Here is a 112,911-nt window from a genome sequence, read left to right as displayed (position 1 = left end):
CGGGCGCGGGTGCCGGGAGAACGGGGCGAAGGGGACCTGCCGCGCGGGCTGACGGCGCACATCGGGTCGGCGGCGGTGGTGTGCGAGATGCGGCCCCTCGGCGGGCGGATCGCCCGGCTCCGCCTGGCCAGAGCGCTCCCGCTGCACGTGGGCGACGTACTGCTGCTCCGCGATCCCGGCCGGGACCGCGCCGAGGTGCGGGTGCTCGCCGGGGCGACCGTACTCGACCTGTGCCCTCCGGAGCTGCGCCGCCGGGGTGCGGCTCGGGAACGCGCGACCCGGCTCGCGCGGGCCCGGCCGGACGCGGCCTCGCTGCTCCGCACGCACCCCCTGCTCCGTGCCGGTGACCTGCTGGCCATGGGGTGTGCCCCGGAGGTAGAGCCGGTGTGCGGTGACTGGCATGCCGATCCGGCCTACTGGTCGGAACTGGGGGAGCGCCTGCCCCAGGTGGTGCGGCGGTATGCCGCAGCGCACCCGCTGGAGCCGGGCATGCCGGTGGAGGCGGCCCGGCACGAGCTCGGCCTGCCCGACCGGCGGCTGGTCACGGCGCTCGTACGGCGCCCGCTCACCGTCGCCGACGGCCGCCTCGTGAGCGGGCCCGCAGGCCTGCCCGAGCAGGTGGCACGGGCGCTCGGACGGCTCGGCGCGGAGCTGTCCGCCCATCCCTTCCGGGCGCCGGAGGCCGGGCGGCTCGCCGAACTGGGGCTGGGGCCCCGGGAGTTGGCGGCGGCCGTACGGGCGGGGGCCCTGCTCCGGGTGGCCGAGGGGATCGTGCTGCTGCCCGGCGCGGACGTCCGGGCGGCGGCGTCGCTCACCCGGTTGCCGCAGCCGTTCACGGTCAGTCAGGCCCGGCAGGCCCTGGACACCAGCCGCAGGGTCGCGGTGCCGCTGCTGGAACACCTCGATCGCAGGGGGCTCACCGAGCGGGTCGACGAGGTCCACCGCCGGTGCCGTACGCCGTCGCCCTGAGGTTCGCCCGCCGGGTCGCGTGGGGCTGACCGGTTACTGGACTGATTGGCGGGTACGTACTTTGACCTGGGGAAAAGCCGTCGCGCTGGGGGTTGCGATGGTCGGTTGCCCGCTGGGAGCACCGTTCGGGGACGTCATCGGGACGATGTCGCTCGTCACCACCGGTCCCGGTCCGGTCGTCGCCGTCCTTTCCGCGGGGAAAAACCGCTCCATCGCTGCTTTCGGGGAGAAGGGAGAGCGTCATGCCCGATAACAAGGGCGTCACCTACCAGGGGCCGGGCACAGTGGAGGTCGAAGCCATCGCCTACCCCGAGTTCGAGCTCAAGGACGGGCCCGGGGTCAACCCGGCCAACGTGGGACGCAAGGTCCGGCACGGCGCGATCGTCAAGGCCGTCGCAACGAACATCTGCGGCAGCGACCAGCACATGGTCCGGGGCCGTACCACCGCGCCGCACGGGCTCATCCTCGGTCACGAGATCACCGGTGAGGTCGTCGAGGTCGGTCCCGACGTGGAGTTCGTCAAGGTGGGCGACCTGGTCTCGGTCCCCTTCAACATCGCCTGCGGCCGCTGCCGCAACTGCAAGGAGGGCAAGACCGGCGTCTGCGAGAACGTCAATCCCGACCGGCCCGGTTCGGCCTATGGGTACGTCGACATGGGTGGCTGGCCCGGTGGGCAGGCCGAGTACGTGCTCGTCCCCTACGCCGACTGGAATCTGCTGAAATTTCCGGATAAGGATCAGGCGATGGAGAAGATCCTCGACCTGGCCATGCTCGCGGACATCTTCCCGACCGGTTTCCACGGTTGTTTCACCGCCGGGGTGAAACCGGGGTCGACCGTCTACATCGCGGGCGCCGGTCCGGTCGGACTCGCCGCCGCGGTGTCGGCGTTCCTGCTCGGGGCCGCCGTGGTCATCGTCGGCGACCTGAACAAGGACCGCCTCGCCCAGGCCCGCACCTTCGGCTGCGAGACCGTCGACGTCTCCCAGGGCGAGCCGCAGGACCAGATCGAGCAGATCCTCGGTGAGCCCGAGGTGGACTGCGGCGTCGACGCCGTCGGGTTCGAGGCCCACGGCCACGGGGCCCAGGCAGGCACGGAACAGCCCGCCACCGTGCTCAACTCGCTCATGGACCTCACCCGCGCGGGCGGCGCGCTCGGCATCCCGGGCCTGTACGTGACCGGTGACCCGGGCGCCCACGACGAGGCGGCCAAACAGGGCTCCCTGTCCATCCGCCTCGGCCTCGGCTGGGCCAAGTCGCTGTCCTTCGCCACCGGTCAGTGCCCCGTCATGCGGTACAACCGCCAGCTGATGATGGCGATCCTGAACGACCGGGTGCAGATCGCGAAGGCGGTCAACGCCACGCCGATCCCGCTCGACCAGGCCCCACAGGGATACGCGGACTTCGACCAGGGCGCCGCGCGCAAGTACGTGCTGGACCCGCACGGCATGCTGGCCGGCTCCAGGTAGACCGGGGAGCGGCCGGCGCCGGCCAAGGGGACGCGCCTCCGGGCGTGAACGCCCCGGGACCGACGCGACGGGGGAGGAGCGGCCGGCGCCGGCCAAGAGGGCTCGCCTCCGGGTGTGGACTCCGGGACCGACATGCCGGGGAGGAGCGGCCGGCGAGAGGCACTGGGCTGTTCCGGGGTGTTCCGGCCGCGCCGGCGGGCGGCCGGAACACCCCGGGGGCCCTACCGCACCAGCTTGTCCAGGCGGATCGGCAGGTCACGGACGCGCACGCCGGTGGCATGGTGCACCGCGTTGGCGATCGCCGCGGCGGTGCCGACGATCCCGATCTCACCGATGCCCTTGGACCCCATCGGGTTGAGGTGCGGATCGTCCTCCTCGACCCAGAACGCCGCGATGTCGGGCACGTCCGCGCAGGTGGCGATGTGATACTGGGCGAAGTCGTGGTTGAGGTAGTCGCCGAACCGGCGGTCCATGACGCTCTCCTCCAGCAGGGCCGTGGACAATCCCATGGTCATGCCGCCGATGAACTGGGAGCGCGCGGTCTTCGGGTTGATGATCCGGCCCGCGGCGAAGACCCCGAGCAGCCGGAGCACCCGGGTCTCCCCGGTGTCGGCGTCCACGCCCACCTCGGCGAACTGCGCACCGAAGGCGTGGCGGGCGAACCGCTGCTGACCGCGGATCTCCTCTGTCGTGTCGGCGCTCGTCTCGATGCCGTCGGGGGGCACGTCACCGCCCCGCCGGTCGAGCTCGTCCAGCAGCGCCTCGCAGGCCCGCACCGCCGCCGTGCCCCACGAGGCGGTCCCCATCGACCCGCCGGCCAGCGAGGCGGTGGGCAGCGCGCTGTCACCGATCTCCACCCGGACCCGGTCCGGCGAGGTGCGCAGCGCGTCGGCGGCGATCTGGGTCAGCACCGTCCGGGCGCCGGTGCCGATGTCGGCCGCGGCGATCCGTACGGTGAACCGGCCGTCCGGCTCGGCCCGGACGCTCGCCTGGGACGGGCGCCGGTAGACCGGGTAGGTGGACGACGCCACCCCGGTCCCGACCAGCCACCTGCCCTGACGCCGGACCCCCGGCGTGGGGTCGCGATCGGCCCACCCGAACCGCCGCGCGCCGTCGCGCAGGCAGGCCACCAGGTTGCGGGAGCTGAACGGCAGCCCGCTCTCGGGGTCGGCGTCCGGCTCGTTGCGGATCCGCAGCTCGATCGGGTCGAGCCCGCAGGCGATCGCCAGCTCGTCCATCGCCGACTCCAGCGCGAACATCCCCGGGGCCTCACCGGGTGCGCGCATCCAGGACGGGGTGGGGACGTCGAGCCGGACCAGCCGGTGGGTCGTGCGCCGGTCGGGCGCGGCGTACATCATCCGGGTGGGCACGGTGGTCTGTTCGGCGAACTCCCGGAGCGTGGAGCTCTGCTCGAACGCCTCGTGCACGATCGCGCGCAGCCGCCCGTCGGTGTCCGCCCCGAGCCGTACCCGCTGGATCGTCGGGGTGCGGTAGCCGGTCACCGCGAACATCTGCTGCCGGGTCACTGCGAGTTTGACCGGGCGGCTGGTCTGCTTGGCGGCGAGCGCCGCGAGGATCACGTGCGGGTGCGGAGCGCCCTTGGATCCGAACCCCCCGCCCACGTGCGGGGAGATCACCCTGACGTTCGCCGGCGGCATGCCGAACAGCGACGCGACGGTGTCGCGGACCAGGGAGGCCCCCTGGTTGGAGTCGTAGAGCGTCAGCCCGTCGCCGTCCCATTCGGCGACCGTCGCGTGTGGCTCCATCGGGTTCTGGTGCTCGGCCGGGGTGCTGTAGGTGGCGTCCACCACGACCGGGGCGGAGGCCAGGGCGGCGTCCGGATCGCCCTGCTCGACGTCGGCGGGGAAGTTCGGATTGACCCGGTCCGGCCGGTACATGCCCGGATGATCGGCGCGCAGTTCGACGTCGTGCCGCTCGGCGGCGTACTCCACCCGCACCGTCCGGGCCGCCTCCCTGGCGTCCTGGAGCGTCTCGGCCACCACGAGCGCGACGTACTGGCCTCGGTAGGAGACCCGGGGGGACTGCAGCACGGACAGCTCGGGATTGTCGGCGGGGGCCAGCTTGGGGGCGTTGCCGTACCAGATGGTGGTGATCACGCCGGGGCGCTTGAGGACGGCGTCGACGTCCACGGTGAGGATCTCACCTCGGGCGACGGTGGCCTGTACCGGCACCGCGTAGACCACGTCCCGCGGTGCGTACTCGTAGGCGTACCGGGCATGGCCGGTGATCTTGTCCGGGCTCTCGACCCGGTCCATCCCCGAGCCGACGGACAACGGAACCGTGGTGGTCATGAGGTCTCCACAAGGTCGGTGAGCGTACGGACCAGGACGTTGCGGGCGAGCGGCACCTTAAATCCGTTCTCCGGCAGCGGTCGGGCCTGGGCCAGCTCCGCGTCCGCGGCCCGGGTGAACCCGGCCGCGGTGGCGGGAGTCCCGCGCAGCGCCTCCTCGGCGAGCCTCGCCCGCCAGGGCACGTGCGCGATCCCGCCGAACGCGATCCGGCAGTCCCTGACCACGCCGTCGGCCACGTCCAGCGCCACCGCCACCGACACCACCGCGAAGGCGAAGGAGACCCGATCCCGCACCTTGCGGTACTTCGACCGGATCGTGGGCGGCAGTGCGGGCAGTTCCACCGCGGTGATCAGATCGCCCGGCTCCAGAACGGTGTCACGGTCCGGCTCATCGCCGGGCAGCCGGTGCAGACCGGGCATCGGCACCTGACGCGTCCCGCTCCGCCCCTGCACGTGCACGGTCGCACCGAGCGCGGCCAGCGCCACGGCCATGTCGGAGGGATGGGTGGCCACGCAGGCGGCGGACTGACCGATGATCGCCAGGTTGCGGTGGTCGCCTTCGACGGCGGGGCAGCCCGAGCCGGGCTGCCGCTTGTTGCACGGCTTGGAAACGTCCTGGAAGTAGGAGCAGCGGGTGCGCTGCAGCAGGTTGCCACCGACCGTGGCCATGTTGCGGATCTGGCCCGACGCCCCCGACAGCACCGCCTCGGCCAGCATCGGGTACCGCCGTCGCACGGCCGGGTGGGCCGCCAGGTCGCTGTTGCGCACGCCCGCGCCGATCAGCAGGCCGTCGTCCGCGGTGTCCTCGACCGTGCCGGAGGCGACCCGGGTGACGTCCACCAGGGCGTCGGGTGAGACGACGCCCAGCCGCATCAGATCCACCAGGTTCGTGCCGCCGCCCAGGTACATGGCGTTGGGCCGTTCAGCCAGCGCGGCCACCGCCGCCTGCGCGTCCGTGGCCCGCTGGTAGGCGAAGGGCCTCACGACGCCACCTCCCCGATCGCCGCGACGATGTTGACGTAGGCTCCGCAGCGGCACAGGTTGCCGCTCATCCGCTCCCGGATCTCCTTTTCGTCGAGACGCGGTGAGGTGCTCACGTCCTCGGTGACCACGCTCGGCCATCCCGCGGCCGCCTCGGCCAGCATCCCGGCCGCCGAACAGAGCTGTCCCGGGGTGCAGTAACCACATTGGAAGGCGTCGTACTCGACGAACGCCGTCTGCAGCGGATGCGGTGTGTCGCCGTCGGCGAGCCCCTCGACCGTGGTGACCTCCTGGCCGTCGAGGGTCACCGTCAGGGTCAGGCAGGACTTCACCCGTCGCCCGTCCACCAGCACCGTGCAGGCCCCGCACTGCCCGTGATCGCAGCCCTTCTTCGCCCCGATCAGGTCAAGCTGCTCGCGCAGGGTGTCAAGGAGCGTCTCCCGCGTGTCCACGGTGATCGGGTGCTCGGTCCGGTTGACCGACAGCCGGAGGTCCGCCGTGACCGGGGTCGGGGCATCCCATCGTGTCGTATCGGATTCGTCATTCATGGCGCTTCTTTACCCGGTTGCCTGTCATGCATTTCCCCGCTTTCGCCAACAGACGTTTGACCTTTGCCGAACGTCGGCGCCGGCCCGGTTTGAGAGCCGCATGGAAGGGGACGAGGGGAAGCTGCGATCGGTGAGGTTCGTCCCAGGTCAGACCTGATCCTCAGAGGTCCGAGGGCTGGGAGACCGGCCCGACATGGGCGCCGTCGAGCGCCACCGCCCGCTGGTTGGGCACCGCTCCCTGCCAGGCGGGTGAAGCGGCACCTGTCGCTCCGGCCCCACCGGATGCGACACGTCTATATGTTGCCGAAACGTTACGGCGGGTGGAACGTTTCGACGCTTGCTCCGCATCGCGAGACGTCTTTTAATGCGGCAAGCTGCGCAAATTTCAGCGCAAAATATGAAATTTGATAGTTGGGCGATGGAATTTCATCGGAAGGAGTGGCTGGGGCGCAGCCGTCGCAGCGGTGGGGAGTCTCGCCCACCGGAAGAACTCATCGATACGAGGAGCGATTCACCCATGCGAAACTGGCGAAGCGCGGCGGCCGTCACCGCCCTGCTCCTGACCGCGGGCTTGACAGCCCCCGGAACGCAGGCGGCGCTGGCCGCCGGAGCGGCCGTCGCGGAGGAGCACACCGCCTCGGACGTCCATCTGTTCTACTACCCCTGGTACGGCAGCCCGGCCGTGTCCGGCGGCTACCGGCACTGGCAGCAGGGCGGCCACACCCCGCCCGGCGACGTGGGCGCGGACCTCTACCCCGCGCTCGGCCCCTACGACTCCGGGGACTTCGCCGGCGCGGTGACGCAGCACATGCGCTGGATCCAAAGATCGGGCGCCGGGACCATCGTCTTCAGTTGGTGGGGACGGGACTCCTACGAGGATCGGCTCGCCGCCGGAGTCCTCGACGCGGCGGCGCGATTCGGGATCAAGGTCGCCTGGCATCTCGAACCCTACGCCGGCCGTACGGCGGCCTCGACGGTGGCCGACATCGCCTACATCAACTCCCGCTACGGGAGCAGCCCGGCGTTCTACCGCGACGCCGAGCACGGCGACCGCGGTGCCTTCTACGTCTTCGAGAGCCTGCGGATCGCCGACTGGTCCGCCCTGGACCAGGTACGCGCGCACAGCATCGTGCTGGCGCAGACCACCGACACCAGCAAGGTCGCGCACTTCGGCGGGATGTACACCTACGACGCGATCGCCGGCGCGACGGCCCCGGGCTGGAAGCAGGCGAGCGACTTCTGCAGGGCGAACGGCCTCGTCTGGGCGCCGTCCGTGGGACCCGGCTACGTCGACGACCGGGCGGTTCCCGGCAACACCACCCCGACGCTGAGCCGCGACAACGGCGCGACCTACGACCTGGAGTGGCGCAACGCGCTGGCTCCGGCCACCGGCGGGTCACCGAGCTGGGTCTCCGTCACCTCGTTCAACGAATGGCACGAGGGGTCGGTCATCGAACCGGCGAGTTCCACCCCGCCCGCGGGACTCGGCTACCAGACCTTCGCGGGGGCCTACGGCACGACGGGCGCCGCCGCGGAGACCGCCTATCTCGACCGGACGGGGTACTGGGTCGACCAGTTCGCCGGGGAGGTCACACCACCCGCCCCCGACCTGGCGGCGGGCCGGGCGATCACGGCGAGCAGCGCCACCGGCGGATACCCCGCGGCCAACGCCAACGACGGCGACCCCGGCTCCTACTGGGAGAGCCTCAACCACTCCTTCCCGCAGTCCATCACCGTCGACCTGGGCGTGGTGAGCAGCGTCGGCAAGATAGTCCTCAGGCTGCCGCCGTCGCCGGCCTGGGGCGCCAGAACCCAGACCCTCTCGGTCCTGGGCAGCCAGAACGGCTCGGCCTACTCGACGCTCTCCCCGTCCGCCGGCCGTACCTTCGACCCGGCCACCGGTAACACCGTGACGATCACCTTCCCCGCCACCACCCAGCGCTACCTCCGGCTGACCGTCACCGGCAACACCGGCTGGCCCGCCGGGCAGGTCGCGGAGTTCCAGGTCTTCCGCGGCTAGAGAGGGCCCGTGGCGCGCCGGTGCGGCGCGCCACGGGCCGTGGCTCACCTGGTGAGGGTGAGCGTGTCGACGTCGAAGAGGTAGCCGCCGCCTCCGAGGTAGACGAGGAAGAGAGGGCCGGTGGCCGATCCGGTGAGGGGGGTGGAGACGTTCTGGAAGGTTTCCCAGCCGCCGGTGTTCGGTACGGTGACCGTGCCGAGGAGGGTGCCGGTGGCCGATCCGGAACGGATCTGGATGGTGCCGCCGGATCCGGCGGAGGAGATGCGGGCGCTGAAGGCGGTGGCGCCGGTGGTGGTGACGGTGGAGTAGCCGGTCCAGTCGCCGTTCTCGATGTATCCGGCGGTCTTGCCGCCGCTGGCGGAGGCGTGGTTGGCGGGCTGGACGCCCGAGGTGGAGGTGTAGGACTCCGCCTCGGCCGTGGTGCCCGTTCCGGTGACGAAGGTGAAGGCGTCCACGTCGAACAGGTTGCCCGAGCCGGTCGGGCCCTTGAACACCAGGAACAGCGTGGTGGTCGCGGCGGGTGCGCCGGCGATGTTCGTGGTGACGTCGGTGAAGGTCTCCCAGCTTCCGGTCACCGGTACGGTCGCCGTGCCGAGGAGGGTGCCGGTGGCGGAACCCGCCCGCACCTCGATGGTCCCGCCCGCTCCGGCCGAGGAGACCCGGAAGGACGCGCTCCTGACGTCGGACAGCAGGTAGGGCTGGAAGGAGATCCAGTCACCGTTGTCGATGAACCCGGCGGTCCGGGCGCCCTCGGCGGCGGCGTGGTCGGCCAGTTGGACGCCGGACTGCGCGCCGAAGTGCTCGGCCTGCCGGTGCCGGGGCTGCAGCACGCGGACGCTGTGCGTGGTCAGGCCGCCGGCGTCGGTGTACTCCGCGTCGAAGACGCCGTAGACGTTGGCCGCGACGTCGTGCTCACCGTCGATCGGCACCGCGATGCTCCCGGAGCAGCCGTTCTTGGAGGTGATCGCGTGGCGGTGGCTGTCGTGGCCCAGCAAGTAGGTGACCTTCACCTTGGCGCAGTCGACGGTGCCGTCCTCCGGGTCGCTGACGCCGACCTGGAAGGGAACGGTGTCCCCGAAGGAGAACGGCCGGCCGTCGCCGGGGGTGGTGAGCGAGACGGTCGGCGCGCTGTTGCCGACGGTCACCACGACGCTCGCGGTCCCGGTCAGCCCGGCCGGGTCGGTGACCGTCAGGGTCGGCGTGTAGGTGCCGTTGACGGTGTAGGTGTGGGCCGGGTTGGCCTGGGTGGACGTCCCGCCGTCGCCGAACCTCCACGAGTAGCTGAGGGCACCGCCCTCGGGGTCGGAGCTGCCCGCGGAGGAGAAGGAGACGGCCAGCGGGTTGGGACCGGAGGTTCTGTCCGCGGCCACCTTGGCGACGGGGTTGCGGTTGGTGCCGCCGATGTACTCGATCCGGTAGAGCGCCTGGTTGTCGCTGCCGGTGCCGTAGTCCAGCACGTACAGCGCGCCGTCCGGGCCGAAGGCCATGTCCATGACCTGGGTGCCCGTCCACGGGAACGCCGAGATCTCACCGGGGGAGCCGTCGGACTCGACCTCGATCGCCTTGATCCAGCGCCTGCCGTACTCGCCGGCGAAGTAGCGGCCGTTCAGCGAGGAGGGGAACTTGACGCTGGAGTCGAGGGCCGCGTCGTAGCGGTAGACCGGTCCGCCCATCGGCGACTCCGAGCCGCCGCCGAACTCCGGTGGTGAGCCCGCGTCGCCGTACTTGATCCAGCTCGACTTGGCCGCGGGGAGCGTGGCCAGGCCGGTGTTGCGGAAGGAGTTGTTCGCCGGGCCGCCCGCGCAGTCGTACTTCGCGCCGGAGGGGCCGCTGGGGAAGGTGTACTCGTTGTAGGTCTCGGCGGTGGTGTTGGTGCCCGTGCAGTACGGCCAGCCGTAGTTGCCGGGCGCCGTGATCCGGTTGAACTCCACCTGGCCGCCGGGACCGCGGCCGGCGTCGGCCGCGCCCGCGTCGGGGCCGTAGTCGCCCAGGTAGACGATGCCGGTGGCCTTGTCCACCGACATCCGGAACGGGTTGCGGAGACCCATCGCGTAGATCTCCGGCCGCGTCTTCGCGGTGCCGGGCGCGAAGAGGTTGCCCGAGGGGATGGTGTAGCCGCCGCCGGGCTGCGGCTTGATCCGCAGGACCTTGCCACGCAGGTCGTTGGTGTTGCCCGAGGAGCGCTGGGCGTCGAACTGCGGGTTTCGGTTGGTCTGCTCGTCGAGGGGCGAGTAGGAGTTGGACTCGAACGGGTTGGTGTCGTCCCCGGTCGTCAGGTACAGGTTCCCGGCCGCGTCGAAGTCGATGTCGCCGCCGACGTGGCAGCACTGCCCGCGGTCGTTGGGGACCTCCAGGACGATCTTCTCGCTGGCGAGGTCGAGCGTGCCGTCGGTCTTCAGCACGAACCGGGACAGGTTGAGGTGGCCTTTCCACGGGGCGAAGTCGGAGTCGGTGCCCGTATTGGGGGCGTCGCCCGACGGCGTGGTCAGCTTCGGCGAGTAGTACAGGTAGATGTAGCGGTTCGCGGCGAAACCGGGGTCCGCCGCGACGCCCTGCAGCCCCTCCTCGTCATGCGTGTAGACGTTGAGTGTGGCGGCGACCTTGGTGGTGCCCGCCGCGTCGGTGATGCGGACCGTGCCGTCCCGGGCGGTGTGGACCACCGACCGGTCGGGCAGCACCGCCAGGGACATCGCCTCGCCGAGTTTGGCCGCGCCGACGGCCAACTGCACCTGCTGGTAGTCGGACGGAGGGATGACGATCGCCGCCTGAGCGGTCTGGGCCGCGTGAGCCGTGGGGATCGCCAGGCTGCCGGCGGTGATCAGCAGCATCGTGGCGAGCAACCGGGTCCAGGGTCGAGAACGTGGTGACATGGGGATCCTTTCCTGACCTGGGGGGTTAAGTCAGGCAAGGCGCGCGCCGCCGCGCTGGTTGCCGTGGTGCTTCGGTGTCTTTATTTGTATTTGAGAGCAATTAATTGGGTTTGTAACACGGTGATGTCATACCGCGCACCCCTGAGTCGGGTAACGAATTAGCATCCGGCGGATGCGTTGCAGGTCAGCGAAAAATCAGAGCAAGGTTGTGAAAATGTTACACAATGCGAAACGTTTCGACGCTTGTGCTGCAGTCTCACCGGTGTTTTTAATTCGGCGAGCCAGGCAGATGAACCTGCGGACCCCTGAACCCTGGTGGCGGGCCGTATGTCCGGCCATCCCGCCCCTGACGTCCCCCGTCCTCGACCCCCTTGTCCCTGTCCGTCCGGCCGACCGATCCGTGATGGCGGCGTTCCCGCCGACCTCGGCTCCGTCACGGTTGCGCCGCTCCACGTCGGCCGGGCGGACGGGCCCCTCCCGGGATCCGCCCGAGACCTCCCGTGCGCTTCGCCGGCCAGAAGCATAGGGGCAGGCGTGGCTCCGACCTCACGGCTGCGCCTGTTTCGGCAAGGTGAGGATTTCGGCTCCGTCGCCGGTGATGGCGATCGTGTGCTCACTGTGTGCCGTCCGGCAGCCTGTCGCGCTTCGGAGTGTCCAGCCATCGGCGTCGGTGACGAGCTTGGCGGTGTCCGCCATGACCCACGGTTCCAGTGCGAGCAGCAGCCCAGGGCGCAGTCGGTATCCACGGCCGGGCTGTCCGGTGTTCGAGACGTGCGGGTCCTGGTGCATCGTCGATCCGACGCCATGGCCGCCGAACTCGGTGTTGATCCGATACCCCGCTTCGGAGAGGGTCGAGCCGATGGCGTGGGAGATGTCGCCGATGCGAGCCCCAGGGCCTGCCGCGGCTATCCCCGCGTACAGCGCACGCTCGGTCGCGCTGATCATCGCGACGCTCTCCGGGGGCCTCGCGTCGCCCACGATGAAGCTGATGGCGGAGTCTGCGACGACTCCGCCTTTGGAGACGGCGAGGTCGAGTGACAGCAGATCGCCGTCGGCAAGCGTGTAGTCGTACGGCAGTCCGTGGAGCACGGCGTCGTTGACGGACGTGCAGATGTAGTGGCCGAACGGCCCGCGTCCGAAGGACGGCTCGTAGTCGACGTAGCAGGACAGTGCCCCAGCCTCGACGATCATGGCCTCGGCCCACCGGTCGATGTCCAGGAGGTTCGTGCCGACCATGCTACGGCTCTTCAGGGTCTGCAAAATGTCGGCGACCAGGGCACCTGCCTCCTTTGCCCGGGCCAGTTCGGTGGGGTGCAAGATCTCGATCATGCGGCGCCTTTCTCGCGCAACCAATAACTATCCCGGCCATACTATCCCGGTATTAGAATCGGAGTCATGGTCAGGTTGCCGCTCACACCCGCAGAGGTCGAGCGCGGACAGCGCCTCGGCGCCTTGTTACGTCGTGCCAGGGGAGAGCGCTCGATGCTCGAGACCGCGCTCGATGCACGTGTCTCACCGGAGACCCTCCGGAAGATCGAGTCGGGCCGCGTAGCGACCCCTGCCTTTTCGACCATCGCGGCGATCGCCGATGTCCTCGGCCTCTCCCTCGATGTGGTGTGGGCCGAGATCAACCAGCCCGAACTACGGGGTTGGCCGGTGAGGCGCGGCGAACGATCCGATACGGGAATGCGGTGATGACGAAGTCGGGCACGCCCCCCACGATGGCGGACCACCGAGCTGACGAAGCGAAGGCGATCGTCGCCGCGTAGACCGACGGCGAAGCGGGCGCACTCGCACCGAGGGCGCCCGCTTCGCTTCGGGCGCTACGCCGGCGACTTGACGGCCGAGCCCGCCGCGGCCCACTCCCGCGTGACGCGGCGGCGCCGGGTCGGCAGTCCGAGTGTCGGGTTGGCGACGCCCCAAGCAGCGCCTTTGCAGATCAGCTCCTTGTAGACGGCGGCGAGCCGTCCGGTCAGGACCGCCTGCACGGCGCGGTCGTCGGCGGTGACGTACTGGATCAAACCCTCCTTGCGGCCCAGCGAGATGCACTGGTTGAAGTAGCGGATCGACGTGTTCGGGAGCTTCCCGCCGGTCAGGTGCGCCGCGATCGCGTCGGCGGCCTGCCACGCGGTCGGAGTTCCCGAGGCGCACGACATCCGCAGCGGCTTGTCTCCGGGGCCCATCACCATGGCCGCGTCGCCGACGGCGTACACGTCCGGGTGCGAGACCGAGCGCATGGTCCCGTCGACCACGATCTGGCCGGTGCCGGTGACCTCCAGGGCGGTCGCCTTCGCGATCGGGTGGACCGCGAAGCCGGTGGTCCACACGGTGACCGCGGCCGGGATGGCCCTGCCGTCGGCGGTGGCGACGCGGTCGGCTTCGACACCGGTGACGGCGGCGTGCTCGTGCACGGTGATCCCGAGCTTGCCGAAGACCTTCCGCAGGTGCCCGCGGCCCTTGGGCGAGAGCCAGTCGCCGAGGCCGCCGCGGGCGGCGAGGGCGACGTCGAGGTCCGGGCGGGCCTCGGCGATCTCGGTCGCGGCCTCCAGACCGGTGAGGCCGCCGCCGACGACGACCACGGTCTGCCCGGCGTCGAGGCGGGCCAGGCGCTCACGCAGCCGGAGTGCTCCGGGACGGCTGGCGATCTCATAGGCGTGCTCGGCGGTCCCGGAGACGCCTTGGGTGTTCCAGCCGCTGCCGAGGGCGTAGACGAGCGTGTCGTAGGGGAGTTCTCCGGCACCGTTCACGTCGACGACGGCGACGGTCCTGCGGTCGACGTCGACGCCGGTGACCTTCGCGAGCCTCGGTTCGACGCCGGTGCCCGCGAACATCTCGTCGAACGGCCGGGGCTTGAGGTCCTGGCCGGCCGCCAGCTGGTGCATGCGGACGCGTTCCACGAAGTCGGGCTCGGCGTTGACGAGGGTGATGGCGACGTCCTCGCGGCGGAGCCGCTTGGCGAGGCGGCCGGCGGCGATGGCTCCGGTGTATCCGGCTCCGAGGACGATGATGCGGTGCGGCATTTCCTTGCTCCTGTCTTGCGCGGATTCGCCACCTGAACCGGATGGCCCGCCGTTTCCTGACAGGAACGCGATGTGAAGCACCTCACATCGCGGCTAGAAGGCGTGGAACAGGGGCTCCCCGTGGTCGGCGGCCGCCCAGTGCGCGGTCGCGCGTTCGAGCTTGTCGGGGTTGACCTGGTTGCGGAACGCGGCGATGCCCTCGGCGGTGACCTCCAGGCACATGACGCCGACGACCTGGCCGGCCACGACGGCCACGACGGCGGGGTCGCCGTTGGCGGTCCAGACGTAGACCTCGGGCGCGCCGCCGACCAGGGCGCGCTTGGCCTCGCCGGGTTTGAACAGACCCCGCAGGAACTTCGCGACCGCGACGGCGCCCTCGAACGCCTTGGCGCGGGCCGGGACCTTCCCGCCGCCGTCTCCGATCGAGACGGCGTCCTTGGTGAGCAGGCGCACCAGCGGCTCGGTCTGGCCGCTGGTGGCGGCCGCCAGGAACTCCTCGACGATCCGCCGGGCGGCGGCCTCGTCGATCTCGGTGCGGGCCCTGCCGTCCGCGACGTGCTTCTTGGCGCGGTGGAAGATCTGCTGGCTGGCGGCCTCGGTGATGTCGAGGATCTCGGCGATCTCCCGGTGCGGGTAGTCGAAGGCCTCCCGCAGCATGTACACCGCCCGCTCGTTGGGGGAGAGGCGCTCCATGAGGGTGAGGACCGCATACGAGACCGAGTCGCGCTGCTCGGCGGTGTCGGCCGGGCCGAGCATCGGGTCGCCGGCGAGCAGCGGCTCGGGAAGCCATTGGCCCACATAGGTCTCGCGGCGCGCCCGCGCGGAGGTGAGCTGGTTGAGACACAGGTTGGTGAGGACCTTCGTCAGCCAGGCCTCGGGGACCTCGATGCGGTCGACGTCGGCGGCCTGCCAGCGCAGGAACGTCTCCTGCACGGCGTCCTCGGCCTCCCCGGCGGAACCGAGGAGCCGGTAGGCGATGGCCTCCAGGCGCGGCCTGGAGGCTTCGAACCGGTCGACGTCGTTCGCGGTCAAGGGCATGGCCCGATCCTAGATCGTGTCTCCTGGACCAGGAAGGTGAGCCCGGCCCAGGAGGGCGGGTGACCAGATCGTGATGTCGGCGATATGGACGGCGGCGCGGCAGCGGCCGGCCGGCTCGCCGCCTGAGGTCCCCCGCTTCATCCGGCTCCGAAATCGGCGAGATGACGCCGGAGGCGCGGCCGCGGTGGGACGCGAATACCCGGAAATTCCGCGTCTGAGTTGTTGACTTATGCCAAGGTTGTCGTGAAAAAACCTATTGGTCTCTTTCGTCCTCGGAACAGGCGACCCACCGAACGGTCCGGCTCCTCGTCGGCAGGTTCCGGGGACATGGTCCATTCCGGGAGCCGGGCCCCAGCATGACGGGGTGCGCTCTCCGCCTGCCGATGACGTCGTCGACCACATCGCCGGATGACTGAACAAGGACCCGTGAGTAACAGCAGCTATGACCCGGAGCCGACCGGCCGCCCCCAGAAAGCCGAGGGGCGGCCCGATGCATCGGCTCGTCCGGGGAGGCGTCAGCGCCCGTCCCAGGGGACCACGCCCGGCCACGCCTCCTCCCCCCACGTCGAGAACCCGCCGCCGAACCGGCCAGCCCGGATTCAGCCGAGCTCTTCGGCTCCGCCGACGGAGCGTCAGGACGGACCAGGCCGGAGCGGCGCTCCGGAGAGTCCACGCGGAGGGCGGCGCCGCGCCGCGGCCTTAGAGGACGCCCAGGCGATGGCCCAGCTCCCGCAGCCAGGTCCCGGCCGGCGCAGGAGCGGCCCCGGTGGCTCCGGCGGCTCAGCAGGTCCGGGCGGTACGGGAGGCCGCTCCAGGTCATGGAGATCCGGCGACCGGCGACAGAACAACCTCGGCGGCGGCCAAGGCGGTCGCAGGGGGCTGGGCGGGCCCGGCGGACCGGGCGACGGCGGTGGCGACGGCCGGCAAGGGCGGCCGGACGAGGACGACGGCCGCCCGCGCCGTACCGGCTGGAAGCGCTTCATCCCCAGCTGGAAGATCGTGGTCCTCGGCTTCACGGTCCTGGTGGTGGGTCTCTTCAGCATGATCATGGTGGCGTACGCCAACACCCCGCTGCCTCTGGGGACCCAGCAGCACGCCGTCGAGCAGGGCAGCATCATCTATTACCGGGACGGCAGAACCGAGATCGCGCGACTCGGCACCAAGCGCGAGATCGTCCCGATCTCCAAGATCCCGCCGCATGTTCAGGACGCCTTCATCGCCGCGGAGAACCGTACGTTCCGCACCGACCCGGGCTTCTCGGTGTCGGGCATCATGCGAGCGGTGTGGAGCACGGCGACCGGCCAGCAGGTCCAGGGCGGCTCGACGATCACGCAGGAGATGGCGCGGGGTTATTACGACGGCCTCAGCCAGGAGCGGACATTCCAGCGGAAGGTCAAAGAGATCTTCGTGGCGATCCGCGCCGGTAAGGAGATGCCGAAGGATCAGATTCTGGCCAACTATCTCAACACGATCTACTTCGGCCGTGGTGCGAACGGCATCCAGGCCGCCGCTCAGGCGTTCTTCGACAAGGACGTGGACAAGCTGACCCCTGCCGAGGGGGCCTACCTGGCGGGCCGGGTCCAGAGCCCGGACGCGTTCGATCGGGCGGAGGCGGAGAAGAACTGGGCACCGACCCGGGAGCGGTTCGCCTACGCCATCGACGGCATGGCGGTCGTTGACCCGGCCAAGTACGGGCAACTGCCCAGAACGGCGAAGTTCCCCAAGCTCGCCAGGCTGGACAAGAAAGAGACCCTCAAAGGCATCAACGGTTACATGGTCGACATCGTCCAGCGCGAGCTGGAGAAGCGGGGGATCACCAAGGAGAGCCTGCGCAGCGGTGGTTACCGCGTCACGACGACGTTCGACAAGAAGCTGATGCAGGCCGCGAAGAAGGTGGTCGAGACCAACCTCGCCGCCGTCCACGACAAGCACATCCGCGCGAACATGGCCGCCGTGGACCCGCGCAACGGGCGGGTGATCGCGTTCTACAGCGGCCACGATTACCTGAAGAGCTTCACCAACAACGCCTTCGACGCCTACAAACAGGCCGCGTCGGCCTTCAAGCCGTACGTGCTGGCCGCCTGGCTCGAGAACGGCTACAGCCTCAAGAGCTACGTGTCCGGCAACGGACCGGTCACCCTGCCGGGCACCAAGCCGATCGGCAACTCGCACAACCTGGGCGCGGCCGTGCAGATCGACCGGGCCACCGCCGAGTCGGTGAACACGGCGTTCGCCACGATGGCGCAGGAGGTCAGCCTGAAGGAGGTCGAGAGGATCGCCGAAGGCGCCGGGATCGACAAGAAGGATCTGGAGCAGGCCATCAAGGACCACGCCTACGGCATGTCCATCGGCGCCGGCCTGGTCACCCCGGTCGAGCAGGCCGCCGGGTACGGCATCTTCGCCAACGGCGGCGTCCACTATGACGCGCACGTGGTCGTCTCGGTCAAGACGTCCAAGGGGCTGACCGTCATGGAGGAGACCGGCCAGCCCAAAACGGTCATCAGCCCGGACACCGCCGCCGACGCCACGTACGCGATGCAGCAGGTGGTCAAGTACGGCACCGCCGCGGGCACCTCGCTGCCCGGTGGGCGTCCGATCGCCGGCAAGACAGGCACCAACAACGAGAACAAGGAGGCCTGGTTCGTCGGCTACACTCCCCAGCTCTCCGCGGCCGTCGGGATGTACAAGGAGGTCCCGCAGATCGACCCGAAGACCAGGAAGGTCATCAGGGACGCCAACGGCTACTCCCTGCTCAAGGAGGTCTCCCTCGGGAACATCGAGGGCGCCGGTACGCCCACCAAGATCTGGCGTGACTTCATGGCGATCGCCATGGCGGGCAAGCCGATCGAGCCGTTCCCGGCGCCCGTCTTCGGCGGTCAGGCGCACGACCTGGTGCAGAAACCGGCGCCCAAGCCGACCCGGGACCCGTTCGAGGACAACGACGACGACGTCAGCAGCGACCCGGCCTGCTCCGCCGACCCTGCCTGCAGCAGCGGTGATCCGGACGACGGCGACGGCGACCTCGGCACGGACGACGACCCGTTCGAGAACGGCGGAGATGAAACGCTGAACGACAACGGCGATCCCAGCGGGACCACCGGCACCACCTCTGACGGCGTCCGGCCCTTCGGGGGCGGATAGGGGCGGTCGCGCCGTCGGGCGTCGAGACCGGTGCCGACGGCGGAGGTCACGCGCCTCTCCGATCCTGGCCGCGCCGGGTGGTCACCTCAGTGGAGCCGGCGCGGTCGGGGAGGGGGACGGCGGGACGGGGGCGGCCGAGCTGGAGAGGGTGGCCGTCAGGATGTAGGCGGCGCCGAAGGCCAGGAGCAGGAGAACGACGGCGATCGCCATCTCGACGCTGGGTCTGAAGATCGGTAGGAGCAGAAGGCGCCGTACGCCCGGGACGCGGGTCCGTCGATGCCACCCCCGGGAGCGGCGGGCGGGCGGCACAGGGCGGCGCTCGACATCCCTTTCGGGGAGGACCGGATCGTTCACGCGGCGGCTCGCACCGGGTTTTTTCCTGGTCTCACGCAACCCCGACCGTTCATTGACGCCGCCCTCCGTTCTTTTGCTAATGGTCTCCTTCTACCCCCTGCTCGGACGGCCCTCAAGGGGTGTCGTCAACTCGTAATGAAACGCGATGTTCTCGCTAATATCACATATTACGCAAAATGCTACATAAACTATTAATGGCATCCGGTCTGCCGGATGGTGTTTCTCCGCGTCTCACGGGGTGCCGTGGAGAGGACGGGATCGGTCGCACGTGACCAGCGATGATGGTCGGGAAGGGATCCCGGACGCCCGGTCGATGGGCCCGGGCGGGTGCGGCGGAGCGGTAATCGCCGCACCCGAGCGATCCGCCGGATGAGAAGGGGCGCATTTCGCCGGCCGTTCCTGACCTGGGGGTTAAGTCAGGAAAGGCGCGCACCGCCGCGCTGGTTGCCGTGGTGCTTCGGTGCCTTTATTTATATTTGAGAGCATTTAATCTGGTTCGTACCACGGTGATGTCATGCTGCGCACCCCTGATCCGGGTGGCGAATGAGCAGTCGGTTGATGCGTTTTCCGGTCGGCGAAAAATCAGAGCAAGATTGCGAAAACGTTATATGAGGCGAAACGTTTCGACACTTGTGCCGCCGTCCCACCGGTGTGTTCAGTTCGGCGATCCAGGCAGATGAACCTGCGGACCCTGAACCGGGTGCCGGGCCGGGTGCGGGACCCGCCGGTGGAGTGGACAGGGCGGCCGTCAGTGGGCGAGCCGGGCCAGGGCGCCGACGTAGATCTCCACGGCATCCTCGATCCGCGGAATCTCGCAGTACTCGTCGGTGACATGTGCCTGCTCGGGCTCTCCGGGGCCGCAGATCACGACAGGCGGTGTGCCGCAGGCGGCGGTCAGCACCGAGGCGTCGGTGAAGTAACTGGCGGCCGGGCGGTCACCCGGGGGACGGGCCCCGGCGGCGAGCAGAACCTGCACGAAGGGATCGTCCGGGTCGGTCCACACAGCGGGAAGGTCGGTCAGCACCTCCAGCGACGTCTCCTCGCCCAGCTCCTTCCGCAGCCGCTCGCGCAGCTCGGCGTGGTCCTGGCCGGTGACCGTGCGCATGTCGACGGTCGCCTCGGCGAGGTCGGGGACGGAGTTCACGTTGATCCCGCCGTGCACCGTCCCCACGTTCACGGACGGCGCGCCGAGCCAGGGGTGTGCGGGACAGCCGGGATCGAAGTGTTCGACGGAGCCGATGGCGCGCGCCAGCTTGTAGACGGCGTTGTCGCCCAGGTGGGGCATCGAGCCGTGGGCGGTTCGGCCCTGGGCGGTCACCTTGAGCCAGAGCGCGCCCTTGTGCCCGAGCAGGGCGCGGTTCGCGGTCGGCTCGGCCACCAGCATCCCCCGGGACCGGCCGACCAGCCCATGGGTGATCATGTCGATCGCGCCCTCGCAGCCGGTCTCCTCTCCCACGGTGAGAACGATCTCCAGCGCCACCCGGGGGGCGGACCCGCGCGCGTGCCGCTCGGCGGCGACGACCAGCGCGGCGACCCCGGCCTTCATGTCGCTCGCCCCCCGCCCGTAGAGGCGGTCGCCGTCCACCTCCGCGGCGTGCGGTCCGTACGCCCAGGCCTGACCGCCCAGCGGGACCGTGTCGAGGTGGCCGGTGAGGGTGACGGGCACGCCCGTTCCCCACCGGGCCACCACCCCGGTGCGGCCGGGTGCGTAGGCGTGTGCCCGCACCTCGAAACCGGCGGTCTCCAGCCTGCGTACGAGCGGTTGGGCGACCGCGGCCTCGCCGCCGCCCACCGAGTCGATCCTGATCAGCTCGCGGGTCAGTTCCACGACGTCGGTCATGCCACTTCCTCTTCTTCCCGGCCGTCCCCGGCCACGATCCCCACACCGGTGCCCATGCCTGCGGTCACCGGCCGGCTGGTCTCCCGCACGACGAGCCGGGGGGCGATCGCCAAGCGCCGGGCAGGCCGTGGATCGCCCACCCGCGCCTGGCCCAGCAGGCGTACCACCTCGGCCGCCATCTCCTCTACGGGCTGGCGCACGGTGGTGAGCGGCGGGTCGCACATCGTCGCATGGCCGACGTCATCGAACCCCACCACCGATACCTCCTCGGGGACCTGTACGCCGCCGAGCCGCAACGCCCGCAGCAGGCCGACCGCGATCTCGTCGTTTCCGCAGACCACCGCGTCGGGCAGGGCGCCGTCGGCGAGCAGCCGACGACCGGCTTCGAACCCCCAGTCAAGGGTGAACTCGCCGAGCAGCGGCGTCTCGGAGGCCACCCCGGCACGGGCGGTGGCGAGCTGAAAGCCGGCCAACCGCAACCTCGCGGAGGAGTTCATCAGGCGACTGCTGACGAAGACGATCGAACGCGCCCCTCCGGCGACCACATGGTCGACCGCCTGGGCCAGTGCCGCGTCGTCGTCCACGCCCACCCAGTCGGCTCCGCCACCCTCGATGTATCGGTCCACCTGCACCAGCGGCACCTGCCGAGCGGCGTTCAGGACGGCCGGCGCGCTGGCCTCGAAGTCGCACGGGCTGATGATCAGGCCGTCCACCCGCCGCGCCAGCAGCGTGTTCAGCCGCCTGGCCTCGATCTCGGGCGTGTACTGCGAGGCGCACAGCAGCAGGTCCCGCCCGGTCTCCTGGAGCTGATGCTCCACCGCCTCGACCATCGTGGTGAAGAACGGATTGCCGATGCCGGGGACGACCATGCCGACCGTCCCGGTGGTCTGGTCGCGGAGCGCCTTGGCGACGGCGTTCGGCTGGTATCCCAGCTCGGCGGCCGCCCGTGTCACTCGCGCGGCCACCTCGGGGGTGACCTTGCGGCGGCCGGACAGGGCACGCGAGGCCGAGGCTACGGAGACGCCGGCCGCTCTGGCGACGTCGTGGATTGTCACACCCATGTTGTGTAATCGATTTCCCTAGTAGCGCTGAGGACAACCAGCCGGTTCCCTGCCTCAACGGCCGGGCCACGTGCGGGTCCCTAGAACGATAGAGCGTTCGGGGAGCTACGTCACCCTTGACGGACGTTTGCCCTGGTGGCTAGCATCCCCAGAAATTGGTAATCGATTACCAACCTTCCCCGTATCAGCGTCCTGAAAGGCTGATTCGATGGCACGACCGACTCGATTCACCCGCCTGGCAGCCGTCTCAGCGGTCCTCGCCACCGGCCTGCTGGCTGCGGCGTGCGGCGCGGACGGCGCCGGCACCGCCGCCGACGGCGGCGAAAAACCGCGCATCGGCCTGGTGCAGATCAACCAGCAGGCGATCTTCTTCAACGAGATGAACGCCGGTGCCCAGCAGGCCGCGAAGGAGGCGGGCGTCGATCTCACGATCTTCAACGCCAACGACGACGCCCTGAAGCAGAACGAGGCCATCGACAACTTCGTCCAGCAGCAGTTCGACGGCATCGTCGTGGTGGCCATCGACGTCGAGGGCATCAAACCCGCCGTCAAGATCGCCAAGGACGCTGGGCTGAAGGTCGCGGCCGTCGACGCGATCGTCGACTCCCCGGCGGTCGACACCCAGGTGGGCGTGGACAACGCCGCCGCGGCCAAGCAGATGGGCACATTCGTCAACGACTGGGCCAAGAAGCAGAACGTGGCCGCACCGAACATCGGCGTGGTCGGCGCGCTCAACTCCTACATCCAGAACCTGCGCAAGGACGGCTTCAACTCGACCGTCGAGGCGGCCGGCGCCAAGATCGTGCAGACCGTGGACGGGCAGAACAAGCAGGAAGCCGCCCTGGCCGCCGCCGAGAACCTGCTGACCTCGCGCTCGGACCTCACCGCCGTCTACGCCACCGGGGAGCCCGCGCTGCTCGGCACGGTGGCCGCGGTGAAGTCGCAGAACGTCGGCGACCGGGTCAAGGTCTTCGGCTGGGACCTCACCAAGGAGGCGATCGACGGGATCGACGCCGGCTCCGTCGCGGGGGTCGTGCAGCAGGACCCCCGGACCGAGGGCTACGAGGCGGTCAAGGAGGTCAAGGCGCTGATCGGCGGCGCGCAGGCCAAGAAGACCATCGATGTGCCCGTGACGATCGTGACCAAGGAAAACGTCGACAAGTACCGCTCCATCTTCAAGTGAGCGGCGGGGAGACCCACATGACCGACAACGAGGCGATCGGCGCGGACCGCGTGCTCATGCGCGACATCCGCAAACGATATGGAATGGTCGACGCGCTGCGCGGGGTGAACCTGCGGGTCGGCGCGGGCGAGGTGGTGGGACTGGTCGGCGACAACGCGGCCGGTAAGTCCACTCTGATGAAGGTCCTGGCGGGCACCGTCGTACCGGACTCGGGGGAGATCGTGTTCGACGGCCGCCCGGTGTCCTTCGCCGGCCCGCGAGACGCCCGCGAGCTGGGGATCGAGATGGTCTACCAGGATCTCGCGCTCTGCGACGACATCGACGTGGCGGGCAACCTGTTCCTCGGCCGCGAACCCCGTCAGGCCGGCGGCCTGCTGCTCGACATCAAGCAGATGCACAAGGAGGCGCGCCGGCACCTCGACGCGCTCAACATCCGGATCCCGCTCACCGACATCCCGGTGGGAGGGCTCTCCGGCGGACAGCGGCAGGCGGTCGCCATCGCCCGCGCCGTCACCTTCGGGCCCAAGCTTCTCATCCTCGACGAGCCCACGGCCGCACTCGCCGTCGCCGAGGTCGAGACCGTCCTGGAGCTGATCAAAACGGTCTCGGCGCAGGGCGTCTCGGTGATCTTGATCACCCACCGCCTGCAGGACCTGTTCCGGGTCTGCGACCGGCTCTGCGTGATGTACGAGGGAACGCTCCGTGCCGACCTCGACGCCCGCGCCACCAGCCTGGAGCGACTCGTTTCGGAGATCGTCGCCCATGACCAGGCCGAGGCCCACGACGAGACCGAGGGGGTGCGGTCATGACCGTCACCAGCCAGCGGGTGGTGACCACCCGGTCGGCCCGGGCCAGCGCGCACATCGGCAGGCACGCCCAGACCATCGCCATCGGGGTGGTGCTGGTCGTACTGCTGATCTTCTTCTCGTTCTCCGCCGACCGCTTCGCCACCGTCGGCAACGTGCTCAACCTGATCCGGCAGATCTCCCCGACGCTGATCGTCGCGGTCGCGATGACCTTCGTGATCAGCACCGCCGGCATCGACCTGTCGGTCGGCTCGACGGTCGCGCTGTCCGGCTCGTTGCTGGCGATCACCCTTCAGCAGGGCTGGAATCCCACCGTCGCCCTCATCGCGATCCTCGTGCTCGGCGCGGCGGTCGGGTTCGTCAACGGGTGGTTCTCCGCCTACCAGAACATTCCGGCATTCATCGTCACCCTGGCCATGCTGTCGATCATGCGAGGCACCGCCCTGCGCGCGACCGAGGGCTACTCCACCCCGATCGACGGCGACCTGTGGATCGTCCAGCTCGGTCAGGGCCGGATCGCCGGAGTGCCGGTGCCGGCCGTACTCGCCGTGGTGATCGCGCTGGTCGGCTGGCTGACCCTGACACGTACGCCGTTCGGCCGCTACGTGGTCGGTCTCGGTTCGAACGGCGAGTCGCTGCGCCGTACCGGAGTGAACACCCGCAGGATCGGGCTCACCGTGTACGTGCTCAGCGGCACGGCCGCCGCCCTGGCGGGGGTGCTGATCGCCACCCGGCTCAGTTCCGGGTCCTCGAACGCGGGCAGCGGCTTCGAGCTGGAGGTCATCACGGCCGTCGTCCTCGGCGGCACCAGCCTGTTCGGCGGCCGGGGCAGCATGCTCGGCACCATCTTCGGGGCCCTCACCCTCGGGGTCATCGCCAACGGCCTGGTGCTGCTGCACGTCTCGCCGTTCTACGTGCAGATCGTGCAGGGCGCCATCCTCCTGCTGGCCATCTTCGCCAACAACAAGGTGTGGGCGAAGTTCGGCGCGGTACGGAAATGACCAGCTCGACCGTCGCGGCCCAGGCGCGCGAGGGGGTGACCGCGACCACGGTGCTCGGTGAGGTACCCGTCGCCCAACTCGGGATCACGCTCTGCCACGAGCACCTGCGCAACGACGGCGCCAGCGCCTGGCATCCCGCCGCCGACGGCGACGCGGAGGGCGAGCTCATCGCCCGCTCACCCGTGCGGATGGAGTTCCTCGGCAGGCTGCGACTGGACCCCTACCTCTCCCGGGACAACGTCTCCCTCGACGACACCGGTGTGGCGATCGAGGAGGCGGCCAGGTTCGCGGCCAGAGGCGGCCGCACCCTGCTGGAGGTGACCCCGGAGGGCATCGGCCGCGCCCCGGCCGAGCTGGCCCGGATCGCCCGTGCCACCGGCCTGAACATCGTGATGGGCTGCGGCTTCTACCTGGAGCGCACCCATCCGGCGCGCGTCCGCGGCATGAGCGCCGCCGACGTCGCCGCCGAGATCGAGCGTGACCTGGCCGAGGGTGCCGGAGGAGTGCGGGCCGGGGTGATCGGCGAGATCGGGATCTCCCCGGACTTCACCCCGGCCGAGGAGAAGGTGCTCCGCGGTGCCGCCCGGGCTCAGGCCCGCACCGGTGTGCCGCTCTCGGTGCACCTGCCCGGCTGGGTACGGCACGGCCATCGAGTGCTCGACGTCCTCGCCGAGGAGGGCGGCATCCTCGCGGCCACGGTGCTCTCGCACATGAACCCCAGCCGGCTCGAGCGTGACTACCAGGTCTCGCTCGCCGTCCGGGGGGCCTACCTCGGATACGACATGTGCGGCATGGACTACCACTACCCCGGAGAAGGCCAGTCGCCGTGCGACGAGGAGAACGCCGCCGCCGTCGCCTGGCTGGTCCGTGCCGGCCTGGGCGACCGGCTGCTGCTCTCCCAGGACGTGTTCCTCAAGACCATGCTGGTCCGGTACGGCGGCACCGGTTACGCGCACATCCTCACGGACTTCGTGCCGCGCCTGCACCGCCACGGGCTGACCCCCGAGGACACCGACCGGCTGCTCGTCGCCAACCCGTTCGAGCTTTTCACCACCGCCCAGCGGATATCCACTGCGAATACTCACCGAAGGAGACACTGATGACCCGCGTGCTGGTCGCCGGCGAGACGTGGGTGAGCGAGTCGACCCACTACAAGGGCTTCGACTCGTTCACCACGACGACCTACCACACCGGTTTCGAGCCGCTGCGCGACGTACTGGTGGCCGACGGTATCGAGGTCGACCACCTCCCGGCGCACGATGTGCCCCGGCTGTTCCCCGGGACCCCCGAGGAACTGGCGGCCTATGACGTCGTCGTGCTCTCCGACATCGGCGCCAACAGCATCCTGCTGCACCCCGACACCTGGCTGCACAGCAAGAGGTCGGTCAACCGGATCGACCTGCTGGCAAGCTGGGTGGAGCAGGGCGGCGGCCTGGCGATGGCCGGTGGCTACCTCAGCTTCCAGGGCTTCGAGGCGAAGGCGGCCTTCCGCGGCACCGCCGTGGAACGCGTCCTGCCCGCCCGGATCTCCCCCTATGACGACCGGGTGGAGGTCCCCCAGGGCGTCCCGGGTGCCGTCGCCGATCCGGCCCACCCCATCGTGGACGGGCTGCCCTCCGACTGGCCCGACCTGCTCGGCTACAACCGCTTCGAGCTCCCCGAGGACGCCCGGCTGCTCGCCACCGTCGGCCCCGACCCGCTGCTCGCCGTACGGCAGGCCGGGGCCGGCCGTACCCTCGCCTGGGCCTCGGACATCGCTCCGCACTGGTGCCCCGAGGAGTTCGTCGCCTGGGACGGCTACCGTACGCTCTTCACCCGGGCCGTCCGCTGGCTGGCGAAGGAGATCTGACATGCCGATCCCGGTGATTCTCGACTGTGACCCGGGGCATGACGACGCCCTGGCGATCCTGCTGGCGGTGGCCGATCCGGCGATCGACCTGCGGGCGGTCGCCACCGTCGCGGGCAACCAGACCGTGGCGAAGACCGCCCTCAACGCGCGGCGGATGCTCAGCCTCGCGGGGGTGCGCGGGGTGCCGGTCGCGGCCGGCTGCGACCACCCGCTCGCCGGTCCGCTGGAGATCGGCGACTACGTGCACGGGGAGAGCGGGCTGGACGGCCCGGTCTTCGGCGAGCCGGACGTGCCCCTCGACCCGCGCCACGGCGTCGAGCTCATCCACGACACGCTCGCCGCCGCCGCCGAGCCCGTGACGATCGTGGCCATCGGCCCGCTGACCAACGTCGCCACGCTGCTGCGGCGCCACCCGGCCGACCGCGACCGGATCCGCGAGATCGTGATCATGGGTGGCTCCACCGAGCGCGGCAACCACACGCCCTACGCCGAATTCAACATCCACGCCGACCCGGAGGCCGCGGCGGAGGTGCTCGGCAGCGGCATCCCGACCACCTGGGTAGGGCTCAACGTCAGCCACCAGGCGCTCGTCACCGCCGACGTGCTCGACCGCATCGCCGCGCTCGGCACCCCGCTGGCCCGCGTCTGCGTGGAACTGCTCACCTTCTTCGGATCCAGCTACCACCAGACCTGGGGATTCGAGGCGCCCCCGCTGCACGACCCGATCACCGTCGCCTACCTGATCGACCCCGCGGTCCTCACCCACGTCCGGGTGGGCCTGCGGATCGAGGTGGACGGCACGCACACCCGGGGCGCCACCGTCGCCGACCTGCACGGCCGGATGGACTGGGAGCCCAACGCGAACGTCGGCACCGTGCTCGACCGGGACCGGTTCTGGGACCTCATGATCGGTGCGATCGACACTCTCGGCCGGCGCTGAGCCGCCTGCCCGGTGGAAAACCGCCTGCGGCCGGCTTCCCGGAGGGCGGCCTCCGGAGAGGTCGCCGGGCAGCCCCGGGACCGCGATGCCGCAGCGGTCAGTAGGCTCCGCTGCGGCGCATGGCACGGGGCCGTCCGTCGGGATCGCACACGAGCCGGTAGAACGGCGTGGCCCAGGCGGTCGTCAGCGGCGACATGCGCGCTGCCTCGTACCGTCGCAGCCGCCCGTCCGGCCGGGGTCCCCGACGGCCTCCGGCGTGCCACCGGTCCAGGGCGTCGGCGGAGGCGGCGTAGGCGGCGAAGAACGAGACCGGGTCCAGCAGGTCCGCGTCGGGGATGTCCGGACGGTCGAGGTGCTCGCGTGCGAGGGCCAGCCGCAGGTCCCGGGGGTAACGGCGCGCGCCGTCACCGTGGCCCGCCGGGTCGAGGGGCTCCCGGCCGTCCGGGGTCTCGTCGAGCACCGCGCAGGTGAGCTCGGAGTCGTAGGTCCAGGATCTGCGATTGAAGTTGTCCGAGCCGATGGTCGTCCACACGTCGTCGATGACGCAGACCTTGGCGTGCACATAGATCGGGACGCTTTGCCGGTTCTCGATGCCGTACACCGCGAAGCGGTCCCCGCCCGCGCGCTCAAGGATGGACAGGGCCTGGTTGCGGCCCAGCATCTGAGGGGTGCCGCCGAGCGCGCCGTCCTGGTCGGGGTGGAGCGGGAGGACGCTGATCATCAGCAGGTCCGGATTGGCCTCCAGCGCGTCGGCGAAGGACTCGGCGATCTGGGGCGACCACAGATACTGGTCCTCGATGTAGATGAGGGAGCGCGCGCGGCGCAGCGCCTTGAGATACCCGCGGGCCACGCTGCGCTCTCCCCGGGGCGCGAACGGGTAGCGGGCGCGCCGGTGGGCGTAGGTCCGCAGGAGCTGTACGGCGTGCGGGCCGCAGGCGGGCGGATCGGGCAACTGCGGGGGGAGCGGATCCGGCTCGGTGTCCTCGCGGCGCATCAGGTCGGCGAGCCGGTGCAGGGGGTTGCGGGTCAACGGCTGGGGGTCCTCCCAGCGCTCCCGGAACACCGCCTCGACGTCACCGACGGCGGGCCCCTGGATCGCCGCCTGGACGTCGTGCCAGGGCGGGTGCGCGCCGTACACCTCGGCCATGGGGGCGGCCTGGGTGTCGCCGGCGTGCGAGGCGTCGTCGCGACGGCTCCAGCACAGGTCGATCCCGCCGACGTAGGCGATGTCGCGTTCGGGTCGCTCGTGGTGCCGCAGCACCACGAGCTTCTGGTGGTGCGAGCCGCCGGGCGGGACGCGCATGTCGCGCAGGCACTCGCCGCCGGCCGCCTCGATGGCCTCGCCGAGATGGCGGTTCTCGGCCTCGCTGAAGAGGAGCCGGTCCCAGTGCGAGCGCCACAGGAGCCCCTTCACCACGACCCCGCGCCGAGCGGCCTCGGCGAACACGTCGGCCACCTCCGTGCCCGGGCCGTCCAGCCTCTCGGTGGGATCGCCGCGCCAGTCGGTGAACAGCAGCAGATCTCCCGCCCGCAGTCCGTGGACGCGGTCGAGCAGTTCGGTGAAGTACGGTGCGCCGTGCGGGATGGGGCGCACCGTGTTCCCGCCCGCCCAAGCGGTCCCGTCGTCGTGCCGACCGTCGATCCCGGATGCGGGATTGCCGCGCTCCTCGTTGCTGAGGAACCAGTCGTTTACCTTCATTGTGTCGGATCTACCCCGGTTTGACGCTTTCTCACCTCGGGGAAGTCCCGCCGGTCGCTCCCGGCCAGGTGGGCCGGGCTCCGCTGCGGCTCTCCGGTGCCCGCCGTCACAGCGGCAGCCGGAGAACCGCGACGGAGCCCTCCGCGCGACGGTCCCGCCTGGGCGGTGTCCGCCCTACCCGGTCAGCCGGGCACGTTCGGCAGGTCCGAGATGCTGTCCAGCCAGGCCTGGTGCAGGCCGGCGAAGCGGCCCGCGTCCGCGATGAGCTGGTCCGGCGGCCCGTCCTCCACGATCCTGCCGCCGTCCATCACGAGCACCCGGTCGGCGATCTCGATGGTCGACAGCCGGTGGGCGATGATGAGAGCGGTCCGGTCCGCCAGGATCGTCCGCAGCGCCCGCTGCACCAGCCGTTCACTGGGAACGTCCAGGCTGGAGGTCGCCTCGTCGAGGATCAGCACCGCGGGGTCGGCGAGGAAGGCCCGGGCGAACGCCACGAGCTGCCGCTGCCCGGCCGACAACCGCCCACCGTGCTTGGCGACCTGGGTGTCGTAGCCCTCGGGAAGCGCCGAGATGAACTCGTGGGCACCGATGGCCCGGGCGGCCTCGACGACCTCCTCCATGGTCGAGCCGGGCCGGCCGAACCTGATGTTGTCCGCGACCGACCCGGTGAACAGGAAGTTCTCCTGGGTCACCATGACTACCGCGCCGCGCAGCGCGTCCTCGTTCAGATCACGCAGGTCGATCCCGTCGAGCAGCACCCGCCCGGCCACCGGGTCGTAGAACCGGGAGACCAGCTTCGCCAACGTGGTCTTCCCCGCTCCGGTGGTGCCGACCAGCGCCAGGCTCTGCCCCGCCGGGATCGCCAGATCCATCCGGGGCAGCACCGGAGTGCCGTCCAGATAGGAGAATTTCACCTCTTCGAACAGGATCTCCCCGCGTGGCCGTTCCAGCGCGACGGGGTCGTTCGGCTCGGCCACCGCGGGCTTCTCCTCCAGCACGCCGGAGAGCTTCTCCAGGGCCGCGCCCGCCGACTGGAAGGTGTTGTAGAACTGGCTGATCTCCTGCATCGGCTCGTAGAACTGGCGCAGGTAGAGCAGGAACGCGGCGAGCACGCCGACCGTGACGCCCCCGCCGATGGCCAGCCAGCCGCCGTAGAACAGGACCGCGGCGATCGTGACGTTCCCGATCAGCTTGACACCCGGCATGAAGAGCGCGATGAGGTGCATGCTCTGCACGTTGGCGTCCCGGTAGTCGGCGTTGAGCTGGGAGAAGATCTCCTGGTTGCGCGGCTCCCTGCGGAACGCCTGCACCGCCCGGATACCGGTCATCGACTCCACGAAGTGGACGATCACCAGTGCCACGGTCTCCCGGGTCCTGCGGTAGGTGATGCTGGACTGCCGCCGGAACCAGCGGGTGAACAGCAGCAGAACCGGCAGGGGCAGCAGGGCGACCACGGCGAGGTGCACGTCCAGGACGAGCAGCAGGACCGCCGTGCCGGTGAGCGTCAGCACGGCCGTGACGAGACCGTCGAAACCCGACTGCAACATCTCGGAGATGGCGTCGATGTCGGAGGTGAGCCGGGCCACGACCCGGCCCGAGGTGTAGTCGTCGTGGAACGACAGCGACAGCCTCTGGAAGTGGTTGAAGACACGCCGCCGTAGCTCCAGCAGGATGCTCTGGCCGATGCGGCCCGCCATCCTGAGGAACACCTGCCGGGTCACCGCCTGGATGACGGCGGCCGCCAGCACCGCCGAGACGACCGTCACCAGCGTCGCCGACCCCTGGCCCGAGGTCATCGGCGGGATGCCCGCGTCGATGCCCACCTTGATCAGGTAGGGGATGGCGAGAGAGGCGGCGTTGCTCACCACAATGATCGCGACGAGCAGGACGATCTGCCTGCGGTACGGCCTCAGCAGCTCACCGAGCAGCCGCCTGGACCGGGCGCGCAGCAGGAACGACACCTGCTCCGACAGGTCGTCCTTGTTCTCGGCGGCGACACCGCGCCAGTTCTGCGTCGTGGTCCCGCTCATCGGAGCGCCCCCTCGCTGTCCAGGTCGCTGTCCAGATCGTCCGGGTCGGTCTCCAGGTCCGCCGACAGCAGCGCCCGATACTCCGGCACCTCGGCCAGCAGTTCCTGGTGGCGGCCGACGTGGGCGATCGTGCCGTCCAGCAGCAGGGCCACCTTGTCGGCGAGCAGTACGGTGGAGGCCCGGTGCGCGACGACGATCCCGGTGGCGTCCCGCAGGACGTGCCGCAGCGCCTCCTCCACCAGAGCCTCGGTCTCCACGTCCAGGGCCGACAGGGTGTCGTCCAGCACAAGGACCTTGGGCCGGCTCAGGACCGCGCGGGCCAGGGCCAGACGCTGGCGCTGGCCACCGGACAGGGACATGCCCTGCTCGCCGATCCTGGTGTCCAGCCCCCACGGCAACTGGCGGACGAATCCGGCCTGGGCGATCCGCAGGGCCTCCTCGATCTCCTCCTCGGTGGCGTCGTGCCGGCCGAGCGTGAGGTTCTCCCTGACGCTCATGGAGAAGAGGGTCGGCTCCTCGAAGGCCGTGGCCACCATCGAGCGCAGCGCGGGCAGCGAAAGATCCCGCACGTCGTGTCCGTCGATCGTGACCCGGCCCGCGCTGACGTCGTACAGCCGGGGGACGAGGGCGGTCAGCGTGGTCTTGCCCGAACCCGTCGCACCCACGATCGCGACCGTCTCTCCCGGCCGCACATCCAGCCAGACGTCCCGGAGCACGGGCTCGGCGGCGCCGGGAAAGCGGAACTCCACCCCTTCGAAGCGGAGATGCCCGCGAGGGTTTTCGATCACGTCGACGCCGCCGGTGATCTCCGGCTCGGTGTCGAGCACCTCCATGACCCGGTCCGCAGAGGTCATCGCCTCCTGGGCCATCACCAGGATGAAGCCGAGGGCCGAGACGGGCCACACCAGCTGCAGCATCAGCGTGGTGAAGGCCACCAGCGTGCCCAGCGTCAGGGAACCCGAGCCGACCGCGAGCGCGCCGAGCAGCAGCACGATGGCGAGCGTGAGGTTGGGGATCACCTCCAGGAAGGTGAAGAACCGGGCCGACAGCCGTACCTTCTCCATCGAGGTCCGGTAGACCTTGCGCGCTCCGTCGTCGAAGGTGCCGAAGACGTGACCGCTCCGGCCGAAGGCCTTGATCGTACGGATGCCGACCGCGGACTCCTCGATCACGGTGGCGAGGTCGCCCTGCTCGTCCTGGACCTGGCGGGAGACGACGATGTAGCCCCGCTCGAAGCGCAGCGAGGTGACCACGACCGGTAGCGCCGAGGCGGCGACCAGCAGGCCGAGCGGCCAGTACATGTTCAGCAGCAGGCCCGTCACCGTCACGATCTGGATGGTGATCAGGACGAGGAAGAGCATGCCGAAGCCGAGGAAGCGCCGGATCACCGACAGGTCGGTCGTCGCGCGGGAGAGCAGCTGGCCGGACTGCCAGGCGCCGTGGAAGCCCATCGGCAGCCGTTGCAGGTGCTGGTAGAGGTCGTCGCGGATCTTGGTCTCCAGGCCGAGCACTCCCTCGGCCAGGAACCATCTGCGCAGGAAGACGAAGAACGCCTCCAGCACGCCCAGTGCCAAAGCGAGGAGCGCGAGGGGGAGAAGGGCTCCGGTGTCGCCGCGGGCGACGGGGCCGTCGATGATCTCCTTGCCGATCAACGGGACGACGATCCCGATCACGACCCCGCCCAGGGCGGGTATCCAGATGAGAGTCAGACGGGTGGCGTAGGGGCGGAGGTAGGGCTTCATCCGCCACAGCGAGTTCGTCTTCAAACTGCGGGAACGGCGGGCCGGGGGCTGGTGGGCTTCGGTATCTCGCTCGGGAGCGTTGGTATCAGGGGGCATCAGCAGGCAGCACACTCCTTACGGGTTTCGCTTGGATTGACCGTCGGTCCGGGCCGAGGGCCCGTTAAGGCTAAGGCGCCCGTCAACCGGTTTTCCGCGCCGGGGTCCTCGGCGCCGTCCTGCCGGACCGGTGCCACCCGCCCGCCCGTTCGACGCGGGTGCCCCCCAGAGTCTCCGCGCCCCGGCAGGAGTCGGCAACTGACCGCGCGGTGGTCGTCTTGTAACTCTGCGTTCTCACCGGTCGGCGGCCGGGGCGCGGTCGGCGGGCCTCCCCGGGCACGATGGCGCTACGGGCGGGGGGCGCGGAGCGCCGCGCTCCCGGCAGGGGATGATCGAGGCAGGGGAACCACCTGCCGGAACGGGCGGTTCGCGGGTGATCGACCGAGTGACGGCCGTCGGCATCCACCCCTCCCCGAAGTCCGGGGTGTCCACGCTGGGGGTAATCGTTGATGAACGGGCCACGCGGGCGGTTGCGGGTCTATCTGGGTGCGGCTTCGGGGGTCGGCAAGACCTTCGCGATGCTCGGTGAGGGGCATCGGAGGCTGGCGCGGGGCACCGATGTGGTGGTGGGGCTGGTCGAGGCCCATGGCCGTCCCCGGACCGCCGAGCTGGTCGAGGGCATGGAGGTCGTGCCGCGCCGGACGGTGGTGCATCGGGGGGCGCGGTTCACCGAGTTGGACGTGGCGGCGGTGATCGCGCGGGCGCCGCGGGTGGCGTTGATCGACGAGCTGGCGCACACCAACGTGCCGGGGTCGCGCAATGCCAAGCGCTGGCAGGACGTCGAGGAGATCCTGGCTGCCGGGATCGATGTGGTCTCCACGGTCAACATCCAGCATCTGGAGTCGCTGAACGACGTGGTCGAGCAGATCACCGGGGTGGCACAGCGGGAGCGGGTGCCCGACGAGGTGGTGCGGCGGGCCGATCAGGTCGAGTTGGTGGACATGTCGCCGGAGACGTTGCGGCGCAGGATGGCGCACGGCAACGTGTACGCGCCGGAGAAGGTCGACGCGGCGCTGTCGAACTACTTCCGGGTGGGCAACCTGACCGCGCTGCGGGAGCTGGCACTGCTCTGGGTGGCCGGGAAGGTCGACGACCAGCTCGACCGTTACCGCGCCGAGCACGGCATCGCGGGGACCTGGGAGGCCCGCGAGCGGGTCGTGGTCGCGCTGACCGGCGGCCCGGAGGGGGAGACGCTGGTCCGGCGGGCGGCGCGGATCGCGGACCGGTCCACGGGGGCGGATCTGCTGGCGGTGCACGTCACCCGGGCCGATGGGCTGGCCGGGGCCGATCCGGTGGGGCTGGCGCGTCAGCGCGCCCTGGTGGAGGACGTGGGCGGGACCTATCACCAGGTCGTCGGCGACGACATCCCGCGGGCGCTGCTGGATTTCGCGCGGGGGGTCAACGCCACCCAGTTGGTACTGGGCGCTTCCCGGCGGGGCCGGTTCGCGCAGGTCTTCTCCCGGGGGGTGGGGGTCACGGCGACCGCGCTGTCCGGGTCCATCGACGTCCACATGATCACCCACGCCGAGGCCGGCAGGAGAGCCCGGCGGGTCGGATCGCGGGCCGCGCTCACCCGTGCGCGCCGGCTCGCGGGATGGGCCATGGCGCTGCTCGGCCTCCCCGCGCTCATCGCCGTGCTGCTCCCCTTCAGAGAGGCGCTGACGCTGCCCAGCGTGATCCTGCTGTTCCTGCTCATGGTCGTCGGTGTCGCGCTGATGGGTGGCATGTGGCCGGCGGTCACCGCGGCGGTGGCCGGGTTCCTCCTGCTCAACTACTACTTCACGCCGCCGGTCGGCCTGTTCACCGTCTCCGCTCCGCCCAACGTGCTCGCGCTGGTCGTCTTCGTCCTGGTGGCGGTCATGGTGAGCGCCATCGTGGACGTGGCGGCGCGCCGGACGAGGGAGGCGGCGCGCGCGGGCGCGGACGCCGAGGTGCTGTCCACGCTGGCCGGGCACGTGCTGCGCGGCGAGGCGGCGCTGCCGTCCCTGCTGGCCCGGCTGCGCGAGACCTTCGCGCTGACCTCGGTCACCCTGCTGGAGCGGACCGGTCCGCCGGGCCCGGACGACCAGTGCGACCCGGAGGTGTGGCGGATCGTCGCGACCGCCGGGGCCGTCCCGTGCACCTGCCCGGGGACGGCCGACACCGACGTGGTCATCGACGAGACCCTGGTGCTGGCTGTGCGGGGCAGGCTGCTGGAGGCCTCCGACCGCCGGGTGCTGGAGGCGTTCGCCGCCGAGGCGGCCGTGGCGCTGCGCCAGGGCCGGCTGGAGGAGGAGGCCGGGCGGGCCAGGCCGCTGGCCGAGGCCGACAAGATGCGGACGGCGCTGCTGGCCGCGGTCAGCCACGACCTGCGCACCCCGCTCGCCGCGGCCAAGGCGGCCGTCGACAGCCTGCGCGCCACCGACATCCGGTGGAGCGGCGAAGACCGCGAGGAGCTGCTCGCCACGGCCGACGAGTCCCTGGTCAAGCTGGACCGGCTGGTGGCCAACCTGCTGGACATGAGCCGCCTGCAGGCCGGGGTGCTCGGGCTCACCCTCCAGTCGCTCGCGCTGGAGGAGATCATCCCGCGCGCGATCGACGACCTCGGGCCGCTCCGCGACCGCGTCAAGGGGGACATCTCTCCGGACCTGCCCGAGGTGCTCGCCGACCCGCCGCTGACCGAGCGGATCCTGGTGAACGTGATGTCCAACGCCGTGCGCTACAGCCCGCCGGGGGAGAAAGTGCTCGTCACCGCGAGCCGGTACGGCGAGCACGTCGAGATCCGCGTCGCCGACCACGGTCCGGGCATCCCGCCCGAGGCCTACGACCGGGTGTTCATGCCGTTCCAGCGGCTCGGCGACCGTGACAACCACACCGGTGTCGGCCTCGGCCTCGCGCTCTCCCGGGGGCTCGCGGAGGCCATGGGCGGCACCCTGCTACCGGAAGAGACACCAGGGGGAGGTCTCACCATGATCCTGACACTGCCCGTATCCGCAGGGACGCACGCCGTACCCGCCCCTGTGGAGAGCGCGTGACCCGCATCCTCGTCGTCGACGACGAGCCCCAGATCCTGCGAGCGCTGCGGATCAACCTCCTCGCCCGGCACTACGAGGTCGCGGTGGCCGAGGACGGCGCCGCCGCGCTGCGGAAGGCCGCGGACTGGCACCCCGACCTGGTCGTCCTCGACCTCGGCCTGCCCGACATCGACGGGGTCGACGTGATCCACGGGCTGCGCGGCTGGAGCGCAGTGCCGATCATCGTGCTCTCCGGGCGGGAGGGGAACCGGGACAAGGTGCAGGCCCTGGACGCGGGTGCCGACGACTACGTCACCAAGCCGTTCGAGATCGACGAACTGCTGGCCCGCGTCAGGGCTGTGACCCGCCGTACCGCCGTCCCGGACTCCGAGCCCGCGCGGTTCCGGATCGGCGACCACACGGTCGACCTGGCGGGCAAGACGGTCTCCGGGGGCGTACGACTGACCCCCACCGAGTGGCGCATGATCGAACTCCTGCTGCGCAACCCCGGCAAGCTGGTCAGCCAGCGGCAGATGCTCGCCGAGGTCTGGAGCAGCGGGCACACCCGGGAGACCAACTACCTGCGGCAGTACATGGCCCAGCTCCGCCGCAAGCTGGAACCCGACCCGGCCCGCCCGGCCCACCTGCTGACCGAGCCGGGCATGGGCTACCGCTTCCAGCCCTGACCCCCGGTGGCCGGGTTACGGGTGGACTCCGCCGCCGCCCAGGGCTCGGCGGCCTCGTTCAGGTTGCGGCGTGCGGCGCCGGCAGGATCTCGCGAAGCCGGCCGGGCGGAGTGGCACGGGGCCGCCATTCACGGGGATAGCCCAGGGAGACCTCCTCGAACCGCACGCCGTCGTGCCACGTGGTGCGGGGGATGTGCAGATGGCCGTAGACGACGGTGTGCGCGTTGAAGCGCACGTGCCAGTCGGCGGTCTGCTCGGTGCCGCACCAGATCGTGAACTCCTGGTGATGCATGATCAGGGTCGGTTCGCGGACCAGCGGATAGTGGTTGACGAGCACGGTGGGCAGGTCCGGGGGACAGGCCGCCAGCCGGCGTTCGGTCTCGGCCACCCTGGCCGAGCACCAGGCGGGACGGGAGGGATAGGGGTCGGGGTGGAGGAACATCTCGTCGGTGCACACCACGCCCTTGTCGTAGGCGAGGGCGAGCGCCTCCTCCGCCGTCGCGACGCCGGGCATCCGGAAGGTGTAGTCGTACAGCACGAACAGCGGGGCGACGGTGACCGGGCCGCCCGGTCCGTCCCAGACCGGGTACGGGTCCTCGGGGGTCACCACGCCGAGGTCGCCGCAGAGCTTCACCAGGTGCCGGTAACGTTCCTCCCCGCGGAGCTGGACCGGGTCGCCGGGGTGGGTCCACAGTTCGTGGTTGCCCGGCACCCACACCACCTTGGCGAAGCGCTCGCTGAGCAGACGGAGCGCCCACTCCACGTCGGCGACCTTCTCGGAGACGTCCCCTGCGACCAGCAGCCAGTCGGTGCCGGAGGCGGGCCGCAGCTCTTCGACGATCCGCCGGTTCTCCTGATAGCCGATGTGCAGATCACTGATGGCCAGCAGCGATGTCATGCGCGTGCCGCCCTCGGCCGTTCGAAGGCCGCTCCTGCCGTCAAGGTCCTTCTCCTTCGGTCAAACCAGGGGAACGTCACCGCGCCGCCCGGTTGCCGGGGGCGGGGCCAGTTTCTTGCCATGAGGCACGTTTGTCCATGATCTGATGGATCATGGTGACGTTCAAGCCACAGGAAAGTCGTCTCCGGCGGGGGGCCGGCCGTCCGCGTCGTGCCCGGTGGCGGGTCGGCCGTCCGCGTCGTGCCCGGTGTCGCGGCGAGGGCTCCGCCGGGTGGAGTCGCGCGAGATCACCTTCCAGTCGACCGGATCGTCGTCGACCTCCTCGCCGAGGGCCAGCCGGGCGCACCGGGCCCCCTGGTCGCGCAGCGACTGCGCGACGGTCGTCAGCCCGGCGGCGCCCGCCGCGTCGGTGTCGTCCCAGCCGGTGACGGTGAGGTCGCCGGGTACGGCCAGGCCCATGCGGCCGGCCGCCCGGATCAGTCCCAGTGCGAGCTCGTCGCTCATCGCCGCCACGGCGTCCGGGACGTCCGGTCCGGTGAGCAGCTCGGCGGCGAGCCGTTCGGCCTCCTGGGCGCTGTTCCGCGAGCACACGGCCACCCGCACCTGCGGCCACCGGCCGCCACCCGCCACCCACGCGTCGCGGAAACCGCGCAGGCGCTGGCGGGTCACCCGGAAGGACGCCCCGGCCGGGTCCAGCGCGCGGTGCACGCCGGTGGCGCGTGCGCGGTCGAGGGGGAAGCTGAGCACCATGGGCCGCCGGGCCCCGGTGAAGGCGGCCGTCCCCACTGCGCGGGCCGCCGCGCGGTCGTCGACCGCCACGAACGACAGGTCGTCACGGTGCGGGCCACCGTGCACGACGGCGGGGAGGCCGGTGGCGGCGACCGCGTCCACCACCGGGTCGTCGTCGGAGGTCGTCCACACCACGAAGCCGTCCACGACCGCCTCGGCCACCCGGTCGGCGTCCCCCGGGGCGCCGGTGACGGGCACGATCGTGAGCCCCAGCCCGTGACCGGCGCAGACCTCGGCGATCCCGGCCAGGAAGCGGGCGGCCTGCGGATCTTCGAAGGCATAGGTCAGGTGCTCGCCGAGGATCACCCCCAGACTGCCCGCGCGGCCACGCCGGAGCGAGCGCGCACCCGGGTGGGGGCCGGGATATCCCAGCCGCTCGGCGGCCTCGCGGACTCTGGCCCGTGTCTGCTCCGAGACCCGGTCAGGCTGGGCGTAGGTGTAGGAGACGGTCATCACCGACACCTCTGCCGCCTGTGCCACCTCCGCCATCGTCGGCCGTCGGCGCGATGCAGCTCTTGTCATCCCTCACCATAACGTGTGTATCGTTACACACGTGGCTCTCCAATCGGTTGGAATAAGGTCAAGGACGGCATACTGCGGCTTCGCCGTCTTCGGGGCTTTCTGGGGTGTGTGGGGGGCCTCGGTCCCGGCGATCCGTGACCAGGCCGGTCTCACGGATGGGGAACTGGGCACCGCGCTGCTGTTCGTCGGGGCCGGGGCGCTGCCCGCGATGCTGGCCACCGGGCGGGCGCTCGACCGGTGGGGGCACCGCCTGACCGGGGTCCTGCTCGTCCTGCTCGGCGTCGTCGGAACCGCGGTGGCCGTCACGGCGGCGGATCTGCTGAGCCTGTCCGCCGGGCTGGCACTGCTCGGCGCGGCGTCGGGGGCCGCGGACGTGGCCGTCAACGCGGCCGCCGGTTCGGCGGAGAGCGCCGCCGGCCGGCCGGTCATCACCAGGGCGCACGGCGTCTTCTCCTCCTCGGTGGTCGTGGCCAGTCTCGTCACCGGCCTGCTCGGCGGCATATCGGCGCCCGTGGTACTGCCGTTCGCGCTGGTCGCCGCCGGTGCCGTGGGAGCGGGCCTGCTCATCGCCGCCGACGCCCGCGGTCACGCGGCGCTCGCCGGCCACCATGGGCCGCCGGAGCCCGACGCCCGCGGCCGGTCGGTCCTGCGGGCCTATCTGCCGCTGCTGCTGGTCGCCGGGGCGCTGGGCGCGCTCGCCTTCGCCGTGGAGAACGCCCACCAGAGCTGGAGCGCGGTCTATCTGGCCGACATGCTGCGCGCCGACCCGGTGCTCGCCGCCATGGGGCCCGCGGTCTTCGCCGCCGTCGTCGCCCTCACCCGGTTCACCGCGGGGTCCCTGCGATCCGTCCACGCCATGACCGTCCTGATCGCCGGCGCGGTCGCGGCGGCCGCCGGGACCGTCGTGCTGGCTCTCGCCGGGTCCGTCCTTCCGGCGCTGCTCGGGCTGGCCCTGGCCGCCGTCGGCACCGCGGTGCTGTTCCCGACCCTGCTCAGCGTGGTCTCCGCCGACATCCGCGACTCCGCCCGCGGCACCGCCACCTCGATCATGTCCACCGTGGCCTATCTGGGTTTTCTGGCCGGGCCGGTGTACGTGGGCTACTGGGCGCAGGCGGCCGGCCTGCCGGCCGCCATGCTGGCGGTGGCCGTGCTCGCCGGCGTGCTGGCCCTGCTGACCTGGCCGGTGCTCCGCACTGTCGCTCCCAGCCGGTCCACCGAACCGTCCCCGGGGCGGCCGGCAGGCTCAGCGGAGGTCGCGGGCGGCGGCCACCGCGGCCTGGCCGAGGCTGATGCCCCCGTCGTTGGGCGGGACGCGCCGGTGGGTCAGCACCCGGAAACCGTCGCGCCGGAGCGCTCGGACGAGCCTGTCCAGCAGTAGCCGGTTCTGGAAGACACCGCCGGACAGGGCGACCGTGCCGATGCCGGTCCGTGCGCGGAGCCGCGCGCAGCCCGCGGCGGTGGCGTCGGCGAGCCCGTTGTGGAAGCGGGCCGAGACGGTCTCCGGTCCGGTCCGCTCGCGCAGGTCCTCGACGACGGCCCGGACGAGATCGCCGGCCTGGATCACCAGGAGTTCTCCGGCGACGGAGAGGCGGGCCGGGTAGGAGGACCCCTCGGCCGGGTCGGCCCGCTGCTCCAGCGCGCTCGCGGCCTGCCCCTCGTAGGTGACGGTGTCGCGGAGCCCGAGGATCGCCGCGACGGCGTCGAACAGCCGTCCGGCGCTGGAGGTGAGGGGGGAGCTGACCCCGGATCTGGCGACGGCCAGCACCTCTTCCCAGCCCCGGTGACGGGAGATCACCGCGAGATCGCCGGGCGGTGCGCCGTCGTAGGCGGCGTCCAGGTGCGCGGCGGCCATCCGCCATGGCTGCCTGACCGCCGCCGTGCCACCCGGCAGCGGCACCGGCGCCAGGCAGCCGGCCCGGGTGAAGCCGGTCAGGTCCGCCACGAGCAGCTCGCCGCCCCAGAAGGTGCCGTCGGTACCGTAGCCGAGGCCGTCGAAGGCCACCCCGATGACGGGACCGGCCTCCCCGTTGTCCGCCAGGCAGGAGGCGATGTGCGCGTGGTGGTGCTGGACCCCCACCAGGTCGACCCCGTCCAGGTCGCGGGCGTACTTGGTGGACAGGTACTCCGGGTGGAGGTCGTGCGCGACGACCCTCGGGGTGATGCCGAACAGCCGCCGGAAGTGGTCGATCCCCTCGCTGAAGGAGCGCAACGTCTGGTAGTTCTCCAGGTCGCCGATGTGCTGGGAGACGAAGGCGCGCTCCCCCTCCGCCAGGCAGAAGGTGTTCTTCAGCTCCGCTCCGCACGCGAGCACGGCCCGCCGTACGGGATGGGGCAGCCACAGGGGTTCGGGGGCGTATCCCCGCGACCTCCGCAGCGGGACCCCGCCTCCCCGGGTCGCGAGGACCACCGAGTCGTCGGTACGGACGTGGATCGGGCGGTCATGGATGAGGAAGCCGTCGGCGATGGCCGCGAGCCGGGTGAGCGCGTCCCGGTCGCGGTAGACGATGGGTTCATCGGAGAGGTTCCCGCTGGTCAGGATGTACGGCCGGGCGAGCTCCCGGGCGAGCAGGTGGTGCACCGGCGTGTACGGCAGCATGATGCCGAGGCGGTGCTCGCCCGGCGCCACCGCCTCGGCCAGCGCGGCGTCCGGGCGGCGGGGCAGCAGCACGATGGGCCGGCGGGGGCCGGCGAGCAGCAGTTCGGCGTCGCGGTCCAGTTCGCACAGCGTGCGCGCGGCGTCGAGGTCGGCGACCATGACGGCGAACGGCCGGTCCTCGCGGTGCTTGCGTGACCGCAGGGTCCGTACGGCCTCCTCGTTTCCCGCGTCGACCGCCAGGTGGTAGCCGCCGAGGCCCTTGACGGCCAGGACGCCGCCCGCCCGCATCAGCGTGGCCGCCCGCCCGATCGGATCGCCGTCGCCGTCGCCGTCGTCGTCGTCGCCGTCGCCGTCGCCGACCAGCCGCAGCGTCGGACCGCAGGCCGGGCAGCAGGTCGGCTGGGCGTGGAACCTGCGATCGTGGGGGTCGAGGTACTCGCGCGTGCACTCCTCGCACATGGCGAACCCGGCCATCGTCGTGGCCGGCCGGTCGTAGGGGACATCCCGGAGGATGGTGAACCTCGGCCCGCAGTTGGTGCAGTTGACGAAGGCGTGACGGTAGCGGCGGCCGGCCGGATCGAACAGCTCGGCCAGGCAGTCGGCGCAGGTCGCGACATCGGGGGAGACCAGTGCCGCCCGCTCGCCCCCTTCCTCGCTGCCGGCGATGTGGAAACCGCGATCCCCGCGCGCGGGCAGCGCGGTGACGGTGACACGGTGGATCACCGCCAGCGGCGGCGCCTGTCCCCGCAGCTCCTCCTGGAAGCGCGCGATGTTCTCCCCCGGGCCCTCGGCCTCGATGAACACGCCCGCGCCGTCGTTGCCCACCCGGCCCGACAGCGCCAGCCGCCGGGCCAGGGAATGGACGTAGGGGCGGAAGCCCACTCCCTGCACGATCCCCTCGACCCGGATCTCGATCCGGGTCGAGGGCTCGGCCGGTCCACTGCTCATGCGCCCATGCTTCCCGTGCTCATCGGGGCGGGGGCGGCCGGGCGCGCGGCCCCGGCAAGAAGGTTACGTCCATGATCAGACCTTTACTCCGGCCAGCGGTCCGTAAGGTGTCGGCTTTGTCGTTACTCATCGTAATCTGACAACTACCGTAAATAACGGAGTGTCAATATGTCAGTGACATCGATCATGCAACTAGCCGTCGGTGAGGCCTTCGACCGGCGTGATCGCGCCGGCCGCGCCCTCGCGGACGACTCCGAGCGCATCGCGCGGGCATGCCACGCCATGGCGGCCCGATTTCGTCTCGGCGGAAAGCTGATCGTCTTCGGCAACGGCGGCGGCGGTGCGGACGCGGCCCACATCGCGGTGGAATTCATGCACCCGGTCATCATGGGCAAGAGGGCCCTGCCCGCACTCGCACTGAGCAACGACTCCGCCACGGTCACCGGGGTGAGCAACCGCGAAGGACTCACCGAGACCTTCGCCCACCAGCTGCACCGCTGGGCGGACCCGGCGGACATGGCGCTGGGCGTCTCCCGGGACGGCCGCTGCGCGAACGTCCTGCGGGGTCTGGAGATGGCCAAGACACTGGGCCTGTTCACCCTCGCCCTCACCGGCGGCGACGGAGGCCCCATCGCGCTGAGCCCGGCGGCCGACCACGTCCTGATCGCCGCCTCCGACGATCCCGCCGTGGTCAAGGAGATCCATGTGACCACCTACCACGTGCTGTGGGAACTGGTGCACGTGTTCTTCGAGCTGCCCGGCCCGCTCGGCGGCGAGCCCGCGGCGGGGGTGACCGGATGAACGGGCCCGCGGACTGTTCCGCAGAGGGCTGCGTCACCTGCTCCGACGAGGCCGTACCGATGACGGTGATCCGGCTGGTCGATCCGGGGCTGGCGGTCGTCGGCACCGGTGGCGCCGACGAGGAGGTGAGCGTGGCGCTGGTCGACGCGGCCGTGGGCGACACCGTCCTCGTGCACGCCAAGGAGGCCATCGCCGTGATCGGGAGAGGAGACGGTGATGAGCACGCTTGACGAACCACCCGCCGAGGGTGTGCGGGAGCTGTACCCCTTCCTGTACGAGGGCCGTAACGACATCCAGTCGGTGCTGGCCGATGCCCGCCGGTCCACCGAGGACAAGGCGGCCGAGATCGTACGGCTGCGCTGGCAGGTGGCCGAGGCGTCGGCGGACGCGCTCATGGAGTGCGCCGGGGAGATGGCGCTGCGGTTCGCCTCGGGCGGGCGGCTGTTCGCCTTCGGCAACGGCGGGAGCAGCACCGACGCACAGGAGGTGGCGACCGCCTTCCTCCATCCGCCCTACGGCCTCTCCCTGCCCGCTCTCTCCCTGACCAGCGACGTCGCCGTGGTCACCGCCCTCTCCAACGACGTGGGATTCGAGGTCGTCTTCGCGCGTCAGCTCGCCGCGCTGGGACGGCACGGTGACATCGCCGTCGGCCTGTCGACGAGCGGTGACTCCCCCAACGTCGTCCAGGCCTTCGAGGAGGCGACGCGCCGGGGCATGCTCACCATCGGCCTGGCGGGGGACAAGGGAGGCCGGCTGGCCGAACTCGACCTGATCGACTACCTCTTCGTCGTCCCGTCGTCGTCCGTGCACCGGATCCAGGAGGCCCAGACGACGGTCTACCACGTGCTGTGGGAGCTCACGCAGCACGCCCTCGGCGCGGCACAGGTCCACGACCCCGGGTGACCTGTCACTCCCTGAGCGCAGATCCCCCGCACCGACAACGATCCATCGCCATCGACGAGGAGTGGGGAGGCGGCATGACAGCGCCGACGGAGACAGCGGGCGGTACCCCGCAGGAACAGGAAGAGCCGGTCGTCCACATTCTCTGGATCAACGCGGGGCTGAGCTGCGACGGCGATTCCGTCGCGCTGACCGCGGCCACCCAGCCGAGCATCGAGGAGATCGTGATGGGCGGCCTTCCAGGGCTGCCCAAGGTCGCGGTGCACTGGCCGCTGATCGACTTCGAGTCCGGGCCGACGCAGGGCGCGGACGTGTTCATCGAGTGGTTCTTCAAGGCCGACCGCGGGGAGCTGGACCCCTTCGTGCTGGTGGTGGAGGGCTCGATCCCGAACGAGGCGATCAAGCAGGAGGGCTACTGGTGCGGGTTCGGCAACAATCCGGCCACCGGCCAGCCGATGACCACGAGCGAGTGGCTGGACCGGCTGGCGCCCAAGGCGACGGCCGTGCTGGCGGCCGGCACGTGCGCGACCTACGGCGGGATCCACGCGATGGCGGGCAACCCGACCGGTGCCATGGGGGTGGCCGACTACCTGGGCTGGGACTGGCGGTCGAAGGCCGGGCTGCCGATCGTCAACGTGCCGGGATGCCCGGTCCAGCCGGACAACCTGTCGGAGACGATCCTGTACCTGCTGTACCAGGTGGCCGGGCAGGCACCCATGATCCCGCTGGACGAGGCGCTGCGCCCGACGTGGCTGTTCGGCCAGACGGTGCACGAGGGCTGCGACCGGGCCGGCTACTACGAGCAGGGGCAGTTCGCCACCGAGTACGGCTCGCCGCAGTGTCTGGTGAAGATCGGCTGCTGGGGCCCGGTGGTCAAGTGCAACGTGCCCAAGCGCGGCTGGATGAACGGCATCGGCGGCTGCCCGAACGTGGGCGGCATCTGCATCGCGTGCACGATGCCCGGTTTCCCGGACAAGTTCATGCCGTTCATGGACGAGCCGCCGGGGGCCCGGGTGTCCTCCACGGTCAGCGGGGCCTACGGCAGCGTGGTCCGCACCCTGCGCAGCATCACCCTTAAAACGGTCGACAAGGAGCCGAAGTGGCGCAAGAAGGGCCGCGAGCTGCTCACCGGTTACAAGGCCTCCTGGAGCTGACATGAAGACCCCGTCGAAATCGAAGCAGGCCGCCCGGGAGGGGCAGCCGCGCGAGCTGGTCGAGATGTCGTGGGATCCCATCACGCGGATCGTCGGCAGCCTGGGCATCTACTGCAAGATCGACTTCAAGAACCGGGAGGTGGCCGAGTGTTACAGCACCTCGTCGATCTTCCGCGGCTACAGCATCTTCATGAAGGGCAAGGACCCGCGCGACGCGCACTTCATCACCAGCCGGATCTGCGGGATCTGCGGCGACAACCACGCCACCTGCTCGGTCTACGCGCAGAACATGGCCTACGGCGCCCGCCCGCCGGCCCTGGGGGAGTGGATCCTCAACTGCGGCGAAGCCGCCGAGTACATGTTCGACCACAACATCTACCAGGAGAACCTGGTGGGGGTCGACTACTGCGAGAAGATGGTCCGCGAGACCAATCCCGGCGTGCTGGCCAAGGCCGAGCGCACCGAGGCCCCGCACGCGGCCGACCACGGCTACAAGACGATCGCCGACATCATGCGCTCGCTGAACCCGCTCGAGGGCGAGTTCTACCGCGAGGCGCTGGCGGTGAGCCGTACCACCAGGGAGATGTTCTGCCTGATGGAGGGGCGGCACGTGCACCCCTCCACGCTGTATCCCGGCGGGGTGGGCACGGTCGCGACGGTGCAGCTGTTCACCGACTACATGGTCCGGCTGATGCGCTACATCGAGTTCATGAAGCGCGTCGTGCCGATGCACGACGACCTGTTCGACTTCTTCTACGACGCGCTGCCCGGCTACGAGGAGGTCGGCCGGCGGCGCGTGCTGCTGGGCTGCTGGGGCAGCTTCCAGAACCCGGAGCACTGCGACTTCACCTACCAGAACATGAGCGCCTGGGGGCGCGAGATGTACGTCACCCCCGGCGTGATCGTCGACGGCAGGCTCGTCACCAGCGACCTGGTCGACATCAACCTCGGCATCCGGATCCTGCTGGGCAGCTCCTACTACGATGACTGGCAGGGCCAGGAGCCGTTCGTCACCCACGACCCGCTGGGCAACCCGGTGGACATGCGCCACCCGTGGAACCAGCACACCATCCCGCACCCGCAGAAGCGCGACTTCGACGACAAGTACAGCTGGGTGATGTCGCCGCGCTGGTTCGACGGCAAGGACATGCTCGCGCTGGACACCGGCGGCGGGCCGATCGCCCGGCTGTGGTCGACCGCGCTGTCGGGGAAGGTGGACGTCGGCTACGTCAGGGCGACCGGGCACAGCGTGCAGATCAACCTGCCGAAGACGGCCACCCAACCGGAGAAGACGTTCGAGTGGAAGATCCCCGAGCGCAACGGCGAGCTGATGTCCAACGCGCTGGAGCGCAACCGGGCCCGCACCTACTTCCAGGCCTACGCGGCGGCGTGCGCGCTGTACTTCGCCGAGCAGGGGCTGGCCGAGGTGCGCGCGGGCCGCACCCAGACCTGGACGCCCTTCACGGTCCCCGAGGAGGCGATCAGCTGCGGGTTCACCGAGGCGGTGCGGGGCGTGCTGTCGCACCACATGGTGATCAGGAACGGAAAGATCGCCAACTACCATCCGTACCCGCCGACGCCGTGGAACGCCAGCGTCCGCGACGTCAACGGTGTGCCGGGACCGTACGAGGACGCGGTGCAGAACACCCCGATCTTCGAGGAGAACCCACCGGGGAAGTTCAAGGGCATCGACATCATGCGCGCCGTGCGCAGCTTCGACCCCTGCCTGCCGTGCGGGGTCCACATGTACCTCGGCGACGGCAAGGAACTACGCAGGCTGCACACCCCCCATGCCGCCGGCACCCTGTGACCACCGGGGAGCCGACCGCTCCCCGGCCGCCGAGGACGTGAGGAAAGAAAGGCAGGTCGGGCACGATGCCGCACGCCCATGACGTTCAGGCGGCCGGGAACCGGGTCGAGGCGCTGCTCGCCGAGCTCGCCGCACACGGCGACCCGGTGGCGCGGGCCAGGACCGAGGAGCTCGTCCGCGTGCTGGTCGAGCTCTACGGAGCGGGCCTGGAGCGCGTCGTCGAGATCGTCACCGAGGCCGAGGCGGCGCAGGTGCTCCACCGCCTCTCCGCCGACGACCTGGTCTCGAGCCTGCTCGTGCTGCACGACCTGCACCCGCTGACCACGGCGGAGCGGGTCAGCGGGGCACTCGACACCGTGCGGCCCTACCTCGGCCTGCACGAGGGCGGGGTCGAGCTGCTCGGCGTGGAGGCGGACGGGGTCGTACGGCTGCGCCTCGCGGGCACCTGCCACGGCTGCCCCTCCTCGCAGCGCACCGCCACCGACGCCATCGAAGGCGCCGTCCTGCGGGCCGCGCCGGAGGTGTCGCGGGTGGTCATCGAAGGGGTGGCCGACGACCGGGGGCCGCTGCTGCAGATCCGGCACAGCCCGCCGCCCGGACCGTGCACCCTGCCGGAGACGCTGCCGGAGAAGGTCTCGTGACGGCCACCGGGCTGCGCCGCTTCCGTGAGCCCCGGCAACCGGACGTGACGCGGTGTGAGATGTGCGGCGAACCGCTGGGCGAGGAGCACGGCCACGTGGTGGACGTCGAGAGCCGGGCGCTGCTGTGCACCTGCCGGGCCTGCCGCCTGCTGTTCACCCACGACGTCGGCGCCCGCCACCGCGCGATGCCGGACCGCTACCTGCACGCCCCGTCGTTCCGGCTGACCGAGGCCGACTGGGAGGAGCTGCAGATCCCGGTCCGGATGGCCTTCTTCTTCCACAACTCCACGCTCGGCCGGACCGTCGCCCTCTACCCGAGCCCCGCCGGGGCGACCGAGTCCCTGCTCCCGACGGAGACCTGGGAACGCGTCCTGGCGGCCAACCCGGCGCTGGCCGTCGTCCAGCCGGACGTCGAGGCGCTCCTGGTGGACCGCCGCCCCGGAGGCGGCTCCGCGTGCCACCTGGTGCCGATCTCCGCCTGCTACGAGCTCGTCGGCCTGGTACGGCTGCACTGGAAGGGCTTCGACGGCGGCCGGGAGGCATGGGAGGCCATCGACGGCTTCTTCGCGGAGCTGCGCCGGCGCAGCCGCGTCGTCCCGGACCCGGACCCCGGCGGAAAGACTCCGGACCTCGGGGGAGAGGGCGGTGCCACCGGCCCCAGGGGAGAGTCCCCGGACCTCGGTGCAGAGGCCCCGGCCACCGGCGCCGACGGCGAGACCCCGGCTGCGGACTCCGAGGGGGAAGACGATGGCCGATGACCTCACCTTCGCCTGCGTGGGCGCGCGGGCGGAACCGTACGCGGCCTTCCCGACGCTGGTCTTCCGGCTGCGGATCACCGAGCCGTCCCCCGGCGGGCTGCACGCCATCGCGCTGCGGTGCCAGATCCGGGTGGAACCCCACCTGCGGCGCTACGTCCCGGCCGAGGCGGAGCTGCTCGGCGACCTCTTCGGCGACCCCTCACGCTGGGGCGACACGCTCAAGCCCCTGCAGTTCGCCACCGTCTCCATCACGGTCCCGGCGTTCCGGGAGAGCACCGAGATCGACCTGCCCGTGCCCTGCAGCTACGACCTGGAGGTGGCCGCGGGCAAATACTTCGCCGCCCTCGACGAGGGCGAGGTCCCGCTGCTCATGCTCTTCAGCGGGACGGTGTTCGCCAGGACGCCCGACGGGTTCGCCGTCGGACCGGTGCCCTGGCACTGCGAGGCCCGCCACGGTCTTCCGGTGGCCGTCTGGCGGGAGCTGATGGACCGCTACTTCCCGGAGAGCGGATGGCTGCGGCTGCGGCGGGACACGCTGCGGACCCTGCACCGGTTCAAGTCCGAGCGCGCCGCGGCCACCTGGGACGAGGCCGTGGAACTACTCCTTGGAGAGAACCCGCGATGAGCGTGCCGATGGAGATCGCCCGCAGGGTGGCGGACGCGGTCCTGTACGAGGGCTACCTGCTCTACCCCTACCGGGCCTCGGCGGCCAAGAACCGGGTGCGCTGGCAGTTCGGAGTGCTGGTGCCCCCGAAGTTCACCGTCACCGCCGAGCCCTCCGCCAGCGTGACCGAATGCGTCCTCGAACGCGCCGAGGACGCCGTGGTACGGCTCCGCCTGCGGTTCCTGCACGTCAGGACCCGCAGTGTCGAGCGGGTCGAAGGCGACGACCACCGGCCGGTCGCCGAACTCCGCAGCGGCGAGCGCACCTACCTCACCTTCGACGAGGCGACCCAGCGCGAGGTGGAGGCCGTACTGCCCATCACGGCCCTGCTCGACGCCGAGCAGACGATCCAGGTGCGCGTCCCCGGAGACCGATCGGCCGAACTGATCATCGCGCCGACCGGCAGGCAGGAGGGCCGCGTCGTCTCCGAGCACCTGCCGCTGCACGCGGTGCTGCGGGCCGTCGCCGAACGGGTGCCGGGCCCCTACGACCTCGTCAGGCTACGGGTCCAGGTGGAGAACACCGACGGCTGGGACCAGCCCGGCGGAACGCGCGAGCAGGCCCTCCGGCGCTCGCTGGTCTCGGCGCACCTGCTCATCGGGGTGTCCGGCGGCGCCTTCGTCTCCCTGCTCGACCCGCCGGAGTGGGCCCGGCCGGTCACCGAGAGCTGCCGCAACGAGCACACCTGGCCGGTGCTCGTCGGCGAGCCCGGTCACCGCGACGTGGTGCTGTCGTCGCCGATCATCCTGTACGACTACCCGGACATCGCCCCGGAGAGCCCGGGGGAGCTGTTCGACTCGACCGAGATCGACGAGATCCTCCACCTGCGCACGCTCACCCTCACCGAGGAGGAGGCGCGGGAGGCCCGGGCGACCGATCCCCGGGCGGCCCGGCTCCTCGACATGGTCGGCGACCTGCCGCCCGAGATGGTGGAGCGGCTCCACGGGGTGATCCGGTATCTGGGCGCCCCCCAGGAGGAACCGCCCGACACGCCCTGGTGGGATCCGGCGGCCGACGCCGGCGTGTCACCGGAGACCGACAGCGTGGTCGTCTCCGGGGTGGCGGTCGCCAAGGGCAGCCGGGTCCGGCTGGTCCCCGGCAGGCGCCGCGCCGACGCCCACGACATGTTCCTGACCGGCAGGACCGCCCGGGTGGAGGCCGTACTCCTCGACCTCGACGGAGCACGGCACCTGGCCGTCACCCTCGACGACGACCCCGGCGCGGACCTGCACCGCTCCCACGGGCGCTTCCTCTACTTCGCCCCCGACGAGGTGGAGCCGCTCGGCGAAGAGGCGACCGACTGCCGGGCCGACCTTGGCGCCGACAGCGAGACCGGCAACGGGACCGGCAACGGGACCGACCGCAGGGCTGACCGTGGCGCCGGCAACGGGACCGACCGCAGGGCTGACCGTGGCGCCGACAGCGGGACCGGCAACGGCGCCGACTGCGGGGCTGACCGCGAGGCCGCCAAGGGTGTCGTCGGCGGGACCGGCGGGGTGACCGGATGAGGATCCTCATCGCCGGCGTCGGCAACGTCTTCCTCGGCGACGACGGCTTCGGCGTCACGGTGGCCGGGCGGCTGGCGGCCATGGACCTCCCCACCGGAGTCCGGGTCGCCGACTTCGGCATCCGCGGCATCCACCTGGCCTACGAGCTCACCGGCGGCGGCCACGACACCGCGATCATCCTCGACGCCGCGGCGCGCGGCAGCCCGCCCGGCACGCTGTACGTGCTGGAGCCGTCGCCGGGTGAGTGCCCGGGCTCCTTCGTCGACGCCCACGCCATGACACCCGAGTCGGTGCTGGCCCTGGCGGGCACGCTCGGCGGCGGAACCGGCCGGGTCCTGCTCGTCGGCTGCGAGCCCGCCGACCTCTCGCCCGGCATGGAGCTGAGCGCGCCGGTCGCGGGCGCCGTCGGCGACGCGGTGGAGCTCGTCCTGGAACTGGTCCGGCAACAGCTCGGGCCGGTGTGCGCCGGCGCGGTTCGCGAGGAGGAACGGCCATGCTGAAACGTCTGATCATCGGAGCGCTGCTCGTCGGGGTGGGGGCACTGGTCGTCCAGTCGATCCCCGACATCCGGCGCTACCTGCGGATCAGGAAGATGTGACGGCTCTCGGGCCCCGCACATCACCGGCGGGCCGTGACGCACGGCCCGGTGAACCACATGGAACGAGAGGAGTTCAGTCATGCATGAATTCGGGATCGCCGAAGCGATCCTCGACGCGGTGGAGAGACGCGCGGCGGGCCGGCGGGTGGAGCGGGCACGGGTGCAGGCGGGGGCCATGCTCCGCATCACCGAGCCCGCGATCAACCAGGCGTTCGCCCTGGTCGCGGACGGGTCGCTGGCCGAGGGGGCGCGGGTCGACCTGGTCATCGTCCCCGTGCAGCTCATCTGCCGGGCCTGCGGCCAGACGGCCCAGTCGGCCGACCCCTTCGCCACCTGCCCCGAGTGCGGGGGCACCGATATCGACACCGAGGGCGGCGACGACCTCGTCCTCGAATCCATCCAGATGGCGGAGGCCGTTCATGTGCCTGGGAATCCCCGGCGAGATCGTGGAAATTCTGACGGACCATCCTGACCTGGCCATGGTCGACGTCAGCGGGGTACAGCGCGCGATCAACATCGGCCTGCTGGAGGAGGAGTCCCTCACACCCGGTGACTGGATCCTCATCCACGTCGGGTTCGCCCTGTCGAAGATCGACGAGGTGGAGGCCAAGGCCGCGCTCGACTTCCTGGAAAGCATCGGCCAGGCCTACGAGGACGAGATCGCGGCCTTCCGAGCATCCATGATCGAAAAGGGGTGAGATCCGATGCGCTTCGTCGATGAGTACCGGGACGCCGGGAAGGCGCAGACGCTGGCCGCGCAGATCACCGCGCTGTGCGAGCCCGGTCGCGCCTACAAGTTCATGGAGGTGTGCGGCGGGCACACCCACACGATCTACAAGCACGGGCTGGAGGACTACCTGCCCGAGGCCGTCACGCTCGTGCACGGTCCGGGCTGCCCCGTCTGCGTCATCCCGATGGGGCGGGTGGACGACGCCATCCACATCGCCGAGCAGCCAGACGTGATCATGACGTCGTTCGGTGACATGATGCGCGTGCCCGGCGGGAACGGGTCCTTCCTCGACGCCAAGGCACGGGGCGCCGACATCCGCATGGTCTACTCCCCGCTGGACGCCCTGAAGATCGCGCGGAACAATCCGGGCAGACGCGTGGTCTTCATGGCGATCGGCTTCGAGACCACCGCGCCCTCGACGGCGATGACCGTCCTGCGCGCGCGGGCCGAGGGGATCGAGAACTTCTCGGTCTTCTGCAACCACGTGACGATCATCCCTGCGATCAAGGCGATCCTGGACTCTCCCGACCTGCGGCTGGACGGCTTCGTCGGGCCGGGCCACGTCTCGGCCGTCATCGGCTGCCGGCCGTACGGGTTCATCGCCCGAGACTACGGCAAGCCCCTGGTGGTGGCCGGGTTCGAGCCGCTCGACGTGCTCCACACGGTCTACCGCATCCTGGTGCAACTGGCGGAGGGCCGGGTGGAGGTGGAGAACCAGTACGCCCGGGTGGTGCCGTGGGAGGGCAACCAGAAGGCCCTCGGTGTCATCAACGAGGTGATGGAGCTGCGGCCGTACTTCGAGTGGCGGGGACTGGGGTTCATCTCGCAGTCGGCGCTCAGGATGGGAGAGCGCTACGCCGCCTTCGACGCCGAACGGATCTTCCAGATCCCCGGCGGGCGGGTGGCCGACCCCAAGGCCTGCCAGTGCGGCGAGGTGCTCAAGGGCGTGCTCAAACCATGGGAGTGCAAGGTGTTCGGCACCGCCTGCACCCCGGAGACCCCGATCGGCACCTGCATGGTCTCGTCGGAGGGCGCGTGCGCGGCGTACTACAACTTCGGCCGCTTCTCCCGCGAACGCGTCAAGGAGGCGACCCGCCGGTGAACACCGAGGAAGGCATCGCCCTCCGGGGGGAGGGCCCGGACCGCACCGGCCCCGATCCGGGAGACGCGGCGCCGGGACAGGGCCGCGAGCAGCAGGTCCTGCAGCGGATCGAGCGGGTGCGCCGTCGCAGGGCCCGGGTGCGGGAGGACCGCATCACCCTCGCGCACGGCGCCGGCGGCAAGGCTACCCACACCCTGATCGACGCGGTGTTCCTGGAGTCCTTCCGCAACCCGCTGCTGGAGCCCCTGGAGGACGGCGCGGTCGTCGACGGGCTCGCCTTCACCACCGACTCCTACGTGGTGACACCGCTGTTCTTCCCGGGCGGGGACATCGGCGACCTGGCGGTCAACGGCACCGTCAACGACCTGGCGATGTGCGGGGCGCGTCCCCGGTACCTGTCGGCCGGATTCATCATCGAGGAGGGCTTCCCCGTCGCCGACCTGCGACGCGTCACCGCCTCGATGGCGGCTGCGGCGCGGGCCGCGGACGTGTGGATCGTCACCGGCGACACCAAGGTCGTGGAGAACGGCAAGGCCGACGGCTGCTACATCACCACCTCGGGCATCGGGACGATGGACCGGCCGGTCCGGCTGAGCGCCGCCGCCGCCCGGCCCGGCGACGCGGTCATCGTCTCCGGCCCGATCGGCGAGCACGGCATCACCGTCATGCTCGCCCGGGGAGAGCTCGACATCCAGGCCGACCTCACCTCCGACACCGCGCCCCTGCACGAGCTGACCGGCCGGCTGCTGGACGCCTGCGGCGACGGGCGGGTGCGCTGCCTGCGCGACGCCACCCGCGGCGGGGTGGCGACGGTCGTCAACGAGATCGCCGAGGCGTCCCAGGTCGCGGTCGTCCTGCAGGAGGACGCCATCCCGGTGCGCCCCGCCGTACGCGGGGCGTGCGAGCTGCTGGGGATCGACCCGCTCTACGTCGCCTGCGAGGGCCGGATGGTCACGGTGGTGGACCCGCGCTCCACCGAGGCCGCGCTGACCGCCCTGCGCTCCCATCCGCTCGGCTCCGCCGCGGCCGTCATCGGGCGGATCAACGACGACCCGCCCGGACTGGTCCTGCTGAGGACCGCCTTCGGCGGCACCCGCATCGTCGACCTGCTGGTCGGCGACCCTCTGCCCAGAATCTGTTGAGAACGACACCCGAGCTCAAGGAGATCTGATGAAAGAGCCGAACGGATCAGATGACGTGGAACGGTCCAAAGGAGAGGGGCAGCACGGTTACTCCCCCGATGTGGGTCACGCGAGCGAAGAGGCGGTCCGAGGCGCCGACCGGGCCTGGGGGCCGCCGCCGGGGGACAAGGGACCCGGCCGTGAGGTGTCCGAGGAGGAGGAAGAGGGGGTCCCCGCCACGGACACGGAGGCGGAGAGTCCCCACGGTGTCGGCGTCAGTTCGACCCGGCGCGCCGAGGAGACCGCTCGCAAGGAGGAAGAGGAGGGCCGCCGGACGACCGGCGTCGACGAGAAGACGGGCCGGCCCTACGGCACCTCCACCCCCGAGAGCTCCACCGGCGTCGATCCCCAGGGATCCATCGACGAGGAGAGCCCGGAGCTGCCACCCGGAGACACAGCCTGAGCCCGCAGCAGCCATCGCGGTTTCCTACGCGATGGATGAGCCGCGGCAGGTGGCCTCGGGCACCGATCGCCCAAACGTGTCGATCATCACCGTGTCTGTCCTGACATCCGGCAGGCGCATCCAAACGCGGTCCTGCTTGCGAAATGGTCTTCACCGACGCAGAGGAGCGACGCCCATGGTCACCATCACCCGTGAGACCGGCACCGGCACGGTACGGGTGCCGGCAGGTTCAGCAGGTTCAGCAGGTTCAGCAGGTCAGGAAGGTTCAGCGGGTTCAGCGGGTTCAGCGGGTTCAGCGGGTTCGGCGGGTCCGGAAGGTCCGGCGGGTCCGGCGACGAGGGGGAACGTGTGAACCCGGTTGTGGTGATCGGAGCCGGGCTGGGCGGTCTGGCCGCGGCGGTCCGGCTGGCCGGGGCCGGGCGGGAGGTCACGGTCGTGGAGGCCCGCGACGTGCCGGGCGGTTGCTGCGGGACGGCGAGCCTGGGGGAGTACCGCTTCGACACCGGCCCGTCGGTGCTGACCATGCCGGACGTGCTGGCCGACGTCTTCGCCGCGGCCGGGGAGGACATGGAGAGCAGGCTCCCGCTGCGGCGGCTGGACCCGTACTACCGGCTCCGCTACCACGACGGCTCCCACCTGGACATCGTGCCCGGCGAGGAAGCCATGATCGAGCAGGTGCGCGGGCTCTGCGGCGCCGCCGAGGCGGACCGCTACCGGCGGTTCCGGACCCGGCTCGGCGAACTGTTCGCCGCCGAGTGGCCCTCCTTCATCGACCGCGACATGACCCGACTGCGGAGCCTCGTCCAGCCCCGGGTCCTGGCCCGGCTGGCCGCCCTGGGCGGCTTCCGGAGGATGAACCGCCTCGTCGAGGGGCACCTCACCGACCCGCGGCTGGTCAAGGCGCACACCTTCCAGGCCCTGTACGTGGGCCTGTCGCCCCGGCAGGCGCTCGGCATCTACGCCGTGGTCGCCCACATGGACACGGTCGGCGGCGTCTTCTTCCCCCGGCACGGCGGCATGCACGCCATTCCGCAGGCCCTGGCCGCCGTCGCCGAGAAGGCGGGGGCGCAGATCAGGTACGGCACCCGCGCCGTGCAGGTCGAGGCCGGCTCCTCCGGCGTCTCCGGCGTTCGGCTCGACACCGGGGAACGCCTCGCCGCCGGGCACGTCGTGGTCGCCTGCGACCTGCCCGGCGCCCACCGCACGGGGCTGCTCCCCGAAGGCGCGGGCGACTGGCGGCTGCGCCGCCCCCACCACTCACCCTCCTGCCTGGTCCTGCACTTCGGCCTCGACCGGCGCCTGGCCGGGCAGGCGCACCACACCCTGCACTTCGGCCGTGACTGGGACGCAACCTTCACAGCCCTGAACGCCGGAAGGCCGCAGCCCGACCCCAACCTGCTGGTCACCTACCCCGCGTCCGACACCGGCGCCGCACCCGAGGGCCACGCCACGCTCACCGTGTTGGAACCCACCGCCAACCTGCGCGGCGGAGGCGACTGGGACCGCCTCACCCCCGAGTTGGAGGACCGCCTGTTCGGCAGGCTCGCCGCCCTCGGCTACGGCGACCTCGCGACCACCCCCCGGCTCACCTTCGACCCGCCCGCCTGGGCGGCGCTCGGCCACTCGGCCGGCACCCCCTTCGCACTGGACCACCGCTTCAGCCAGACGGCCTGGCTCAGGCCGTCCGGCATGGCCCGGCGCGTCCCCGGCCTGCACTTCGCCGGCATGTTCACCGCGCCGGGGGTGGGAGTACCGCCGGTGCTCGTCTCGGGCCGGCTGGCCGCGGAACGCATCCTGGAGACCCCCCGATGACCCTCACCCGGAGCTACGAGTTCTGCCGCAGGCTCAACGCCCGCCACGGCCGCTCCTACTACCTGGCGACCCTGCTGCTGCCCGCCTGGAAGCGCCCCCACGTGCACGCCCTGTACGGCTTCGCCCGCTACGCCGACGAGATCGTCGACTCCTTCACGATGACCGGCGACCGGGCGGCGGCGCTGGAGGACCTCACCGCCCGCGTGGCCGACGCACTGGCGGGCGCCCCCACCGACGACCCGGTGCTTCCCGCGTTCACGCAGACCGTCCGCTCGTTCGGCATCGACCACGCCGACATCGAGGCGTTCCTGCGGTCGATGCGAGCCGACCTGACCGTCACCCGCTACGCCACCTACGACGACCTGCTCGGTTACATGGACGGGTCGGCCGCGGTCATCGGCACGATGATGCTGCCCGTCCTCGAACCGCTGCCGGGCATGGCCGGGCAGGCGCGCGAACCCGCCCGCCAGCTCGGGCTGGCCTTCCAGCTGACGAACTTCCTCCGCGACGTGACCGAGGACCTGGCCCGGGGCCGGGTCTACCTGCCCGCCGAGGACCTCGACACGTTCGGGGTGGAGGTGGCCGACCTGGGGCGGCGCGACCCCACACCCGCCCTGCGGGAACTGCTCGCCTTCGAGAGCGAGCGGGCACGCGGCCACTACCGGCTCGCCCTGGCGGGCGTCGACCTGCTCACCCCCTCCTCGCGACCCTGCGTCCGCGCGGCCTACGAACTGTACGGCGGCATCCTCGACCGGATCGAGGCGGCCGGCCACGACGTCCTCCGGGTCAGGGCCACCGTGCCGCGCCGCCGCAGGCTGGCCATCTTCGCCCGGCACCTGCTCGCCGCCTCCGCGGCCGACCGGGCCGAGCGCCGGGTGGCCGTACAGACGTTCTGAACGGGGGCCGGGAGCCGGCCGCCGCTGCAGCGGAGGACGCGTGAAGTCGTGAGGACGCGGAGAGCCGTGAGGACGCGTGACCCCACGGGGACGCCTGACCTCGCGGAGGACGGATGGAGCCCCCGAAGGCGCGGGAAGCCGCGATGGAGCTGTGAAGGAGAATGCGATGGCGGAGCCGGTGGTCGTCGACGCGATGGGCGGAGACCACGGACCAGCCGAGACGGTCGGCGGGGCCGTCACCGCCCTGCGCGAACACGGGGTGCCCGTCGTGCTCGTCGGCAGAGCCGGGGAGATCCTCCGCGAGCTGGCGCGCCACGACGCCGCCGGCGAGATCGACGTGGTCCACGCCGACGAGGTCGTGCCGATGAACGAGCGCGGCGCGGGGGCCGTCGCCTCCGTCGGCTCCAGCCTGAGGGTCGGCTGCGAACTCGTACGGCAGGGCGCGGGCTCGGCGTTCGTGTCGGCCGGTTCCACCGGTGCGGTCGTCTCGTGCGCGATCCGCGGCATCGGACGCGCGCAGAGCGTGCTTCGTCCCGCCCTGGCCATCGCGCTGCCCTCGGTGACCGGCGGCGCCACCGTGCTCATCGACGCTGGGGCGACGTCCGACCCCACACCGGAGATGATCGCCCAGTTCGCGGTGCTCGGCGCGTCCTACGCCCAGCTCGTGCTCGGGGTGGCCGACCCGTCGGTCGGCCTGCTGTCGATCGGCTCGGAACCGGGCAAGGGCAACCGGCTGACCCGCAGGACCGAGGAGTTGCTGCCCGCGCTGCCGTTCCGCTTCCACGGCAACGTCGAGGGCCACGACGTGCTCGCCGGCACCGTCGACGTGATCGTCACCGACGGCTTCACCGGCAACGTCGTGCTCAAGAACGTCGAGGGCTCCGTCCGGGCCGCGCTCACCCTGGTGGCGCAGTCGGGCGTCGCCGGGCCGGAGGCGCTGCGCGAGGTGGCCCGCCGCTACGACCCCGAGTCCCACGGTGGCGCGGCCCTGCTGGGGCTGAGCGGCACCGTCGTCGTGGCACACGGTTCCTCCCGGGCCCCGACGATCGCGCGGGCCTGCGTGGTCGCCCGCGACCTCGCCGGCGGTGGCGTCGTCTCCCGGGTCCGTGACCACCTCACGGTGGAACCGGTCATCTCTTGACCTCCCGTCCGGCGCCGGAACCCGGGGCCTTACGCGAGAGGGTCGGCCCCGTTCCAGGTCCCCTCACTGCCGTAGGGGGAGAACCGGGCGAACAACTCCTCGGAGTACCAGTCCTCTCCCCGGGTCCGTCCGATCACCTGCCGGTGCGCCCGCCCCCGGTAGGCGAAGTCCCGCACCGTGTCCGCGTCGCGCCACAGCGAGAACGTGGCCTGCCTGACCAGCGGCCACTCGCCGACACCGACCGAGGCCAGGCAACCGTCCTGCTCCCGCAGCAGACGGTCCACCCGCGGGACCGACCGGTAGAACGGCACCAGACGGGAGGGCCGGATCGACGCGCGGGTCAGTACGGCGACCGGCCCGCCCGCGCCGGAGCCGCCCGGAATCCCGGTGACGGGCCCAGGGACCTTCCCCGCCGTCCCGTCCGCCTCGGCCCGGTCCGCCCGTACCTCCCGGGCTTGGTCCGCCCGCACCGCACCGGCTTGGTCCGCCCGTATCTCCCCGATCCGCCGGGCCTTCCCGAGAGTGGGTCCGAACGGCTCCACCCCGCCCCAGCTGCCCCGCGAGGACAGCGGCTCCAGCCGTACCTGCCAGGACTCCAGCGCCTCCTGCCGCCAGCGCACCGCCATCGGCGAGCCGTCCAGGAAGTCGTCCAGGGCACTCTCCCGCCGCCAGACCGCCAGCAGCGCCCAGCGGCGCAGGTCCGCGCCCAGACTCATCGACGCCCCCCGGCCGGAGCCGAGCAACCGCCAGAACAGCAGCCCCGGAGTGCTCCTCAGCACCGGCCGGTCGAACGCCATGTACCTCATGGCGCCGAGCTCCGCATACCTGATGAGGTGGAAAGAAGCGATGGTCCCTCTGCTCGTCTCGGTCATCGGCGGCTACCTTCTCGGATCCGTGCCGGTCGCCGTGCTGGTCGCCCGCGCGCACGGTTTCGACCCCCGCGAGGTCGGCGACGGCAACCCCGGCTTCTGGAACGTCAGGGAACGGCTCGGCCGACGCGCCGCTGCGCCGGTCTTCGCGGGCGACACGCTCAAGGGAACGTCCGCCGGGCTGCTCGCCCTGGTGGTCAGCGGCCTGCACACCACAGGATGGGGCCTGGTGACCGGCCCCAGCTCCGTGCCGGTGTATCTCGCGGTGGCCGCCGCGATGGCCGGGCACGCCTGGCCGGTGTTCGCCGGTTTCCGGGGCGGCCGGTCGATCCTCACCTTCGTGGGCGGGTCCGCCGTCATCTGCCCGCCCGGTTTCCTGCTCGGTGTCGCCGTCCTCGTCGTGACCGCCCTGGTGACGCGGTCCTTCGCGATCGGGGCGCGGGCCGGCGTGTTCGCCATCCCGCTGCTGCAGCTCCTCTTCGCGCCGGTCGGATACGTGGCCGGGACCGGCGCGCTGATGTGCCTCATCGGGCTCCGTTTCGGGCAGGCGGCGCGGGCCGGCCGGACCGGCCGGTCGTGACCCCGCCGTAGGTACGGCCCCGCCAGTTCCGTATCGGCCGCAGCGTGGCCTGCGTCAGCCGCGCGGCGGTCAGCGGGTCCAGCAGCGGCGCCAGCAGCACGCCGGGACCGGGCCGGGTGTAGCTGCCGCGCAGCGCCCCGGCCAGCAGCAGCCGTACGGCCAGCAGACCCAGATCCAACCGGGTGGGCCGCCCCGTCGCCAGCCGCACGACCGGCAGGGCGGTCGTGAGCCAGACCACGGCCAGGTCGGCGACCTGCCAGCCGGGGCGGGTGGCGTCGCTCAGCGGCAGCGTCCGCCCCCACTCCCGCCAGACCTCGGCCGTGGAGGCGTGCATGTCGACCTCCAGCAGGCCGCCCGCGTCCAGGAAACCCACCGACCAGCCGTCGGCGGCCAGGATCCGGCCCAGCGCCACGTCGTCGGCCATGTGCCCGCGGACTCTCGCGAACCCGTCGGCCGCCAGCATCGCCGGACGCCGGAAGGCCATGCACTGGCCGTTGGTCACCACGCGGTGCGGCGGCGGCGGGATCGGCGGTCCCACGGGTCCGAACCGGTAGACCAGCGTCGCCAGGAACGAGGCGTGCAGCGCCTGCTCCGCGGCGCCGTCACAGACGAACCGGGGCCCCACGCTGACCAGGTCGTAGCCGTCCAGGGCCGCGGCGAGCGCGCCGAACAGTCCGGCCGCCGGCCGGGTGTCCGCGTCGAGGGTCACCACGATGTCACCCCCGGCCGCCTCGACCCCCTGCCGCAGCGCCCACTGCTTGCCCACCCAGCCCGCGGGGAGGGGCGCGCCGGTGACCACCTTCGCACCGAGGTTCCCGGCCAGCCGTGCCGTACCGTCGCTCGAGTCGTCGTCGACGACGACGACCTCGGCGACGACCGGGTCGGCGAGCGCGGCCTCCAGGCAGGGGCCGATGCGGCCCTCCTCGTCGCGGGCGGGGATCACCACCGAGATCCGCGCGTCCGGTGTCGTGACGGGGGTCAGCGCGGGCAGCCGGTCGCGCCCGCGTGCCAGCCGTACGCCCACGGCGAGGGCGGCGGCGACCTGAAGTGCGGTGAGTGCTCTCATGACTGGGGGCTCTCCTTGACGGTGGTGGGAACGATCCGGGGCGCGGAGTTCATCTCGGGAGGCCCTCCTGTAGGGGCGCGGGTCTCTTCACGGGCGGTACGGGGCTTTTCGGGAGGGGAGCCGGTCTTTTCGCGAGGTGTGGGTCTTTTCGGGAGGGGAGTACGTCCCTTCGCGGGAAGTGCGGGGCTTTTCGGGATGAGAGCCGGTCTCTTCGCGAAGGGTGCGGGTCTCTCCGCGAGGAGAGCGGGTCCCTTCGGGAGGGGAGTGCGGCGGAACAGGGGGTCACCGGGGAAAGTCCTTCGCCACGAGGGAGTCGACGATACGGCCGCCCATCGTCACCAGCGGCAGCCCGCCGCCCGGATGGACCGAGCCGCCGACCAGGTACAGCCCGCGCCGCGGACCCCGGTTGCCGGGCCGGCGGAACGGCGCCAGGGGGCCGGCGTAGGCGCCGCCGTAGATCGCCCCACCCCAGGAGCCGTAGCGCTCGCGCAGGTCGGCGGGTGTGATCAGATCGACGGAGCGCAGCCGCCCTGACAGGTCGTGGCCCCGCGCGGCCAGGCGTTCCAGCACCAGGTCCCGGTAGGCCTCGGGCGGCATCGGCCACCGGCCGGGATCACGCGCCGGGACGTTGACCAGCATGTTCCAGTTCTCGCAGCCCTCCGGCGCCTGTGACGGGTCGTCCACCGCCGAGCAGCCGATGTAGACGGTCGGGTCCTCGGGGGGCCTGCGCCGGTCGAAGATGTCGGCGAACTCCCGCTCGTAGTCGGCGGAGAAGACGATGGAGTGGTGCGCCAGCCCCTCGGTCCGGCCCTGCACGGCCGCCAGCAGCAGGAACGCCGAGGAGGACAGGCCGAGCCCGGCGATCCGCCGCAGCCGCCGCCGGTCCGGCAGCAGCCGCCCGTACAGCGCCGCCGCGTCGGTGTTGGCGACCACGACGTCGGCCCGCTCGCGCTCGCCGGAGGCCAGCCGCACCCCCTGGACGCGGGCGCCGTCGTCGAGGACCTCCGCCACCTCGGCGCTGAGGCTGGTTTCGACGCCCGCCTTCTCCAGCAGCACCGCCAGCGCGTCGGCGATCCGGGGCAGACCGCCGGGGACGTACCAGCCGCCCTGGCCGTGCTCGATCGCCGGGACGCAGCCCAGGGCCGCCGGTGCCCGGTAGGGGTTGGAGCCCGCATAGGTGGCGTAACGGCCGACGTACTGGCGCAGGCGCGGGTCGGCGAAGAAGCGCCGGGCCAGCCCGTCGAGGGTACGGCCGGGCGCCACCGCCATCAGGTCGGACAACCGTGCCTCGGCCGGTGGCCGGTTCAGCGGTCCGGTGAAGAAGGTGCGCTGCGAGGCGTCGTAGCAGCGCTGGGCCCACGCGAGGAAGGCCAGCCAGTTGCGGCCCTCTCCCGGCGCGATCCGGTCCACCTCCCCGGCCGTCCTGACGGGGTCGCGGTGCGCCGTCAGCGTCGAGCCGTCAGCGAACCGGTAGCGGCACAGCTCCCGCAACTCGACGAGGTCCAACTCCAGGCCCAGGCCGGTGAAGAGGTCCGGCAGCGTCAGCAGCGAAGGCCCGATGGAGAAGGTGAAGCCGTCGCGCACGTGTTCGGCCAGCTTGCCGCCCAGCCGGTCCCGCTGCTCGTACAGCCGCACCCGATGTCCCCGCCGGGCCAGCAGCAGGGCGGAGACCATGCCGCCCACACCGCCGCCGATCACGATCACTTCCGCCATTCACGCCTCCACCTGAGCATGGTCGTCCCTGTTGTTCGGGTCGTTGTCCAGTCCGCACGCGAGCGCGGTCGTCTCCGTCCGTCCGGGCCTGCGCGCGGATACCGTCGTCTCCGTTGTCCGGGGCCGGATGCGAACACGGTTACCTCCGCCATCTGCGCCGCCACGCGAGTATGGCGAACAGCCCCATGCCGATCCCTCCCACGACGGCGACCAGCGGGTCCGGCGGGTCGAAGACCGCCGCGAACCCGATGACCTCCATGACCGCCATCACCGTGTAGATCGCGACCAGTCCGGTGCCCCTGGCGTCCGGAACGGCCACGACAGTGTCGATCAACGCCATCACCAGCGACGACACGACCAGCCAGCCGACGAAGTTGCTGATCGGAATGCCCCGGTAGGGGCCGGGGTCGTGCCAGACCCACAGGTCAAGCCTGATCATCTGCGGATCGAGGAACAGGTCCCAGGCGGTCAGCGCCAGGGCCCCCAGGACGATCCGGCCTGCCCGGCTCGCGGGCGACGCCGCCGCTGCCGCCGCGTGGGCCGCCAGCCCCATGCCGCCCCACGCCAGCGCGACGGTCACCGGCACCCCGCCGAGCCGTGGCCACAGCACGTCGGTGTAGCCGTAGTCGCCGAAGGGCAGGCCCGTCCTGATGCCGATCCATTCGGCGGCGTACCCGGTCAGCACCGTGGCGCCGAACGCCGCGGCCGCTCGGGGAAAACCGTGGGCCGCCGTGCCGAAGGCCAGGGCGGCGGCGGCCAGTAGGAGCACGACCACGCTGGTCAGCAGGATCGGCCGGGGCTGCAGCCCGGACGCGACCTGACCGGCGACCATGGCGAGGAGCAGTGCCGTGCCGAGCACGTTCGCGAGCCGCAGGGCGCCCGGGGACGGCCTCTCCCGTGCCGTCACGCCTCCTGCGATGCCGGTACCGGACCGTCCGCTGCTCACCTTCTGGCTCTGCCCCATGGAAGGTCATTCGAGTGGCGGGGCCCGGTCAGATTCACTTGATCTATTGATCTTCGCGCGCATCCGGCGCCGGGGACCTCCTCGGGTACCGGCGCGGACCGTCCGGCGTGCCGGTCACGATGGCGGTGACCGGCGCGGACCCGTACGGCCGGTGAGCTACTCCTGTCCCCGCAGGTGTCGCACGGGCGGGGACACATGCGGGGACAGGGCGGACCGGGATCCGCCGATTCCGGTGCACCGCCGTACGGCACGCCGCCGACCGGGCGGCCGCCACCGGTGCTACACAGGAGACATCGCCTGACTGACGGGCCGCCGCTCACAGATCATGACCGGTGGACGTCCTCCCTCGGCCCAGCACGTCAGGTCGCCCTGCCTTCGGCTACACGGGCAGGGGCTGCTCACGTGGCCGCCCGCCGTACTCGCGAACGTTCACCGATGAACGGGAGGACCCATCATGGCCGTTTCCCGCTGGACCCGCCGACTTGTCCTGACCGCACTTCTCGCGTCGGGCCCACCCGCCGCGTTCCCTGCTCTCGCTCACGCCGCCCCACTTGGGAACAGGCCCGGGGCCTCCGCCACGGCGGGTGAGACCTCGCTCCCGCAGGGTGCCGCCCGTTTCGCGCTGCCCCAGCCGGTGATGCTGGTGAACGCCTCCACCGGCAAGTGCCTGACGATCGCCGGGGGAGTGAGCACCGAGAACAACGTCACGGCGTTGCAGTACACCTGCGACGACCATCCCTCGCGCCGCTGGCTGCTCAGGGACGTGACCGGCACGGGCGTCTACCAGGTCCGGAACGTCGGCACCGGTAAGTGCCTGACGATCGCCGGAGGGGTGAGCACCGAGAACAACGTCACCGCGTTGCAGTACACCTGCGACAGCCACCCGTCGCGCCGCTGGACGCTGACGGATGTGACCGGCAACGGCCAGTACCAGGTCCGGAACGTCGGCACCGGTAAGTGCCTGACGATCGCCGGGGGAGTGAGCACCGAGAACAACGTCACCGCGTTGCAGTACACCTGCGACGACCATCCCTCGCGCCGCTGGCTGCTCAGGCTGACGGGACAGCTGTACGGCTGACGCCATTTTCGAACGCGGCCAGGCCCGCGCCGCAGCCACCGGCGTCGACCGACCGGAGCGGCTCGCCCGGCATCGGCGGGAGCGGACGGAGCGGGCCGACCCTACCTGCTCGCCACCTCCAGGTGATCGAGTACGGCCCGCGCCACCTCGTGCTTGGACACCGCGGGCCGTTCGAAACGCAGGTCGGCCACTTCCGCGAAGGAGGCCGCCCGGCGCTCGCGCAGCTCGCTCGCCAGCGCGAGCGGCTCCTTGCCGAACCGGGGCCGATGGGACTTCTCGGTGATCCTCTCGGCGATGAAACCGGGCAGGGCGTCCAGCCACACCACCAGGGCCGGCTTGAGCGCCGCCCGGCAGCGGGGGTCGTCCAGCACGCTGGCCGCCGCGGCGATGACCGGGGCGGGCCGTTCGGTCAGGGAGTCCAGCAGGTGGACGGCCTCTCTGGCGTGCAGGAGCTTCGCCCCCTCGCGGGAGGCGATCTCGGCGGCGGTGGCGCCGTAGCGTCTCTCGAGGTAGGCGTCGCTGTCGCGCATGGGCCGGTCGAGTGCCTCGCTGAGCAGCCGCGACACGCTGGTCTTCCCCGCGCCCATCAGACCGACCACGACGATCGGAACCTCGGCCGTCATGCGTGCCACCTCCGGGTGTCCTTGGGATCAAGCTTTCACCCCTGCCCGGGAAAGGCATGATCTAGCATCCGGCGGCACAGATCTTCACGGTGCGGGCCGATGGACCCACCGACTCTGACATCCGGTTCCTGCCGGGATGCTCGGAGATCACCCGCTCGGCTTGCCGATCTTGATCCAGTAACGCCGCACGACACCGTGCTCGGTGTCCCGGATGCCCTCAAGGACGCCGCCGTGGCGCTCGATCGTCATCGCCGAGGCGACGTTGTCGACCTCGCAGACGATCAGCACCCGATCCAGGCCGAGCTCCCGCGCCTCGTCGAGCATCCGGCCCAGCGCCCAGGTGGCCAGCCCGCGCCGCCGCGCGGACGGCCGGACGCCGTACCCGATGTGGCCGACCCGCAGCACGAAGTCGTCGAACCCGTGCCGCAGCGCGATTCCGCCGAGCACCCGGTCGCCCTCGACGATCCAGCGGTACGTACAACGCACCCGGCCGGTCTGCACGGCCTTCGCCGGGTCCGACTCGTCAGCCAACCGGGCCACCCAGGCCGCGAACCCGTCCGGCGAGTCGACCTCGTCGGACGGCAGCAGCCCGAAACCGTCCTCGTGGACGCCGGGACCCCACTCGTCACGCGCTTCGAGCCAGGCGGCGTGCAGGCGGGCGGTGGGCGCGATCAGTTCGGGCATACCGCGACGATACCGATCCGAGCCGTGTACGGGCACAGCAGCAGGTCCCGCTGTCCCCGTCGCCCTCATCGGCCTCGCCCCAAGCCGCCGGGCTTCCCAGACCGACGACTCCGGTCCCTGCCGGCACCGTGCCCGGCCTGCTTCAGAGCCGGTCGGCGTCGTCTGCCGACGGATATGAGCGGAGGCTGTTACGGTTCACCGGCCGAGCTGCCGGTTGAGCTCTTCGAGCAGGTCAACGACGTCCAGGCGCCCGGTCCCATCCGGCAGCAGCCGCGTCGTGCCGTAGGCGAGCTCGCCCAGCGCCGCTCTGACTGTGGCGAACTCGTCAACGGTGGCGTGCAGCTCATGCCAGGACGCGTTGACCGCTGGAACGGCCTCTTCACGCAACCGTGCTGCGAAGGCCGCCGCCGCTTCGGCGTCCGTACCGGTCCGGGTCCGCCACTCGTCCGCACCGAGGTCGTCCACGGCGATGTCGATGACGGCCGCCAAACGCCGGAACATCTGCGGGTCGCCGGTGAGGCGAACACCGGTCGGGACAAGCCGTACCGCGGTCCGAGCGATCGGCACATCGTCCAGGCCGACACTACGCTCGCCCAGCCGGAACTGGATGTTCTGCCACTGCCAACCGCGGGCCAGCCGCAGGGCCGTCATGCCGTCCGCGCTCACCGCGTCGATGGCGGCGCCGGCCAGCAGCAGGGCGTCCGCGACGCGTCGTTCGTTGCGTTCGACCGCGTGCATCAGCGCGGTTCGCCCCCGCGCGTCGCAGGCGTCCACGTCGGCGCCCGCCTGCAGGAGCACGTCCACCGCGGCGTGATCGCCGCGGCGGGCGGCCACGACGATCGCCGGTGCCGCATCCGAACGCCGCTGGTCGGCGTCCGCACCGTGGGCGAGGATGGTGCGCAGCACGACCGGTGCCACCGAACGCATGACGGCACTGATGAGAGGGCTCTCCTCGTGCGGCTCAGGGGTCGCCCCCGAATCCAGCAGCACCCGCAGGACCTCAAGAGCGGCCGGCGTCGGATGGAACGAGACGGAGGACACCGCCACCAGCAGCACACTCGACCTGGCAGCGGGTTCTGCCTCGAGCGCCCCGCAGGCCAGAAGCGACCGCACCACGGCGGGATGTGCTTCGAGCACTGCGGCGCGGAGGGGTGAGGTGCCGTGGGGATCAGCAGGCGCCACACGGGCGCCGGCGTCCAACAGCAGCCGCACGATGCCCGACCGGCCACTACGCGCAGCCTCGGCCAGTACGGATCCCCGAAACCGGCCGACCGTGATGTTCGGGTCAGCGCCGAGGGACAGCGCCTGAGCGACGGCTGCGTCCGCACCGGCGTTCACCGCCTCGATCAGGCGCTGATCGGCGTCGTGGCTCATGATTCCTCTCTGTCAGCCGGCATGCTTGAGCCGGCGTACGAGCACTCCTGGTACGGTGAGCCGGCCCACCACGACTTCGTCGAACAAATCTCCTATGGCCCCCTCTGACACGGCCTGATCCGCCAGACAGGCCCAGCTGATCCCGGTATGCCCCCCAGTATCGGGCTTCAGCGCCGCGCCAGCGCCAGCACGCTCAGCCCGAACATCAGGACGCCCAAGGGGAGATGGACCGCCGGTATGTGCGCGATTCCGAGCACGACCTGGACCGAGGCCAGGACGAGGAAGCCGGACGCGTGCCAGATGGGCCGGGGCGAGCCGCCGCCCGGCTTCCACGCCAGCACCGCCGCGAGCACGTACAGCATCGCCGCCCCGTACATCACGCGGGCTCCGACGCTGTGCAGCGTCTCCCCGTAGGAGGAGGTCAGCAGCAGTCCGGCGGAGACCGCCTGAAGGAAGATGGTCAGGGTCTGCAGAGTGATCGCGATCTGCAGAAACGAAAAACGGCGCTGTGCCGTCGCCTGGATCGCCATGCCACGGTCCCCTTTCCCGCCCGGGGGCAGTAGGTCGATAAGGTCTCACCAGCCCGACGACGCGGGCCTGCGAAAGGTAAGGCGAGGAGACGGTCGGAGCATGGGGGCGGCAGGGACGAGCACCGATGAGCCGGCCGGTGAGCGACGCCAACTGATCAACGTCGCCTACCGGTTGCTCGGTTCACTGGCCGAGTCCGAGGACGCCGTACAGGAGGCCTACGCGCGCTGGTACGCGCTGCCCCGAAGCCGGCAGGAGGAGATCGTGTCCCCCGGCGCCTGGCTGACGACGGTGACCGGCCGCATCTGCCTGGACGTGCTCGGCTCGGCGCGGGCCCGGCGCGAACGCTATGTCGGCGCGTGGTTGCCCGATCCGCTGCCCGACCACGCCGAATGGGACCACGGCCATGGCACCGACCCCGCCGACCAGGTGGTCCTGGACGAATCGGTGACCATGGCCTTCCTCGTCGTCCTGGAGTCGATGACCCCCGCCGAGCGGGTGGCGTTCGTCCTGCACGACGTCTTCCGCTACCCCTTCGCCGAGATCGCCGGCATCCTCGGCCGGACCCCTGCGGCCTGCAAGCAGCTCGCGGCCTCCGCCCGACGGCGGGTGCGCGTCGCGCAGGCTCCGGTGACGGCGGCCGGGCAGGCCGACGCGGTGCGGCAGGTCAAAGAGGCCTGGGAGAGCAAGGACGTCGCGGCCCTCGTCGACCTCCTCGACCCGGCCGCCGTGATGACCGCCGACGGCGGCGGCGTGGTCGGTACCGTCCTACGCCCGATCGAAGGCGGTGCGCGCATCGCCCAGTACCTGGTCGCCATCGCCGACAAGGTTCCGGGGCTCGAACTCCTGGCGCGGTCGGTCAACGGTGTGCCGGGCCTGGTGGCCCAGCGGGCCGGCGTCGTCATGGTCGTCGCGTCGTTCGATGTCGCCGACGGCCGCGTCACCCGGATCTGGGCGGTCCGCAATCCGGAGAAGCTGCGGCCGTGGGTGCCGGACGGCGGACCTGTCCGGCCGATCATGTGACCGGTCCGTGCCCGGGTCGTCGTCGTGACACGAGGCGGAGAGATCTGACAGGCGCTGTCGCATAGCCCCTGCGAGGGAGTCATGGGCGCTTCCGGGCTTCCGGTTTCTGTCACCCGCATGGTCCACGCGGGCGCGTCGGCAACGCCGGCGCTCTCATCCGCAAAAGCCGCTGTACCGACTGCGATGACCGTTTATCAGTTTGCCGCCGGCCGACCCGGTCGGATAGGAAGCTTGCATGCTAAAGGGCAGCAAGGTCGGGCTCAGGGCCCGGCACGAGGACGACATTCCGATCCTGCAGGCCGAGCTCTACGACGACGTGGTCACCCACTCGCGGGCCCAAGGCCGGCCGTGGCGGCCGATCACGCCCGGCTCGAAGGACTCGCAGCTCGTGGTGGACGACAAGGAGCAAGGGCACGTCCCGTTCTCCGTGGTGGAGCTGGACGGCGGCACGCTGGTCGGCACCGCGGTGCTGTGGGGCATCGACAACCACAACCGGTCCGCGCACATCGGGCTGGGACTGCTGGCGTCCGTCCGCGGCAAGGGCTACGGCACCGACGTGGTCGCGGTGCTGTGCCACTACGGTTTCGTCGTGCGCGGCCTGCAACGGCTGCAGATCGAGACGCTGTCGGACAACGTCGCGATGCTGCGCTCCGCCGAGCGCAACGGCTTCGTCCGCGAGGGCGTACTGCGCTCCTCGGCCTGGGTTATGGGCGAGTTCCTGGACGAGGTGCTGCTCGGGCTCCTCGTCCAGGACTGGAAGCCGGACTCGAAAGCCTAGGCTGCCGCCCGGCGGTCGAGGGCGGCCTGCAGAGCCGACATGGACGGCCGAGGGCCAGGACGGCGACGGTTAATGTGTTGTGGTCGTAGTACGGTGCCGCCTACGGTGTCTCGTATGTGTTCCTGATCCGGTCGCGGTCTCACCGCTTTTTCGCGCGATGTCGTTCTGACACGCCGCGCGTCTCCGCCGCCGGATGCCGTTTCCTCGTGTTTCCCGGTGGCCGTCCATGTCCACTGTCGGGAAACCGGAGGTTGCACCCTTGACCCGTCCGTCGCAGCTCACTGTCGCTCATGTCACCAAGGCCTATGTGGGCCATGTCGTACTGGAGGATGTCTCCTTCACCGTCGCCGTGGGTGAGCGGGCCGGTGTCATCGGTGAGAACGGTTCGGGCAAGTCCACTTTGCTGCGTCTTCTCGGGGGGCAGGAGAAGCCGGACGACGGCGAGGTCGTCGTCGTGGCCTCCGGTGGGGTCGGTTATCTCGATCAGACGTTGGATCTGCCTGCTACCAGTACCGTTCAGGATGCCGCCGATGCGGCGCTGGCCGATCTGCGTGATCTGGAACGCCGTATCCGTGAGGCTGAGGAGTCGCTGGCCGATGCCTCGCCGGAGGAGTTGGCGCTCTACGGTGATCTGGTCGCGGCTTATGAGGCGCGTGACGGTTACGGGGCCGATGCGCGGATCGACGCGGCGATGCATGGTCTCGGTGTCGCTCATCTGGCCCGGGATCGGCGGCTCGGTGGGCTGTCGGGTGGTGAGCGGTCTCGGCTGGCGTTGGCGTGTGTGCTGGCCGCCGCGCCTGAGGTGCTCCTGCTCGACGAGCCGACCAACGACCTGGACGAGGCGGCGGTGACATGGCTGGAGAACCGGCTGCGCGCCCACCGCGGCACCGTCGTGACGGTCACCCACGACCGGACGTTCCTGGAACGGGTCGCCACCACGATCCTGGAGGTCGACCACGACCGCCGTACCGTCACCCGGTACGGCGACGGCTGGGACGGCTACCTGGCGGCGAAGGCCGCGGCCCGGCGCCGCTGGGAGCAGGACTACCAGGAGTGGCTGGCTGAGATCGACCGCCAGACCGACCTCGCCGGCACGGGCGCCGTACGGCTGGCCTCCAGCGTCTGGTCCGGCGACCGTCCCCGTACGGCAGGCCACCGCCGCTCGCATGAGGCAGGGCTGTCAGGCCAGATCCGCAAGGCCCGGGAGCGGCTGCGTCGCCTGAGTGAGGAGCCGGTCCCACGTCCGCCCGACCCGCTGCGCTTCACCGCCCGGTTCGGCGGCGACGCGGGTAGCGCCGACGACGCCCTCCGGCTCGGCGGCGGTGACGTGGGTGCCGCAGGTGGCAACGATGGTTCCGTCCGGCCCGGCGGCGGTGACGTAGGTGGCGTCGGCCGGCCGGTCCGGGGAACCGGCGCCGGACCGGGCGATGCCGTCCGGAGCGGTGGTGAGGCCGGCGCCGCGCCGCTGGCCGCGCTGAACGGCGTCCGGGTCGGCGACCGGCTCGCCGTCGAGGAGTTCGCGCTCGCGCCCGGTCAGCGGGTGCTGCTCACCGGACCCAACGGGGCGGGCAAGACGACGTTCCTGCGGGTGCTCGCCGGGGACCTCGCCCAGGACGCCGGCACCGTGCGCCGTCCCGAGCGGATCGGCTACCTGCGCCAGGAGATACCCGTCAGACGGTCCAAGGGCGCGGTGCTGGCCGCTTACGCCAAAGGACTGCCGGGGTCGCTGGAGGAGCACGCGGCGGCGCTTCTCGCGCTGGGACTGTTCCAGCGCGAGGACCTCCTCAAGCCGCTGGCCGCGCTCTCCATCGGGCAGCAGCGCCGCCTGGAGCTGGCGCGGCTGGTGAGCCGCCCCGTCGACCTGCTGATCCTGGACGAGCCGACCAACCATTTCTCGCTCACCCTCGTCGAGGAACTCCAGGAGGCGCTGGCCGCCTACCCGGGCGCCCTGGTGGTGGTCTCCCACGACCGTCGTTTCCGCGACGACTTCGTCGGGTCGCACGCCGTACTGCGCGCGGGCAGGCTGCTGAGCTGAGGGTCCGCCCGGTCGGGGTCATCGGCGGGCGAGGTCTCCGCCCAGTGACGGGCGGAGGGGTTCGCAGGCGTGACGGCGGGCGTCAGCCGCCGGGCCGCCACTGTTCCGTGGGCCAGGTCTCCTGGTGCCAGGCGCTGTCCCAGAACATCCACTCGTACTCCGTGGCCTGGACGAACGCCTCGGTCATGGCCGCGCGCGTCTCGCCGTCCGCCCCGGCCGCCAGCCGGTCGGCGATCTCCTTGGCCCGCTCGACCGACTTGGCGAAGTCCGGATCGGCGTAGGTGGAGATCCACGCGCGGTAGGGGTGGTCGGCGACGTCGCCGACCTGCTGCAGCAGCGCCGCCCCCACGTCCTGGTAGACCCAGAAACACGGCAGGAGGGCGGCCACGAGCACCGGGTACGGCGCGGCCAGCGCGACGGCCTGGAGGAAGGAGGAGTAGCCGAGGCAGGTGGGCGAGGTGCGGATGCCCGAGAGGTCGGCGGCGCTCAGGCCGTACTCCTCGATGTAGCCCTCGTGCAGGGTCCGCTCGGCGGCCAGTGCGGCGTGCGCGCTGTCCGCCCAGAACGCGGCCTCCTCAGGGTCGCCGGCCCGCACCGAGGCGGTGGCGAGCGCCTTGGAGAACGCCTCGAGATATCGGGCGTCCTGCACGATATAGAAGGCGAACCGCCTGCGATCGAGCGTGCCCTCGCCGAGCGCGGTGTTGAAGGGGTGCTCGTGGATGGCGCGCAGCAGTGCGGTGGAGCGGGCCCAGACGTCGTCGCAGAACATGACGTCCCTTCGCTAGTTCGAACTAGATCAGGTTCGACGGGTGTGCTCTCAGCCCCGGACCTGCCGGGGCACCCCGCGTCGCGAGTAGGTTAACAGCTCGCTCGTCGGCGGCGGTCACCCCGGTGGTGCCGTGGCGGCGACTCCCGGATCAGGGCGACAGCGGTGGTGCGCGCTCCGCATCCGGGCCGCATCGGCAGGCCATCGGTTCCGGGTGAGACCGCGTCCGGAGGATCAGTCCGCCAAGCGCGTGAGCACCTCACGCATGTCGTCATAGGTGCCCGGTACGTCCGTGGACTTTCCCAGCCGGTGGCTCTCCAGCCGGACGGCGCCCACGTGCCGGGCCCGATAGAACAGCGACCGCAGCGCGGCGCCGGGCGTGGACGACAGCGGTCCGTACGTCTCCCAGAACGCGTCCCGCTCCGTGCCCGGTCGCCGGCCGGCCATGGAGATCGTCCAGTCGGACTCCGGGTCGCCCCACGACGTTCGGTCGCAGTCGAACACGCCGGTGATCGTGGGCTCCGGCGCGCCATCCGAGACCTGCAACCTGCCTGTCGGCGACCGGGGCGGGAAGTCGCCGGCCCTCGGAAGGACCGGCGACGATCGTCATCGAGAGATCTCGTACGGAATGATCTCCGCGAGGGAGGAGGCCCCGTTCATGCCGTAGTCCACGCGCAGCCTCACGTATCTGGCCGCGACACCCTGCATGTCGACGTCGTTCGGCGCCGTCATGCGCGGCCACTCGACCCGCTTGACGTCCCTGAACGTCGTGCCGTCGCCGCTCACCTGCACCACGCCCTTCAGGACGGTGCCGTTCATGTCGTAGCCCAGTTTGGGCTGGAACCGGACCGCGGACAGGGCCCGGACCCGCCCGAGGTCGACCGTGATGAAGTGGGGCTGGGGCGCGATCTCCGGGTAGTTGGAGTGGTAGTCGGTCGTGAGATCGCCGTCGACCGCCCGGACAGGGTCGCCGACGCCGGGCTTGAAGGTGGTCGCCGTCGCGCTGAGCTCGGTCGGCGGGACCGGGGTGCCGACCGGGGTGGCGGGCCAGACGCCGGGGGCGTTCTCTGGCTCCTCGCTGACGATCGGCCGGTCGGGGCCCGTTCCCTCTCCGCGGACCACCACGTCGGTGACGACCGCGCTGTGGTCGGAGTAGAACGGATAGGTCTCGTCGAGGGCGCTGCCCTGGTGGCGGGACAGGCGGCGGTCGTCCGTGCGCGAGCCGAGGACGCGGACGTCCTCGCCTCGCGTGAACACGTAGTCGGTGCGGGCGGGCGCGGAGCGGTAGCCGCTCAGCGAGCTCCAGGTGCGGCCGGGGTAACGCCCGGCGTCGGCGTTGGCGTGGCGGAAGGTGTCGACGAAGCCGGCATCGGTGAACATCTTGGTCAACGGCCACGGCAATACCATGCCCGCGTGCCCGCGCGCGTTCTTGAACTGCTCGGTCCAGTCCAGGTGCGGCCAGGCGTTGAGATCTCCGCCCATGAGCACCGGGGCGTCGTCATCGCCGATGAAGGACGGCAGCGCCTTTTCCAGGATGGCCTTGCCCATGGCGACGCGACGGAAGCGGTCGTCGTCGAGGAGCTGCGCGTCGGTCTTCGTCCGGGGCCGGCCGTAGAGGTTCTGCACGGCCGCCTCGTGGGTGTCCCAGTTGGCGGAGATCTCGTGCCAGGTCCACATGCTGAAGGCGTGGACGTGTTCGCCGTTGGGCAGGCCGAGCCGGGCGCCACCGAGGTTGAACGAGGTGATGTCCGCGTCGGCGTAGCGCGGGTAGACCTTCTCGATCTTGAGCTTCGTGTACAGCCACAGGTTGTCGCCGTTGACGCTGTAGTCCGCCGGCTGGGTGAGCTGCGCGGCGGAGAACCGCTCGCCCGCCGGCCGTCCGGCGTTCAGCCCGTCAAGGATCTTCTGCCCCGATCCGTACCCCTCGACCACGAACAGGACGTCGGGATCGACCTCATTGAGGTACTCGATCATCTGCCTGAGGTTCTCGCCCGTCTTCTCCTGGCCGTTGATCGTGCCACCGACGTAGAGGTTCCACGCCATCAGCCGCAGCGGTGTGCCCACCTGCTTCTCCGGCAGGGACTTGACGGTGGCGTCGACCGTCACCTGGTGCTCGGGCAGCAGGAAGGGACGGGTTCGGGCACCCCCCGTACTGCTGTAGATGGTCTCCCGCGCCCATACCTGGTCACCGCTCCTGACGGTGGCGGTGAACTCCTCCACCTGGTGCGGGCGCGGATTCCCGGTCCACACCACCGTACAGATACGACCGCCCCGGTCCGAGTCGCATTCCATCCGGTGCGGGGGCGACTGGGCCACGGCCGCGGCCGGGGGTGCCGGGGTCAGCAGCCCGGCGAGGGCCAGGGCGACGGCTAAGGGCGGGATCAATCTGCGCATGAGCTGTCCTTTACCGGAGGGTGCCGAGCATGTGGCCGGCGGTGTGCGGGGGGTGAGTGCGTGTGGAGGGGGGGTCTTCGAGGCGAAGGCATGGGCGGAAGGGGCTGTCAGGCGAGGCGCTGGGGAGCGCAAGGGCGGGAAATCGTGCCTTCCGGTGAGAAGAAGTACGTGTCCACGTGGTCCAGCGCCAGGCAGGCCGCGCCGAGGGCGACGCATTCCTCACCGAGCGTCGAGGGCCGGATCTCGGGGACGCGCAGGCAGTGGGGTTCGAGGGCCCGGCGCAGTGCGGGCAGCAGGACGTCGGCAGAGCGGGAGAATCCGCCACCGAGGACGACCAGTTCGGGGTCCAAGGTCAGGACCATGGCGGCGGTGCCGAGCGCGAGATGGTGGGCGTAGGTGTCGACGGCTGCCATGGCGCCAGGGTCGCCGGCACGGGCGGCCGTGAAGACGAGCCCGGCGGCGTCCTCGGGCGGGGCGCCCTGGGCGGCGGGGGAGCCCTCCAAGTGAGCGGCCATGGTGCGCCAGCCGGTCATCTTCATGAGGCCGACCTCCCCGGTGGCGCCGCTGAAGCCGTGGTGGAGCCGGCCGTTGAGGATGAGCGCGGCCCCGGGTCGGCGGCCGGCGTGCAGGTAGACGAGGTCGCGGACGCCTGCCGCGACGCCCAGTCGCTGTTCGGCGAGGGCGGCGAGCTTGCTGTCGTTCTCGATGGTGATCGGGCAGGGCAGCAGCTGCCCGAGATGGCCGATGAGGTCGACGCCGGGCCAGTCGGGGAGGTCGTCGACCCGGGTGATCAGGCCTTCCCTGTTGACGACGCCGGTGCTTCCGGCGGCGACGCCCCACAGGTCGGGCGCGATCAGGCCGGAGGCGACGAGCGCGGCATCGATGGCCCTGCCCACGGCGTCCAGCCGTTCGTGTCGGGTGGTACGCCGGGTCACGGCGACCCGGCCGCTGGCGACAGTCCGGCCGGCGAGGTCGGTGACCATGGCGAGGACCTTGTGAACCCCTATGTCGATGCCGAGCACGTGCCCGGCATCGGCGCGGAAGCGGTACCGCTTGGCGGGTCGGCCCATGCCGCCCGGGGCGGGCTCGACCTCGGCGATCCAGCCGCGTTCCTGGAGATCGGTGACGACGTCCACCATGGAACCCCGCGACAGCCCGATCACCGCGGCCAGTTTGGTGAGCGTCAGCGGGCTGCGCGCCTCACGCAGGGCACGGATGCTGCTGAGCGAGTTCAGCTGGCGCAACCGCTGAAGGTCCCCACCACTGACCTGCACGAGATCACTCCTCACTATTAATGGACTCCTGATTATGTTCGTCTGGCGCGATCTCCACTAGCTGGATCATCCGACAAAGAAGGCTTGACCACAAGGCTGAATCTATGAGTATCTATGGACTCCACAATAAGTCGGGGAGTTCGGCAATGACAGTGACCATAGCCGTCGTCGGAGCGGGAGCCCGGGGCCAGATCTACGCCAGGGCGGCCGCGGCCGACGGCCGGGCGCGGATCGTGGCCGTGGCCGACCCGGATCCGGCCAGACGGGCCAAGCTGGCCGTCGAGCACAGCCTGCCGGAGCAGGCCTGCTTCACGGAGTGGGCCGAGCTGGCCGCCGTGCCGAAGCTGGCCGACGCCGTGGTCATCGCCACCCAGGACCGGTTGCACGTCGAGCCCGCCGTGGCCTTCGCCGAGCTGGGCTACGCCATCCTGCTGGAGAAGCCGATGGCCCCCACCGAGCCGGAGGCGCGCAGGATCGTCGAGGTCGTCGAGCGCAGTGGCGTCGTTTTCGCGGTCGGCCACGTGCTCCGCTACACCGCCTACACCAAGGTGCTCAAGGAGCTCGTGGGCAGCGGCCGGCTAGGCACGATCTCCAGCGTTCAGCACCTGGAGCCGGTGGGCTGGTGGCACATGGCCCATTCTTTCGTGCGGGGCGCCTGGCGCAACGCGACCGAGTCGGGGCCGATGCTACTGACCAAGTCCTGCCACGACATCGACTGGCTGCTCCACCTCATCGAGGACGAGCCGGTCGGCGTGGCGTCCTTCGGTTCGCTGACCCACTTCCGACAGGAGAACCGGCCGGAGGGCGCGGGCGGGCGCTGCGTGAGCTGCGCGGTCGAGCCCACCTGCCCCTACTCCGCCAAACGCTTCTACCTGGGCTGTCTCGGCGATCCGAACCGGGAGTTCTGGCCGCTCGGCGCGGTCACCTCCGACGCCACGACGGCCGGCGTCACGCACGCGCTGGAGACCGGCCCGTACGGCCGCTGCGTCTACGACTGCGACAACGACGTGGTGGACCAGCAGGTGGTGATGCTGGAGTTCGCGCAGGGCGCGACCGCGTCGTTCACGATGACCGCCTTCACCCCGCTGGAACACCGCAAGACCAGGATCTTCGGCACGAACGGCTTCGCCGAGGGCGACGGCCAGAAAATCAGGATCGTCGACTTCGTGACCGGCGCCGAGGAGACGATCGACACCGAGACAAGCGCGGGCGCGTCGTTGGCCGACGGCCACGGCGGCGGCGACACGGGTCTCACCAGGGCCTTCATCGACGCCGTAGTGGCCGGCGATCAGGCGCCGCTCGGAGCCGGCGCGGCCGACGCGCTGGCCGGGCACCTCGTCGTCTGGGCCGCCGAGCGCGCCCGCGAGACCCGGACGGTGCAGGCCCTGTGACGACGATCCCGACGCCCTCCCGCCTCACCCCGGCCGAAGGGCGGTTCACCTTCACCGCCGCCACTCCGCTGACCGCCGATCCGATGTTGGCCAGGGCCGCGGTGTGGCTCCGCGAGACCCTCATCCCGGCCACCGGCCTGCCGCTGCCGGAGGGCCCCGGTGGGGTCGAGATCCGCCTCGCCGAAGGGCTCGGGTCTGAGGAGTACCGGCTCACAACCACGGCGGAGTCGGTGCTGATCGAGGCCGCGGCCCCGGCCGGTGCTTTCTACGGGGCTCAGACGCTACGCCAACTCCTCCCCCCGGCCGCGTTCCGCGCCGGCCGTACCGGGGAGAGGACGTGGAGCGTCCCCGCCGTCAGCATCGCCGACGCGCCCAGGTACGGCTGGCGCGGCTGTCTCATCGACGTGGCCCGCCGCTTCCTGCCCAAGAACGACCTGCTGCGGTACATCGACCTGCTGGCCACGCACAAGCTCAACGTCCTGCACCTGCACCTGACCGACGACCAGGGCTGGCGGCTGGAGATCAGGAAGTACCCGAAGCTGACCGAGGTCGGTGCCTGGCGGCGCGAGTCGCCACTGGGCGCCAAGCGGCACCGCCTGTTCGACGGGCGTCCGCACGGCGGCTTCTACAGCCAGGACGACATCAGGGAGATCGTCGCCTACGCGGCCGACCGGTTCGTCACGGTCGTCCCGGAGATCGACCTGCCCGGCCACACCCAGGCCGCCATCGCCGCCTACCCGGAGCTCGGTAACCTCGACGCTCCACTGGACGTGCGCGTTGAATGGGGCGTCGGCGAGAACGTGCTCAACGTCTCCGACGAGACGATCGCCTTCTTCACCGACGTCCTCGACGAAGTCCTGGAGCTCTTCCCCGGCGAGTACATCTGCGTCGGCGGCGACGAGGTCCCCAAAACCCAGTGGAACGAGAGCATCCCGGCCAAGGAGCGCATCCGCGAGCTCGGCCTGCGCGACGCCGACGAGTTGCAGACCTGGTTCATGCGGCACTTCACCGACTACCTGCTGGCCCGGGGGCGCAAGCCGCTCGGCTGGGACGAGCTCATGGAAGGCGGCCTGCCGGCGGGAGTCACCGTCGCCGCCTGGCGCGGCGACAAGTGCGCGGCGCTGGCCGCGCGGGCCGGCCACGACGTGGTCGTCTCGCCGTTCGCCGAGACCTACTTGGACTTCCGCCAGGCCGAGGGCGATCAGGAGCCGGTGCCGATCGGCAGCGTGACTTCCCTGAGCGCGGTGCACGCCTTCGACCCGGTCCCCGGCGGCCTCACCGAGGAGGAGCGGGGCAGGATCCTCGGCGCCCAAGCGGCGCTGTGGACCGAGCACATCGACTCGCCCCGGCTCCTCGACTACATGGCCTTCCCACGCCTGGCCGCTTTCGCCGAGGCGGTGTGGAGCGACGAGCACGACTTCGAGGACTTCCTCGCCCGGCTCGCCGTACACGAAAGGCGGCTCGACGCCCTGGGCGTGGAGTATCGCCCGGCCGCCGGCCCGCACCCCTGGCAGCAACGTCCCGACGCCCCCGGCCATCCCCGGACCAGGGCCGAGATCGACGACAAGCTCGCCGCCTGGACCGCGATCCTGCGGTTCTGAGACACCCCCCTGGAGAAACCCATGCGTTTTCGCCTGCCCATAGCCGGGCTGCTCGGCCTTGCCGTCCTCGCTGCGGGATGCGGCTCGTCCGGCGAGCCTGTCGCATCCGGAAAAGTCGCTATCAGCTACGCCATCTGGGACAAGAACGACCAGGCCAGCGCCGAGAAGATCATCGCCGCTTTCCAGCAGGCCAACCCGAACGTCACGGTCAAGCTGGAGATCACCCCCTGGGACCAGTACTGGACCAAGCTCCAGACGGTCGCGTCCGGTGGCACCGCCCCCGACGTCTTCTGGATGAACAGCCTCAACCTCCGCATGTACGCCAAGGGCGGCATCATCGCCCCGCTCGACGAGTCCAAGGTCACCGACCTGCCCCAGGCGGTCGTCGACGGCTACCGCCATGACGGCAAGCTGTACGGCCTGCCGTTCAGCGTGAGCATCCCGGCGCTCTGGTACGACAAGAAAATCTTCGACGCGGCCGGCGTGAAGTACCCGACCGCCGACTGGACCTGGGACGACGTCAAGGCTGCCGCCAAGAAGCTGACCGACCCGTCCAAGAAGCAGTTCGGCATCCTCGCCCCGATGCTGGACCAGGTCGGTTTCTACAACACGATGATCCAGGCCGGCGGCCATGTGGTCTCGGCCGACGGCAAGAAGAGCGGCTTCGACGAGCCCGGCTCCATCCAGGGCCTGGAGTTCTGGACCGGCCTGATCAAGGACCAGGTCGCGCCCGTCGCGGAGGTCTACGCCGACACCGACACCATCCAGCTCTTCCAGTCCGGCAGGTACGGCATGCAGTATGGCGGCGTCTGGTTCGCCTCCACTTACTGGGCCAACCCCGAGATCCGCGAGCGGATCGACGTGGCCCCGCTGCCCAAGGGGCCCACGCAGGAGGCCGTCATCCTGCTCGGCCTGGCCAACGCCGTCTCGGCCAAGTCCGAGCACCCGAAGGAGTCGGCGGCGTTCGCCGAGTTCGTCGCCTCCGCGCAGGCCCAGAAGATCATCAGCGACAGCGGCGGCGGCGCCCTCTCGCTCCGCCCGGCTACGCAGGACGGCTGGTACAAGGCCTTCCCCTCCTTCCATCTGAAGGAGACGGTCACCGATTCGCTGCCGAACGGCGTGCCGTACCCGGTCTCGATGAACACCGCGCAGTGGCAGGACGTACAGAACAGGTTGCTCGCCGACGCCTGGGCGGGCAAGCGGCCGGTGGCCGACGCGGCCAAGGAGATCGCAGCGCAGATGACCGAGATCCTGGCCAAGGAGTAACAGATGCTCATCAAGCGCGAGTGGGTCTGGGGGTACCTCCTCATCGCCCCGATGGCGCTGGGTCTGGCCGTCTTCTACCTGTGGCCCATCGCCCAGACCCTGTATCTCAGCTTCACCGAGTCGGGCGTCTTCGGCGGGCAGACCTGGGTGGGGACGGCCAACTTCACCGACCTGCTCGGTGACGAGGAGATGCTCGGCGCGCTCGGCAACACCCTGCTCTACGCGGTGCTGGTGCTGGCGGGTGTGCCGCTGTCCCTCGCCCTCGCGGCCCTGCTGAACGTGCCGGGGCTGCGCGGCCTGAGCGTCTACCGGACGCTGTACTTCCTGCCGGTCGTCACCATGCCCGCCGCGATGGCCCTGACCTGGCGCTACCTGTTCAACGGCGACTTCGGCACGATCAACTACCTCCTGGGCACGCTGGGGATCGACGGGCCGTACTGGGTCGGCGATCCCGACTTCGCCATCTACGCGATCGCGGTCGTCGGGATCTGGAGCTCGATCGGCTACAACGCCGTGCTGCTCCTGGCGGGGCTGCAGAGCATTCCGCGCCACTACTACGAGGCGGCCGAGATCGACGGCGCGAGCCGGCTACGGCAGTTCTTCCGCATCACGCTCCCGCTCCTCACGCCGACCACGTTCTTCGTCGTCGTGATTACGATGATCAACGCCCTGCAGGTCTTCGACCTGGTCTATCTCATGGTCGACCTGAAGAGTCCGGCGCTGAGCGGCAGCCGCACGATCGTCTACCTCTTCTACGAGAAGGGCTTCGTGCAGAACCAGCGAGGGCTCGCCGCGGCGATCGCCGTGCTGCTGCTCGGGCTGATCCTCGTGCTGACCGCGATCCAGTTCAGGCTGCAGAAGAAGTGGGTGCACTATGAGTAGGCCCAGGACCTGGCCGGTCCACGTGGTGCTGGCCGCGGGCGCGCTGGTGATGCTCGCGCCCTTCGCCTGGCAGATCGTGGTCTCGCTGCAGACGCTGCCCGACTCGCTGCGGACGCCGCCGAAGTTCACGCCCTCGTGGCAGTGGTCGAACTTCGCCGATGTCTTCCGCTCGGTGCCGCTGGCCAGGCAGTTCCTCAACACCGTCGTGGTCACCGTGGGCATCACCGCCGGGCAGCTGCTGCTGTGCTCGCTGGCCTCCTTCGCCTTCGCCCGGCTGCGCTTTCCCGGCCGGGGCGCCATCTTCATGGTCTTCCTGGCCATGCTCATGGTCCCCGGCGAGCTGTTCCTCATCCCGCGCTACGAGATCATGCAGGGGCTCGGCTGGCTCAACACGCTGCAGGCGCTGATCGCGCCGGGCGTTTTCGGGGCTTTCGGCACGTTCCTGCTCAGGCAGTTCTTCCTCACCCTGCCCACGGAACTGGACGAGGCTGCGCGCCTCGACGGGGCCAACCCGCTGCAGATCTACTGGCACATCATGCTGCCGCTGGTCAGGCCGGGGCTGCTGGCGCTGGGGCTGCTGACCGTCATGTGGTCGTGGAGCAGCCTGCTCTGGCCGCTGGTGGTCAACACCGATCCGGAGATGATGACGCTCGCCGCCGGGCTCGCCTCGCTCCGCGGGCAGTTCCAGACCAACTTCCCGATCCTGTTCGCCGGGACGGTCGTCGCCTCACTGCCGGTGATCGTTCTCTTCGCGGTCATGCAGCGGCAGCTCATCGCCGGCATCGCCTTCACCGGCTCGAAGGGCTGACCCGCAAGCCTTTTCTCCGTATTTATCCCTATTGCAAATTATGTAAGAAATCTGGGTGCGTTCCTTCTGCTATTTCGGTGAACCGCCGGTCCGACGTCCGGTGCCGGGCTCGCCGTGGCCACGATCGCCGTCACACGGTGTCGGTGTCCGTGGCCGGGAAACGGGTGATCAAGGCGTAAGGGCGACGGATCGGCCCCGCGCCGTAGGGAGGGCGGGGCCGCCGTCCCTACGGCGGGGACACGCCGTCACCCCCGGGATGTCAGGGGAAGAGCCGCGCCGAGTTCCGGAGGGTGTCCGCGGCGACCCGGCGGCCGAGCGTCGCCCCGGCCTCGTCGGCGGACCGGGTGTGGATGCCCGACCAGACCCGGGCGTCGACGTTCTCGTCGGTCAGCTCCTTCCAGGTGGTGTAGGTACGGATGACCCCCGGCGCGGTCAGGCTGGTGACGGTGAACGGCCCGGCGGCGTGGGCGCCGACCAATGCGGTGAGGACCTGCTCGGCGGCACCGGCGTAGGTGCCGTGGGCGCTGGGGTATTCGGGGTGTGACGGCGTCGCGTGCAGCGGTGCCCAGTCCGGGTCCGGGTCGGTGGCGGGATCACCGTCGACGTCGGCGGAGCGGATCGCGGTGACGGGCCGCCACCGCAGGTAGGCATACTTCGCGTCGGATGTGGCGATCTGGGTGTCCACCAGCGCCACATGGAAGAGCGCGACGAGCTCGGCCTGCGCGGGCAGCGGTTCGGACGACGCCGCGAGGGCCGCGCGCACCACCTCGGTGTAGATGAGCTGCGGGGAATCCAGCCAGAACTGGGCGTTCTCCGTCTGCTCCGGGGTGCGCACGAGGCTGTCCGCCGCGCCGTACGCGCGCACCTCCGCAAGGTCGGCCCGGTAGCGGGCGGATCCCAGCGCGGGCGGCGGCTCCGGGCGGAACAGGTCAGCATGCTCCAGGAGGAAGGGCCTGGCGTGGCGGGTCCCCGCCTGTTCGGCGGGGCCGTAGGCCGGGGGAGTGGGCTGCCAGATACCCGGCTCAGGGGCGGGAGGCGGGTACGGCGGGTCGATCGAGGCCGGGTCGAACCCGTCCCCGGCCCGCTCCGCGAGGAGTTCCGCCGCCCTGGCCGTCCCGGCCGCCACCCCCTGGTCCTTGGCGGGACCGTCGGGTATGCGGTCCAGCGTCGCCGCCAGTGCCGCGTCCAGTCCGTCGGCACCGGCCGGGATCAACCCGGCGAGCGAGGTGTGGACGGCCGAGGCGAGCGCGGCGTCCTGGAAGTCCGGCGAGTGCGGACCCGACCTGAGGGCGCGGGCGGCGGACAGCCAGCTGATCGCCCAGGTGCGGTCGCCGGTGAGCTGGGCTTCGGGGCCTCCGGCGGCGATGGTGGCGGCGGTGGCGTCATACCACTCCAGGACCACGTCGCCACCGCGGGAGGAGGCCGGGGGAGCCGCCCCCGCGGTCACGGTGGTGAGCGCGGCGACGGCCGCCGTCACCACGGTCCACAGCGGGGTGCGGGGCCGCAGGGCGGTGCGCGGCAAAGCAGCTGAGTCGGTCGTCATCTCGGTACGGGTTCCTCTCTGGACATCGCGGAAGATAGGGATGCCACGCGATGGTGCCCAGGTCTGACGGGCACGGGAGCGGAGTACTGGCTGGCCGGCCGCGTCAGGCCGAAGTGGTCACGGAGGGTCGTTCCGGTGTACTCGGTACGGAACAGGCCACGTGCCCTCAGTATGGGCACCACCTGCTCGACGAACGTGTCGAACCCGCCGGTCAGCTGCGGAGTCATGACATGCCTTAATTCATGAAATAGGCGCCCTTTATGCTGGAGCCGCACTCGGCGCTTCTGCGTGGCTCGACGGAATGGGTGAAGTGGAACATGGAGCAACGACGATTACTGGAAGGTCTCGGAGTCGCCGTCGCGGAAGAGACGACATACCGGGCGTTGCTACGGCACGGACCGGCCACCCTCAACCAGCTCGCGTTCGAGACCGGCACCTCGGCGGCGGTGATACGCCGGATGTTCCCCCGGATGGAGGACCTCGGCCTGGTCACCAGGGTGGCGGGCAGGCCGCTCCGCCTGATCGCGACACCGCCGAACGTCGCGATCGACATACTGGTGGCGCGGCGCCATGAGGAGATCGCGCACAGCAGGGCCGCCGCCGCGCTGCTGGCGACCGAGGTCGTCAACCGGAGCGGACCGCACCCGGAGGAGGTGCTCGAAGTGGTCACCGGACGTGAGGCCGTCGGCCGCCGCTTCCAGCAGATCGAGCGGAACACCACCGAAGAGCTGCTCGTTCTCGTGCACCCGCCCTACGCCGTCGACGTCAGCGGCGATCAGGAGGATCGGCGGCACGTCGTGCACCGCCGGGCCCGGACGCGCGGGATCTACGGTCCGCTGGCGTTCGAGGAGCCCGGCATGCTGGAGCACACCCGCTTGGCGATCAAAGAGGGTGAGGAGGCCCGCCTCGGTCAGGTCCCCGTCAAGCTCGCCGTCGCCGACGCCCGCGTCGCGATGCTGCCGCTCGTCTCCGACGAGAACCGGGCGGTGGAGAGCGCCCTCGTCGTGCATCCTTCGGCGCTGCTCGACGCCCTGGTCGGGCTCTTCGAAGTGTTGTGGCAATCCGCCATCCCCCTGCACGGGACCACGACCCCCACCGGGGAGTCCCTGGAGTCCGAGACCTGGTCCCAGCCGTCCGACGCCGAGGTCCTCGCACTGCTGGCAGCGGGTTTGAAGGACAACGCCATCGCCCGCCAGCTCGGCATCAGCCCGCGTACCGTGCAACGGCGGGTGCAGGTCCTCTGCGAGCGTCTCGGTGCCCGCTCGCGTTTTCACGCCGGGCTCCTCGTCGGTCGGCACAACCTCCTCGGGCCCTGACGGCACCGTACCGGCCCTGACGGCACCGTACCGGCGTCTCCACACCCGGCCTGCCGGCGGCATGACGCGAGCGCGGTCTCGGAGCGCCGCTTTCCGATGGTGGGTTGTGGCGGGGAGATAGTTGGGGATATTGTTGACAATATCGTAACTAATCGCACCGGCATGCTTCACTATCGTTCTGTCAATATTGTTGACAATAATGTGTGCAGTCTGGCGATGTCGCTGCAACGGATAGAAAAGGACGGGCATGTCGACCAAGGGACCCCTGCTGGTCATCACCGCTCATCCAGGAGACTTCGTCTGGCGTGCCGGTGGGGCCATCGCGCTGGCGACCGGGCGCGGGCAGCGCGCCGTGATCGCCTGTCTCAGTTTCGGCGAGCGCGGTGAGTCCGCCGGCCTGTGGCGCAAGGGGCACAGCCTGGAGGAGGTCAAGGCGGTCCGGCGCGAGGAGGGCGAGAAGGCCGCCGGCGCGTTGGGCGCCGAGGTGGTCTTCTTCGACGCCGGTGACTACCCGTTGGTCGAGACACCGGAACTGACCCGGTCGCTGATCGACCTCTACCGGGGCCTGCAGCCGTCCGTGGTGCTGACGCACGCCCCGAACGACCCGTACAACATCGATCACCCCGTCGCCGGAGAGATCGCCCGCAGGACGCGGATCCTCGCCCAGGCCCCCGGGGTGCCGGGTGAGGGCGAGGTGATCGGTGCTCCTCCGGTGTTCTGCTTCGAACCGCACCAGCCCGAGGTGTGCGACTTCCGGCCCGATGTCCTGCTGGACATCACGCCGGTGTGGGAACAGAAGCTCGCGGCGATGCGCAGTCTCGGCGCCCAGGGGCACCTGGTGGAGTACTACAGCGATCTGGGCCGCCGCCGGGGGGTGCAGGCCAAGCGCAACAGCGGGCCGAACCTGGGGCTGCCCGTGGAGGCGTTCGCCGAGGCGTACCAGCGGGTCTACCCGCAGGTCACCTCCGAGCTGGACTAGGAGGACCCGCATGGCAGGGCACTATGTCGTACGGAACGTGACGCGTCCCGACCCGGAGGTCGTCAGAGGACTACACGACGCCGGGGTGGCCACGGTGCACGAGTCGGCGGGGCGTACCGGGCTCGTGGCGCCGGCCGTCAGGCCCCGCCAGGACGGCGCGGTGATCGCGGGGCCCGCGGTCACCGTGTCGAGCCACCCCGGCGACAACCTGATGATTCACGCGGCGGTGGAGATGTGCCAGGAGGGGGACGTCCTCGTGGTGACGACGACCTCCCCTTCCACCGACGGCATGTTCGGCGACCTGCTTGCCACGTCGCTGCTCTCCCGGGGAGTGGTGGGTCTCGTGACGGACGCCGGGGTGCGTGACATCGCCGCCCTGCGCGCGATGGGCTTCCCCGTCTGGGCGCGCGCCGTCTCGGCGCAGGGCACCGTCAAGGCCAGCCCCGGCTCCGTCAACGTGCCGGTGGTCTGCGGTGGCCAGGTGGTACGGCCCGGCGACGTCGTGATCGCCGACGACGACGGAGTCATGTGCGTGCCGGCCCGGTCGGCCGCGGACGTGCTGGCCAGGGCGCGCTCCCGGATCGCGGCCGAGGAGGACAAACGGGCCGCCCTGAGCTCCGGGGTGCTCGGCGTCGACATGTACGGCCTGCGTGAGCTGCTGTCCCGGTTGGGGGTCGACTATGTGGACGACCTGCCCGAGGAGGAACGATGAAGCCGCGCGTCGCCCTGCTCGGACTCGGTGAAGCCGGGTACGCGATCGCCTCGGGTCTCAGCACCCACGCGCACGTCACCGGCTTCGACCCCGCATGGACGGACCGCCCGGCCGGTTTCACCGTGCTGGGCTCCGCCGCCGAGGCCGTGGCCGGCGCGGAGGTGGTCATCGCGCTGACGGCGGCCGCCGACGCGCCCGGCGCGCTGGCGTCCGCCCTCGGGAACACGGCGGACGGCGCGGTGTATCTCGACCTGTCGACCGCGAGCCCGGACCTCAAGCGCGACCTCGCGGCCACCGCGACCGCGCACGGGCTGACCTTCGCCGAGGGCGTCCTGATGGCGCCCGTGCTCCGGCTGCTGGTGAAGACCCCCGTTCTGGCCGCGGGCCCCGGCGCCGGACGCGCCGCCGCGTTGCTATCCGCCTGCGGGATGGACATCACCCCGCTCGGCGGGGAGGTCGGCGAGGCGGCGGCGCGCAAACTCCTGCGCAGCATCGTGGTGAAAGGCCTGACCGCTCTGATGGTCGAGTCGTTGCGGGTGGCGGAGACGCAGGGGCTGGGGGAGTGGTGTTACGACCATCTGGTCGACACCCTGACCGAGGTCGACGGCGACGTGATCCGCAAGCTCCTCGACGGTACCGTGCGGCACAGCGCACGCCGTGTGGCCGAGATGGAGGCGGCCGCCTCGATGGCCGGGACGGCGGGGGAGTCCGCGGCGATGACCCGGGCCACCGTCGAGGTCCTGAGGTCGGTGCCCGGCCGGGGTGTTCCGCGGTTCGGGACGGCACTGTGAGCACCCGGGTTCGGGACGGCGCCGTGAGCACTGGGGTTCGGGAGGGCGCCGTGAGCACCGAGGAGGAGATCGAGGACGCGGGGCTCCGATGCATGCTGATGCGCGGCGGAACCTCGAAGGGGGCCTACTTTCTCGCGGAGGACCTGCCCGCCGAGGAGGACAGACGCGATGACCTGCTGCTGCGGCTGATGGGCTCGCCCGACGCCCGGCAGATCGACGGGATCGGCGGAGGTCATCCGCTGACGAGCAAGGTCGCGGTGGTGTCGCGCTCGGCGGATCCGCAGGCCGACGTCGACTACCTGTTCCTGCAGGTGCAGGTCGCCGACGCCCGGATTTCGGCGCGACAGACCTGCGGCAACATTCTGGCCGGCGTCGCGCCGTTCGCCATCGAGCGCGGACTGGTGCCGGTGGACGGCGCCACCACCCGGGTGCGCGTCCGCATCGTCAACGGGGGCGGCACGGCGACCGCCGTCGTGGACACCCGTGACGGCCGGGTGAGGTACGCGGGGGACACCCTCATCTCGGGCGTGCCGTTCCCGGCCGCACCGGTTCCCCTCTACTTCGAGGACACCGAGGGGGCCACCTGCGGCAGCCTCCTGCCCACCGGGTCGGTACGGAACGAGATCGCCGGCGTGGAGACGACCTGCGTCGACAACGGCATGCCCGTCGTGCTGATGGCCGCCGAGGCGCTCGGGGTGACAGGGTACGAATCCCCCTCCGAACTGGAGGCCGACGCGGCGCTCGGGGCGAAGGTCGAGGAGATCCGCCTCCGGGCGGGTGAGCTCATGGGGCTGGGTGACGTGCGCGCGACCACGGTGCCCAAGATGACCCTGGTGGCCGCGCCCCGCGACGGGGGCGCCATCTCGACCCGGACCTTCATCCCGCACCGGGTCCACACCTCCATCGGCGTCCTGGGAGCGGTCTCGGTCGCCACCGCCGTACTCGTCGAAGGCTCGGTCGCGGCCGAGGTGGCCGCGTGTACGGCACCGGCAGGCACCCTGCGGATCGAGCATCCGACCGGTTTCTTCGACACCGCGATCGAGGTGTCCGGGAGCGGGACGGCCCTGCGCGTCCACCGGTCGGGAGTGGTGCGCACCGCGCGCAAGCTCTTCGACGGCCGGGTCTGGCCGCGCCGGCGCTGACCCCTCCCGCCGTGAATCCGCGGTTCCGACAACGCAGGCGCCGCGAGCCGCCTGACCCTGGCACCGACCAAGAGGAGATCCGATGCAGTCAGAAGCGTTCCGCGACATCGCCCACGTGGGGTCGGTCGAGCTTTTCACCCCGGTGCTGGAGGAGACCCGCGCCTTCTTCGTCGACCTGATGGCGATGAAGGAGGTCCACCGGGAGGGCGACTCGATCTACCTGCACTCCTGGGACGACTACGAGCGGTACACGGTGAAGATCACCGCCAGGGACCGGGCCGGTGTCGGCCGTACGTTCCTGCGGGCGGCGAGCCCGCAGGCCCTGCGGCGCCGGGTCGAGGCCGTCGAGGAGGCCGGTCTCGGCGCAGAGTGGAGCGAGTCCGAGTTCGGGCTCGGGCCCGTCTACCTCTTCACCGACCCGGACGGCCATGACATGGGCCTGTACTACGAGACGGAGAGGTACGTCGCGACCGAGGAGCACCGGCCGTCGTTGAAGAACCAGGCATCGGCGTTCCCCGGGAGAGGGGCCAACGTCCGGCGCCTCGACCACGTGAACTTCCTCGCCTCCGATGTGCCGGCCGCCTCCGCCTTCATGTCCGGCACGCTGGGCGCACGGGCCACCGAGCAGATCGTCACCGACGACGGTGAGACCGCCGCCATCTGGTACTCGGTCTCCAACAAGTCCTACGACGTCGTCTACACCTCCGACTGGCACGGCGCGCGGGGACGCCTGCACCACGTGGCGTTCGCGACCGACACCCGGGAGGACATCCTGCGGGCCGCCGACGTCTTCCTCGAAGCGGGCATCCACATCGAGACCGGCCCCCACAAGCACGCCATCCAGCAGACGTTCTTCCTCTACGTCTGGGAGCCCGGCGGCAACCGCATCGAACTGTGCAACGCCGGCGCCCGGCTGATCCTGGCCCCCGACTGGGAGGTCATCACGTGGACGCAGGCGGAGCGCGCCAAGGGGCAGGCGTGGGGCCTGAAGACCATCGAGTCGTTCCACACCCACGGCACCCCGGTGATCGGGTGACACCTCCCCGCTGACACGGCGGACCCGGGCCGGGGATGCCGTAGTGCCGGGGGGTGTCGGGGATCGTGGTGCCGGGTTCGGCGCCGGTAGGGTTGGCACCCTCTGTCGCCACCGGGTGGTGACCGATACGGGAGGAAGGGCATGGGAGCGGGCGATCCCCAAGATCTGGTGGTGAAGATCCGCCGCTCGGTGCTGGACGGTCACTTCGCCGCCGGGCAGCGTCTGGTCGAAGCCGAGTTGTGCGATCTCTATCAGGTCAGCCGGTCCACCGTGCGGCAGGCGTTGCGAGAGCTCGTCGCGGACGGTCTCGTCGAGGTGCAGCGCAACAAGGGGGCGCGGGTCCGGGTGATCTCCACCGCCGAGGCGGTGGAGATCACCGAGGTGCGGATGGTGCTGGAGGGCCTGCTGGCGGCGAAGGCGGCCGAGCGGGTGACGCCCGAGCAGGCCGGAAGGCTGCTCAAAATCAAGGAGGCGATGCGGGAGCGGGTCGCGGCTCACGACCCGCTGGCCTACTCCGAGCTGAACGCGGCGCTGCACGGTCTGGTCCAGGAGATCGCGGGGCAGGTGACCGCCCGTACCATCCTGGTCCGGTTGCAGGGTCAGCTCGTCCGCCACCAGTTTCGGCTGTCGCTGCAGCCGGGGCGCTCCGCCGTCTCTCTCGGTCAGCATGAGAGGATCGTCGATGCCGTCGTCGCCCGGGATCCGGCCGGCGCGGAGGCCGCGATGCGCGAGCACCTGCGCGACGTGATCACCCAGATCACCCGGATCTCCCAGGCCACGACGCCCTCGGTCGAGGTAGCGGCACCGGCCGGATCCGGAGCCTCCCGGCGGGACGGCCTCGCGACCCGGTGACGGCCCCGTGCCCCGGGGGAAGTGCCCACGTGGCAGGATCGCCTGACAGGGCGACAGAGCCGCGCACCGGGAGAAGGAGCCGCCAGGATGGTCAGGAAGGCCCCACGCGAGGACGTCAACGACGACAATCTCACGGTCGGTCCCCCCAAGGAGTGGGCGGCGGGCATGCCGGGGGTGACCCGGTCGCTGCTGACGTCCTACGCCCAGATGGGCGCCGGCCGTACGCTCCTGACCCTGGCCCGCGTCAACCAGAAGGACGGCTTCGACTGCCCCGGTTGCGCGTGGCCCGAGGGGGAGCACCGCAGCCCGGTGGAGTTCTGCGAGAACGGAGCCAAGGCGGTGGCCGAGGAGGCCACCACCCGCAGGGTCACCCGCGACTTCTTCGCCGCGCACACCGTCGACGAGTTGGCGGGACGGACCGACTACTGGCTGGGCCAGCAGGGACGGCTCACCGAGCCGATGCACAAGCCTGCCGGATCCGACCACTACCTGCCGGTGACCTGGGAGAAGGCGTTCGCCATCGTCGCCGAGGAGTTGCGCGCGCTCGCGTCCCCGGACGAGGCGGTGTTCTACACCTCCGGCCGCACCTCCAACGAGGCCGCGTTCGTCTACCAGCTCCTGGTGCGCCGGTTCGGCACGAACAACCTCCCGGACTGCTCCAACATGTGCCACGAGTCCAGCGGTTCGGCGCTCAACCAGACGCTCGGCATCGGCAAGGGCACGGTGTCACTGGAGGACCTGCACCGCGCCGACCTCGTCTTCGTCGTCGGCCAGAACCCCGGCACCAACCACCCGCGCATGCTGTCTGCCCTGGAACGGGCCAAGCGGAACGGTGCGCGGATCATCGCGGTCAACCCGCTGCCCGAGGCGGGACTGCTCCGCTTCAAGAACCCCCAGCGGCCGTCCGGGGTGGTGGGCCGGGGCACGACGCTGGCCGACCGGTTCCTGCAGATCCGGCTCAACGGCGATCTCGCGCTCTTCTCCGCCCTGTCGCGGTCGCTGCTGGAGGCCGAGGACGCGGCCCCCGGCTCGGTGGTCGACCGCGACTTCGTCGAATCCCACACCCACGGCTTCGACGACTGGGCCAGGAGCGTCCGCGACCTCGACTGGGCGGACGTCGAGGAGGCGACCGGGCTGGAGAGGTCCGCCATCGAGGAGACGGTGGGCGACGTGCTCGGGGCGCGATCGGTGATCGTGTGCTGGGCGATGGGCCTCACCCAGCACAAGAACTCCGTCGCCACCATCCGGGAGGTGGTCAACTTCCTGCTGCTGCGCGGCAACGTGGGGCGGCCGGGCGCCGGAGTCTGCCCGGTGCGCGGGCACTCCAACGTCCAGGGTGACCGCACGATGGGCATCTACGAGAAGCCGCCGGCACACTTCCTCGACGCGCTGCGCGAGGAGTTCGGCTTCGAGCCTCCCCGCCACCACGGCCTGGACACCGTGGAGGCGATCAGGGCGCTCCGGGCGGGAGAGGCCAAGGTGTTCTTCGCGATGGGCGGCAACTTCGTGGCCGCCACCCCGGACACGGCGGTGACGGAGCAGGCGATGCGCCGGGCCCGGCTCACCGTGCAGGTGTCGACCAAGCTGAACCGCTCCCACGCCGTCTGCGGCGAGCAGGCGCTCATCCTCCCGACGCTGGGCCGCACCGAGCGGGACGACACCCGCTTCGTCACGGTCGAGGACTCCATGGGCCTGGTGCACGCCTCCCGGGGACGGCTCCGGCCGGCCTCACCGGAGCTGCTGCCCGAGGTGGCGATCGTCTGCCGGCTGGCACGCGAGCTCTTCGGCGCCGACCCCCACGTGCCCTGGGCGGAGTTCGAGGCCGACTACGACACGATCCGGGACCGCATCGCCCGGGTGATCCCCGGCTTCAGCGACTTCAACGCCCGCGTCCGCGCCCCCGGTGGGTTCGCGCTGCCCAACGCGCCGCGCGACGAGCGGCGCTTCCCGACCGCGACGGGGAAGGCCAACTTCACCGTCAACGCCCTGGAGGTGCTGCGTGTCCCGGCGGGGCGGCTGCTGCTGCAGACGGTCCGCAGCCACGACCAGTACAACACCACCATCTACGGCATGGACGACCGTTACCGGGGCGTGCGCGGCGGCCGCCGCGTCGTCTTCGTCCACCCCGGCGACCTGGCCGAGCGGGGGCTGGCCGACGGGGACATGGTGGACCTCATCAGTGAGTGGCCCGACGGGGAACGCAGGGCCGAGGGGTTCCGCGTCATCGCCTATCCGACCGCCCGCGGCTGCTGCGCGGCCTACTTCCCCGAGACCAACGTGCTCGTGCCGCTGGACTCGGTCGCGGAGACCTCCAACACCCCCACCTCCAAGAGCGTGGTGGTCAGGCTCAGCCGGCGTGACCAGGACGGCGGCCCTCAGCCGGGGTAGCCCGGGACGGTGGTTCTCAACCGGGGTAGCCCGGGACGGTGGTTCTCAACCGGGGTAGCCCGGGACGGTGGTTCTCAGCCGGGACAGTCCAGGCGGTGGCCGATGTCCTCGGCGCCCCTGGCCAGGACCGGGGCGAGCTCGTGCAGCCGCTCCTCGCTGAAGCGGTAGGTCGGTCCCGGGGCGCCGACCACGGCGACGAGCAGCCGGGCCCGGTGCCGGTCGTCGAGGTGGGCCGGCAGGACCTTCCCGCTGGAGGCGGCGTGCAGCGCGGATGGTGCGCTGCGTTGCGCCATTCGATACGATCCTCGTTACCCCCCCTGCTGCGCGAGACGGGGCAGACATGTACGACTTCGTCATCGTCGGGGGCGGATCAGCCGGAAGCGCCCTGGCGAACCGGTTGTCCGCCGACCCCGCCCGCCGCGTGCTGGTGCTGGAGGCCGGCCGCTCCGACTACCCCTGGGACGTCTTCATCCACATGCCGGCCGCGCTGACCTTCCCGATCGGTAACCGCCACTACGACTGGAAGTACGAGTCCGAGCCCGAACCGCACATGAACGGCCGCCGGATCCACCACGCGCGGGGGAAGGTGCTGGGCGGTTCCAGCAGCATCAACGGCATGATCTTCCAGCGGGGCAACCCCCTGGACTACGAGCGCTGGGCGGCCGACCCCGGCATGGAGACCTGGGACTTCGCGCACTGCCTGCCGTACTTCAAGCGGATGGAGAACTGCCTCGCCGCCGATCCGGACGACCCGATGCGTGGGCACGACGGGCCTCTGGTGCTGGAGCGCGGGCCGGTGCGCAACCCGCTGTTCACGGCCTTCTTCGCGGCGGTGCAGCAGGCCGGCTATCCGCTGACCGATGACGTGAACGGCTACCGCCAGGAGGGATTCGCCCGGTTCGACCGCAATATCCGCCGAGGGCGCCGGCTGTCCGCCGCCCGTGCCTACCTGCATCCCGTCAGGAGGCGCCCCAACCTGGAGATCAGGACACGGGCGTCCGTCACGAAGATCCTCTTTGCGGGACGGCGGGCCGTCGGCGTGGAGTACGACGGCAGGACGGTCCGCGCGGGCGAGGTCGTCCTCTGCGGCGGCGCGATCAACTCCCCGCAGCTGCTCCAGCTCTCCGGCGTTGGAGCCGCCGGGGAACTGGCGGCCCTGGGCGTCGACGTCGTGCACGACCTGCCGGGAGTCGGGGAGAACCTCCAGGATCACCTGGAGGTCTACATCCAGTACGGCTGCCGCGAGCCGGTGTCGATGCAGCCCGCGATGAAGTGGCGCAACCGGCCGTGGATCGGCGCGCAGTGGCTGTTCCTGCGCAGCGGGCCCGGGGCGACCAACCACTTCGAGGCGGGCGGCTTCGCCCGGAGCAACGACGACGTCGGCTACCCCAACCTGATGTTCCACTTCCTGCCCGTCGCGGTGCGCTACGACGGATCCGCGCCGGTGGGCGGGCACGGGTACCAAGTGCACATCGGGCCGATGTGCTCGGACGCGCGCGGCTCCGTGAAGATCAGGAGCACCGATCCCCGGGTCCACCCCGCGCTGCGGTTCAACTACCTGTCCACCGCGCAGGACCGCAGGGAGTGGGTGGAGGCCGTCCGGATCGCCCGCGACATCCTGACCCGGCCCGCCATGGACGCCTTCAACGCCGGGGAGCTGTCACCCGGACCGGGGGTCCGGACCGATGAGGAGATCCTGGACTGGGTCGCCAGGGACGGCGAGACCGCGCTGCACCCTTCGTGCACCGCCAGGATGGGGACCGGCCCCCGCTCCGTCGTCGACCCGCTGTCCATGAGGGTGCACGGCCTCGACGGGCTGCGCGTCGTGGACGCCTCGGTCATGCCGTACGTGACTAACGGCAACATTTACGCGCCGGTCATGATGGTGGCGGAGAAGGCCGCCGACCTGATCCTGGGCGACACCCCGCTCGCGGCCGAGCACCTCGACTTCTACCGGCATCGCCCGACTCCGACCTCGACTCCGACCTCGACTCCGACCTCGACTCCGACCTCGACCCCGACCTCGACCCCGACCTCGACCCCGATCGCGGACCCGACCCCGACCCCAGAACCAGGAAGGTAAGGAACACTTGACCCTGACTAGGGCCGACGTTCTTCTCGTCGGGCTCTTCTCCGCCAAGCAGCGAGACCACGCCGCCGTCATGGACGAGCTCGCCGCGGTGGTGGGCGCCTTGGGCGCTCGGGTGGTGGGGCGTTTCGTGCAGCGCAGGGGGGTCTCGGACGGCGGGGTGGCGAAGATGGGCCAGCCGTACTCGTCGCGCACGCTGGTGAGCGCGGGCAAGGTGCGCGAGATCGCCGCCGCCCGGAAGGAGCATGGGGCGAGCGCGGTCATTTTCGCCAACCCGCTGACCGATCATCAGCGGAAGGTGCTCACCGAGATCCTCGACTGCGCGGTGATCAGCCGGACCGATCTGCGGCCCTAGGTTCTGTTCTGAGCACGGGACCGCGGAAACGCCGCCATCGGCTGCCGGTGGCACTGGGCGAAGCCGCAGGTGTAGGGCGCCGGGTGGGAGTATGTCTGATATGGACATGCGAAGCAGGAACAACGTGGTGGTGACCGGTCGGCGGGGCGGGCCGATCGTGATGCTGGCGCATGGGTTCGGCTGCGACCAGAACATGTGGCGCCTGGTGGTGCCCGCGCTGGCCGAGGACTTCCAGGTCGTGCTGTTCGACTACGTAGGCTCAGGACGGTCGGACCTGTCCGCGTGGAGTGAGGAACGGTACTCCTCGCTTGAGGGATACGCGCAGGATGTGCTGGAGATCTGCCGGGAACTGGATCTGCGGGACGTGACGTTCGTGGGCCACTCGGTCAGTGCGATGATTGGGGTGCTGGCCACGGTCGCGGAGCCGGAGCGGTTCGCCGGGCTGGTCATGGTCGGCCCCTCGCCGCGCTACACCGATGAGGGCGCCTACCGGGGCGGGTTCAGCGCGGCTGACATCGAGGAGCTGCTGGAGTCGCTGGACTCCAACTATCTGGGCTGGTCGGCGGCCATGGCCCCGGTCATCATGGGCAACCCGGAGCGTCCGGAGCTGGGTGAGGAGCTGACCAACAGCTTCTGCGCCACCGACCCGGACATCGCCCGCGTTTTCGCCCGCACCACGTTTCTGTCCGACAGCAGGGCGGATCTGCCGAAGGTCGGCGTCCCCACTCTCGTCCTGGAGTGCTCCCAGGACGTCATCGCCCCGCAGGGCGTGGGCGCCTTCGTGCAGGAGTCCATTGCCGGCAGCCGGTTGGTGACCTTGGATGCCACCGGGCACTGCCCGCAGCTGAGCGCCCCGGAAGCCACCGCGGAAGCGATTCTTTCCTTCATGAGGGGCCGCCGATGATGTGCCCGTCCGGGCCCGAACCGGACCGGCCCGGCACCGGCGAAGACGGCGCTTCGCTGGAGGCGTCGTTCACCGCGCTGCTGGAGGACGACGTGGAGGACCTGTACGAGAACGCCCCATGCGGTTATCTCTCCACCCTCCTGGACGGGCAGATCGCCAAGATCAACACCACGCTGCTCACCTGGCTCGGCTACCGCCGGGATGAGGTGGTGGGCCGGATGCGGTTCTCCGATCTGCTGACGGTCGGCGGCAAGCTCTACCACGAGACGCACTTCGCGCCGCTCCTGCGTATGCAGGGCGACATCAACGGCATCGCCCTCGAACTCAAAACCGCCGACGGCACCCGCCTGCCGGTCCTGGTGACCTCAACGGTGAAGACCGGCGCCGACGGCCAGCCGCTGCTGATCCGCACCACCGTCGTCGACGCGCGCGACCGGCGCGCCTACGAGAAGGAACTCCTACGTGCCCGCAGGGAGGCCGAACTCGCCCGGCAGGAGGCAGACTGTGATCGCGAACGGCTGCAGAAAGTTCTCGCCATACTTCAGCAGAGCCTGCTGCCCCCTTCCCTGCCCGTAGTGCCGGGCCTGGAGACCGCCTCTCACTACCACACCGCCTCTCCAGATCATCTGGGCGGTGATTTCTACGACCTGTTCGCCCTGGGCGACGGGCGGTGGGCGTTCTTTCTCGGAGACGTGTGCGGAAAAGGCCCCGGCGCCGCGGCCGTCACCTCCCTGACCCGCTACACCCTGCGGGCCGCAGCCATGCACGAACCTGACCCCGTCACGGTGCTCACCACCCTGAACACGGTGCTGCACCAGCAGTACACCAGCGCCAACCCGCGCTATTGCACCGTCATCTTCGGCACCCTCACTCCCCAGGCCGGCGGATTCGCCGTCACTCTGGCCAGCGGCGGCCACCCCCCGGTGCTCCTGATGCGCGCCGACGGCAGCGCCGACTACCTGCCCACCCCCGGCGGTTTCCTCGTCGGGATCCTGCCCGACGCCCGCTTCACCGCCGTCACCACGACCCTCACCGCGGGCGACACCCTGCTGCTCTACACCGACGGGCTGACCGAGGCCCGCATCGCAGACGGCGCCCGCTACGGCGACGAAGCCCTGCTCGACTTCGCCACTCGCCTGGCGCCGGTCGCCGCAGCCACGGCCGTCACCGCCGTCATCGGCCTGCTGGACAGCTTCGGTGACGGTCTGGACGACGACACCGCCCTGCTGGCCCTCGGCGTTCCTCGCACGTCAACGACCGAAAAATCTCCGTGAGCGACCTGAAAACCACCATCCGCCGCAGCGAGACCGGCCCCGTCGTGAGTGTGGCCGGAGAACTCGACCACCACAGCTCCCCGCAGTTGCGAGAGGCCCTCGACCACCTCACCCTGTACCCGGGCGACCACCTCGTCCTCGACCTGTCCGCCCTGTCGTTCTGCGACTCCAGCGGCATCACCGCCTTCATCGTCGCCCGTAACAAGGCGCTCGACGCCCAGGCCGGCATCGCCCTGGCGGGCGTTCCCGAACACACCGCCCGCGTCCTGCGGATCATCGGCCTCGACCAGATCTTCCCCATCCACTCGGACACAGAGGCCGCCATCACGGCCTGGACCCGGTCCCCGAGCCGGCCTTGAAGCGGGGCTCGACGGACATCGAACGGTTGGCCAGGGCGTGGGCGGGCAAGGAAGCCACCTGCAGCGCAGCCGGCCGCAACAAGGAGATGGTCATGACATGACAGCGGCAGCAAGATCCTCCGGCCCAGCGTTTTCCGCTACTCTGCACGTGCAGCAGGGAGCGGTCATCATCCGCGTGGTGGGGGAGCTCGACCATGACGCGGCACCGGTCCTGGCCGAGCAGTTGGACCAGGCGCAGCGGGTGGCCGGCACACCGGTGCTGATCGTGGACACGGCGAAGATATCGTTCTGCGACTCGGACGGGCTGAACACCCTGATCGTCGCGGCGCTGCGCGCCAAGGACACCGGCATCCGGATGATGTTCAGCGGCGTGCACGGGACGCTCGCCAGAATGCTGTCCCTCACCGGCCTGACCGTCTTCTTCGAGATCCACCCCAGCACCCAGGACGCTCTGCACGCCTCCATGAACCAGGGATAAGGCCAACCCGGCACCCGTCGCGCCCGCCCTGGTTACGGCCCCCGCCTCAGTCGTCCAGGCCGCGGGCGCTGAGCGCCTCACCCAGCGCGTCCGCGTGCCGCAACGCGCTGACCACCAGTGGTACGGCGAAGGCCCGCATGCTCCACTCGACTCCTCTGGCCCGCTGGGCCTCCCGCACCCGGACGGCCAGCCCGGCGATGACCGCCACGCTGCGGATGGTGAGAGAGAGCAGCAGGGACAGCCGGAACGGGTCCAGCCCCACCCACCGCGCGGGGGACAGGCAACGCTCCAGGCAGGCCATCATGACGGAGGTCCGCGTCGTGAGGGTGACCAGCCCGGCCAGGGCGACGGTCAGGACGACGCGGGTCGTGGCGGAGACTGCGGTCGGCAGGTCCGCGAACAGCACCTGCATGGCGAACAGCCCCGCGGCGAACCACCGGATCGGGCGGAGCTGAGCCCAGGCCGCCGCCGCGCCCACTCCCGACACGACGAACAGCAGGGCGACCAGGGCCGCGGCGACCGCCGGCGCCACCGGCGAACGCAGGAGGAGAAGCGCCGTGCACGAGGCGGCCAGCCCCAGGAGCTTGGCACCGGCCGGCAGGCGGTGCAGGAGCGAGTGCCCCGGCACGTAGGCGCCGGTGAGCCCGTTCACGACATGATCTTCCGGTAGTGGTCGATGGCCGTCCCCGGCGGGGCGTCGACCATGATCCGCCCCTCGTCCAGGACCAGCACCCGGTCGAAGTCCTCCAGGAGGGCCAGGTCGTGGCTGACCACGACCACCTGCTGAGGAAGGTCGCGCAGCGCGTCGGCGACCAGGCGGGAGTGGCGCAGGTCCAGTAGCGTCGTCGGCTCGTCCATGACGAGGATCTCGGGTTCGAGCACCAGGACCGAGCACAGCGCGAGCAGCTGCTTCTGCCCGCCCGACAGGTGATGGGCGGGGTGGTCGGCGTGCCCGGCCAGGCCGTACCGCTCCAGCACGGCGGTGACCCTGCGCCGGACCTCCTCGCCGGGGAGCTTCATGCGGCGCAGCGAGAAGGCGACGTCCTCGGCCACGGTCGGCATCACGATCTGCGCGTCCGGGTCGGTGAACAGGAAACCGACGCGGCGCCTGATCCGGGCCGCGTGACGGCGCGTGTCATGGCCGAGGACGGTGACGCTGCCCGAGGTCGGCAGGGCCAGGCCGTTGACCAGCCGGGCCAGCGTGCTCTTACCCGAGCCGTTGGCCCCGATCACACCGACCCGGCGCTCGGACAGCGAGACGGTGACGCCGCGCAGCACCTCGCGCTGCCCGAACCGGACATGGACGTCGGTCAGTTCGATCACTCACACCACCTCGAACAGGGCGGCGACCCCGAGGCCGCCGCCGACCGCCGCCATCGCCAGTCCCAGCGTCCCCGGCGGTGCGCCCGACCGTACGAGCCTGGTGAACAGCCGGGTGACCACGACGGCGCCGGTGGCGCCCCACGGGTGGCCGAGGGCCAGGGCGCCGCCGTCGGCGCAGACCCGGTCCCGGTCGGCGCCTAGCGGGTCGAGCCCGAGTGCGTCGGTCACCGCCAGCGTCTGGGCCGCGAACGCCTCCACGATCTCCACCGCGGTGATCCGCTCCATGCTCACACCCGTACGGCCGAGCAGGCGCCGTACGGCCGGCACCGGGCCCCAGCCGGGTAGCGCGGGGTCGCAGCCGACGACGGCGCCGGCCCGCAGCCGCAACCCGGGCAGCCCCGCGGCCGCGCGCAGCCGTTCCGACACGAGGACGACCGCCGCCGCGCCGTCGCTGACCGGGGAGGAGTTGCCGGCGGTCACCGAGCCTCCGGGAACGAACGCCGCGGGCAGCCGTGACAGGGACGCCGGCCGCAGGAGGCGCGGACGCTGGTCCTCCGCTCGGCCCGCGATCGGGACGATCTCCTCCCCGAACCGGCCCGCCGCCCGGGCGGCCACCGCCTTGGCGTGGCTCGCGCACGCGTAGCGGTCCTGGCGATCCCGGTCCACCCCGCACGCGGCGGCGAGCGCCTCCGCCGCGGCGCCCATGTCCGGGTCCGGATGGCCTTCGGGGGCGAAGGGGGCCCGCTCGTACGGCACGCCGGGCTCGCCCGCCCGCCCCCGGTGGACCCGCAGCGGCGCGGTGGAGGCGCTCTCGGCCCCTCCGGCGATGACGAGGTCCATCTCCTCGCTGCGGACGGCCTGGCCGGCCAGCAGGATCGCCGCCAGCCCGCTGCCGCACTGCCGGTCGACCGTGACGCCGGGAACGGCCTCGCCCAGTCCCGCACCCAGCGCCGAGACGCGCGCGAGGTTTCCGCCGGGACCCATGCAGTTGCCGAGCACCACATCCTCGATCGGCGCGCCCAGGCAGGCCACGTCGCGCGCGAGCGCGCCGATGACGGGCCCCGCCAGCCGATCGACCGGCACCGCCTTGAACGCGTGCGCGGCCGTGCCGATCGGGGTACGGCGGGCAGCCACGATGATCGGTTCCCCGCCCATCAGGTCAGCCGCCACAGGTCTTGATCGCCGCCGGCCAGGCGGGCGGCGACGAGTCCGCGGGCCGGCTTGCCCGCCGGGGTGCGGGGCAGGCTCTTCACGGCATACCAGCGGCGCGGTCGCTGCGCCGCGTCCAGCCCGCCGCGCGCGACCGACTCCAGGGCCGCCCTCGGCGGCGGCGTCCCCGAGCCCACCTCCAGGACCGCGGTGACCACCGCACCCAGCTCCGGGTGCGGTGAGCCCACCACCACGATGTCGCCCACTCCCGGCACGCTCCTGAGCACCTCCTCGACGTCCTCGGGCACGACCGTGGCTCCGCCGGTCTGGATCGCGCCGTCACCGCGGCCGCGCAGCCGCAGGACCTCGCCGGGCCGGTACGGCTCCGCCACGTCGCCGACGCTCATCCAGCCGTCCTCGTCGACCCTCAGTGGGCCCGCCGCGCCGGCCAGGTATCCCTCGGCCAGCCAGGGAGAACGCACCCACACCTCGCCCAGAGACCGGCCGGTCGGCACCCTGACCTCGACCTCCACACCGGGAAAAGGGCGTAACCCCGAACCGTCGGCGTCCACGGCGACGAAGGACATCTCGGTGGCGCCGTAGTAGGACACCACGCGCACACCGGCGGCCGCCGCGCGCTCGCGCAGCCCCCCGGGCAGGGCCGCACCGCCGACCACGGCCGTCCGCAGCGGGCTTCCGGCCCCCTCCCGCAGGGCGTCCAGCACCACCGGCAGGTAGTGCGGTACCAGGTGGGCCACGGTCGCCCGGCGCAACTGCGCGGTCAGCGCCCCGGGTGACCAGCGGCCCGGCAGGAGGGCCGTCGCGCCGGCGGCCAGCGCGTGCACGGCCGCGAAGCCGTACAGCGAGGAGGTCAGCGGCCCCGGCACCAGCACGACGTCCTCGGGCCCGATCCCGGCAAGCTCGCCCACCTGCTGGAACGATGTCGTCCACGACGCGCGGGTGCGCACCACGGCCCGTGGCCGGCCCGTGCTGCCGGAACCGAAGCAGGCCCATGAGCGATCCCCGGGGAGGGGACTCGGCGACACCGGGGAGCCGTCCGCGACGGGCGGCATCGCGTCGATACGGAGATCCGCCGGAATCGCCTCCCGCATCCGGGCGTCCCATGAGGGGTCGCACAGCAGCGGGGTCGCCCCGGCCAGGTCCGCCGCCAGCACGACGGTGAGCAGATCCACCGGATCGGCCAGGCTGATCGCGGCCAGCGTGCCACGACCGGCCCCCCGCCCGGACAGATGCACCGCCACGCCGCGGATCCTCCGCGCGAACTCGGCGTAACTCAGCTCGCCTCCCAGGCCGCAGACCGCCTGCCGGTGCGGACGGGTGGAGGCGTGTCGCAGTACCTGTGCGGCGACCGGCATGACCGGCTCAGCCCTCCCTGGCGGCACTGAGCCGATCGCGGTGGACGGCCGGAACCGCGTCGGGGTAGGCCCGCTGGGTCCCCCGCACCACGATCGAGGCCAGCACCGCCTTCACCACGTCGCCGGGGAGGAAGGCGGCACTGAGCAGGGCCGCCTGCCCCGGCGAGAGCCCGGTGACGGCCGCCTGCACGGGGACGCCGACGAGATAGATCATCCCGACGCCGCCGGCCAGGCAGGCCGTCAGCAGCCGCGCGAGGCCCGGACTGTGGCCGCCGCGCTCGACGATCCAGCCGGTTACGGCCGCGCCGGGGAGCCAACCGAGCAGGAACCCCGCCGACGGTCCTGCGAAGACCCCCAGCCCGCCTCGGCCACCGGCGAGCAGCGGCAGTCCCGCGGCCACCAGCACGAGCAGGACGGTGACGGCCAAGGCGGCCCGCCACGTGCCCAGGATCGCGCCGGCGAGCATGATCCCGAACGTCTGCAACGTGATCGGCACCGCGTTGCCGAAGACGTTAAGGGCGCCCGGCAGACCGAGTACGGCGATCAGCGCCGCGAAGACACTGACCCGGGCGAGATCCCCGGTGGGGAACCCGCCTTCCCGAGGAGCCTTCGGCATCCCGTCTCCTTCGCTGTGGTAGATGTGCGGATTCGATCACACACCAGAACGCCCCGGTACACGCATGGAGAGATGCCACAACATTCTTCTGCGATAGTCGGACACCGGAAAAGTCATGGAATCGGCGTCAGGTCATGGACCATGATCCATTCATGACCTCACCCATAACTCCGCACTCGATCGAGATCCGCTCCGCGTCCATCGAGGACGCCGCGCTTCTGGCCGAGCTGAACGACTCCGTGCACTCCGTCCACGTTCTGCATCGGCCGGACGTCTTCCGCGGCGGGCCCGCTCACGACGACCTGGTCCCGATCTTCGAGGCCCACCTGGCCCGCGAGGACGCCCGCGTCCTCGTCGCCCTGTCATCGGGCCGGCCGGTCGGCTACGCGCTCGCTCTGATCGTCGATCGCCCCGGTGACGCTCTCATGCGTCCAAGGACGTTCGTCGTCCTAGAACACCTGGCCGTCGTCGCCGAGGCGGCTCGGAGCGGTGTCGGCACCGCTCTACTCGACGCGGTGCGTGCGGTGGGCGGCGCGGCGGGCTGTTCTCACCTGGTCACCGATGTGTGGGACGGCAACAAGGAGGCCCAGGCCTTCTACGCGGCCGCGGGGTTCGCCCCGATGGTGCACCGGCTGGAGCAGCCGCTCCGATGAGCTCTCCCGCGTGGCGCCCCTGAGGCCCCGCCTGCCGTTGGGATCACTCCCGGAACCCGGGAACGATCCCAACGGATCTCAATGCCAGGCTGTGCTCAGCCGCCACTCTTGCGGCGGAAGGAACGCTTCCCCCCGACCGGGCCGTGGGCGCCGTGGATCTTCGAGGAGTTGTTTCCCCTGCCCCCGGCGTTCGCGTCGGTCTGGGCGAGCTTCTTGCGCTCCAAGGCCTCGCGGAACTTGCGCTTCAGCTCATCTTCGGAGCCTTCGGGCTCCGGCGTGACGTCAGACATACGGACCTCCTGATCTGGGCGGGCAGTCCAACTCCGACCAACCGGATCATCATCCTCTCACGTCCCAAACGGAGGTCCGATACCCGCTCCACCCGCCCGCCACCTGGGGGTGAATGCTTTTGCACTGATTATCTTACTGTTTTCAGTAAAAAATGGGCTCTACCGATGGTCGTCTCCGTAATGTCAGCAGGACCCACCGGTCGCGGTCCTTCGTGGGCCCTGCGTCCCGCGGTGTCCGGGTGACGCCTGCGCACCCGGCTCCGGGCGGGAGTCTGAGCAAGCCACCGCGACCCGGCACCGGTACGCTGTCCCCGCCCCTCAAACGACTTGAGGCGATCGGCCACATCCGGCGGCGGCGCGACAGACGGGACGGAATCGTCCCGAAGGTCGACCCCGCCCCCGAGGGCCGGAAGCCGAGGAGCGAAGCTTAAGAAGATTACGTCGCCCACCGTCGATGGTCCGGGTAGGAAACCGGGGAGCCGCAGCGGCTCCACCGGTCACCGACCAGGATGATCGCGGCGGCGGACGGCGCGCATCGCTGATCCACACAGAGAGGACAGGAAAGACTCATGGCTGGAAGCCACGGAGGAAGCCCCAAGTCTTGGCTTGCGGTTATCGTCATTCTGCTCGGGTTCACCATCGGCGGTGTGGCCCTGTGTCTTGGTCCCAACTGGATGTTCTTCTGGGTGGGCGTCGGGGTCGTCGCGGTCGGCGGTGTGCTCGCCCTGATCGTCGACATCTTCTCCGACGTGATCGTGGACGCGCCCCGGGAGCCCCTCGACCACACCAGCTGATCACATCTCCTGCAGAGCCTCTCCGACGGAGGGGGAGAGCTCGAAGGCGGAGCGCAGCCCGGTGATGGTCAGGATCCGCTCCAGAGTGCCGTGGACGCCGGCCAGAATCAGGCGGGCGCCCAGGGCGCGGCTCTGCCGGAGGATCGCGATCAGTTCTGAGACGCCGGTGGAGTCGCAGAAGGTGAGCGCCGTGACGTCTACGACGATCACGGAGAGAGCTTCGGCCTCCCAGACCTTGGTCATCTCGTCACGGAAGACGGGGGCGTTTCCGTAGTCGAGCTCTCCGCTCGCCTGGACGACGCACACGGTGTCGTCCAGGCTCGTCGAAATCGTGAAAAGGGCCATGCTCCGCTCCTCCGCCCGCGGGTGGCAGGGCGGGCTGCCTCTGTCCTACCAGGTCTGCGGCCCGGATAACGCACCCGGGCTCAATTGATTCGATAGAGCAGTTCCGGCCGCCCGACTCCGCCGTACTGCGGCACCCTGCGCACGACACCGCTGCCCGCCAGGTGCTCCAGGTAGCGGCGGGCGGTCACCCGGGAGACGCCGATCGCGGCGCCGGCCGCCTGCGCCGACACGCCTCCCGGGGTTCTGCGCAGCTCCGCCAGCACGGCGTCGAGGGTGACCGGGATCATCCCCTTCGGCAGCGGGCTGTGCGCCGGACCGCGCAGGGCGGCCAGCGCCCGGTCCACCTCGCCCTGGCTGCCGGCCTCCCCCGAGCCGTCCACCGACGACCGGAACTCCGCATAGCGGGTGAGCTTCTCGTTCAGTGAGGCGAAGGTGAAGGGCTTGAGCAGGTACTGAGCCACGCCGACGGAGACCGCGGCCCTGACCATCGACAGGTCGCGCGCCGAGGTGACGGCGATGACGTCGGACAGCACACCCGCCGCGCGCAGGGCCCGGCACACCTCCAGCCCGTGTATGTCAGGCAGGTAGAGGTCGAGCAGGATCAGGTCCACCGGCCGTCGCCGCAGGAAGCGCAACGCCTCGCCGCCGGACCTGGCCAGGCCCTCCACCCGGAAGCCGGGCACCCGTTCCACGAAGAGGCGGTTCGCCTCCGCCGTGATCTCGTCGTCCTCGACGACCAGCACCGAGATCATCAAATGCCTTTCTCCCGCAGCGGCAGCCGTACGGTGAACACCGCTCCGGGCCCGCCGCCGACGTCGATCGTGCCGCCCAGGCGGCGGACCGAGCGTCCCACCATGGCCAGCCCGAGGCCGCGTCCGTCGCCCTTGGTGGTCCAGCCCCGCCGGAAGGCCTCCCGGGCCGTCGCCGCGTCCAGTCCGGACCCGCTGTCGGCCACGCTGGCCAGGAAGGTCGTCTCGTCGGCCAGCATGCGGACGTCCACCCGGGCCGGCGCGACGCCCGCCATGGCCGCGTCCACCGCGTTGTCTATCAGGTTGCCGAGGATCGTCACCAGGTCTCGCTCGTCCAGGCCGATGTCGTCGAGGTCGGTGTCCGGGCTGATCATCAGTTCCACGCCGCGCTCGGCGGCCTCGGCGCTCTTGCCCAGCAGCAGCGCCGCGAGCACCGGTTCGCGCACCGCGCCCACCACCCGGTCGGTGAGCTGCTGCGCCGCCCGGAGTTCCGCGGTCGCGAAGGCCACGGCCTGCTCGGCGCGGCCCAGCTCGACGAGGGTGATGACGGTGTGCAGGCGGTTGGCCGCCTCGTGCGCGGCGGCGCGCAGGGAGTCGGCGAAGCCGCGTTCGGCGTTGAGCTGCCCGGTCAGGGACTGCAGTTCGGTATGGTCGCGCAGGGTGACCACGGTGCCGAGTGAGCGGTTGCCGGAGCGGACCACGGCGACGTTCACCACGAGCGTCCGCTCCCCGGCCAGATGGATCTCGTCGGTCCGGTTCTCCCCGGACGCCAGCAGTTCGGTGAGCGAGTCGGGCAGGCCCAGGTCGGTGACGTGCCGCCCGCCCGCCTCGCCGTACAGGCCCAGCAGCTCCCGGGCGCCGTCGTTGCAGAGCGTCAGCCTGCCCGCGCCGTCGACCAGCAGCAACCCCTCCCGTACGGCGTGCAGGATCGCGTCGTGGTACTCGTACATCCGGCGGAGCTCGCCCGGCCCCATCCCGTGGGTCTGGCGGCGGAGCCGGGTGCCCACTAGATAGGTGCCCACCCCGCCGGTGGACAGGCCGAGCAGGCCGACGAGGCCGGCGCCGGCGAGCTGCCCGCGCAGCCTGAGTCCGATCTTCTCGACGGTGATGCCCGCACTGACCAGGGCGCGGACCGTGCCGTCGCCGTCGCGCACCGGCGCGACGGCACGCACCGAGGGGCCGAGGGTGCCGGTGTAGGTCTCGGTGAAGGTCTCACCCTTCAAGGCGGGCGCGATGGTGCCGAGAAATGGATGACCGATCTGGGCTGGATTGGGGTGGGTGTAGCGGAGCCCGGCGGTACTCATGATCGTGACGAAGTCGACCCCGGTCTCCCGCCGCACCCGTTCCGCGTACGGCTGCAGCACGGCGGAGTCGCCGAGGGCGGCGAGGACCGAGGGGGAGCCGGCCACGCTGACGGTCACCGCCCTGGCCTTTCCGGTGGCCTCCTCGACGAGCAGTTCGCGGGTCTGCAGGAAGGTCAGCACCACGCCTCCCGCGACGGTGACCCCGACCACGACGATCTGCAGTGTCAGCATCTGCCGGGCCAGGCTCCATCGGCGTATCCATCGGGACAGCGTCCTCAACCCCACGACTTTTCCTAAGTCCACGAACGAAATGTACGCAACAGTGACGTGGGTCACATCGATGGTGCATAGTCGCTCGACCGGAATTTCCGTCCAGCCCGGGAAGGCCCAGTGCCCGATATGTCTAGAGATCGTACTCATTATCTATATATGGCAGTGATCGTTGCCGTGATTGCGGGAATCGCGATCGGGCTCGCCTCTCCCGACCTCGGCAAGGAGCTGAAGCCGCTCGGCACGGCCTTCGTCGCGCTGATCAAGATGATGATCAGCCCCATCATCTTCTGCACCATCGTGCTCGGCGTCGGATCGGTCACCCAGGCGGCCAAGGTCGGCCGGGTCGGTGGCCTGGCGCTCGGCTATTTTCTCGTCATGTCGACCGTCGCGCTGGCCATCGGCCTGGTCGTCGGCAACCTGATCGACCCCGGCAGCGGCCTCCAGCTCACCGACGAGCTGCGCAAGGCAGCCGAGGCCGAGGCGGTCAAGGGCGGCGAGAGCGACACGGTGACGTTCCTGCTCGGGATCATCCCGACCACGCTGGTGTCGGCGTTCACCGAGGGGCAGGTGCTGCAGACCCTGCTGGTGGCCCTGCTCGCCGGATTCGCCCTGCAGGCCATGGGGGAGCGGGGCAGGCCCGTCCTGGCCGGCGTCGGGCACCTCCAGCGGCTCGTCTTCCGCATCCTCGCCATGATCATGTGGGCCGCCCCGGTCGGCGCCTTCGGCGCGATGGCCGCGGTCGTCGGCGCCACCGGCGTCGACGCGCTCAAAAGCCTCGGAGTCATCATGCTCGCCTTCTACGCGACCTGTCTGATCTTCGTGCTGGGCGTGCTGGGGCCGATGCTCTGGCTGGTCGCCCGGGTCGGCCTGCCGTCCCTGCTGCGCTATCTCGGCCGTGAGTTCCTGCTCATCCTGGGCACCTCCTCCTCCGAGTCGGCCCTGCCCCGGCTGATCGCCAAGATGGAGCATCTCGGGGTGAGCCGCCCCGTCGTGGGCATCACCGTGCCGACCGGCTACTCCTTCAACCTCGACGGCACCGCCATCTACCTGACGATGGCCACCCTGTTCATCGCGAGCGCCACCGGCGCCCCGCTCTCGGTCGGCGAGCAGATCTCCCTGCTGGCCTTCATGATCATCGCTTCCAAGGGGGCCGCCGGGGTCACCGGCGCCGGCCTGGCCACCCTCGCCGGGGGCCTGCAGTCCCACCGGCCCGAACTGGTCGACGGCGTCGGCCTGATCGTCGGCATCGACCGCTTCATGTCCGAGGCCCGGGCGCTGACCAACTTCGCGGGCAACGCGGTCGCCACCGTGCTCATCGGCACCTGGACCGGTGAGTTCGACCGAGAGCGCGCGGCCGAGGTGCTGGCCGGCCGGATCCCGTTCGACGAGGCCACCCTGCTGGACGACGACCAGTCCCCACCGGCCGACCGTGCCGAGCCGCAGATGTCACCGGCCACCTAGCGGGGGTGTCATCGGCGACATCGCGCCCGGCGCGCCGACTGTTGATCTTCGTGGACCCGACCTGCGGGACCTGTACCGGATCAAGCAGAGCGCACCACCGGCGCTGATCGCCGCCGACGGCTGATTCGGCGTGACCGCCGGACCCGTTCGACGGCGGTGCTGGTCACGCGGTGCGGTAGACCTTGTCCTTCAGTACCTGGATGGCGTCATAGGCGGAGTCCAGGTCCGCGCGATCCGGCGACGTCAGGAATACCCGGAGCGGGCTCGACAGGAGGTCGGTGGTCGGGCGGATTCGCTTGCCCGGCACCAGCTTCACGCCGACCAGGTGCACGCCGGGGAGCGCGGCCAGCGCGGCCACCGCTTCCTGGTCCACCTCGCTGACCACGCCGTCCTGCTCCGTGCGGGTGTTGTGCACGATGGCGGGCTGGCGGCGCGTGTAGCGGCGGTTCCCGTACTGTGCGACGAACTTCGACGGGTGCACGTATGCCAGTGCGGTCAGGTCAGCCTGGTTCGTGCCCAGGCATACGTCGTGGAAGCCGGGGTTCATGTTGCCGTTCAGGCGGGCGCCGACCTCCACCAGGGCGGGGCCTTCGGCGGTCATCATCACTTCGGCGTGTGCCGGGCCGTGGGCGATGCCCAGTGCCGACAGGACGGTCTCCAGATATGCCAGGAGCTCCGGTACGGGAGACTCGACCGCGTCCAGGAGGATGTCGCGGTCGTAGATGCGGCTGCCGGTCGCGGTCGTGGTCTTGTCGTACTGCCACACGCCGCACAGGTAGTGCTCTCCGTTCGCCGACACGGTGTCGACGATGTACTCGGTTCCGTCCAGATAGGACTGGACCAGAACCTCGGTGTTCCGGTGGTCGAAGATGTCCACCGCCGCCAGCACCGCCTCGGCCGCCGCCGCCACCTCGTCCGCTGTGCGGCAAATGGTGACGCCGTCGGAGGACGCCGAGCTCAGTGGCTTGACCACGACAGGGTAGTCGCCGCGGGCCTCCGCCCAGGCGACGGCCCCGGCGACGTCGGCGGTGCGCGTCTGATCGGCGCAGCGGATGCCCGCGGCCCGCAAGGTCTCGATCATCTCGTGCTTGTCGCGGCGGGCGCGGGAGCGCGCCGTGCCGTTGGTCGCCAGGCCGAGGCGTTCGCTGAGCAGGTCCGCGAGCGGGACACCCGGCTCCTGACCCGCCAGCACGGCCACCGGTTTCAGTTCGGCCAGCAGGGCGACCGTCTTGTCCACGTCCTCGTCGCCTGCGCAGACCAGTTCGTCCAGGTATTCGGTCAGGTTGGGGGCGAGCATGGACGCCATCGGTTCCGCCGAGCTGCGGACGTGGACGACGGAGACGCCTGCCCGGGCGAACGCCGCCGGGAGGAAGTTCCCGGTCGAGTACCCGTCTACGATTACGGCGGTCGGCTGGTCCTGGGGGGTCATCGGGTTGCCTTCGGGTCGAGGGGCGGAGGTCAGCCGAGTGCCAGCATGACCGGGGTGTGGCTGCGGTGGTCGCCCGTGGTGTCCGGGCCGAGGACCATGATGTCGGTGGTGAAGCGGTGTTCGAGCCGTGCCTGCTCCGCCCACTTCAGGACGTGCGGGGCGCGGTGGTCGACGTCCATGCGCAGCTCGCCCGGCGCGGTCGCGGCCAGGTCGTCCAGCAGGGCGAGGGCGGTGTCCTGGTCGGGCGCGGTGATCGGGCCCAAGACCGTCGTGCCGACGTTCGGCCACGCGCCACCGAAGCCGACGACGCCGTCCGGGCCGTCCACGACCCGGAACGAGTCACAGAACTCGGGCAGGGCCGCGATGAGCTCCGTGCGCGGTGCGCCGAAGACGTCGGTGTCCAGCGCGGTGACGGCGGGTAGGTCGGCGGCCGTGAACGGGCGCGAGCGGCCCGACGGCGTGATCGGGCCGGCCGGGACGCCGCACAGCGTCGAGCACCGGCCGACCGTGCGGAAGCCCAGCTTCTCGTACAGCGGCTTGCCCATCGGGGTCGCGGTCAGCAACGCGCCTTCCGCACCGACGTCCGCCAGCGCGTGGCTCAGGATGTGGCCGCCCAGCCCTTGCCGTTCGTGCTTGCGGGCGACCAGCATCATGCTGATCGCGTTGACCGACGTGCCGTAAGGGGATGCCACGACGGCGGCGGCGAGGCCCCCGTCCGGGTCTTCGACGCCGTACACCCGGCCGATCGAGAACAGCAGGCGCCACTTGTGGTCTTCGCGCGGCCACTGCCGGTCCGACCCCAGCGCGAGGCAGGCTTCCAGGTCCGTCACGTCCAGCCGGCGTACGGTCGGGCTCACAGGCCGCTCCCAGGTAGTGGATCTTCGAGGTGCGGTCAGCCTAGCGATCGCAGCAGCTCGTACGGCGGATGTCCGATCAGGTAGAAGTGTTCCCCCGGCAGGGTCAGGGCGTCGAAGGCGCCGCTCGTCAACTCCGCCCAGCGCCGGGCCCGGTCAGGCGAGCAATGGCCGTCGCCGGTGCCGTTCACGGTGGTCGTCGGGCAGCGCAGCGGGTCGCCCGGCACGTGCCGGTAGTTCTCGAACATCACGAAGTCCGCCCGCACGTAAGGCATCGCGAGCTCGGCCAGCAGCGGGTCGCTGAACAGTTCGGCTTCCGTGCCGCCCAGCTTGGCCAGTGACCGCATGATGCTCTCGTCGCTGCGCTGTGCCGCGCCGACCGGGGCGAACTCCGGGTCGTGCGCGGCGCGGGCGCCCGACACCACCAGGTGCGGCACGTCGACCCCGGTGGTCTCCAGCAGGCGCGCCACCTCGTAGGCCACGATGGCGCCCATGCTGTGTCCGAAAAGGACGATCGGGCGGTCGGTCAACGGCTCCAGCGATTCCCGGACGCCCTTCGCCATGGCGACCAGGTCGGTCGGCAGGTCGTCGGCGAACCGGTCGGCGCGACCGGGGTACTGCACCGCATGCACGTCGAACCCGGTCAGCTCCCGTGCCCACGGCCGGAAGAAGGACGCCGATCCGGCCGCGTGCGGGAAGCACAGCAGGACCGCGGCTGCCTCCGGCCGCGGCTGGAGGGAACGCAGCCAGGTCACGAGCCCGCCCCCTCGGCACGGACCAGGTCGAACAGCTCGTCGAACGAGCGCAGCCCGTACACCTCGGCGAAGTCGAGCTCGACGCCGAAGCGGGTCGAGATCTCCTCGATGAGCCTGATCAGCCCGAGCGACGTCCCTCCCGAGTGGAAGAAGTCGCGGTCCGGCTCCGGCGGCCTGCCCGCCAGCTTGGTCCACAGCCTGGTCAGCTCCGCCGCGTCGGTCTCGGTCGGGAGCGCGACCTCGGCGGTCCGCTCCCGCTCCCAGCGCGTGACCAGCGCCCGGTGGTCGACCTTGCCGGTCGGCCCGGTCGGGAACGCCTGCACCACGACGATGTCGTCCGGCACGACGTGCCGCGGCGCCCGGGTCCATGCGCGGGAGCGCAGGTCGGCGACGTCGACGGGACCGGTCGTGCGCACGAAGCCGAGCAGCGATCTGGCGCCCGGCTCGCCGACCGGTACCACGACCGCCTCGGCGACCTGTGGATCGGCGGCGAGCACCGCGCGTGATTCGGCCGGATTCACCCGGTAACCGCGGACCTTCACCTCGTCGTCAAGTCGTCCCAGGAACTCCAGCGCGCCGGTGGACAGGCGGCGGACCCGATCACCGGTGCGGTACACCGTGGTGCCCACGGCCGTGACGAACCGGCGCGCGGTCAGTTCGGGTTCGCCCGCGTAGCCGAGCGCCAGCCGGTCTCCGCCGATCACCAGCTCGCCCGGCGTTCCGTCCGGCACCGGGCACAGGTTCTCGTTGACGACGTGCAGTTCCGCGCCCGCCACCGGGAAACCGATCGGCATCGTGGCGCACTCGGCGGCATCCCACCGCGCGACCTCGTACGCCGAGCTGATCACACCCGCCTCGGTCGGGCCGTACGTGTTGACCACCCGGACACCGGGGTGCGCGGACCGCAACCGGGTCGCGTGCGTGATCGACATGACGTCGCCACCCGACGTCACCAGGCGCAGCCCGGCGAGCGCGTCGAGGTGGTGGTCGACCAGCAGCGCGAAGATCGCCGGACTCGGGTGCGCGACGGTGATCCGGGGATCGGCGAGCGCGTCGGCGAGGGTCCGCAACGACGCGGCCGAGGCGCGGACGCAGAACACCGTCGCGCCGGCCAGCAGCGAGCACCAGA

General features: G+C 71.0%; 102 protein-coding genes, 1 pseudogene and 1 riboswitch (2 of these 104 running past the window's edge). Of the genes and pseudogenes, 60 read left to right on the top strand and 43 right to left on the bottom strand.

The genetic code is table 11. From position 1 onward, the window contains the following. Positions 1 to 969, top strand: partial view of a SelB C-terminal domain-containing protein gene (locus OHA77_RS02645; RefSeq protein WP_406315876.1) — the 3' portion only. The gene continues 951 nt to the left of window position 1, outside the view; the window shows 969 of its 1,920 coding nt (coding positions 952-1,920); its start codon lies beyond the left edge, outside the window; its stop codon occupies positions 967 to 969. A gap of 242 nt (positions 970 to 1,211) precedes the next feature. Continuing rightward, entirely contained in the window at positions 1,212 to 2,435 is a 1,224-nt protein-coding gene (gene fdhA, locus OHA77_RS02640; RefSeq protein ID WP_406315875.1) for a formaldehyde dehydrogenase, glutathione-independent, read from the top strand. Positions 2,436 to 2,656: 221 nt separating this feature from the next. On the opposite strand, the gene OHA77_RS02635 is transcribed toward fdhA, so the two are convergent. The 3 genes from OHA77_RS02635 to OHA77_RS02625 are packed head-to-tail and all read right to left on the bottom strand — an operon-like array spanning position 2,657 to position 6,275. Beyond that, on the bottom strand, positions 2,657 to 4,747 hold the full coding sequence (locus tag OHA77_RS02635; protein ID WP_406315873.1) for a xanthine dehydrogenase family protein molybdopterin-binding subunit: 2,091 nt from the start codon (positions 4,745 to 4,747) through the stop codon (positions 2,657 to 2,659). Next, positions 4,744 to 5,730 carry an FAD binding domain-containing protein gene (locus OHA77_RS02630; protein WP_406315871.1) on the bottom strand — a complete coding sequence of 329 codons (987 nt, stop codon included), beginning with the start codon at positions 5,728 to 5,730 and terminating at the stop codon, positions 4,744 to 4,746. Before OHA77_RS02630 ends, OHA77_RS02635 begins: the two co-directional genes overlap by 4 nt. Further along, positions 5,727 to 6,275, bottom strand: coding sequence for a 2Fe-2S iron-sulfur cluster-binding protein (locus tag OHA77_RS02625; protein WP_406315869.1), 549 nt, complete (start codon positions 6,273 to 6,275; stop codon positions 5,727 to 5,729). The genes OHA77_RS02630 and OHA77_RS02625 overlap by 4 nt, the downstream gene beginning before the upstream one ends. A gap of 517 nt (positions 6,276 to 6,792) precedes the next feature. On the opposite strand from OHA77_RS02625, the gene OHA77_RS02620 reads away from it, so the two are divergent. Next, on the top strand, positions 6,793 to 8,295 hold the full coding sequence (locus OHA77_RS02620) for a discoidin domain-containing protein (RefSeq protein WP_406315867.1): 1,503 nt from the start codon (positions 6,793 to 6,795) through the stop codon (positions 8,293 to 8,295). 44 nt (positions 8,296 to 8,339) lie between these two features. On the opposite strand, the gene OHA77_RS02615 is transcribed toward OHA77_RS02620, so the two are convergent. Together OHA77_RS02615 and map are read right to left on the bottom strand one after the other, a co-directional pair. Continuing rightward, positions 8,340 to 11,165 (bottom strand): carbohydrate-binding protein, encoded by a 2,826-nt coding sequence (locus OHA77_RS02615; protein ID WP_406315866.1) that lies wholly within the window; start codon positions 11,163 to 11,165, stop codon positions 8,340 to 8,342. Between the two features lie 546 nt (positions 11,166 to 11,711). Then, positions 11,712 to 12,494, bottom strand: a complete 783-nt coding sequence (gene map, locus OHA77_RS02610) for a type I methionyl aminopeptidase (RefSeq protein WP_406315864.1) — start codon at positions 12,492 to 12,494, stop codon at positions 11,712 to 11,714. A 66-nt stretch (positions 12,495 to 12,560) separates the two neighbouring features. On the opposite strand from map, the gene OHA77_RS02605 reads away from it, so the two are divergent. Next, on the top strand, positions 12,561 to 12,860 hold the full coding sequence (locus OHA77_RS02605) for a helix-turn-helix transcriptional regulator (protein WP_326822269.1): 300 nt from the start codon (positions 12,561 to 12,563) through the stop codon (positions 12,858 to 12,860). Between the two features lie 128 nt (positions 12,861 to 12,988). Here the strand turns inward: OHA77_RS02605 and OHA77_RS02600 are convergent, their stop codons facing one another. Together OHA77_RS02600 and OHA77_RS02595 are read right to left on the bottom strand one after the other, a co-directional pair. Beyond that, the gene (locus OHA77_RS02600) at positions 12,989 to 14,185 is read right to left on the bottom strand and encodes an NAD(P)/FAD-dependent oxidoreductase (RefSeq protein ID WP_406315862.1); all 1,197 of its coding nucleotides are present in this window, start codon (positions 14,183 to 14,185) and stop codon (positions 12,989 to 12,991) included. 93 nt (positions 14,186 to 14,278) lie between these two features. Continuing rightward, positions 14,279 to 15,223 (bottom strand): RNA polymerase sigma-70 factor, encoded by a 945-nt coding sequence (locus OHA77_RS02595; protein ID WP_326822271.1) that lies wholly within the window; start codon positions 15,221 to 15,223, stop codon positions 14,279 to 14,281. Positions 15,224 to 15,940: 717 nt separating this feature from the next. On the opposite strand from OHA77_RS02595, the gene OHA77_RS02590 reads away from it, so the two are divergent. Then, entirely contained in the window at positions 15,941 to 18,364 is a 2,424-nt protein-coding gene (locus tag OHA77_RS02590) for a transglycosylase domain-containing protein (RefSeq protein ID WP_406315860.1), read from the top strand. A gap of 81 nt (positions 18,365 to 18,445) precedes the next feature. On the opposite strand, the gene OHA77_RS02585 is transcribed toward OHA77_RS02590, so the two are convergent. From OHA77_RS02585 to OHA77_RS02575, 3 genes are all read right to left on the bottom strand, one after another. Further along, complete coding sequence (locus tag OHA77_RS02585) at positions 18,446 to 18,574, bottom strand: hypothetical protein (RefSeq protein ID WP_326822273.1); 129 nt, start codon at positions 18,572 to 18,574, stop codon at positions 18,446 to 18,448. An 892-nt stretch (positions 18,575 to 19,466) separates the two neighbouring features. Further along, the gene (locus OHA77_RS02580; protein WP_406315859.1) at positions 19,467 to 20,558 is read right to left on the bottom strand and encodes a M20 family metallopeptidase; all 1,092 of its coding nucleotides are present in this window, start codon (positions 20,556 to 20,558) and stop codon (positions 19,467 to 19,469) included. Next, a complete protein-coding gene (locus OHA77_RS02575) occupies positions 20,555 to 21,619 on the bottom strand; it encodes a LacI family DNA-binding transcriptional regulator (RefSeq protein ID WP_406315857.1) in 1,065 nt (354 codons plus the stop codon). Before OHA77_RS02575 ends, OHA77_RS02580 begins: the two co-directional genes overlap by 4 nt. A 208-nt stretch (positions 21,620 to 21,827) precedes the next feature. On the opposite strand from OHA77_RS02575, the gene OHA77_RS02570 reads away from it, so the two are divergent. From OHA77_RS02570 to OHA77_RS02545, 6 genes are read left to right on the top strand one after another with little or no spacing between them, the layout of a single operon-like run. Further along, on the top strand, positions 21,828 to 22,802 hold the full coding sequence (locus OHA77_RS02570; protein ID WP_406315856.1) for a substrate-binding domain-containing protein: 975 nt from the start codon (positions 21,828 to 21,830) through the stop codon (positions 22,800 to 22,802). Positions 22,803 to 22,819: 17 nt separating this feature from the next. Continuing rightward, a complete protein-coding gene (locus tag OHA77_RS02565; RefSeq protein WP_406315855.1) occupies positions 22,820 to 23,611 on the top strand; it encodes an ATP-binding cassette domain-containing protein in 792 nt (263 codons plus the stop codon). Next, on the top strand, positions 23,608 to 24,609 hold the full coding sequence (locus OHA77_RS02560) for an ABC transporter permease (protein ID WP_406315853.1): 1,002 nt from the start codon (positions 23,608 to 23,610) through the stop codon (positions 24,607 to 24,609). Before OHA77_RS02565 ends, OHA77_RS02560 begins: the two co-directional genes overlap by 4 nt. Next, a complete protein-coding gene (locus OHA77_RS02555; protein WP_406315851.1) occupies positions 24,606 to 25,709 on the top strand; it encodes a phosphotriesterase in 1,104 nt (367 codons plus the stop codon). The genes OHA77_RS02560 and OHA77_RS02555 overlap by 4 nt, the downstream gene beginning before the upstream one ends. After that, complete coding sequence (locus OHA77_RS02550) at positions 25,709 to 26,458, top strand: glutamine amidotransferase (RefSeq protein WP_326822280.1); 750 nt, start codon at positions 25,709 to 25,711, stop codon at positions 26,456 to 26,458. The genes OHA77_RS02555 and OHA77_RS02550 overlap by 1 nt, the downstream gene beginning before the upstream one ends. Position 26,459: 1 nt before the next feature. Next, a complete protein-coding gene (locus tag OHA77_RS02545) occupies positions 26,460 to 27,398 on the top strand; it encodes a nucleoside hydrolase (RefSeq protein ID WP_406315850.1) in 939 nt (312 codons plus the stop codon). A 97-nt stretch (positions 27,399 to 27,495) separates the two neighbouring features. Here the strand turns inward: OHA77_RS02545 and OHA77_RS02540 are convergent, their stop codons facing one another. From OHA77_RS02540 to OHA77_RS02530, 3 genes are all read right to left on the bottom strand, one after another. Beyond that, a complete protein-coding gene (locus tag OHA77_RS02540) occupies positions 27,496 to 29,097 on the bottom strand; it encodes a phospholipase D family protein (RefSeq protein ID WP_406315848.1) in 1,602 nt (533 codons plus the stop codon). A gap of 182 nt (positions 29,098 to 29,279) precedes the next feature. Next, positions 29,280 to 31,127 (bottom strand): ABC transporter ATP-binding protein, encoded by a 1,848-nt coding sequence (locus OHA77_RS02535; RefSeq protein ID WP_406315847.1) that lies wholly within the window; start codon positions 31,125 to 31,127, stop codon positions 29,280 to 29,282. Then, on the bottom strand, positions 31,124 to 32,965 hold the full coding sequence (locus OHA77_RS02530) for an ABC transporter ATP-binding protein (protein ID WP_406315845.1): 1,842 nt from the start codon (positions 32,963 to 32,965) through the stop codon (positions 31,124 to 31,126). The genes OHA77_RS02535 and OHA77_RS02530 overlap by 4 nt, the downstream gene beginning before the upstream one ends. A gap of 449 nt (positions 32,966 to 33,414) precedes the next feature. Here OHA77_RS02530 and OHA77_RS02525 point away from each other — a divergent pair, with 449 nt between their 5' ends. Beyond that, positions 33,415 to 35,979, top strand: coding sequence for a DUF4118 domain-containing protein (locus OHA77_RS02525; protein ID WP_406315843.1), 2,565 nt, complete (start codon positions 33,415 to 33,417; stop codon positions 35,977 to 35,979). After that, positions 35,976 to 36,644, top strand: a complete 669-nt coding sequence (locus OHA77_RS02520) for a response regulator (RefSeq protein WP_406315842.1) — start codon at positions 35,976 to 35,978, stop codon at positions 36,642 to 36,644. Before OHA77_RS02525 ends, OHA77_RS02520 begins: the two co-directional genes overlap by 4 nt. Positions 36,645 to 36,702: 58 nt before the next feature. On the opposite strand, the gene OHA77_RS02515 is transcribed toward OHA77_RS02520, so the two are convergent. Both OHA77_RS02515 and OHA77_RS02510 read right to left on the bottom strand, forming a co-directional pair. Beyond that, complete coding sequence (locus tag OHA77_RS02515) at positions 36,703 to 37,542, bottom strand: metallophosphoesterase family protein (protein WP_406315840.1); 840 nt, start codon at positions 37,540 to 37,542, stop codon at positions 36,703 to 36,705. Between the two features lie 162 nt (positions 37,543 to 37,704). Then, the gene (locus tag OHA77_RS02510) at positions 37,705 to 38,820 is read right to left on the bottom strand and encodes a LacI family DNA-binding transcriptional regulator (RefSeq protein ID WP_406319749.1); all 1,116 of its coding nucleotides are present in this window, start codon (positions 38,818 to 38,820) and stop codon (positions 37,705 to 37,707) included. Between the two features lie 46 nt (positions 38,821 to 38,866). Here OHA77_RS02510 and OHA77_RS02505 point away from each other — a divergent pair. Then, positions 38,867 to 40,024, top strand: a pseudogene (locus tag OHA77_RS02505) (MFS transporter); the annotation flags it as partial. 72 nt (positions 40,025 to 40,096) lie between these two features. On the opposite strand, the gene hypF reads toward OHA77_RS02505, so the two are convergent. Continuing rightward, positions 40,097 to 42,397: a carbamoyltransferase HypF gene (gene hypF / locus OHA77_RS02500; RefSeq protein ID WP_406315838.1), complete on the bottom strand. Its 2,301-nt coding sequence runs from the start codon at positions 42,395 to 42,397 to the stop codon at positions 40,097 to 40,099. 168 nt (positions 42,398 to 42,565) lie between these two features. Here hypF and OHA77_RS02495 point away from each other — a divergent pair, with 168 nt between their 5' ends. From OHA77_RS02495 to plsX, 19 genes are all read left to right on the top strand, one after another. Beyond that, on the top strand, positions 42,566 to 43,198 hold the full coding sequence (locus OHA77_RS02495; protein ID WP_326822289.1) for an SIS domain-containing protein: 633 nt from the start codon (positions 42,566 to 42,568) through the stop codon (positions 43,196 to 43,198). Next, a complete protein-coding gene (locus tag OHA77_RS02490) occupies positions 43,195 to 43,428 on the top strand; it encodes a HypC/HybG/HupF family hydrogenase formation chaperone (protein WP_406315837.1) in 234 nt (77 codons plus the stop codon). Before OHA77_RS02495 ends, OHA77_RS02490 begins: the two co-directional genes overlap by 4 nt. Then, a complete protein-coding gene (locus OHA77_RS02485) occupies positions 43,415 to 44,101 on the top strand; it encodes an SIS domain-containing protein (protein WP_326822291.1) in 687 nt (228 codons plus the stop codon). Before OHA77_RS02490 ends, OHA77_RS02485 begins: the two co-directional genes overlap by 14 nt. A gap of 74 nt (positions 44,102 to 44,175) precedes the next feature. Continuing rightward, the gene (locus OHA77_RS02480; protein WP_326822292.1) at positions 44,176 to 45,252 is read left to right on the top strand and encodes a hydrogenase expression protein HypE; all 1,077 of its coding nucleotides are present in this window, start codon (positions 44,176 to 44,178) and stop codon (positions 45,250 to 45,252) included. Between the two features lies 1 nt (position 45,253). Further along, positions 45,254 to 47,062, top strand: coding sequence for a nickel-dependent hydrogenase large subunit (locus OHA77_RS02475; protein ID WP_406315836.1), 1,809 nt, complete (start codon positions 45,254 to 45,256; stop codon positions 47,060 to 47,062). Between the two features lie 65 nt (positions 47,063 to 47,127). After that, a complete protein-coding gene (locus OHA77_RS02470) occupies positions 47,128 to 47,703 on the top strand; it encodes a NifU family protein (RefSeq protein WP_326822294.1) in 576 nt (191 codons plus the stop codon). Next, a complete protein-coding gene (locus OHA77_RS02465; protein WP_406315835.1) occupies positions 47,700 to 48,461 on the top strand; it encodes a DUF5947 family protein in 762 nt (253 codons plus the stop codon). The genes OHA77_RS02470 and OHA77_RS02465 overlap by 4 nt, the downstream gene beginning before the upstream one ends. Next, positions 48,451 to 49,086 carry a DUF6084 family protein gene (locus OHA77_RS02460; protein WP_406315833.1) on the top strand — a complete coding sequence of 212 codons (636 nt, stop codon included), beginning with the start codon at positions 48,451 to 48,453 and terminating at the stop codon, positions 49,084 to 49,086. Before OHA77_RS02465 ends, OHA77_RS02460 begins: the two co-directional genes overlap by 11 nt. Continuing rightward, on the top strand, positions 49,083 to 50,633 hold the full coding sequence (locus tag OHA77_RS02455; protein ID WP_406315832.1) for a hypothetical protein: 1,551 nt from the start codon (positions 49,083 to 49,085) through the stop codon (positions 50,631 to 50,633). The genes OHA77_RS02460 and OHA77_RS02455 overlap by 4 nt, the downstream gene beginning before the upstream one ends. After that, on the top strand, positions 50,630 to 51,133 hold the full coding sequence (locus OHA77_RS02450; RefSeq protein ID WP_406315831.1) for a hydrogenase maturation protease: 504 nt from the start codon (positions 50,630 to 50,632) through the stop codon (positions 51,131 to 51,133). The genes OHA77_RS02455 and OHA77_RS02450 overlap by 4 nt, the downstream gene beginning before the upstream one ends. Beyond that, positions 51,127 to 51,231 (top strand): DUF6893 family small protein, encoded by a 105-nt coding sequence (locus tag OHA77_RS02445; protein ID WP_406315829.1) that lies wholly within the window; start codon positions 51,127 to 51,129, stop codon positions 51,229 to 51,231. The genes OHA77_RS02450 and OHA77_RS02445 overlap by 7 nt, the downstream gene beginning before the upstream one ends. 79 nt (positions 51,232 to 51,310) lie before the next feature. Beyond that, positions 51,311 to 51,703, top strand: coding sequence for a hydrogenase maturation nickel metallochaperone HypA (locus OHA77_RS02440; RefSeq protein ID WP_326822299.1), 393 nt, complete (start codon positions 51,311 to 51,313; stop codon positions 51,701 to 51,703). Then, positions 51,678 to 51,929: a HypC/HybG/HupF family hydrogenase formation chaperone gene (locus OHA77_RS02435; protein ID WP_406315828.1), complete on the top strand. Its 252-nt coding sequence runs from the start codon at positions 51,678 to 51,680 to the stop codon at positions 51,927 to 51,929. Before OHA77_RS02440 ends, OHA77_RS02435 begins: the two co-directional genes overlap by 26 nt. Before the next feature lie 6 nt (positions 51,930 to 51,935). Next, complete coding sequence (gene hypD / locus OHA77_RS02430) at positions 51,936 to 53,063, top strand: hydrogenase formation protein HypD (RefSeq protein WP_326822301.1); 1,128 nt, start codon at positions 51,936 to 51,938, stop codon at positions 53,061 to 53,063. Next, positions 53,060 to 54,205 (top strand): hydrogenase expression/formation protein HypE, encoded by a 1,146-nt coding sequence (gene hypE / locus OHA77_RS02425; RefSeq protein ID WP_406315826.1) that lies wholly within the window; start codon positions 53,060 to 53,062, stop codon positions 54,203 to 54,205. The genes hypD and hypE overlap by 4 nt, the downstream gene beginning before the upstream one ends. 28 nt (positions 54,206 to 54,233) lie before the next feature. Then, positions 54,234 to 54,647 (top strand): hypothetical protein, encoded by a 414-nt coding sequence (locus OHA77_RS02420; RefSeq protein ID WP_406315824.1) that lies wholly within the window; start codon positions 54,234 to 54,236, stop codon positions 54,645 to 54,647. A 348-nt stretch (positions 54,648 to 54,995) separates the two neighbouring features. Then, the gene (gene crtI / locus OHA77_RS02415) at positions 54,996 to 56,459 is read left to right on the top strand and encodes a phytoene desaturase family protein (protein WP_406315822.1); all 1,464 of its coding nucleotides are present in this window, start codon (positions 54,996 to 54,998) and stop codon (positions 56,457 to 56,459) included. Then, positions 56,456 to 57,355, top strand: a complete 900-nt coding sequence (locus OHA77_RS02410; protein ID WP_406315821.1) for a phytoene/squalene synthase family protein — start codon at positions 56,456 to 56,458, stop codon at positions 57,353 to 57,355. The genes crtI and OHA77_RS02410 overlap by 4 nt, the downstream gene beginning before the upstream one ends. Positions 57,356 to 57,521: 166 nt before the next feature. Then, complete coding sequence (gene plsX, locus OHA77_RS02405; protein WP_406315819.1) at positions 57,522 to 58,496, top strand: phosphate acyltransferase PlsX; 975 nt, start codon at positions 57,522 to 57,524, stop codon at positions 58,494 to 58,496. Positions 58,497 to 58,525: 29 nt separating this feature from the next. Here the strand turns inward: plsX and OHA77_RS02400 are convergent, their stop codons facing one another. Continuing rightward, on the bottom strand, positions 58,526 to 59,368 hold the full coding sequence (locus OHA77_RS02400; protein WP_406315817.1) for a spheroidene monooxygenase: 843 nt from the start codon (positions 59,366 to 59,368) through the stop codon (positions 58,526 to 58,528). On the opposite strand from OHA77_RS02400, the gene OHA77_RS02395 reads away from it, so the two are divergent. Continuing rightward, positions 59,343 to 59,945, top strand: a complete 603-nt coding sequence (locus tag OHA77_RS02395; RefSeq protein WP_406315816.1) for a glycerol-3-phosphate acyltransferase — start codon at positions 59,343 to 59,345, stop codon at positions 59,943 to 59,945. The two genes, OHA77_RS02400 and OHA77_RS02395, sit on opposite strands and share 26 nt — an antisense overlap. Here OHA77_RS02395 and OHA77_RS02390 read toward each other — a convergent pair. The 3 genes from OHA77_RS02390 to OHA77_RS02380 form a co-directional block, all read right to left on the bottom strand. Further along, positions 59,890 to 61,011, bottom strand: a complete 1,122-nt coding sequence (locus OHA77_RS02390; protein ID WP_406315815.1) for a glycosyltransferase — start codon at positions 61,009 to 61,011, stop codon at positions 59,890 to 59,892. The two genes, OHA77_RS02395 and OHA77_RS02390, sit on opposite strands and share 56 nt — an antisense overlap. 282 nt (positions 61,012 to 61,293) lie before the next feature. Continuing rightward, a complete protein-coding gene (locus OHA77_RS02385) occupies positions 61,294 to 62,724 on the bottom strand; it encodes a phytoene desaturase family protein (RefSeq protein WP_406315813.1) in 1,431 nt (476 codons plus the stop codon). A 139-nt stretch (positions 62,725 to 62,863) separates the two neighbouring features. Beyond that, positions 62,864 to 63,688, bottom strand: a complete 825-nt coding sequence (locus OHA77_RS02380; RefSeq protein WP_406315811.1) for a carotenoid biosynthesis protein — start codon at positions 63,686 to 63,688, stop codon at positions 62,864 to 62,866. Between the two features lie 454 nt (positions 63,689 to 64,142). On the opposite strand from OHA77_RS02380, the gene OHA77_RS02375 reads away from it, so the two are divergent. After that, positions 64,143 to 64,766: an RICIN domain-containing protein gene (locus OHA77_RS02375; protein WP_406315809.1), complete on the top strand. Its 624-nt coding sequence runs from the start codon at positions 64,143 to 64,145 to the stop codon at positions 64,764 to 64,766. Between the two features lie 101 nt (positions 64,767 to 64,867). Here OHA77_RS02375 and OHA77_RS02370 read toward each other — a convergent pair whose 3' ends face one another. The 4 genes from OHA77_RS02370 to OHA77_RS02355 form a co-directional block, all read right to left on the bottom strand. Beyond that, the gene (locus OHA77_RS02370; protein WP_326822313.1) at positions 64,868 to 65,389 is read right to left on the bottom strand and encodes a shikimate kinase; all 522 of its coding nucleotides are present in this window, start codon (positions 65,387 to 65,389) and stop codon (positions 64,868 to 64,870) included. 147 nt (positions 65,390 to 65,536) lie between these two features. Beyond that, on the bottom strand, positions 65,537 to 66,073 hold the full coding sequence (locus OHA77_RS02365) for a GNAT family N-acetyltransferase (protein ID WP_406315807.1): 537 nt from the start codon (positions 66,071 to 66,073) through the stop codon (positions 65,537 to 65,539). A gap of 195 nt (positions 66,074 to 66,268) precedes the next feature. After that, the gene (locus OHA77_RS02360; RefSeq protein ID WP_406315805.1) at positions 66,269 to 67,447 is read right to left on the bottom strand and encodes an ankyrin repeat domain-containing protein; all 1,179 of its coding nucleotides are present in this window, start codon (positions 67,445 to 67,447) and stop codon (positions 66,269 to 66,271) included. 167 nt (positions 67,448 to 67,614) lie between these two features. Then, positions 67,615 to 67,977 carry a hypothetical protein gene (locus tag OHA77_RS02355; protein ID WP_406315803.1) on the bottom strand — a complete coding sequence of 121 codons (363 nt, stop codon included), beginning with the start codon at positions 67,975 to 67,977 and terminating at the stop codon, positions 67,615 to 67,617. Positions 67,978 to 68,077: 100 nt separating this feature from the next. On the opposite strand from OHA77_RS02355, the gene sigJ reads away from it, so the two are divergent. From sigJ to OHA77_RS02340, 3 genes are all read left to right on the top strand, one after another. Next, the gene (sigJ, locus tag OHA77_RS02350) at positions 68,078 to 68,998 is read left to right on the top strand and encodes an RNA polymerase sigma factor SigJ (protein WP_406315801.1); all 921 of its coding nucleotides are present in this window, start codon (positions 68,078 to 68,080) and stop codon (positions 68,996 to 68,998) included. 235 nt (positions 68,999 to 69,233) lie between these two features. Beyond that, positions 69,234 to 69,776 carry a GNAT family N-acetyltransferase gene (locus OHA77_RS02345; protein WP_406315798.1) on the top strand — a complete coding sequence of 181 codons (543 nt, stop codon included), beginning with the start codon at positions 69,234 to 69,236 and terminating at the stop codon, positions 69,774 to 69,776. Between the two features lie 259 nt (positions 69,777 to 70,035). Further along, complete coding sequence (locus OHA77_RS02340; protein ID WP_406315796.1) at positions 70,036 to 71,811, top strand: ABC-F family ATP-binding cassette domain-containing protein; 1,776 nt, start codon at positions 70,036 to 70,038, stop codon at positions 71,809 to 71,811. Positions 71,812 to 71,893: 82 nt separating this feature from the next. Here OHA77_RS02340 and OHA77_RS02335 read toward each other — a convergent pair whose 3' ends face one another. The 4 genes from OHA77_RS02335 to OHA77_RS02320 form a co-directional block, all read right to left on the bottom strand. Further along, on the bottom strand, positions 71,894 to 72,580 hold the full coding sequence (locus OHA77_RS02335) for a TenA family protein (protein ID WP_406315794.1): 687 nt from the start codon (positions 72,578 to 72,580) through the stop codon (positions 71,894 to 71,896). Continuing rightward, a riboswitch (TPP riboswitch) is annotated at positions 72,568 to 72,666 on the bottom strand. Its footprint overlaps the gene before it by 13 nt. Positions 72,667 to 72,811: 145 nt before the next feature. Continuing rightward, positions 72,812 to 73,081, bottom strand: coding sequence for a hypothetical protein (locus tag OHA77_RS02330; RefSeq protein WP_406315792.1), 270 nt, complete (start codon positions 73,079 to 73,081; stop codon positions 72,812 to 72,814). A gap of 102 nt (positions 73,082 to 73,183) precedes the next feature. Beyond that, positions 73,184 to 74,971 carry an endonuclease/exonuclease/phosphatase family protein gene (locus tag OHA77_RS02325; protein WP_406315790.1) on the bottom strand — a complete coding sequence of 596 codons (1,788 nt, stop codon included), beginning with the start codon at positions 74,969 to 74,971 and terminating at the stop codon, positions 73,184 to 73,186. Positions 74,972 to 75,078: 107 nt separating this feature from the next. Next, entirely contained in the window at positions 75,079 to 76,245 is a 1,167-nt protein-coding gene (locus OHA77_RS02320) for an ROK family protein (protein WP_406315788.1), read from the bottom strand. 146 nt (positions 76,246 to 76,391) lie between these two features. Between OHA77_RS02320 and OHA77_RS02315 the strand changes: the two genes are divergently transcribed. From OHA77_RS02315 to OHA77_RS02295, 5 genes are read left to right on the top strand one after another with little or no spacing between them, the layout of a single operon-like run. Continuing rightward, on the top strand, positions 76,392 to 77,636 hold the full coding sequence (locus OHA77_RS02315) for a Gfo/Idh/MocA family protein (protein WP_406315786.1): 1,245 nt from the start codon (positions 76,392 to 76,394) through the stop codon (positions 77,634 to 77,636). Further along, positions 77,633 to 79,237 (top strand): beta-N-acetylhexosaminidase, encoded by a 1,605-nt coding sequence (locus OHA77_RS02310; protein WP_406315784.1) that lies wholly within the window; start codon positions 77,633 to 77,635, stop codon positions 79,235 to 79,237. The genes OHA77_RS02315 and OHA77_RS02310 overlap by 4 nt, the downstream gene beginning before the upstream one ends. Before the next feature lie 21 nt (positions 79,238 to 79,258). After that, positions 79,259 to 80,503, top strand: coding sequence for an ABC transporter substrate-binding protein (locus OHA77_RS02305; RefSeq protein ID WP_406315782.1), 1,245 nt, complete (start codon positions 79,259 to 79,261; stop codon positions 80,501 to 80,503). A 3-nt stretch (positions 80,504 to 80,506) separates the two neighbouring features. Then, positions 80,507 to 81,385: a carbohydrate ABC transporter permease gene (locus tag OHA77_RS02300; RefSeq protein WP_406315780.1), complete on the top strand. Its 879-nt coding sequence runs from the start codon at positions 80,507 to 80,509 to the stop codon at positions 81,383 to 81,385. Further along, positions 81,378 to 82,193: a carbohydrate ABC transporter permease gene (locus OHA77_RS02295; protein WP_406315778.1), complete on the top strand. Its 816-nt coding sequence runs from the start codon at positions 81,378 to 81,380 to the stop codon at positions 82,191 to 82,193. The genes OHA77_RS02300 and OHA77_RS02295 overlap by 8 nt, the downstream gene beginning before the upstream one ends. 259 nt (positions 82,194 to 82,452) lie before the next feature. Here OHA77_RS02295 and OHA77_RS02290 read toward each other — a convergent pair whose 3' ends face one another. After that, on the bottom strand, positions 82,453 to 83,736 hold the full coding sequence (locus tag OHA77_RS02290; protein ID WP_406315776.1) for a vanadium-dependent haloperoxidase: 1,284 nt from the start codon (positions 83,734 to 83,736) through the stop codon (positions 82,453 to 82,455). 260 nt (positions 83,737 to 83,996) lie between these two features. Here OHA77_RS02290 and OHA77_RS02285 point away from each other — a divergent pair, with 260 nt between their 5' ends. From OHA77_RS02285 to OHA77_RS02250, 8 genes are all read left to right on the top strand, one after another. After that, positions 83,997 to 85,052 (top strand): helix-turn-helix domain-containing protein, encoded by a 1,056-nt coding sequence (locus tag OHA77_RS02285; protein WP_326822329.1) that lies wholly within the window; start codon positions 83,997 to 83,999, stop codon positions 85,050 to 85,052. A 247-nt stretch (positions 85,053 to 85,299) separates the two neighbouring features. Next, positions 85,300 to 86,031 carry a PIG-L deacetylase family protein gene (locus OHA77_RS02280; protein WP_326822330.1) on the top strand — a complete coding sequence of 244 codons (732 nt, stop codon included), beginning with the start codon at positions 85,300 to 85,302 and terminating at the stop codon, positions 86,029 to 86,031. Positions 86,032 to 86,041: 10 nt separating this feature from the next. After that, the gene (locus OHA77_RS02275; RefSeq protein WP_406315773.1) at positions 86,042 to 86,743 is read left to right on the top strand and encodes a 4-carboxy-4-hydroxy-2-oxoadipate aldolase/oxaloacetate decarboxylase; all 702 of its coding nucleotides are present in this window, start codon (positions 86,042 to 86,044) and stop codon (positions 86,741 to 86,743) included. Then, a complete protein-coding gene (locus OHA77_RS02270; RefSeq protein WP_406315771.1) occupies positions 86,740 to 87,534 on the top strand; it encodes a DUF1932 domain-containing protein in 795 nt (264 codons plus the stop codon). Before OHA77_RS02275 ends, OHA77_RS02270 begins: the two co-directional genes overlap by 4 nt. Before the next feature lie 50 nt (positions 87,535 to 87,584). After that, the gene (locus OHA77_RS02265; RefSeq protein ID WP_406315769.1) at positions 87,585 to 88,676 is read left to right on the top strand and encodes a 4-oxalomesaconate tautomerase; all 1,092 of its coding nucleotides are present in this window, start codon (positions 87,585 to 87,587) and stop codon (positions 88,674 to 88,676) included. A gap of 82 nt (positions 88,677 to 88,758) precedes the next feature. Then, positions 88,759 to 89,712 carry a VOC family protein gene (locus OHA77_RS02260; protein WP_406315767.1) on the top strand — a complete coding sequence of 318 codons (954 nt, stop codon included), beginning with the start codon at positions 88,759 to 88,761 and terminating at the stop codon, positions 89,710 to 89,712. Between the two features lie 141 nt (positions 89,713 to 89,853). Next, positions 89,854 to 90,564: a GntR family transcriptional regulator gene (locus OHA77_RS02255; protein ID WP_406315765.1), complete on the top strand. Its 711-nt coding sequence runs from the start codon at positions 89,854 to 89,856 to the stop codon at positions 90,562 to 90,564. Between the two features lie 87 nt (positions 90,565 to 90,651). Then, positions 90,652 to 92,952 carry an FdhF/YdeP family oxidoreductase gene (locus OHA77_RS02250; protein WP_406315763.1) on the top strand — a complete coding sequence of 767 codons (2,301 nt, stop codon included), beginning with the start codon at positions 90,652 to 90,654 and terminating at the stop codon, positions 92,950 to 92,952. A gap of 74 nt (positions 92,953 to 93,026) precedes the next feature. Here the strand turns inward: OHA77_RS02250 and OHA77_RS02245 are convergent, their stop codons facing one another. Then, the gene (locus OHA77_RS02245; RefSeq protein ID WP_406315761.1) at positions 93,027 to 93,245 is read right to left on the bottom strand and encodes a hypothetical protein; all 219 of its coding nucleotides are present in this window, start codon (positions 93,243 to 93,245) and stop codon (positions 93,027 to 93,029) included. Between the two features lie 47 nt (positions 93,246 to 93,292). On the opposite strand from OHA77_RS02245, the gene betA reads away from it, so the two are divergent. The 6 genes from betA (at position 93,293) to OHA77_RS02215 (ending at position 98,411) form a co-directional block, all read left to right on the top strand. Further along, positions 93,293 to 95,035, top strand: a complete 1,743-nt coding sequence (gene betA / locus OHA77_RS02240; RefSeq protein ID WP_406315759.1) for a choline dehydrogenase — start codon at positions 93,293 to 93,295, stop codon at positions 95,033 to 95,035. A 7-nt stretch (positions 95,036 to 95,042) separates the two neighbouring features. Then, positions 95,043 to 95,396: a hypothetical protein gene (locus OHA77_RS02235; protein WP_406315757.1), complete on the top strand. Its 354-nt coding sequence runs from the start codon at positions 95,043 to 95,045 to the stop codon at positions 95,394 to 95,396. A 106-nt stretch (positions 95,397 to 95,502) separates the two neighbouring features. Then, complete coding sequence (locus tag OHA77_RS02230; protein ID WP_406315755.1) at positions 95,503 to 96,300, top strand: alpha/beta fold hydrolase; 798 nt, start codon at positions 95,503 to 95,505, stop codon at positions 96,298 to 96,300. After that, a complete protein-coding gene (locus OHA77_RS02225) occupies positions 96,297 to 97,574 on the top strand; it encodes a PP2C family protein-serine/threonine phosphatase (RefSeq protein ID WP_406315753.1) in 1,278 nt (425 codons plus the stop codon). Before OHA77_RS02230 ends, OHA77_RS02225 begins: the two co-directional genes overlap by 4 nt. Beyond that, entirely contained in the window at positions 97,571 to 97,933 is a 363-nt protein-coding gene (locus tag OHA77_RS02220; protein ID WP_326822342.1) for an STAS domain-containing protein, read from the top strand. The genes OHA77_RS02225 and OHA77_RS02220 overlap by 4 nt, the downstream gene beginning before the upstream one ends. Positions 97,934 to 98,081: 148 nt before the next feature. Then, entirely contained in the window at positions 98,082 to 98,411 is a 330-nt protein-coding gene (locus OHA77_RS02215; protein ID WP_406315751.1) for an STAS domain-containing protein, read from the top strand. Between the two features lie 46 nt (positions 98,412 to 98,457). On the opposite strand, the gene OHA77_RS02210 is transcribed toward OHA77_RS02215, so the two are convergent. The 5 genes from OHA77_RS02210 to OHA77_RS02190 are packed head-to-tail and all read right to left on the bottom strand — an operon-like array spanning position 98,458 to position 102,875. Next, complete coding sequence (locus tag OHA77_RS02210) at positions 98,458 to 99,063, bottom strand: energy-coupling factor transporter transmembrane component T family protein (protein WP_406315749.1); 606 nt, start codon at positions 99,061 to 99,063, stop codon at positions 98,458 to 98,460. After that, positions 99,060 to 99,734, bottom strand: coding sequence for an energy-coupling factor ABC transporter ATP-binding protein (locus tag OHA77_RS02205; protein ID WP_406315748.1), 675 nt, complete (start codon positions 99,732 to 99,734; stop codon positions 99,060 to 99,062). Before OHA77_RS02205 ends, OHA77_RS02210 begins: the two co-directional genes overlap by 4 nt. Further along, on the bottom strand, positions 99,735 to 100,904 hold the full coding sequence (locus tag OHA77_RS02200) for a thiolase family protein (protein WP_406315746.1): 1,170 nt from the start codon (positions 100,902 to 100,904) through the stop codon (positions 99,735 to 99,737). Continuing rightward, positions 100,889 to 102,259 carry a class I adenylate-forming enzyme family protein gene (locus tag OHA77_RS02195; protein WP_406315744.1) on the bottom strand — a complete coding sequence of 457 codons (1,371 nt, stop codon included), beginning with the start codon at positions 102,257 to 102,259 and terminating at the stop codon, positions 100,889 to 100,891. The genes OHA77_RS02200 and OHA77_RS02195 overlap by 16 nt, the downstream gene beginning before the upstream one ends. Before the next feature lie 7 nt (positions 102,260 to 102,266). Next, positions 102,267 to 102,875, bottom strand: coding sequence for a biotin transporter BioY (locus OHA77_RS02190; RefSeq protein WP_406315743.1), 609 nt, complete (start codon positions 102,873 to 102,875; stop codon positions 102,267 to 102,269). 152 nt (positions 102,876 to 103,027) lie between these two features. Here OHA77_RS02190 and OHA77_RS02185 point away from each other — a divergent pair, with 152 nt between their 5' ends. Then, positions 103,028 to 103,528: a GNAT family N-acetyltransferase gene (locus OHA77_RS02185; RefSeq protein ID WP_406315741.1), complete on the top strand. Its 501-nt coding sequence runs from the start codon at positions 103,028 to 103,030 to the stop codon at positions 103,526 to 103,528. A 95-nt stretch (positions 103,529 to 103,623) separates the two neighbouring features. On the opposite strand, the gene OHA77_RS02180 is transcribed toward OHA77_RS02185, so the two are convergent. Further along, the gene (locus tag OHA77_RS02180) at positions 103,624 to 103,818 is read right to left on the bottom strand and encodes a DUF5302 domain-containing protein (RefSeq protein WP_326822352.1); all 195 of its coding nucleotides are present in this window, start codon (positions 103,816 to 103,818) and stop codon (positions 103,624 to 103,626) included. Positions 103,819 to 104,387: 569 nt separating this feature from the next. Here OHA77_RS02180 and OHA77_RS02175 point away from each other — a divergent pair. Beyond that, positions 104,388 to 104,612 (top strand): HGxxPAAW family protein, encoded by a 225-nt coding sequence (locus OHA77_RS02175; RefSeq protein WP_326822353.1) that lies wholly within the window; start codon positions 104,388 to 104,390, stop codon positions 104,610 to 104,612. Here the strand turns inward: OHA77_RS02175 and OHA77_RS02170 are convergent, their stop codons facing one another. From OHA77_RS02170 to OHA77_RS02160, 3 genes are all read right to left on the bottom strand, one after another. Beyond that, positions 104,613 to 104,957: an STAS domain-containing protein gene (locus OHA77_RS02170; RefSeq protein ID WP_326822354.1), complete on the bottom strand. Its 345-nt coding sequence runs from the start codon at positions 104,955 to 104,957 to the stop codon at positions 104,613 to 104,615. A gap of 80 nt (positions 104,958 to 105,037) precedes the next feature. Further along, positions 105,038 to 105,709 (bottom strand): response regulator, encoded by a 672-nt coding sequence (locus OHA77_RS02165; protein WP_326822355.1) that lies wholly within the window; start codon positions 105,707 to 105,709, stop codon positions 105,038 to 105,040. Continuing rightward, positions 105,709 to 107,313 (bottom strand): ATP-binding protein, encoded by a 1,605-nt coding sequence (locus OHA77_RS02160; protein WP_406315737.1) that lies wholly within the window; start codon positions 107,311 to 107,313, stop codon positions 105,709 to 105,711. The genes OHA77_RS02165 and OHA77_RS02160 overlap by 1 nt, the downstream gene beginning before the upstream one ends. A 126-nt stretch (positions 107,314 to 107,439) precedes the next feature. Here OHA77_RS02160 and OHA77_RS02155 point away from each other — a divergent pair, with 126 nt between their 5' ends. Further along, positions 107,440 to 108,744: a cation:dicarboxylate symporter family transporter gene (locus tag OHA77_RS02155; protein WP_406315735.1), complete on the top strand. Its 1,305-nt coding sequence runs from the start codon at positions 107,440 to 107,442 to the stop codon at positions 108,742 to 108,744. 163 nt (positions 108,745 to 108,907) lie between these two features. Here OHA77_RS02155 and OHA77_RS02150 read toward each other — a convergent pair whose 3' ends face one another. The 4 genes in view from OHA77_RS02150 to OHA77_RS02135 are tightly spaced (at most 35 nt apart) and all read right to left on the bottom strand, a layout consistent with a single transcriptional unit that may run on beyond the window. Beyond that, positions 108,908 to 110,173 (bottom strand): ATP-grasp domain-containing protein, encoded by a 1,266-nt coding sequence (locus tag OHA77_RS02150; protein WP_406315734.1) that lies wholly within the window; start codon positions 110,171 to 110,173, stop codon positions 108,908 to 108,910. Positions 110,174 to 110,202: 29 nt separating this feature from the next. Next, positions 110,203 to 111,030, bottom strand: a complete 828-nt coding sequence (locus tag OHA77_RS02145) for a GNAT family N-acetyltransferase (RefSeq protein ID WP_406315732.1) — start codon at positions 111,028 to 111,030, stop codon at positions 110,203 to 110,205. Between the two features lie 35 nt (positions 111,031 to 111,065). Then, positions 111,066 to 111,782, bottom strand: coding sequence for a thioesterase II family protein (locus tag OHA77_RS02140; protein ID WP_406315730.1), 717 nt, complete (start codon positions 111,780 to 111,782; stop codon positions 111,066 to 111,068). Next, positions 111,779 to 112,911: the 3' portion of a non-ribosomal peptide synthetase gene (locus OHA77_RS02135; protein WP_406315728.1), read on the bottom strand. 586 nt of this gene lie beyond the right edge of the window; 1,133 of the gene's 1,719 nt are visible here — the last part of the coding sequence; its start codon lies off the right edge, out of view — the gene reads right to left on this strand; its stop codon occupies positions 111,779 to 111,781. Before OHA77_RS02135 ends, OHA77_RS02140 begins: the two co-directional genes overlap by 4 nt.

Source organism: Streptosporangium sp. NBC_01639 (assembly GCF_045209755.1).
Lineage (GTDB): Bacteria > Actinomycetota > Actinomycetes > Streptosporangiales > Streptosporangiaceae > Streptosporangium.
Note: the sequence above shows the minus strand (reverse complement) of the source record. Positions and strands in the feature narration are given on the sequence as shown.

Excerpts from the sequence above, each read along its gene's own strand:
- fdhA (WP_406315875.1), top strand. The coding sequence starts at position 1,212 with ATGCCCGATAACAAGGGCGTCACCTACCAGGGGCCGGGCACAGTGGAG.
- OHA77_RS02635 (WP_406315873.1), bottom strand. The coding sequence starts at position 4,747 with ATGACCACCACGGTTCCGTTGTCCGTCGGCTCGGGGATGGACCGGGTC.
- OHA77_RS02625 (WP_406315869.1), bottom strand. The coding sequence starts at position 6,275 with ATGAATGACGAATCCGATACGACACGATGGGATGCCCCGACCCCGGTC.
- OHA77_RS02620 (WP_406315867.1), top strand. The coding sequence starts at position 6,793 with ATGCGAAACTGGCGAAGCGCGGCGGCCGTCACCGCCCTGCTCCTGACC.
- OHA77_RS02615 (WP_406315866.1), bottom strand. The coding sequence starts at position 11,165 with ATGTCACCACGTTCTCGACCCTGGACCCGGTTGCTCGCCACGATGCTG.
- map (WP_406315864.1), bottom strand. The coding sequence starts at position 12,494 with ATGATCGAGATCTTGCACCCCACCGAACTGGCCCGGGCAAAGGAGGCA.
- OHA77_RS02605 (WP_326822269.1), top strand. The coding sequence starts at position 12,561 with ATGGTCAGGTTGCCGCTCACACCCGCAGAGGTCGAGCGCGGACAGCGC.
- OHA77_RS02600 (WP_406315862.1), bottom strand. The coding sequence starts at position 14,185 with ATGCCGCACCGCATCATCGTCCTCGGAGCCGGATACACCGGAGCCATC.
- OHA77_RS02595 (WP_326822271.1), bottom strand. The coding sequence starts at position 15,223 with ATGCCCTTGACCGCGAACGACGTCGACCGGTTCGAAGCCTCCAGGCCG.
- OHA77_RS02590 (WP_406315860.1), top strand. The coding sequence starts at position 15,941 with ATGGCCCAGCTCCCGCAGCCAGGTCCCGGCCGGCGCAGGAGCGGCCCC.
- OHA77_RS02585 (WP_326822273.1), bottom strand. The coding sequence starts at position 18,574 with ATGGCGATCGCCGTCGTTCTCCTGCTCCTGGCCTTCGGCGCCGCCTAC.
- OHA77_RS02580 (WP_406315859.1), bottom strand. The coding sequence starts at position 20,558 with ATGACCGACGTCGTGGAACTGACCCGCGAGCTGATCAGGATCGACTCG.
- OHA77_RS02575 (WP_406315857.1), bottom strand. The coding sequence starts at position 21,619 with ATGGGTGTGACAATCCACGACGTCGCCAGAGCGGCCGGCGTCTCCGTA.
- OHA77_RS02570 (WP_406315856.1), top strand. The coding sequence starts at position 21,828 with ATGGCACGACCGACTCGATTCACCCGCCTGGCAGCCGTCTCAGCGGTC.
- OHA77_RS02565 (WP_406315855.1), top strand. The coding sequence starts at position 22,820 with ATGACCGACAACGAGGCGATCGGCGCGGACCGCGTGCTCATGCGCGAC.
- OHA77_RS02560 (WP_406315853.1), top strand. The coding sequence starts at position 23,608 with ATGACCGTCACCAGCCAGCGGGTGGTGACCACCCGGTCGGCCCGGGCC.
- OHA77_RS02555 (WP_406315851.1), top strand. The coding sequence starts at position 24,606 with ATGACCAGCTCGACCGTCGCGGCCCAGGCGCGCGAGGGGGTGACCGCG.
- OHA77_RS02550 (WP_326822280.1), top strand. The coding sequence starts at position 25,709 with ATGACCCGCGTGCTGGTCGCCGGCGAGACGTGGGTGAGCGAGTCGACC.
- OHA77_RS02545 (WP_406315850.1), top strand. The coding sequence starts at position 26,460 with ATGCCGATCCCGGTGATTCTCGACTGTGACCCGGGGCATGACGACGCC.
- OHA77_RS02540 (WP_406315848.1), bottom strand. The coding sequence starts at position 29,097 with ATGAAGGTAAACGACTGGTTCCTCAGCAACGAGGAGCGCGGCAATCCC.
- OHA77_RS02535 (WP_406315847.1), bottom strand. The coding sequence starts at position 31,127 with ATGAGCGGGACCACGACGCAGAACTGGCGCGGTGTCGCCGCCGAGAAC.
- OHA77_RS02530 (WP_406315845.1), bottom strand. The coding sequence starts at position 32,965 with ATGCCCCCTGATACCAACGCTCCCGAGCGAGATACCGAAGCCCACCAG.
- OHA77_RS02525 (WP_406315843.1), top strand. The coding sequence starts at position 33,415 with ATGAACGGGCCACGCGGGCGGTTGCGGGTCTATCTGGGTGCGGCTTCG.
- OHA77_RS02515 (WP_406315840.1), bottom strand. The coding sequence starts at position 37,542 with ATGACATCGCTGCTGGCCATCAGTGATCTGCACATCGGCTATCAGGAG.
- OHA77_RS02510 (WP_406319749.1), bottom strand. The coding sequence starts at position 38,820 with ATGGCGGAGGTGGCACAGGCGGCAGAGGTGTCGGTGATGACCGTCTCC.
- hypF (WP_406315838.1), bottom strand. The coding sequence starts at position 42,397 with ATGAGCAGTGGACCGGCCGAGCCCTCGACCCGGATCGAGATCCGGGTC.
- OHA77_RS02495 (WP_326822289.1), top strand. The coding sequence starts at position 42,566 with ATGTCAGTGACATCGATCATGCAACTAGCCGTCGGTGAGGCCTTCGAC.
- OHA77_RS02490 (WP_406315837.1), top strand. The coding sequence starts at position 43,195 with ATGAACGGGCCCGCGGACTGTTCCGCAGAGGGCTGCGTCACCTGCTCC.
- OHA77_RS02485 (WP_326822291.1), top strand. The coding sequence starts at position 43,415 with ATGAGCACGCTTGACGAACCACCCGCCGAGGGTGTGCGGGAGCTGTAC.
- OHA77_RS02480 (WP_326822292.1), top strand. The coding sequence starts at position 44,176 with ATGACAGCGCCGACGGAGACAGCGGGCGGTACCCCGCAGGAACAGGAA.
- OHA77_RS02475 (WP_406315836.1), top strand. The coding sequence starts at position 45,254 with ATGAAGACCCCGTCGAAATCGAAGCAGGCCGCCCGGGAGGGGCAGCCG.
- OHA77_RS02470 (WP_326822294.1), top strand. The coding sequence starts at position 47,128 with ATGCCGCACGCCCATGACGTTCAGGCGGCCGGGAACCGGGTCGAGGCG.
- OHA77_RS02460 (WP_406315833.1), top strand. The coding sequence starts at position 48,451 with ATGGCCGATGACCTCACCTTCGCCTGCGTGGGCGCGCGGGCGGAACCG.
- OHA77_RS02455 (WP_406315832.1), top strand. The coding sequence starts at position 49,083 with ATGAGCGTGCCGATGGAGATCGCCCGCAGGGTGGCGGACGCGGTCCTG.
- OHA77_RS02450 (WP_406315831.1), top strand. The coding sequence starts at position 50,630 with ATGAGGATCCTCATCGCCGGCGTCGGCAACGTCTTCCTCGGCGACGAC.
- OHA77_RS02445 (WP_406315829.1), top strand. The coding sequence starts at position 51,127 with ATGCTGAAACGTCTGATCATCGGAGCGCTGCTCGTCGGGGTGGGGGCA.
- OHA77_RS02440 (WP_326822299.1), top strand. The coding sequence starts at position 51,311 with ATGCATGAATTCGGGATCGCCGAAGCGATCCTCGACGCGGTGGAGAGA.
- hypD (WP_326822301.1), top strand. The coding sequence starts at position 51,936 with ATGCGCTTCGTCGATGAGTACCGGGACGCCGGGAAGGCGCAGACGCTG.
- OHA77_RS02420 (WP_406315824.1), top strand. The coding sequence starts at position 54,234 with ATGAAAGAGCCGAACGGATCAGATGACGTGGAACGGTCCAAAGGAGAG.
- OHA77_RS02410 (WP_406315821.1), top strand. The coding sequence starts at position 56,456 with ATGACCCTCACCCGGAGCTACGAGTTCTGCCGCAGGCTCAACGCCCGC.
- plsX (WP_406315819.1), top strand. The coding sequence starts at position 57,522 with ATGGCGGAGCCGGTGGTCGTCGACGCGATGGGCGGAGACCACGGACCA.
- OHA77_RS02395 (WP_406315816.1), top strand. The coding sequence starts at position 59,343 with ATGGTCCCTCTGCTCGTCTCGGTCATCGGCGGCTACCTTCTCGGATCC.
- OHA77_RS02400 (WP_406315817.1), bottom strand. The coding sequence starts at position 59,368 with ATGACCGAGACGAGCAGAGGGACCATCGCTTCTTTCCACCTCATCAGG.
- OHA77_RS02390 (WP_406315815.1), bottom strand. The coding sequence starts at position 61,011 with ATGAGAGCACTCACCGCACTTCAGGTCGCCGCCGCCCTCGCCGTGGGC.
- OHA77_RS02385 (WP_406315813.1), bottom strand. The coding sequence starts at position 62,724 with ATGGCGGAAGTGATCGTGATCGGCGGCGGTGTGGGCGGCATGGTCTCC.
- OHA77_RS02380 (WP_406315811.1), bottom strand. The coding sequence starts at position 63,688 with ATGGGGCAGAGCCAGAAGGTGAGCAGCGGACGGTCCGGTACCGGCATC.
- OHA77_RS02375 (WP_406315809.1), top strand. The coding sequence starts at position 64,143 with ATGGCCGTTTCCCGCTGGACCCGCCGACTTGTCCTGACCGCACTTCTC.
- OHA77_RS02370 (WP_326822313.1), bottom strand. The coding sequence starts at position 65,389 with ATGACGGCCGAGGTTCCGATCGTCGTGGTCGGTCTGATGGGCGCGGGG.
- OHA77_RS02365 (WP_406315807.1), bottom strand. The coding sequence starts at position 66,073 with ATGCCCGAACTGATCGCGCCCACCGCCCGCCTGCACGCCGCCTGGCTC.
- OHA77_RS02360 (WP_406315805.1), bottom strand. The coding sequence starts at position 67,447 with ATGAGCCACGACGCCGATCAGCGCCTGATCGAGGCGGTGAACGCCGGT.
- OHA77_RS02355 (WP_406315803.1), bottom strand. The coding sequence starts at position 67,977 with ATGGCGATCCAGGCGACGGCACAGCGCCGTTTTTCGTTTCTGCAGATC.
- sigJ (WP_406315801.1), top strand. The coding sequence starts at position 68,078 with ATGGGGGCGGCAGGGACGAGCACCGATGAGCCGGCCGGTGAGCGACGC.
- OHA77_RS02345 (WP_406315798.1), top strand. The coding sequence starts at position 69,234 with ATGCTAAAGGGCAGCAAGGTCGGGCTCAGGGCCCGGCACGAGGACGAC.
- OHA77_RS02335 (WP_406315794.1), bottom strand. The coding sequence starts at position 72,580 with ATGTTCTGCGACGACGTCTGGGCCCGCTCCACCGCACTGCTGCGCGCC.
- OHA77_RS02325 (WP_406315790.1), bottom strand. The coding sequence starts at position 74,971 with ATGCGCAGATTGATCCCGCCCTTAGCCGTCGCCCTGGCCCTCGCCGGG.
- OHA77_RS02315 (WP_406315786.1), top strand. The coding sequence starts at position 76,392 with ATGACAGTGACCATAGCCGTCGTCGGAGCGGGAGCCCGGGGCCAGATC.
- OHA77_RS02305 (WP_406315782.1), top strand. The coding sequence starts at position 79,259 with ATGCGTTTTCGCCTGCCCATAGCCGGGCTGCTCGGCCTTGCCGTCCTC.
- OHA77_RS02300 (WP_406315780.1), top strand. The coding sequence starts at position 80,507 with ATGCTCATCAAGCGCGAGTGGGTCTGGGGGTACCTCCTCATCGCCCCG.
- OHA77_RS02295 (WP_406315778.1), top strand. The coding sequence starts at position 81,378 with ATGAGTAGGCCCAGGACCTGGCCGGTCCACGTGGTGCTGGCCGCGGGC.
- OHA77_RS02290 (WP_406315776.1), bottom strand. The coding sequence starts at position 83,736 with ATGACGACCGACTCAGCTGCTTTGCCGCGCACCGCCCTGCGGCCCCGC.
- OHA77_RS02285 (WP_326822329.1), top strand. The coding sequence starts at position 83,997 with ATGCTGGAGCCGCACTCGGCGCTTCTGCGTGGCTCGACGGAATGGGTG.
- OHA77_RS02280 (WP_326822330.1), top strand. The coding sequence starts at position 85,300 with ATGTCGACCAAGGGACCCCTGCTGGTCATCACCGCTCATCCAGGAGAC.
- OHA77_RS02275 (WP_406315773.1), top strand. The coding sequence starts at position 86,042 with ATGGCAGGGCACTATGTCGTACGGAACGTGACGCGTCCCGACCCGGAG.
- OHA77_RS02270 (WP_406315771.1), top strand. The coding sequence starts at position 86,740 with ATGAAGCCGCGCGTCGCCCTGCTCGGACTCGGTGAAGCCGGGTACGCG.
- OHA77_RS02260 (WP_406315767.1), top strand. The coding sequence starts at position 88,759 with ATGCAGTCAGAAGCGTTCCGCGACATCGCCCACGTGGGGTCGGTCGAG.
- OHA77_RS02255 (WP_406315765.1), top strand. The coding sequence starts at position 89,854 with ATGGGAGCGGGCGATCCCCAAGATCTGGTGGTGAAGATCCGCCGCTCG.
- OHA77_RS02250 (WP_406315763.1), top strand. The coding sequence starts at position 90,652 with ATGGTCAGGAAGGCCCCACGCGAGGACGTCAACGACGACAATCTCACG.
- OHA77_RS02245 (WP_406315761.1), bottom strand. The coding sequence starts at position 93,245 with ATGGCGCAACGCAGCGCACCATCCGCGCTGCACGCCGCCTCCAGCGGG.
- betA (WP_406315759.1), top strand. The coding sequence starts at position 93,293 with ATGTACGACTTCGTCATCGTCGGGGGCGGATCAGCCGGAAGCGCCCTG.
- OHA77_RS02230 (WP_406315755.1), top strand. The coding sequence starts at position 95,503 with ATGCGAAGCAGGAACAACGTGGTGGTGACCGGTCGGCGGGGCGGGCCG.
- OHA77_RS02225 (WP_406315753.1), top strand. The coding sequence starts at position 96,297 with ATGATGTGCCCGTCCGGGCCCGAACCGGACCGGCCCGGCACCGGCGAA.
- OHA77_RS02195 (WP_406315744.1), bottom strand. The coding sequence starts at position 102,259 with ATGCCGGTCGCCGCACAGGTACTGCGACACGCCTCCACCCGTCCGCAC.
- OHA77_RS02190 (WP_406315743.1), bottom strand. The coding sequence starts at position 102,875 with ATGCCGAAGGCTCCTCGGGAAGGCGGGTTCCCCACCGGGGATCTCGCC.
- OHA77_RS02185 (WP_406315741.1), top strand. The coding sequence starts at position 103,028 with ATGACCTCACCCATAACTCCGCACTCGATCGAGATCCGCTCCGCGTCC.
- OHA77_RS02180 (WP_326822352.1), bottom strand. The coding sequence starts at position 103,818 with ATGTCTGACGTCACGCCGGAGCCCGAAGGCTCCGAAGATGAGCTGAAG.
- OHA77_RS02175 (WP_326822353.1), top strand. The coding sequence starts at position 104,388 with ATGGCTGGAAGCCACGGAGGAAGCCCCAAGTCTTGGCTTGCGGTTATC.
- OHA77_RS02170 (WP_326822354.1), bottom strand. The coding sequence starts at position 104,957 with ATGGCCCTTTTCACGATTTCGACGAGCCTGGACGACACCGTGTGCGTC.
- OHA77_RS02165 (WP_326822355.1), bottom strand. The coding sequence starts at position 105,709 with ATGATCTCGGTGCTGGTCGTCGAGGACGACGAGATCACGGCGGAGGCG.
- OHA77_RS02155 (WP_406315735.1), top strand. The coding sequence starts at position 107,440 with ATGGCAGTGATCGTTGCCGTGATTGCGGGAATCGCGATCGGGCTCGCC.
- OHA77_RS02150 (WP_406315734.1), bottom strand. The coding sequence starts at position 110,173 with ATGACCCCCCAGGACCAGCCGACCGCCGTAATCGTAGACGGGTACTCG.